This window comes from Nocardia sp. NPDC050697, from assembly GCF_040654395.1.
Lineage (GTDB): Bacteria > Actinomycetota > Actinomycetes > Mycobacteriales > Mycobacteriaceae > Nocardia.
Map to the genome: position 1 here is coordinate 611,656 of NZ_JBFAHY010000003.1, position 111,503 is coordinate 723,158.

General features: G+C 70.8%; 111 protein-coding genes, 1 tRNA gene and 2 riboswitches (2 of these 114 only partly in view). Of the genes, 53 read left to right on the forward strand and 59 right to left on the reverse strand.

What is annotated here, in order from left to right; genetic code table 11:
• From mhuD to AB0H71_RS14715, 4 genes are all read left to right on the forward strand, one after another.
• Positions 1 to 78, forward strand: the end of a protein-coding gene (mhuD, locus tag AB0H71_RS14700; RefSeq protein ID WP_233015677.1) for a mycobilin-forming heme oxygenase MhuD. Its footprint begins 237 nt before the window's first position; only the last 78 of its 315 coding nucleotides appear in the window; the start codon falls outside the window, past its left edge; its stop codon occupies positions 76 to 78.
• Between the two features lie 35 nt (positions 79 to 113).
• Positions 114 to 241: riboswitch (cobalamin riboswitch) on the forward strand.
• 29 nt (positions 242 to 270) lie between these two features.
• Positions 271 to 468, forward strand: coding sequence for a CbtB-domain containing protein (locus tag AB0H71_RS14705; RefSeq protein WP_357019910.1), 198 nt, complete (start codon positions 271 to 273; stop codon positions 466 to 468).
• The gene (locus tag AB0H71_RS14710; protein WP_357019912.1) at positions 459 to 1,229 is read left to right on the forward strand and encodes a CbtA family protein; all 771 of its coding nucleotides are present in this window, start codon (positions 459 to 461) and stop codon (positions 1,227 to 1,229) included. The genes AB0H71_RS14705 and AB0H71_RS14710 overlap by 10 nt, the downstream gene beginning before the upstream one ends.
• Positions 1,230 to 1,265: 36 nt before the next feature.
• The gene (locus tag AB0H71_RS14715) at positions 1,266 to 1,709 is read left to right on the forward strand and encodes a hypothetical protein (RefSeq protein WP_357019915.1); all 444 of its coding nucleotides are present in this window, start codon (positions 1,266 to 1,268) and stop codon (positions 1,707 to 1,709) included.
• Positions 1,710 to 1,748: 39 nt separating this feature from the next.
• On the opposite strand, the gene AB0H71_RS14720 is transcribed toward AB0H71_RS14715, so the two are convergent.
• Positions 1,749 to 2,192: an OsmC family peroxiredoxin gene (locus AB0H71_RS14720; RefSeq protein ID WP_357019917.1), complete on the reverse strand. Its 444-nt coding sequence runs from the start codon at positions 2,190 to 2,192 to the stop codon at positions 1,749 to 1,751.
• A gap of 74 nt (positions 2,193 to 2,266) precedes the next feature.
• Positions 2,267 to 2,719, reverse strand: a complete 453-nt coding sequence (locus AB0H71_RS14725) for an SRPBCC domain-containing protein (RefSeq protein ID WP_357019920.1) — start codon at positions 2,717 to 2,719, stop codon at positions 2,267 to 2,269.
• A 109-nt stretch (positions 2,720 to 2,828) separates the two neighbouring features.
• On the opposite strand from AB0H71_RS14725, the gene AB0H71_RS14730 reads away from it, so the two are divergent.
• Positions 2,829 to 4,169, forward strand: coding sequence for a histidine kinase (locus AB0H71_RS14730; protein ID WP_357019923.1), 1,341 nt, complete (start codon positions 2,829 to 2,831; stop codon positions 4,167 to 4,169).
• A 278-nt stretch (positions 4,170 to 4,447) separates the two neighbouring features.
• Here AB0H71_RS14730 and AB0H71_RS14735 read toward each other — a convergent pair whose 3' ends face one another.
• The 18 genes from AB0H71_RS14735 to ftsH form a co-directional block, all read right to left on the reverse strand.
• Complete coding sequence (locus AB0H71_RS14735; RefSeq protein ID WP_357019926.1) at positions 4,448 to 7,003, reverse strand: ATP-dependent Clp protease ATP-binding subunit; 2,556 nt, start codon at positions 7,001 to 7,003, stop codon at positions 4,448 to 4,450.
• Between the two features lie 537 nt (positions 7,004 to 7,540).
• Positions 7,541 to 8,137, reverse strand: a complete 597-nt coding sequence (locus AB0H71_RS14740; protein ID WP_357019929.1) for an anthrone oxygenase family protein — start codon at positions 8,135 to 8,137, stop codon at positions 7,541 to 7,543.
• 12 nt (positions 8,138 to 8,149) lie between these two features.
• Positions 8,150 to 8,773: an FHA domain-containing protein gene (locus tag AB0H71_RS14745; RefSeq protein WP_357019931.1), complete on the reverse strand. Its 624-nt coding sequence runs from the start codon at positions 8,771 to 8,773 to the stop codon at positions 8,150 to 8,152.
• A 167-nt stretch (positions 8,774 to 8,940) separates the two neighbouring features.
• Positions 8,941 to 9,303, reverse strand: a complete 363-nt coding sequence (locus AB0H71_RS14750; protein ID WP_357019934.1) for an Lsr2 family protein — start codon at positions 9,301 to 9,303, stop codon at positions 8,941 to 8,943.
• 114 nt (positions 9,304 to 9,417) lie between these two features.
• Positions 9,418 to 10,884 carry a lysine--tRNA ligase gene (lysS, locus tag AB0H71_RS14755; RefSeq protein WP_357020392.1) on the reverse strand — a complete coding sequence of 489 codons (1,467 nt, stop codon included), beginning with the start codon at positions 10,882 to 10,884 and terminating at the stop codon, positions 9,418 to 9,420.
• A gap of 98 nt (positions 10,885 to 10,982) precedes the next feature.
• The gene (locus AB0H71_RS14760) at positions 10,983 to 11,405 is read right to left on the reverse strand and encodes a rhodanese-like domain-containing protein (RefSeq protein ID WP_357020396.1); all 423 of its coding nucleotides are present in this window, start codon (positions 11,403 to 11,405) and stop codon (positions 10,983 to 10,985) included.
• 8 nt (positions 11,406 to 11,413) lie between these two features.
• Complete coding sequence (locus AB0H71_RS14765) at positions 11,414 to 11,959, reverse strand: cysteine dioxygenase family protein (RefSeq protein WP_357020399.1); 546 nt, start codon at positions 11,957 to 11,959, stop codon at positions 11,414 to 11,416.
• Between the two features lie 222 nt (positions 11,960 to 12,181).
• Entirely contained in the window at positions 12,182 to 12,976 is a 795-nt protein-coding gene (locus AB0H71_RS14770) for a type III pantothenate kinase (protein ID WP_357019937.1), read from the reverse strand.
• Between the two features lies 1 nt (position 12,977).
• On the reverse strand, positions 12,978 to 13,397 hold the full coding sequence (gene panD / locus AB0H71_RS14775) for an aspartate 1-decarboxylase (RefSeq protein ID WP_357019940.1): 420 nt from the start codon (positions 13,395 to 13,397) through the stop codon (positions 12,978 to 12,980).
• A 17-nt stretch (positions 13,398 to 13,414) separates the two neighbouring features.
• Positions 13,415 to 14,338 carry a pantoate--beta-alanine ligase gene (gene panC, locus AB0H71_RS14780; protein WP_357019942.1) on the reverse strand — a complete coding sequence of 308 codons (924 nt, stop codon included), beginning with the start codon at positions 14,336 to 14,338 and terminating at the stop codon, positions 13,415 to 13,417.
• On the reverse strand, positions 14,338 to 15,267 hold the full coding sequence (locus AB0H71_RS14785; RefSeq protein ID WP_357019945.1) for a DUF2520 domain-containing protein: 930 nt from the start codon (positions 15,265 to 15,267) through the stop codon (positions 14,338 to 14,340). The genes panC and AB0H71_RS14785 overlap by 1 nt, the downstream gene beginning before the upstream one ends.
• Before the next feature lie 136 nt (positions 15,268 to 15,403).
• A complete protein-coding gene (locus tag AB0H71_RS14790) occupies positions 15,404 to 16,702 on the reverse strand; it encodes a DUF6779 domain-containing protein (RefSeq protein WP_357019948.1) in 1,299 nt (432 codons plus the stop codon).
• Between the two features lie 70 nt (positions 16,703 to 16,772).
• Entirely contained in the window at positions 16,773 to 17,243 is a 471-nt protein-coding gene (locus tag AB0H71_RS14795) for a DUF3180 domain-containing protein (protein ID WP_357020402.1), read from the reverse strand.
• A 2-nt stretch (positions 17,244 to 17,245) separates the two neighbouring features.
• The gene (folK, locus tag AB0H71_RS14800; protein ID WP_357019950.1) at positions 17,246 to 17,773 is read right to left on the reverse strand and encodes a 2-amino-4-hydroxy-6-hydroxymethyldihydropteridine diphosphokinase; all 528 of its coding nucleotides are present in this window, start codon (positions 17,771 to 17,773) and stop codon (positions 17,246 to 17,248) included.
• Entirely contained in the window at positions 17,770 to 18,144 is a 375-nt protein-coding gene (gene folB, locus AB0H71_RS14805) for a dihydroneopterin aldolase (RefSeq protein ID WP_357019953.1), read from the reverse strand. Before folB ends, folK begins: the two co-directional genes overlap by 4 nt.
• Positions 18,145 to 18,969, reverse strand: a complete 825-nt coding sequence (gene folP / locus AB0H71_RS14810) for a dihydropteroate synthase (protein ID WP_357020405.1) — start codon at positions 18,967 to 18,969, stop codon at positions 18,145 to 18,147.
• A gap of 58 nt (positions 18,970 to 19,027) precedes the next feature.
• On the reverse strand, positions 19,028 to 19,660 hold the full coding sequence (folE, locus tag AB0H71_RS14815) for a GTP cyclohydrolase I FolE (RefSeq protein ID WP_357020407.1): 633 nt from the start codon (positions 19,658 to 19,660) through the stop codon (positions 19,028 to 19,030).
• 147 nt (positions 19,661 to 19,807) lie between these two features.
• Entirely contained in the window at positions 19,808 to 22,231 is a 2,424-nt protein-coding gene (gene ftsH, locus AB0H71_RS14820; protein ID WP_357019956.1) for an ATP-dependent zinc metalloprotease FtsH, read from the reverse strand.
• Between the two features lie 376 nt (positions 22,232 to 22,607).
• Between ftsH and AB0H71_RS14825 the strand changes: the two genes are divergently transcribed.
• The gene (locus AB0H71_RS14825) at positions 22,608 to 23,522 is read left to right on the forward strand and encodes a hypothetical protein (protein WP_357019959.1); all 915 of its coding nucleotides are present in this window, start codon (positions 22,608 to 22,610) and stop codon (positions 23,520 to 23,522) included.
• A 1-nt stretch (position 23,523) separates the two neighbouring features.
• On the opposite strand, the gene AB0H71_RS14830 is transcribed toward AB0H71_RS14825, so the two are convergent.
• Positions 23,524 to 24,375, reverse strand: coding sequence for a DUF1266 domain-containing protein (locus AB0H71_RS14830; RefSeq protein WP_357019962.1), 852 nt, complete (start codon positions 24,373 to 24,375; stop codon positions 23,524 to 23,526).
• 90 nt (positions 24,376 to 24,465) lie between these two features.
• Between AB0H71_RS14830 and AB0H71_RS14835 the strand changes: the two genes are divergently transcribed.
• Positions 24,466 to 24,738, forward strand: coding sequence for a DUF2277 domain-containing protein (locus AB0H71_RS14835; RefSeq protein ID WP_357019965.1), 273 nt, complete (start codon positions 24,466 to 24,468; stop codon positions 24,736 to 24,738).
• A gap of 3 nt (positions 24,739 to 24,741) precedes the next feature.
• Here the strand turns inward: AB0H71_RS14835 and AB0H71_RS14840 are convergent, their stop codons facing one another.
• Positions 24,742 to 26,001 carry a helix-turn-helix domain-containing protein gene (locus AB0H71_RS14840; RefSeq protein ID WP_357019967.1) on the reverse strand — a complete coding sequence of 420 codons (1,260 nt, stop codon included), beginning with the start codon at positions 25,999 to 26,001 and terminating at the stop codon, positions 24,742 to 24,744.
• Between the two features lie 153 nt (positions 26,002 to 26,154).
• On the opposite strand from AB0H71_RS14840, the gene AB0H71_RS14845 reads away from it, so the two are divergent.
• The 4 genes from AB0H71_RS14845 to AB0H71_RS14860 all read left to right on the forward strand — a co-directional run bounded on the left by AB0H71_RS14845 (position 26,155) and on the right by AB0H71_RS14860 (position 32,380).
• The gene (locus AB0H71_RS14845; protein WP_357019970.1) at positions 26,155 to 27,708 is read left to right on the forward strand and encodes an aldehyde dehydrogenase family protein; all 1,554 of its coding nucleotides are present in this window, start codon (positions 26,155 to 26,157) and stop codon (positions 27,706 to 27,708) included.
• Positions 27,705 to 28,532, forward strand: coding sequence for an SDR family oxidoreductase (locus AB0H71_RS14850; RefSeq protein ID WP_357019973.1), 828 nt, complete (start codon positions 27,705 to 27,707; stop codon positions 28,530 to 28,532). Before AB0H71_RS14845 ends, AB0H71_RS14850 begins: the two co-directional genes overlap by 4 nt.
• 357 nt (positions 28,533 to 28,889) lie before the next feature.
• Positions 28,890 to 29,777, forward strand: a complete 888-nt coding sequence (locus AB0H71_RS14855; RefSeq protein WP_357019976.1) for a LysR substrate-binding domain-containing protein — start codon at positions 28,890 to 28,892, stop codon at positions 29,775 to 29,777.
• Between the two features lie 170 nt (positions 29,778 to 29,947).
• Positions 29,948 to 32,380, forward strand: a complete 2,433-nt coding sequence (locus AB0H71_RS14860) for a serine/threonine-protein kinase (RefSeq protein ID WP_357019979.1) — start codon at positions 29,948 to 29,950, stop codon at positions 32,378 to 32,380.
• 159 nt (positions 32,381 to 32,539) lie between these two features.
• On the opposite strand, the gene hpt is transcribed toward AB0H71_RS14860, so the two are convergent.
• The 4 genes from hpt to dacB form a co-directional block, all read right to left on the reverse strand.
• The gene (gene hpt / locus AB0H71_RS14865; protein WP_357019982.1) at positions 32,540 to 33,097 is read right to left on the reverse strand and encodes a hypoxanthine phosphoribosyltransferase; all 558 of its coding nucleotides are present in this window, start codon (positions 33,095 to 33,097) and stop codon (positions 32,540 to 32,542) included.
• 26 nt (positions 33,098 to 33,123) lie between these two features.
• Positions 33,124 to 34,095 carry a tRNA lysidine(34) synthetase TilS gene (tilS, locus tag AB0H71_RS14870; protein WP_357020410.1) on the reverse strand — a complete coding sequence of 324 codons (972 nt, stop codon included), beginning with the start codon at positions 34,093 to 34,095 and terminating at the stop codon, positions 33,124 to 33,126.
• Between the two features lie 142 nt (positions 34,096 to 34,237).
• Positions 34,238 to 35,335: a zinc-dependent metalloprotease gene (locus tag AB0H71_RS14875; RefSeq protein ID WP_357019984.1), complete on the reverse strand. Its 1,098-nt coding sequence runs from the start codon at positions 35,333 to 35,335 to the stop codon at positions 34,238 to 34,240.
• Between the two features lie 12 nt (positions 35,336 to 35,347).
• Complete coding sequence (gene dacB, locus AB0H71_RS14880) at positions 35,348 to 36,706, reverse strand: D-alanyl-D-alanine carboxypeptidase/D-alanyl-D-alanine-endopeptidase (RefSeq protein WP_357020412.1); 1,359 nt, start codon at positions 36,704 to 36,706, stop codon at positions 35,348 to 35,350.
• 244 nt (positions 36,707 to 36,950) lie between these two features.
• On the opposite strand from dacB, the gene AB0H71_RS14885 reads away from it, so the two are divergent.
• The gene (locus AB0H71_RS14885) at positions 36,951 to 37,442 is read left to right on the forward strand and encodes an inorganic diphosphatase (protein ID WP_357019987.1); all 492 of its coding nucleotides are present in this window, start codon (positions 36,951 to 36,953) and stop codon (positions 37,440 to 37,442) included.
• A 91-nt stretch (positions 37,443 to 37,533) separates the two neighbouring features.
• Here AB0H71_RS14885 and AB0H71_RS14890 read toward each other — a convergent pair whose 3' ends face one another.
• A complete protein-coding gene (locus AB0H71_RS14890; RefSeq protein ID WP_067648029.1) occupies positions 37,534 to 37,782 on the reverse strand; it encodes a hypothetical protein in 249 nt (82 codons plus the stop codon).
• 111 nt (positions 37,783 to 37,893) lie between these two features.
• Entirely contained in the window at positions 37,894 to 38,715 is an 822-nt protein-coding gene (locus AB0H71_RS14895) for a crotonase/enoyl-CoA hydratase family protein (RefSeq protein WP_357019990.1), read from the reverse strand.
• 120 nt (positions 38,716 to 38,835) lie between these two features.
• On the opposite strand from AB0H71_RS14895, the gene AB0H71_RS14900 reads away from it, so the two are divergent.
• From AB0H71_RS14900 to AB0H71_RS14910, 3 genes are all read left to right on the forward strand, one after another.
• A complete protein-coding gene (locus AB0H71_RS14900) occupies positions 38,836 to 39,156 on the forward strand; it encodes a 2-oxo-4-hydroxy-4-carboxy-5-ureidoimidazoline decarboxylase (RefSeq protein ID WP_357019992.1) in 321 nt (106 codons plus the stop codon).
• 84 nt (positions 39,157 to 39,240) lie between these two features.
• A complete protein-coding gene (locus AB0H71_RS14905; RefSeq protein ID WP_357019994.1) occupies positions 39,241 to 39,717 on the forward strand; it encodes a YbaK/EbsC family protein in 477 nt (158 codons plus the stop codon).
• A 71-nt stretch (positions 39,718 to 39,788) separates the two neighbouring features.
• Entirely contained in the window at positions 39,789 to 40,253 is a 465-nt protein-coding gene (locus AB0H71_RS14910; protein WP_357020415.1) for a flavin reductase family protein, read from the forward strand.
• Positions 40,254 to 40,538: 285 nt separating this feature from the next.
• On the opposite strand, the gene AB0H71_RS14915 is transcribed toward AB0H71_RS14910, so the two are convergent.
• Positions 40,539 to 41,855 carry an aminotransferase class V-fold PLP-dependent enzyme gene (locus AB0H71_RS14915; protein ID WP_357019997.1) on the reverse strand — a complete coding sequence of 439 codons (1,317 nt, stop codon included), beginning with the start codon at positions 41,853 to 41,855 and terminating at the stop codon, positions 40,539 to 40,541.
• A gap of 45 nt (positions 41,856 to 41,900) precedes the next feature.
• A riboswitch (SAM riboswitch) is annotated at positions 41,901 to 42,014 on the reverse strand.
• Positions 42,015 to 42,279: 265 nt separating this feature from the next.
• Between AB0H71_RS14915 and AB0H71_RS14920 the strand changes: the two genes are divergently transcribed.
• Positions 42,280 to 46,227, forward strand: coding sequence for a Pls/PosA family non-ribosomal peptide synthetase (locus AB0H71_RS14920; RefSeq protein ID WP_357020000.1), 3,948 nt, complete (start codon positions 42,280 to 42,282; stop codon positions 46,225 to 46,227).
• Positions 46,227 to 47,576 (forward strand): M1 family metallopeptidase, encoded by a 1,350-nt coding sequence (locus AB0H71_RS14925; protein WP_357020003.1) that lies wholly within the window; start codon positions 46,227 to 46,229, stop codon positions 47,574 to 47,576. Before AB0H71_RS14920 ends, AB0H71_RS14925 begins: the two co-directional genes overlap by 1 nt.
• Here the strand turns inward: AB0H71_RS14925 and AB0H71_RS14930 are convergent.
• Both AB0H71_RS14930 and AB0H71_RS14935 read right to left on the reverse strand, forming a co-directional pair.
• A complete protein-coding gene (locus AB0H71_RS14930) occupies positions 47,561 to 47,749 on the reverse strand; it encodes a hypothetical protein (RefSeq protein ID WP_357020006.1) in 189 nt (62 codons plus the stop codon). The genes AB0H71_RS14925 and AB0H71_RS14930 overlap by 16 nt on opposite strands.
• Positions 47,750 to 47,782: 33 nt before the next feature.
• Complete coding sequence (locus tag AB0H71_RS14935; protein WP_357020009.1) at positions 47,783 to 48,199, reverse strand: DUF2752 domain-containing protein; 417 nt, start codon at positions 48,197 to 48,199, stop codon at positions 47,783 to 47,785.
• Positions 48,200 to 48,448: 249 nt separating this feature from the next.
• On the opposite strand from AB0H71_RS14935, the gene AB0H71_RS14940 reads away from it, so the two are divergent.
• From AB0H71_RS14940 to AB0H71_RS15005, 14 genes are all read left to right on the forward strand, one after another.
• Positions 48,449 to 49,507: an alpha/beta hydrolase gene (locus tag AB0H71_RS14940; protein WP_357020012.1), complete on the forward strand. Its 1,059-nt coding sequence runs from the start codon at positions 48,449 to 48,451 to the stop codon at positions 49,505 to 49,507.
• A 105-nt stretch (positions 49,508 to 49,612) separates the two neighbouring features.
• Entirely contained in the window at positions 49,613 to 49,936 is a 324-nt protein-coding gene (locus tag AB0H71_RS14945; RefSeq protein WP_357020015.1) for a hypothetical protein, read from the forward strand.
• 224 nt (positions 49,937 to 50,160) lie between these two features.
• Positions 50,161 to 50,580 carry an OB-fold domain-containing protein gene (locus tag AB0H71_RS14950; protein WP_357020017.1) on the forward strand — a complete coding sequence of 140 codons (420 nt, stop codon included), beginning with the start codon at positions 50,161 to 50,163 and terminating at the stop codon, positions 50,578 to 50,580.
• 10 nt (positions 50,581 to 50,590) lie between these two features.
• Positions 50,591 to 51,733 (forward strand): thiolase family protein, encoded by a 1,143-nt coding sequence (locus AB0H71_RS14955; protein ID WP_357020020.1) that lies wholly within the window; start codon positions 50,591 to 50,593, stop codon positions 51,731 to 51,733.
• An 841-nt stretch (positions 51,734 to 52,574) separates the two neighbouring features.
• Positions 52,575 to 53,753: a helix-turn-helix domain-containing protein gene (locus AB0H71_RS14960; protein ID WP_357020023.1), complete on the forward strand. Its 1,179-nt coding sequence runs from the start codon at positions 52,575 to 52,577 to the stop codon at positions 53,751 to 53,753.
• Between the two features lie 307 nt (positions 53,754 to 54,060).
• Positions 54,061 to 54,516, forward strand: a complete 456-nt coding sequence (locus AB0H71_RS14965) for a hypothetical protein (protein WP_357020026.1) — start codon at positions 54,061 to 54,063, stop codon at positions 54,514 to 54,516.
• A gap of 434 nt (positions 54,517 to 54,950) precedes the next feature.
• Entirely contained in the window at positions 54,951 to 55,826 is an 876-nt protein-coding gene (locus tag AB0H71_RS14970) for an SAM-dependent methyltransferase (protein ID WP_357020029.1), read from the forward strand.
• Positions 55,827 to 56,910: 1,084 nt separating this feature from the next.
• A complete protein-coding gene (locus tag AB0H71_RS14975; RefSeq protein ID WP_357020032.1) occupies positions 56,911 to 57,390 on the forward strand; it encodes a hypothetical protein in 480 nt (159 codons plus the stop codon).
• Between the two features lie 171 nt (positions 57,391 to 57,561).
• A complete protein-coding gene (locus AB0H71_RS14980; protein ID WP_357020035.1) occupies positions 57,562 to 58,998 on the forward strand; it encodes a cell division protein FtsK in 1,437 nt (478 codons plus the stop codon).
• A gap of 325 nt (positions 58,999 to 59,323) precedes the next feature.
• Positions 59,324 to 61,087, forward strand: a complete 1,764-nt coding sequence (locus AB0H71_RS14985; RefSeq protein ID WP_357020038.1) for a replication initiator — start codon at positions 59,324 to 59,326, stop codon at positions 61,085 to 61,087.
• Between the two features lie 275 nt (positions 61,088 to 61,362).
• Entirely contained in the window at positions 61,363 to 62,643 is a 1,281-nt protein-coding gene (locus AB0H71_RS14990) for a tyrosine-type recombinase/integrase (RefSeq protein ID WP_357020041.1), read from the forward strand.
• Between the two features lie 1,167 nt (positions 62,644 to 63,810).
• The gene (locus AB0H71_RS14995) at positions 63,811 to 64,011 is read left to right on the forward strand and encodes a hypothetical protein (protein ID WP_357020044.1); all 201 of its coding nucleotides are present in this window, start codon (positions 63,811 to 63,813) and stop codon (positions 64,009 to 64,011) included.
• Between the two features lie 148 nt (positions 64,012 to 64,159).
• Complete coding sequence (locus AB0H71_RS15000; protein WP_357020418.1) at positions 64,160 to 64,513, forward strand: helix-turn-helix transcriptional regulator; 354 nt, start codon at positions 64,160 to 64,162, stop codon at positions 64,511 to 64,513.
• A complete protein-coding gene (locus AB0H71_RS15005; RefSeq protein WP_357020046.1) occupies positions 64,510 to 65,043 on the forward strand; it encodes a hypothetical protein in 534 nt (177 codons plus the stop codon). The genes AB0H71_RS15000 and AB0H71_RS15005 overlap by 4 nt, the downstream gene beginning before the upstream one ends.
• A gap of 334 nt (positions 65,044 to 65,377) precedes the next feature.
• Here the strand turns inward: AB0H71_RS15005 and AB0H71_RS15010 are convergent, their stop codons facing one another.
• The 4 genes from AB0H71_RS15010 to AB0H71_RS15025 form a co-directional block, all read right to left on the reverse strand.
• The gene (locus AB0H71_RS15010; RefSeq protein ID WP_357020049.1) at positions 65,378 to 65,632 is read right to left on the reverse strand and encodes a helix-turn-helix domain-containing protein; all 255 of its coding nucleotides are present in this window, start codon (positions 65,630 to 65,632) and stop codon (positions 65,378 to 65,380) included.
• Positions 65,633 to 65,669: 37 nt separating this feature from the next.
• Positions 65,670 to 66,245, reverse strand: coding sequence for an isochorismatase family cysteine hydrolase (locus AB0H71_RS15015; RefSeq protein WP_357020052.1), 576 nt, complete (start codon positions 66,243 to 66,245; stop codon positions 65,670 to 65,672).
• Positions 66,242 to 67,213 (reverse strand): hypothetical protein, encoded by a 972-nt coding sequence (locus AB0H71_RS15020; RefSeq protein ID WP_357020055.1) that lies wholly within the window; start codon positions 67,211 to 67,213, stop codon positions 66,242 to 66,244. The genes AB0H71_RS15015 and AB0H71_RS15020 overlap by 4 nt, the downstream gene beginning before the upstream one ends.
• Before the next feature lie 92 nt (positions 67,214 to 67,305).
• Complete coding sequence (locus AB0H71_RS15025) at positions 67,306 to 67,671, reverse strand: GntR family transcriptional regulator (protein WP_357020061.1); 366 nt, start codon at positions 67,669 to 67,671, stop codon at positions 67,306 to 67,308.
• 125 nt (positions 67,672 to 67,796) lie between these two features.
• Between AB0H71_RS15025 and AB0H71_RS15030 the strand changes: the two genes are divergently transcribed.
• The 12 genes from AB0H71_RS15030 to AB0H71_RS15085 are packed head-to-tail and all read left to right on the forward strand — an operon-like array spanning position 67,797 to position 76,526.
• Positions 67,797 to 68,243 carry a hypothetical protein gene (locus tag AB0H71_RS15030; RefSeq protein ID WP_357020064.1) on the forward strand — a complete coding sequence of 149 codons (447 nt, stop codon included), beginning with the start codon at positions 67,797 to 67,799 and terminating at the stop codon, positions 68,241 to 68,243.
• On the forward strand, positions 68,243 to 68,527 hold the full coding sequence (locus tag AB0H71_RS15035; RefSeq protein ID WP_357020067.1) for a hypothetical protein: 285 nt from the start codon (positions 68,243 to 68,245) through the stop codon (positions 68,525 to 68,527). The genes AB0H71_RS15030 and AB0H71_RS15035 overlap by 1 nt, the downstream gene beginning before the upstream one ends.
• A gap of 2 nt (positions 68,528 to 68,529) precedes the next feature.
• On the forward strand, positions 68,530 to 69,351 hold the full coding sequence (locus AB0H71_RS15040; protein WP_357020070.1) for a DUF2637 domain-containing protein: 822 nt from the start codon (positions 68,530 to 68,532) through the stop codon (positions 69,349 to 69,351).
• 3 nt (positions 69,352 to 69,354) lie between these two features.
• Positions 69,355 to 70,698, forward strand: coding sequence for an FtsK/SpoIIIE domain-containing protein (locus AB0H71_RS15045; protein ID WP_357020073.1), 1,344 nt, complete (start codon positions 69,355 to 69,357; stop codon positions 70,696 to 70,698).
• An 11-nt stretch (positions 70,699 to 70,709) separates the two neighbouring features.
• Complete coding sequence (locus AB0H71_RS15050; protein ID WP_357020076.1) at positions 70,710 to 70,943, forward strand: hypothetical protein; 234 nt, start codon at positions 70,710 to 70,712, stop codon at positions 70,941 to 70,943.
• Positions 70,943 to 71,173, forward strand: a complete 231-nt coding sequence (locus tag AB0H71_RS15055) for a hypothetical protein (RefSeq protein ID WP_357020079.1) — start codon at positions 70,943 to 70,945, stop codon at positions 71,171 to 71,173. The genes AB0H71_RS15050 and AB0H71_RS15055 overlap by 1 nt, the downstream gene beginning before the upstream one ends.
• Entirely contained in the window at positions 71,173 to 72,600 is a 1,428-nt protein-coding gene (locus AB0H71_RS15060; RefSeq protein ID WP_357020082.1) for a DNA cytosine methyltransferase, read from the forward strand. The genes AB0H71_RS15055 and AB0H71_RS15060 overlap by 1 nt, the downstream gene beginning before the upstream one ends.
• Positions 72,597 to 72,767, forward strand: a complete 171-nt coding sequence (locus AB0H71_RS15065; RefSeq protein ID WP_357020085.1) for a hypothetical protein — start codon at positions 72,597 to 72,599, stop codon at positions 72,765 to 72,767. The genes AB0H71_RS15060 and AB0H71_RS15065 overlap by 4 nt, the downstream gene beginning before the upstream one ends.
• Positions 72,764 to 73,414, forward strand: a complete 651-nt coding sequence (locus tag AB0H71_RS15070; RefSeq protein ID WP_357020088.1) for a hypothetical protein — start codon at positions 72,764 to 72,766, stop codon at positions 73,412 to 73,414. The genes AB0H71_RS15065 and AB0H71_RS15070 overlap by 4 nt, the downstream gene beginning before the upstream one ends.
• The gene (locus tag AB0H71_RS15075; RefSeq protein ID WP_357020091.1) at positions 73,411 to 75,111 is read left to right on the forward strand and encodes a replication initiator; all 1,701 of its coding nucleotides are present in this window, start codon (positions 73,411 to 73,413) and stop codon (positions 75,109 to 75,111) included. The genes AB0H71_RS15070 and AB0H71_RS15075 overlap by 4 nt, the downstream gene beginning before the upstream one ends.
• A 15-nt stretch (positions 75,112 to 75,126) precedes the next feature.
• Positions 75,127 to 75,300, forward strand: a complete 174-nt coding sequence (locus AB0H71_RS15080; protein ID WP_357020094.1) for a hypothetical protein — start codon at positions 75,127 to 75,129, stop codon at positions 75,298 to 75,300.
• Positions 75,297 to 76,526 (forward strand): site-specific integrase, encoded by a 1,230-nt coding sequence (locus AB0H71_RS15085; RefSeq protein ID WP_357020097.1) that lies wholly within the window; start codon positions 75,297 to 75,299, stop codon positions 76,524 to 76,526. Before AB0H71_RS15080 ends, AB0H71_RS15085 begins: the two co-directional genes overlap by 4 nt.
• A gap of 14 nt (positions 76,527 to 76,540) precedes the next feature.
• Here AB0H71_RS15085 and AB0H71_RS15090 read toward each other — a convergent pair.
• The 4 genes from AB0H71_RS15090 to AB0H71_RS15105 all read right to left on the reverse strand — a co-directional run bounded on the left by AB0H71_RS15090 (position 76,541) and on the right by AB0H71_RS15105 (position 81,346).
• Positions 76,541 to 76,616: transfer RNA gene (locus tag AB0H71_RS15090), tRNA-Thr, on the reverse strand.
• Between the two features lie 56 nt (positions 76,617 to 76,672).
• Positions 76,673 to 77,869: a DNA polymerase III subunit delta' gene (locus AB0H71_RS15095; RefSeq protein WP_357020100.1), complete on the reverse strand. Its 1,197-nt coding sequence runs from the start codon at positions 77,867 to 77,869 to the stop codon at positions 76,673 to 76,675.
• A gap of 30 nt (positions 77,870 to 77,899) precedes the next feature.
• The gene (topA, locus tag AB0H71_RS15100; RefSeq protein ID WP_357020104.1) at positions 77,900 to 80,758 is read right to left on the reverse strand and encodes a type I DNA topoisomerase; all 2,859 of its coding nucleotides are present in this window, start codon (positions 80,756 to 80,758) and stop codon (positions 77,900 to 77,902) included.
• Positions 80,759 to 81,139: 381 nt separating this feature from the next.
• The gene (locus tag AB0H71_RS15105; RefSeq protein ID WP_067648074.1) at positions 81,140 to 81,346 is read right to left on the reverse strand and encodes a cold-shock protein; all 207 of its coding nucleotides are present in this window, start codon (positions 81,344 to 81,346) and stop codon (positions 81,140 to 81,142) included.
• Between the two features lie 498 nt (positions 81,347 to 81,844).
• Between AB0H71_RS15105 and AB0H71_RS15110 the strand changes: the two genes are divergently transcribed.
• Positions 81,845 to 84,181, forward strand: coding sequence for a DEAD/DEAH box helicase (locus AB0H71_RS15110; protein ID WP_357020107.1), 2,337 nt, complete (start codon positions 81,845 to 81,847; stop codon positions 84,179 to 84,181).
• A 270-nt stretch (positions 84,182 to 84,451) separates the two neighbouring features.
• Here AB0H71_RS15110 and AB0H71_RS15115 read toward each other — a convergent pair whose 3' ends face one another.
• Genes AB0H71_RS15115 through ssd form a run of 7 tightly spaced genes read right to left on the reverse strand, consistent with a single transcriptional unit; the run spans position 84,452 to position 89,330 of the window.
• Positions 84,452 to 84,895 (reverse strand): Rv3654c family TadE-like protein, encoded by a 444-nt coding sequence (locus tag AB0H71_RS15115; protein ID WP_357020110.1) that lies wholly within the window; start codon positions 84,893 to 84,895, stop codon positions 84,452 to 84,454.
• Positions 84,892 to 85,239, reverse strand: a complete 348-nt coding sequence (locus AB0H71_RS15120) for a TadE family type IV pilus minor pilin (RefSeq protein WP_357020421.1) — start codon at positions 85,237 to 85,239, stop codon at positions 84,892 to 84,894. The genes AB0H71_RS15115 and AB0H71_RS15120 overlap by 4 nt, the downstream gene beginning before the upstream one ends.
• Positions 85,236 to 85,439 carry a DUF4244 domain-containing protein gene (locus AB0H71_RS15125; protein WP_357020113.1) on the reverse strand — a complete coding sequence of 68 codons (204 nt, stop codon included), beginning with the start codon at positions 85,437 to 85,439 and terminating at the stop codon, positions 85,236 to 85,238. Before AB0H71_RS15125 ends, AB0H71_RS15120 begins: the two co-directional genes overlap by 4 nt.
• A 57-nt stretch (positions 85,440 to 85,496) precedes the next feature.
• On the reverse strand, positions 85,497 to 86,099 hold the full coding sequence (locus AB0H71_RS15130; protein ID WP_357020117.1) for a type II secretion system F family protein: 603 nt from the start codon (positions 86,097 to 86,099) through the stop codon (positions 85,497 to 85,499).
• Positions 86,096 to 87,043: a type II secretion system F family protein gene (locus AB0H71_RS15135; protein ID WP_357020120.1), complete on the reverse strand. Its 948-nt coding sequence runs from the start codon at positions 87,041 to 87,043 to the stop codon at positions 86,096 to 86,098. Before AB0H71_RS15135 ends, AB0H71_RS15130 begins: the two co-directional genes overlap by 4 nt.
• Positions 87,040 to 88,239 (reverse strand): TadA family conjugal transfer-associated ATPase, encoded by a 1,200-nt coding sequence (locus AB0H71_RS15140; protein WP_357020123.1) that lies wholly within the window; start codon positions 88,237 to 88,239, stop codon positions 87,040 to 87,042. Before AB0H71_RS15140 ends, AB0H71_RS15135 begins: the two co-directional genes overlap by 4 nt.
• On the reverse strand, positions 88,236 to 89,330 hold the full coding sequence (gene ssd, locus AB0H71_RS15145; protein WP_357020126.1) for a septum site-determining protein Ssd: 1,095 nt from the start codon (positions 89,328 to 89,330) through the stop codon (positions 88,236 to 88,238). Before ssd ends, AB0H71_RS15140 begins: the two co-directional genes overlap by 4 nt.
• A 418-nt stretch (positions 89,331 to 89,748) precedes the next feature.
• On the opposite strand from ssd, the gene AB0H71_RS15150 reads away from it, so the two are divergent.
• Complete coding sequence (locus AB0H71_RS15150; RefSeq protein WP_357020129.1) at positions 89,749 to 90,576, forward strand: HAD-IB family hydrolase; 828 nt, start codon at positions 89,749 to 89,751, stop codon at positions 90,574 to 90,576.
• Positions 90,577 to 90,946: 370 nt separating this feature from the next.
• Here AB0H71_RS15150 and AB0H71_RS15155 read toward each other — a convergent pair whose 3' ends face one another.
• The 5 genes from AB0H71_RS15155 to AB0H71_RS15175 are packed head-to-tail and all read right to left on the reverse strand — an operon-like array spanning position 90,947 to position 96,797.
• On the reverse strand, positions 90,947 to 91,696 hold the full coding sequence (locus AB0H71_RS15155; protein WP_357020132.1) for an oxidoreductase: 750 nt from the start codon (positions 91,694 to 91,696) through the stop codon (positions 90,947 to 90,949).
• Positions 91,697 to 91,720: 24 nt separating this feature from the next.
• The gene (locus tag AB0H71_RS15160; RefSeq protein ID WP_357020135.1) at positions 91,721 to 93,376 is read right to left on the reverse strand and encodes an ABC transporter ATP-binding protein; all 1,656 of its coding nucleotides are present in this window, start codon (positions 93,374 to 93,376) and stop codon (positions 91,721 to 91,723) included.
• Positions 93,373 to 94,305 (reverse strand): ABC transporter permease, encoded by a 933-nt coding sequence (locus AB0H71_RS15165; RefSeq protein ID WP_357020138.1) that lies wholly within the window; start codon positions 94,303 to 94,305, stop codon positions 93,373 to 93,375. Before AB0H71_RS15165 ends, AB0H71_RS15160 begins: the two co-directional genes overlap by 4 nt.
• On the reverse strand, positions 94,298 to 95,224 hold the full coding sequence (locus tag AB0H71_RS15170; protein WP_357020141.1) for an ABC transporter permease: 927 nt from the start codon (positions 95,222 to 95,224) through the stop codon (positions 94,298 to 94,300). The genes AB0H71_RS15165 and AB0H71_RS15170 overlap by 8 nt, the downstream gene beginning before the upstream one ends.
• A gap of 7 nt (positions 95,225 to 95,231) precedes the next feature.
• Positions 95,232 to 96,797: an ABC transporter substrate-binding protein gene (locus tag AB0H71_RS15175; RefSeq protein WP_357020424.1), complete on the reverse strand. Its 1,566-nt coding sequence runs from the start codon at positions 96,795 to 96,797 to the stop codon at positions 95,232 to 95,234.
• A gap of 155 nt (positions 96,798 to 96,952) precedes the next feature.
• Between AB0H71_RS15175 and acs the strand changes: the two genes are divergently transcribed.
• The 3 genes from acs (at position 96,953) to AB0H71_RS15190 (ending at position 100,515) form a co-directional block, all read left to right on the forward strand.
• A complete protein-coding gene (gene acs, locus AB0H71_RS15180) occupies positions 96,953 to 98,905 on the forward strand; it encodes an acetate--CoA ligase (RefSeq protein ID WP_357020144.1) in 1,953 nt (650 codons plus the stop codon).
• 162 nt (positions 98,906 to 99,067) lie between these two features.
• The gene (locus tag AB0H71_RS15185; RefSeq protein WP_357020147.1) at positions 99,068 to 99,562 is read left to right on the forward strand and encodes a phage holin family protein; all 495 of its coding nucleotides are present in this window, start codon (positions 99,068 to 99,070) and stop codon (positions 99,560 to 99,562) included.
• Between the two features lie 17 nt (positions 99,563 to 99,579).
• Complete coding sequence (locus tag AB0H71_RS15190) at positions 99,580 to 100,515, forward strand: alpha/beta hydrolase (RefSeq protein ID WP_357020150.1); 936 nt, start codon at positions 99,580 to 99,582, stop codon at positions 100,513 to 100,515.
• On the opposite strand, the gene AB0H71_RS15195 is transcribed toward AB0H71_RS15190, so the two are convergent.
• From AB0H71_RS15195 to nth, 4 genes are read right to left on the reverse strand one after another with little or no spacing between them, the layout of a single operon-like run.
• Complete coding sequence (locus tag AB0H71_RS15195; protein ID WP_357020153.1) at positions 100,512 to 101,705, reverse strand: MarP family serine protease; 1,194 nt, start codon at positions 101,703 to 101,705, stop codon at positions 100,512 to 100,514. The two genes, AB0H71_RS15190 and AB0H71_RS15195, sit on opposite strands and share 4 nt — an antisense overlap.
• Positions 101,702 to 102,466: a CoA pyrophosphatase gene (locus AB0H71_RS15200; RefSeq protein WP_357020156.1), complete on the reverse strand. Its 765-nt coding sequence runs from the start codon at positions 102,464 to 102,466 to the stop codon at positions 101,702 to 101,704. The genes AB0H71_RS15195 and AB0H71_RS15200 overlap by 4 nt, the downstream gene beginning before the upstream one ends.
• 40 nt (positions 102,467 to 102,506) lie before the next feature.
• The gene (locus AB0H71_RS15205) at positions 102,507 to 103,253 is read right to left on the reverse strand and encodes a TlpA disulfide reductase family protein (protein WP_357020159.1); all 747 of its coding nucleotides are present in this window, start codon (positions 103,251 to 103,253) and stop codon (positions 102,507 to 102,509) included.
• Complete coding sequence (nth, locus tag AB0H71_RS15210; RefSeq protein WP_357020427.1) at positions 103,250 to 103,951, reverse strand: endonuclease III; 702 nt, start codon at positions 103,949 to 103,951, stop codon at positions 103,250 to 103,252. Before nth ends, AB0H71_RS15205 begins: the two co-directional genes overlap by 4 nt.
• Before the next feature lie 238 nt (positions 103,952 to 104,189).
• On the opposite strand from nth, the gene AB0H71_RS15215 reads away from it, so the two are divergent.
• The gene (locus AB0H71_RS15215; RefSeq protein ID WP_084505189.1) at positions 104,190 to 104,417 is read left to right on the forward strand and encodes a hypothetical protein; all 228 of its coding nucleotides are present in this window, start codon (positions 104,190 to 104,192) and stop codon (positions 104,415 to 104,417) included.
• A 191-nt stretch (positions 104,418 to 104,608) separates the two neighbouring features.
• Positions 104,609 to 105,283, forward strand: coding sequence for a Crp/Fnr family transcriptional regulator (locus tag AB0H71_RS15220; RefSeq protein WP_067648128.1), 675 nt, complete (start codon positions 104,609 to 104,611; stop codon positions 105,281 to 105,283).
• 61 nt (positions 105,284 to 105,344) lie between these two features.
• On the opposite strand, the gene AB0H71_RS15225 is transcribed toward AB0H71_RS15220, so the two are convergent.
• From AB0H71_RS15225 to AB0H71_RS15235, 3 genes are read right to left on the reverse strand one after another with little or no spacing between them, the layout of a single operon-like run.
• A complete protein-coding gene (locus AB0H71_RS15225; protein ID WP_357020164.1) occupies positions 105,345 to 106,133 on the reverse strand; it encodes an MBL fold metallo-hydrolase in 789 nt (262 codons plus the stop codon).
• A 41-nt stretch (positions 106,134 to 106,174) separates the two neighbouring features.
• Complete coding sequence (locus AB0H71_RS15230) at positions 106,175 to 106,654, reverse strand: RidA family protein (protein ID WP_357020167.1); 480 nt, start codon at positions 106,652 to 106,654, stop codon at positions 106,175 to 106,177.
• Positions 106,651 to 106,812 carry a DUF4177 domain-containing protein gene (locus AB0H71_RS15235; protein WP_233015604.1) on the reverse strand — a complete coding sequence of 54 codons (162 nt, stop codon included), beginning with the start codon at positions 106,810 to 106,812 and terminating at the stop codon, positions 106,651 to 106,653. Before AB0H71_RS15235 ends, AB0H71_RS15230 begins: the two co-directional genes overlap by 4 nt.
• A gap of 149 nt (positions 106,813 to 106,961) precedes the next feature.
• Between AB0H71_RS15235 and AB0H71_RS15240 the strand changes: the two genes are divergently transcribed.
• Positions 106,962 to 107,981 carry an ArsA-related P-loop ATPase gene (locus AB0H71_RS15240; protein WP_357020170.1) on the forward strand — a complete coding sequence of 340 codons (1,020 nt, stop codon included), beginning with the start codon at positions 106,962 to 106,964 and terminating at the stop codon, positions 107,979 to 107,981.
• Positions 107,978 to 109,120 carry an ArsA family ATPase gene (locus AB0H71_RS15245; protein ID WP_357020173.1) on the forward strand — a complete coding sequence of 381 codons (1,143 nt, stop codon included), beginning with the start codon at positions 107,978 to 107,980 and terminating at the stop codon, positions 109,118 to 109,120. The genes AB0H71_RS15240 and AB0H71_RS15245 overlap by 4 nt, the downstream gene beginning before the upstream one ends.
• A gap of 69 nt (positions 109,121 to 109,189) precedes the next feature.
• On the opposite strand, the gene AB0H71_RS15250 is transcribed toward AB0H71_RS15245, so the two are convergent.
• Positions 109,190 to 109,513, reverse strand: coding sequence for a WhiB family transcriptional regulator (locus AB0H71_RS15250; protein ID WP_067648142.1), 324 nt, complete (start codon positions 109,511 to 109,513; stop codon positions 109,190 to 109,192).
• Between the two features lie 354 nt (positions 109,514 to 109,867).
• On the opposite strand from AB0H71_RS15250, the gene AB0H71_RS15255 reads away from it, so the two are divergent.
• Positions 109,868 to 111,503, forward strand: the 5' portion of a protein-coding gene (locus tag AB0H71_RS15255) for a penicillin-binding protein (protein ID WP_357020175.1). 728 nt of this gene lie beyond the right edge of the window; the window shows 1,636 of its 2,364 coding nt (coding positions 1–1,636); it begins with the start codon at positions 109,868 to 109,870; its stop codon lies off the right edge, out of view.

Below are 111,503 nucleotides of genomic sequence, written 5' to 3' on the forward strand. Positions count from 1 at the left end.
CGCAAGCCGGTGGCGACCGGGGCCTCGCTGCTGGAGTTCGAGGTCGTGCTCGACGTGGCGGGCAAGCCGCAGGGCTGACCCGGGTCGCGGCCACCCCCCTCGTCACCGTTGTTGACGAGGGGGGTTTGCGATGTCACAGTTTCCGTGGAAGAAGCGAGGGTGCTGCGGTAATCCGGTGAGACTCCGGAGCGGTCGCGCCACTGTTCACAGCCAGACACCGGCATCGTCGCGCCACCACGACGGGGACGCGTACGCCCCAGGAGGAACTACATGGCCATCGCGCACTCCCCCGCATCCCGGGTCTCGGAATCACTCGCCACCGTTCTGGTCACGGTCGGCGTCGTCCTGCTCGCACTGCTCACGCTCTACCTGGTCGGCTTCGACCAGGGCGCGGTCTCCCGCTCCGGGATGTACCTGCACGAGCTGATGCACGACGGACGACACCTGCTCGGCCTGCCGTGCCACTGACCGAATCCCGGAGGACCCTGCTGCTGCGCGGGCTGCTCGCCGGGGTGCTCGCGGGGCTGCTCGCCGCCACCGTCGGCTACTTCGTCGGCGAACCCAAGGTCGAGGCCGCCATCGCCATCGAGGAGGCGGCCGCCGCGGCCCATCCGCACACCGGCGAACCGGCCGGGCACTCGCACGACGAGGACGAGGCGCTGGTCAGCCGGAGCGGGCAGAAGGCCGGGCAGTTCCTCGCGCTCGGCCTGGCCGGCGCGGCGTTCGGCGTGCTCGTCGGCGCGGCGGTGCACCTGCTGCGGCGCTTCGGCACCGGGCCGCTCTCCGGCCTCGCGGTGGCGCTGGCCGGCTGGCTCGCCATCGTGGCGGTGCCGTTCTTCAAGTACCCGGCGAATCCGCCCGCGGTCGGCGATCCGGAGACGATCGACGAACGCACCTGGCTCTGGGTGGCCGCCGTGCTGCTCGGGCTGGTCGCGGTCGCCGCGGCGGCCTACGGCTACCGGTTGCTGGCCGGGCAGCTGCGCTCGGTGCGGCTGATCGGCGGGGTCGCGGCCTTCGTGGTCGTGGTGATCCTCGGGTACGTGCTGCTCCCCGGCGTGAACGAGGTCGGGGCGGATTTCCCGGCCAGCCTGCTATGGGAGTTCCGGGTGTCGTCGCTGGCGGTCTCCAGCACGCTGTGGGTCGCGCTCGGGTTGCTGTTCGCGGCGCTCACCGAGTTCGCGGCCGCACCCCGTACCCCGGTAGGGGAAGGGGTCGCTACCGCGGCGTGATCCGCGGTTCGCTACGCGACGGGCAGTGTCGGCGGTATGGCCGACACTGCCCGTTCGCTCATCCTTCCCGCCACCGGTCCGGCGGCGCCACGCCCGGTCCGGGTGGCCTGCGCCGGATTCCTCACCGCGCTCGGCGCGGGCGTGCTGGAGGGGCTGGCCCGGGTCGGCGACACCGGCGCCGCCCCGCTGCTCTGGCGCGGCGCGCTCTACCTGCTCGTCCTCGCGGTGGTGCTGCGCATGGTGCACGGTGACCGCTGGGCGCGGGCGCTGCTCACCGTTGGTATCGGCGTCGCCGGGGTGGCCTCGCTGGTCGTCGAGCCGGCGGCCAGGCTGCTCTCGGCGGACTCGCTCGCCGACCCGTTCGCCGAACTCGGGCCCAGCGGCCTGCTGCTCGCCGGGGTGCGCGCGGTGCACGTGCTCGCGGTGCTGGTGGCGGTGCCCGCCATGTACACCCCGGCCGCCCGGCGCTGGTTCGCCTGATCCGGCGGCGCCCCCGGTGCGGGAGCGCCGCCGGGCCGGTCAGGACTCGAAGGTCGCGTCCAGCGCGATATCGGAGACACCGGCGAGCGCCTTGCTGACCGGGCAGCCCGCCTTGGCCTCGGCGGCCGCGGTGGCGAACTGGTCGGCGTCGATCCCGGCCGCCCTGCCGCGCACGGTCAGCGCGATCCGGCTGATCCGGAAGCCGCCGGCCGGGTCGGGGCCGAGCGTGACGTCGGCGGTGACGTCCAGGCTCTCCGGGGTGCCGCCCGCGGCGGCGATCTGCGCGGAGAGCGCCATGGCGTAGCAGGAGGAGTGCGCGGCGGCGATGAGCTCCTCCGGGCTGGTGGCGCCGTTCGCGTCGTCGGCGGAGCGCTTCGGGAACGACACGTCGTACTTGCCGACGCCCGAGCTGGCCAGTTCGACCTGGCCGGAGCCGTCCTGCAGGCCGCCGGTCCACGCGGTGCGCGCGCTACGAGTTGGCATCACGATCCTTTCGGGAGGGAGTGCGGGGAGTTCGCGAATAGCGCTCCGAACCTACTCGCCCCGGCGCCGCGCCACTACCCGACGGCAGCGGTCAGCCGCTTGTCCAGCTGCTCCAGCACCGCGGGCCACGCCTCCCGGTGCGCGTCCCGCGCCGCCATGTCGGCGAAGCCGGAGTGCCGTAGCCGCAGCCGGATGCCGCGCGGCTGCCGGACGAACTGCACCGAAACCACGGTCTCCGCGCCACGGGTGTCCGCGCTCACCCAGGTCAGCTCCACCAGCCGCTCGTTCTCCAAGCGCAGGAAGCGGCCGTAGTGCGGGTGCCTGACCCCGCCGTTCTCGGTCTCGAAGAAGAACGGGGTATTCACCTCGCCGGTGAGCAGCAGCGAATCAGGTTGCGCCAGCCACAGATCGAAGCCCCTGGTCCACGCCGCGAAGAGCAGTCCGGCGGAGGCGGACATGACCCGCTCCACCGAGAGCTCGTGCGGCCGGGCGGACAGATCCGGAAGACGAATCGACTGATCGACCATCCCGAGACCATACCCGTGGTCACCGGCGGTGTGCCCGGAGTACGCGGTGTGCGCCACGGGGGTGTGGACTCCTGCCGCGCCGGGCGGCCGCGGCGCATAGTCTGGCGGGGTGAGAGCGCCTGGTGAGACGAATCGCGGTTCGGTGGTGTGGGATTGGGGGCTCGCGGGCGGGGTCGCGGTGCTGCAGCTCGCGCTCGGCTTCGCGCTCGACCTGCGCGAAGTCGCCACCGACCCGCTCGACGCGCTCGGAACCGCGCTGCTCATCGCCGGTCCGGTGGCGCTGGTGCTGCGCCGGTACCACCCGCTGCCGGTGCTGTACGTGGTGTTCGCGGTGGCGATCGCCTATCCGTTGCTCGGACACCACTACCTGCCCGCGCTCGCCGCGCCCGCCGCCGCCTTCCTGACCGCGGCCGCCGTCGCGCCGCCGCGGTACACCTACCCGGCCATCCCGGTGGCCTACCTGTGCATGATCTGGCCGCTGCCCGCGCTGCTCGGCCGGGAGCCCGACGGGTGGCAGGCGCTCGGCGCGCTCGGCTGGGCCGTCGCGCTGGCAGGCACCGCCGAGCTGCTGCGGCAGCGCACCGAGCTGGCCCGCTACGCGCAGCGGCTGGAGGAGGCCGAGCCGTGGGAGGGGATCGCGCAGCGCGAGCGGGAGAGCGCGGCGGAGCGGCTCGCGCTCGCCGAGGAGTTGCACGGGGTGGTCGTGCACAGCCTCTCCGCCATCAACAAGCAGTCCGGGCTGGCGCTGGAGCTGGCCGAGCGCAAGCCGCAGCAGGTGGTGGTCGCGCTGGCGGCGGTGAAGACGGCGAGCCGGGCCGCGCTGGAGGACGCGCAGGAGCTGTTGAGCAGTCTGCGCCGGACCGGAGTGCGGGTCGAGGAGCCGGAAGCGGGGGACGACCGGCCGCCGCGGGACGAGGGGCTGCTCGGGCGGACGGCCGGGTTCCTGGCCCGGCCGCCGAGGGAACCGCGGCGGGAGGCCGCCGAGGTGGTCGCGCCGAAGCCCGCGCCCAAGCCGGATGCGCCGAGCCTCGATGATCTCGACGGGATCATGCAGCGGGCTCGGAGCTCCGGGGTCGCGGTGACGTATCGGGTGATCGGGAGCGCTGCTCCGCTGCCCGCGGCGATCGATGCCGTCGGGGCGGGGATCGTTGTCGAGTCGCTGCGGAACGTGCAGCGGCATGCGCCGGGGGCCGAGGCGACGGTGACGTTGCGGTATGCCGTTGATTCGGTCGATATCACCGTCGACAACAGCCGGCCCGCGGCTCCTCCCCCGCGCACCCCGGGGCCGCGCGGTGGGGACGGGATCATCGGTATGCGCGAGCGGGCGCACGAACTGGGCGGTGCGCTCACCGCCGGGCCGCGCCCGAGCGGGGGATTCCGCGTAGCGGCGCGGCTCCCCGCCCAGACCCGGCTGGCCGCCGTCCCCGGCCCCAAAAAAGAAGAAGGTTGATCCCTCGGGGGCTCCGCCCCCGAACCCCGACGCCTCCGGCGAGGAAAGAGGATCACGACTCGGTGGCTTCGCCCCGAACCCCCACGCCTGCCAGCGAGGAAAGGGGATTACTACTCGGCGGCTTCGCCCCCGAACCCCTACGCCTGCCGGCGAGGCCCAGCGGGGGCGGCGGAGCCGCCGTGGGGGTTCGGGGGCGAAGCCCCCGGATATAGATTTTCCCTTGTCAACGGGAATGGCCCGCTCCCCCGGAGGGGAGCGGGCCATTCCCGAGCTAGGGACTACTCGCCCGACGCTTCGGCGGAAGAACTCTCGCCGGCCCCGGCGAGAACAGCCTCCGGCGTCTCGTCGACCGACTTGGTCAACTTCGCCTTCCCGGCGAAGGTGAACTTGGCATCCTCACCGGACCCCTCACCGTCCCACCCCTCGACGTCGACGACGATCGTCTGCCCGGCCCCGATCTCCCCGAAGAGGATCTTCTCGGACAGCTGGTCCTCGATCTCGCGCTGGATGGTGCGGCGCAGCGGCCGAGCCCCGAGCACGGGGTCGAACCCGCGCTTGGCCAGCAGGCTCTTGGCCTGCGGGGTGAGCTCGATCGCCATGTCCTTGTTCCGCAGCTGGGTGGCGACCCGGTTGATCATCAGGTCCACCATCTCGACGATCTGCTCGCTGGTGAGCTGGTGGAAGACGATCACGTCGTCGATGCGGTTCAGGAACTCCGGCCGGAAGTGCTTCTTCAGCTCGTCGTTGACCTTGAGCTTCATCCGCTCGTAGTTCGACCCCGCGTTGTTGGACTGCGCGAAGCCGAGCCCGACCGCCTTGGAGATGTCCGAGGTGCCGAGGTTCGAGGTGAAGATGAGCACGGTGTTCTTGAAGTCGACCGTGCGGCCCTGGCCGTCGGTCAGCCTGCCGTCTTCCAGGACCTGCAGGAGGGTGTTGTAGATCTCCTGGTGCGCCTTCTCGATCTCGTCGAACAGCACCACCGAGAACGGCTTGCGCCGCACCTTCTCGGTGAGCTGGCCGCCCTCCTCGTACCCCACGTACCCGGGAGGGGCACCGAAGAGCCGGGAGGCGGTGAAGCGGTCGTGGAACTCGCCCATGTCGATCTGGATGAGCGCGTCGTCGTCGCCGAAGAGGAAGTTCGCCAGCGCCTTGGAGAGCTCGGTCTTCCCGACGCCGGACGGGCCGGCGAAGATGAACGAGCCGGAGGGCCGCTTGGGATCCTTCAGCCCGGCACGGGTGCGGCGGATGGCCTTGGAGACGGCCTTGACCGCGTCCTCCTGGCCGATGATCCGCTTGTGCAGCTCGTCCTCCATGCGGAGCAGCCGGGTGGTCTCCTCCTCGGTGAGCTTGAAGACCGGGATGCCGGTCCAGTTCGCCAGCACCTCGGCGATCTGCTCGTCGTCGACCTCGGCCACGACGTCCAGGTCACCCGAGCGCCACTGCTTCTCCCGCTCGGCGCGCTTGGCGACGAGCTGCTTCTCCTTGTCGCGCAGCCGCGCGGCCTTCTCGAAGTCCTGCGCGTCGATCGCGGACTCCTTCTCCCGGCGGGCGTCGGCGATCTTGTCGTCGAACTCGCGGAGATCCGGCGGCGCGGTCATCCGGCGGATGCGCATCCGCGCGCCCGCCTCGTCGATCAGGTCGATCGCCTTGTCCGGGAGGAACCGGTCGTTGATGTACCGGTCGGCCAGGGTGGCGGCGGCGACCAGGGCGCCGTCGGTGATGGAGACGCGGTGGTGCGCCTCGTACCGGTCGCGCAGCCCCTTGAGGATGTTGATGGTGTGCTCGACGGTCGGCTCGCCGACCTGGACCGGCTGGAACCGGCGCTCCAGGGCGGCGTCCTTCTCGATGTACTTGCGGTACTCGTCGAGGGTGGTGGCGCCGATGGTCTGCAGCTCGCCGCGGGCCAGCTTCGGCTTGAGGATCGAGGCCGCGTCGATGGCGCCCTCGGCCGCGCCCGCCCCGACCAGGGTGTGCAGCTCGTCGATGAACAGGATGATGTCGCCGCGGGTGTTGATCTCCTTGAGCACCTTCTTCAGGCGCTCCTCGAAATCACCGCGGTAGCGGCTGCCCGCGACCAGGGAGCCCAGGTCGAGGGTGTAGAGCTGCTTGTCCTTGAGCGTCTCCGGCACCTCGCCGTTGACGATGGCCTGGGCCAGCCCCTCGACGACGGCGGTCTTGCCGACGCCGGGCTCGCCGATCAGCACCGGGTTGTTCTTGGTGCGGCGGCTCAGCACCTGCATGACCCGCTCGATCTCCTTGGCCCGGCCGATCACCGGATCCAGCTTGCCCTCGAGGGCGGCCTGGGTCAGGTTGCGGCCGAACTGGTCGAGCACCAGCGAGGTGGACGGGGTGCCGGTCTCGCCGCGGGTGCCGGACTCGACGGCCTCCTTGCCACCCTGGTAGCCGGAGAGCAGCTGGATGACCTGCTGACGCACCCGGTTGAGGTCGGCGCCCAGCTTGACCAGCACCTGGGCGGCGACGCCCTCGCCCTCGCGGATGAGCCCGAGCAGGATGTGCTCGGTGCCGATGTAGTTGTGGCCGAGCTGCAGCGCCTCGCGCAGGCTCAGCTCCAGCACCTTCTTGGCCCGCGGGGTGAACGGAATGTGCCCGGACGGGGCCTGCTGGCCCTGGCCGATGATCTCCTCCACCTGGCTGCGCACACCCTCGAGCGAGATGCCGAGCGACTCCAGGGACTTGGCGGCGACGCCCTCGCCCTCGTGGATCAACCCAAGCAGGATGTGCTCGGTGCCGATGTAGTTGTGGTTGAGCATCCTGGCCTCTTCCTGGGCCAGGACCACGACGCGCCTCGCGCGGTCGGTGAACCTCTCGAACATCGCTCCCTCACTCTCCTGCTCCGACAATCCGGCGATCGACGCTTCCAGCTGGACTGGTGTCACGTCAGCCTGCCATGAAGCCCGGGGCTCGCAGCCTCCGACTCCACTCTAGTTGGCAGGGGGTCGTGTCGCTTCCGGTCCACCTTATTGCGGCCGGCTGACACGATCGTCACCCTTGCCAACGCCGCGGGTGGGGGATTCGTTTCCGGCCCCGTTCCGCTCTGAGCGAACGGGGCCGTGGACCGGGCTCGGGCCGGGCCACACGCCGCGAAGCCTGCCGCTGTCGTCCGGTGTAACGCCGGGGCGGGCCGGATCGTTCCCGGCGGCCCGAGCGGCGTGCGTGCGGGCGGTCCGGCGGAATTTCCGGCGCACCGGCGGCGGGGCGGGGCACCGCGCGGAAATTGCCGCGCCCGCCGCCGCCCGCCCCGGGAAAATACACCCGCGCACGAAACGGCGCGGGCGAGAAAAACGCCCGCGCCACCGCTTCCGTACACGCTTCCAGTCGAAAACGTCTCTGCCGCAATCGGTATACCGCGCTCAACCGTGCTCGGCGTGCCGAATTCCGGCGACGAACAGTGCGCCGCAGAGCACCGTGAACGCGGCGGTGTGCAGAACCGCGCGCAGCACATTCCAACGCACCCACGGGGATTCGTAATCGTTACGGAGCCCGGCCGCGTCGGCGATCGAGTTCACGTCGCCCGCGGCGTCGAGCATGTTGTTCAGCGGAACGTTCAGCGCGATCGTGACGATGAATGCGAACACGTTGAGCGCCAATCCGATTGCGATCCAGAGCAGCACCGCGCGGTACTCCTGGCCGAGGTGCAGCACCGCGGCCAGCCCGGTGAATCCGATGGTCCCGAGGAACGCGATCAGGAACCAGGGATTGATGATGACGACGTTGATCCGCTGCATGACGTCGAGCACGACGCGGTCGTCGGTCTGCCGCAGCGCGGGCATCACCGCGATGGCGAACGCGTAGAACAGGCCGGCGACCAAGCCGGTGCCGACTACCGCCGCGACCAGGGTGGCGATCCGAATGCCGTTCATCTGACTTCTCCTGCCGGTCGGTAGAGCTTCCGGCTTCGAGTCAACCGCCGCGCGGGTTCGCACTCCATACGTCAGGCGCTCGGGCACCTGTCGGATCGTCTACAGGTCCCGATCGGAGATGAGCCCGCTCTGCATGGCGAGCCCGGCCAGCCGCACCCGCTTCTGGTTCTGCGGCAGATCCTCCACCCCGAACTTGGCGAAGAGCGCCCGCAGGTGGGTCTTGATCGCGTCCACGCTGAGGAAGAGCTCCTCGGCGATCTGCTGGTTGGAGGCCGGGGTGGCGAACCCGGTGCCGTTCTTGTAGGGCCGGCACAGCGCGACCAGCACGGACCGCTGGGTATCGGTCAGCGAGCGCAGCGTGGGGATGGCGGCGGTGGAGGTGCGGGTCGCGTCGTCCACCGCGCCGGTGAAGTCGTGGAAGGAGAGCAGCGAGGTGCCCATCCGGATCCGGTCGCCCGCCATCAGCCTGCGCCTGCCGACCAGCCGCTCGCCGTTGACGAAGGTGCCGTTGCGGGAGAGCCCGTCGTCGACGATGGTCCACTGCGAGCCCAGGTATTCGATCGCCGCGTGCAGCCGCGACACCTCGGCGTCCCAGTTCAGCACCACGTCGGCCTGCGGGGCCCGCCCGATGGTGATCCGCTGGTTCTGCGCCGCGAGCTCCAGCTCGTGCTGGCGCCCGGTGTCGTCGGTGAAACGCAGGAAGGAGCCGCCCGTTCCGGTCACCGCGCCCGATACCTCATCTCTCCCCGTACCGCCGATGACGGTCACCCAACGGCTCTCATGGTGCCGTCTCCGAGGTGCCCTGAGCAAGACGAAGGGCCCGGCACGCCGACGAGCCGCTGCCGGAGTGTCGCACGATTCACCCTGGCAGCGGCTCGTCGCCGAAGTGCTCAGGCCTTGGCGGCCTTGTTGTAGGCGTCCGTGATGTCGGCCGAGATGCGGCCGCGGGCGGAAACCTTGTGGCCGTTCCGGCGCGCCCACTCGCGAATTGCGGCACTTTGTTCCCGGTCGATCGGAACGCGGTTCTTCGGCGCGGCGGTGGCGCCCGTGGCGGCCGCCTTCACCCGGCGCCGCCCGCTCACCCGGCGCGCGCTCGAAACCCACTCCTCGAGCCCGTCGCGCAGCTTCGCCGCATTCACGGTCGACAGATCGATCTCGTACGACACCCCATCGATTGCGAACTCGATGGTCTCGTCCGCGATGGACTCACCGTCGACATCATCGATCAGGCTTACAGTGACCTTCTTTGCCATGAGATGAACGTCCCTTCGAAATCGTGCGACCCTGCTACCAGGCCGAATACCCGAGGCAAGAATACCTCGAATTCACAGAATTCCAAGACGGCAACCTACATGCAAACGAACGGGTCAGCGGGTGACCGGTCGCACAATTGGGAAGAGTATCGTTTCCCGGATTCCGAGGCCGGTGAGCGCCATCAACAACCGGTCGATTCCCATGCCCGTTCCGGTCGTCGGCGGCATGCCGTGTTCCATCGCGGCGAGGAAGTCCTCGTCCAGAACCATGGCTTCGTCGTCGCCCTGAGCGGCCAGCCGGGCCTGATCCACGAAGCGTTCCCGCTGGATCACCGGATCGACCAACTCCGAATATCCGGTAGCCAGCTCGAAGCCGCGGACATACAGATCCCACTTCTCGGTGACGCCGGCGCGGGTCCGGTGCTGCCGGGTGAGCGGTGATGTCTCGACCGGGAAGTCGCGCACGAAAGTCGGGGCGTAGAGCTTGTCGCCGTAGGTGTGTTCCCACAGTTCCTCGACGAGTTTGCCGTGGCCATAGCCCTTGCCCTGCGGAATTTCCAGCCCGACCCGCTCGGCGTGGCCGATCAATTCCGCCACCGTGGTTTCCGGCGTGATCTCGGTGCCGAGCGCCTCGGAGAGCGAGGGATACATCTCGACCGTGGTCCACTCCCCGGACAGGTCGTATTCGGTGCCGTCGGCCAGGATCACCCGCTGGGTGCCGAGCGCCTCCTGCGCCACTTCCTGCACCAATTCCCGGATCATCCGGGCCGACTCGTCGTAGGTGGCGTATGCCTCGTAGGTTTCCAGCATCGCGAACTCCGGCGAATGCGTGGAGTCGGCGCCCTCGTTGCGGAAGTTGCGGTTGATCTCGAAGACCTTCTCCAGCCCGCCCACCACGCAGCGCTTGAGGAACAATTCCGGCGCGATGCGCAGGTAGAGGTCCATATCGAGGGCATTCGAGCGGGTCACGAAGGGGCGCGCGGCGGCGCCGCCGTGCAGCGTCTGCAGCATCGGCGTCTCGACCTCCAGGAAGCCGCGGCGCTCCAGCGCGGAGCGCAGCGCGCGCACCACCGCGATCCGCGTGCGGGCATTGTGCCGCGCCTCCGGGCGCACCACGAGATCCACGTAGCGCTGCCGCACCCTGGATTCCTCGCCGAGCTCCTTGTGCGCCACCGGGAGGGGGCGCAGCGCCTTCGCCGACATCGACCAGGAATCGGCCATGATGCTCAATTCGCCGGTGCGCGAGGAGATCACCTCGCCGTGCACGAAGACGAAATCGCCGAGATCCACATCGGCCTTCCAGGCGGCGAGCGAATCCGCGCCGACCCCGTTCAGGCTGATCATCGCCTGCAGTTTGGTGCCGTCGCCCTCCTGCAGCTGCGCGAAGCAGAGTTTGCCGGTATTGCGCAGGAAAATGACGCGCCCGGCGACCCCGGCCCGCAGCCCGGTGGCGGTATCGGCTTCCAGCTCCGGATAGGCGGCCCTGATCTCGGCCAGCGTATGGGTGCGCGGCACGATCACCGGATAGGCTTCTCGCCCCTCCGCGAGCAGCCGCTCCCGCTTCTCGCGGCGAATGCGCATCTGCTCGGGTACGTCGGGATCGAGGGATCCCGCTGCCGATGACCTGTTCGCGGTGCTCACCAGCCCAACCCTAGCGGGGGGTGCGGAGCTCCGATAAATCAGAGCGTCGCCAGCGAGGCGACCTCCCTGGCGAAGTGCGGCACCCGTATTCCGGCGTGCAGCAGCCCCGCCGCCTCCAGCCCGCGGTAGCCGCCCTCCAGGTCGGTGGCATTGCGCAGCCCGAGCTCCTGCAGCGCCGCCGCGGCCAGGCTGGAGGTGTACCCCTCGGAGCAGACGACGACCCACTCCACCTCGTGGTCGGTGGCGAGCGCGATCCGGGCCGAGCTGCTCGGGTCGAGCCGCCACTCCAGCACATTGCGCTCGATCACCAGCGCGCCGGGCAGCGCGCCCTCCCTGGCCCGCTGGGCCTGCGGGCGGATGTCGACCGGGACGGCGCCGCGCTCCAGCGCGGCCGGGTACTCGTGCGCTTGCAGCCTGCGCAGCCGGGCGCGGGCGTTCTGCAGCATCTGGTCGATGGTCAGCGTGGCCATCACATATCACCTTCGGGCTGATCGGTGAGGACGGTACGGGTGCGGCGCAGCGTGCCGTGGCCGGTCACCTCGTAGTAGGACATGGCGGTGAGCGGCGGCGAGTACGCGTGCACGCTCAGCGTCGGTTCGGTGGCGGGGTCGGCGACCGGGGCCTCCGGGGCCCGCATGACGTCGTGCACCCAGCCGATCGGGAACGACCCCTGGTCGCCCGCCTCCAGCGTGCGGTGCCTGAGTTCGCTTCCGTTCCAGCGGTATTCGGCGAGCGCGCCGCTGAGCACGGTGAGCGCGCCGAGCGAGCCGGCGTGGTCGTGCAGCTCGGTGGACTTGCCCGGCGTCCAGCTGATCAGCCAGACGTCGACCTCGTCGTCGGAGCTGAGCCGGCTGGCCCAGCGCTCCTCGACCGGCCACTCCCCGCCGCTCGGCAGCAGGTGGTCGTACCGGCCGGCCAGCACGTCCTCGGCGCCCTCGTCGGTGAGGCGGAGCAGGTCGGCGGGGCGCAGCCGGGTGGGAAGGGCGGGGGCCGTCGGGCGGTCGACCGGCGGCAGCGCTGACCTGGCGTCACGGGCCGCGGTGTACGAGCGAGGCAGGGAGAGAACGGAAGAACGCACGAGCGGATCTCCAGAAGTCGTCAACGGTCGAGGGCGCGATGCCTCGAACGGTCGAGGCGGTCAGCCTCGACAACACTCCTGGGGACGCGTGCCGTTGATCACGGCGGTCAGCTTAGCAGCGGCGCGGGGGCCGCACCAGCGGCTGTGCGCTCGGCCACGTCAGCCCCGCTTCCGCTGCTGATTGCGCTCGTAGACCAGGCGCAGCCCGGTCAGCGTGAGGTGCGGCTCGTAGTGGTCGATGGTCTCCGACTCGGGCACGATGAGCGGCGCGACGGCGCCGGTGGCGACCACCGTGACGTCGTTGCCCGCGAAGGCGGCGACCTCGTCCCGCACCCGGTCGATCAACCCGTCCACCAGCCCGGCGAAGCCGAAGACGGCGCCGGACTGGATGGCCTCCACGGTGTTCTTGCCGACCACGCCGCGCGGCCGGGTCAGCTCGACCCGGCGCAGCGCAGCCCGCTCGATCAGCGCCTCGCTCGCGATCTCGACACCGGGCGCGAGCACGCCGCCGAGGAACTCGCCCTTGGCCGAGACCAGGTCGACGGTGGTGGCGGTGCCGAAGTCGACCACGATGGCCGCGCCCTCGTAGCGGTGGTAGGCGGCGAGCGCGTTCACGATCCGGTCCGCGCCGATCTCCTTGGGGTTGTCCACCAGCAGCGGGATGCCGGTGCGCACCCCCGGCTCGACCACCACGTGCGCGACGTGGTCGTAGTACCGCTCCAGCATGGTCCGCAGCTCGCGCAGCACCGGGGGCACGGTGGCCAGCGCGACCACCCCGACCACCTCGTCCAGCCGCGCCCCGACCAGCCCGCGCAGGTACATGGCGAACTCGTCGGCGGTCATCAGCGGGTCGGTGCGCATCCGCCACTGCCTGGCCAGGCTCGCGTGCCCGCCGCTGCCGGAGAACAGCCCGATCTCGGTGCTCGTGGTGCGGACGTCGACGGCGAGCAGCATGTCAGGCGGTCGTCAGCGTGCGCGGGGTGAGCAGCCCCGACCCCTCCGGCGCGTGCGCCGGGTCGGAGCCGAGTTCGATGGCCCGGTTCCGGTCGTCCACGAAGACCACCCGCGGGGTGTACGCCCGCACCTCGGCCTCGTCCATCATCCCGTAGGCGATGAGGATCACCAGGTCGCCGGGGTGCACGAGGTGCGCGGCGGCGCCGTTGATGCCGATCACCCCCGACCCGCGCTCACCCGCGATCACGTAGGTCTCCAGCCGGGCGCCGTTGTCGATGTCGACGATGCAGACCTGCTCGCCCTCCAGCAGGTCGGCGGCGTCGAGCAGGTCCTGGTCGACGGTGACCGAGCCGACGTAGTGCAGGTCGGCGTGGGTCACGGTGGCCCGGTGGATCTTGGACTTCATCATGGTGCGCAACATCGCGTCGTCGCCTCTCTCTACTGCGCGGACGCCGTGGCCGCGGGGGTGGTGGGGTGGCCGTCGATCGGGGCGCCGAGCGTGACGGCGACATTGTCGATCAGGCGGGTGGCGCCGACCTGCGCGGCGACCAGCAGCCTGGCCCGCCCGGTCTCCGGGGCCGGGCCGAGCGCGGCGGAGCGCAGCTCCAGGTAGTGCGGCTCGACACCGGGGGCGGCGTCGAGCACCTGCCGCGCGGCGGCGAGCACCGCGGCGGCGCCGAGCCCGCCCGCGTGGCTGCCGGCGGCCAGCGCGGCGGAGAGCGCGAGCGCGGCGGCGCGCTGGTCCGGGTCGAGGTAGCGATTGCGGGAGGAGAGCGCCAGGCCGTCCGGCTCGCGCACGGTCGGCACCGCGACGATGGTGGTGTCGAAGTTCAGGTCGCGCACCATCTCCCGGATCAGGGTGAGCTGCTGGTAGTCCTTCTCGCCGAAGAAGGCCTCGGTGGGCCCGGCGATCTGCAGCAGCTTCGCGACCACGGTGAGCATGCCCGCGAAGTGCGTGGGGCGGCTGGCGCCCTCCAGCTCGGCGCCGACCGGCCCCGGCTGCACGGTGGTGCGCGGGCCGTCCGGGTACATCTGCGCGACCGACGGCGCGAAGACCAGCTCGACGCCCTCGCCGCGGAGCAACTCCACGTCGGCGTCGAGGGTGCGCGGGTAGCGGTCCAGATCCTCGTTCGCGCCGAACTGCAGCGGGTTGACGAAGATCGAGACGATCACCACCTGGTTGGTGCGCTTGGCCCGGCGCACCAGCTCGAGGTGCCCCTCGTGCAGCGCGCCCATGGTCGGGACCAGCGCGACGGTGCGGCCGACGGCGCGCAGCGCCCGCGCCACCTGCCCCAGCACGGCGGGGTCGTGGTGCACGGTGAGCTGTCCGGGCTTGTAGGTTCCCCGCAGCTTGGGGTCCATCAGCGACGTCCTTCCAGGAGGTCGAGCAGGGCGGGGGCGGAGCGGGCGCGCTGCGCGGTGCGCAGCGAGAGCGCCCGGTAGCCGTCGGCGATCAGGGGGTCGGCCGCTTCCAGCGCGGCCAGGTGCGCGGCGACGGCGCCGGTGTCGCCGCGGGCGACCGGGCCGGTGAGCGCCGACTGGCCGCGGCGCAGCGCGTTGTCGAGCGCGGCCGAGGCGAGCGGGGCGAGCAGCCGCTCTGCCAGCCCGCCCGGCTGTTCGTCGACGGCCTGCTGGCCGAGCAGCCCCGGCCCGGCGAGCGCGGCGCGCAGCGCGTCGACGGCGTCCAGGATCACGGTCACCAGGTGATTGCTGCCGTGCGCCAGCGCGGCGTGGTAGAGCGCGCGGTGCTCCTCCGGCACCCGCACCGGCTCGCCGCCCATCTCGATCACCAGCGACTGCGCGATGGCGTAGCCGACCTCGTCGGCGGCGGTGATTCCGAAGCAGGCATTGCCGAGCCGGGCCAGATCCTCGTCGTGGCCGGTGAAGGTCATGGCGGGGTGGATGGCGAGCGGCAGCGCGCCGTGCGCGGTGAGCGGGGCGAGCACGGCGATGCCGTTCGCCCCCGAGGTGTGCGCCACGATGGTGCCCGGCCGCACCACGCCCGCCGTCGCCAGCCCGGCCACCAGGCCCGGCAGCTCGGCGTCGGGCACCGCGAGCAGCAGCAGCTCGCTGCGCGCCGCGACCTGCTCGGCGGGCAGGATCTCGGAGTCGGGCAACCGGGTGGTGGCGCGCTGGATCGAGGCGCCGGAGATGGCGGCGACGCCGAACACCACGTGCCCGGCGCGCTCGAGCGCCGCACCCAGGGCCGAACCGACGCGTCCCGCCGAGACGATTCCCACCGTCAGGCGTGCGGGCGCGGGGTCGAAGCCGGGCGTGGCAGCAGAATCCACGCTTCTCGAGGTCAACACTGTCCTCTCGATGTCGTTCCAGTCCCGCTTGGCGGGTACCGGACGGTACGACACGAGGATATAGAGCGACGCCGAGCCGACGCCACGGGGCGCGGGGGTGATCTACGCCGCAGCGGCCTCAGCCGCCGCGCTTCTGCTCAGACTGCAGGTTGGCCATGATCTCGGCGACCGAGAGCCGCCGGGTCGACGGGTCCTCCTCGGTATCGGCCCTGCGGCGGCGGCGGGCGCTCGGGGTGCCGATCGCGCCGCCCGCGCCCTTGCCGGGGGTCCCGGCCGGATCGGCCGGATCGGCGGGCGGGGTGCTCGGCAGGCCGTAGGTGGAGGTGACGGCGGCGTCGGGGGCCACCGGCGAGCCGGAGACCGACGAGGTCGGGGTGCCGACCGAGGCGCGGGCCGGGTTCACCACCGGGCCGGTGGTGGCGCCCGCGGCCGGGTCGGGTGGCGCGGTGAGCCGCGACCCCGGCGGCCGGTCCGCGGTCGGCCACGCGCCCGCGGCCTTGCCGGTGGAGGCCTGGCCCGGCTTGGTCGCGGCGGGGCGCGAACCCGCGGCCGCGGTGGCGCCGGCCGGCTTACTCAGCCGCGGCGGCACCGCACGCTGCGGGCCGGTGCCTGCGTCGTCGTCCGGGCCGGGGGCCTGGCGGCCGGGGGTCTCGTCGGCGCCCTCCTCGGGCTTGACCTCCCACGGCCACTTGGGCTGCTCGGCGCCCTGCCCGGGCGGGGACCAGACGGTGGAGCCGTGCGGCGGGTCGGCGGGGGCCTCGGTGAAGGCGCCCGACCAGCCGGGAGCACGGTCCGGGTCCTCCTCCGGGACGGTCGCCGTCTCGGCGGTGACCGGCTCGTCGTAGGGGGTCGCGAAGCTCGGCGGGGTCGGGTGCCCCGGCTCGAAGACCGGGGTCGGCCACTCGGCATTCGACGAGCTACCGTTCGCCGCTCCGGCGGAGCGGCCCGGGAGTTCGTGCACCCGGGTGGCGTCGGCGTGCAGCGCGGGGCGTTGCCCCGGCAGATCGCCGTCGAAGAGCCGCTGCAGATTGGCGCGCAGCACGGCCAGCTCGCCGCGCAGCGCGGCCAGCTCGGCGGCGTCCGCCCCGACCTCGTGGCGGACCCGCGATTCGACGCCGAGCTCGTACTCGCGCCGGGCCGACACCTCGCGCTCCAGCTGCAGTTCGTACACGGTCTGCAGGTCACGGACCTTGGCCCGGTCGACCGACGATTCCTTGCGATATCGCGTGGCAGCGAGCGCGCCGATGGCCGCCGCCCAGAGCGCGGCGACCAGCCCGACCCGGACGTACTGCAGGCTGTTGCTGAAGACCAGAAAAATACTGGCAACCAGCCCGAGCAGGATCAGGATGCCGACGAAGAACTTTCCCGCATCATCCCGTCGTCGACGGGAAGCGCTGCTACGGGAGGGTAGAACCATGCCCGCAAGGGTAGCCGGGTTGCTCCGCACCGAACACCGCCGCGGTGATTATTTCCATTCGAAACGTTTGCTAAGTAGTTGCGGCATCATCGGTCGGGTCGTCGGGGGCGCGGCAGCAATACTCGAGCCACAGCGCCGCCGCGAGCAGGCAGAGCCCGGCGATCAGCCCGACCACCGCGCTCGGCGCGTCGGCCGCGGCGGCGTCGAGGGTGCCGCTGCGCGGGAAGACCCAGAGCAGGAAACCCAGCCAGATCCCGGACACCAGCGCACCGACCTGGATCGACGCCTTGGCCAGCGCCACCGCCCGCGCCGCGGTGATCGGGTGCAGCCGGCGCGGCCCCGCCCCGATCCGGTCGTCCTGCACCCGCTGCCGGATCACGAAGGCCAGCGCGACCTCGATCGCGGCGACCGGGTACAGCGACGCACCCGCGAACACCGAGATCGGCGGAAATCGCCCGTAGGCCACCCTGGTGATGATCCAGGTGGCGACGGCGGCGGTCAGCACGGTGACCACCAGATCGAAGACTCTGGCCGGTTTCAGCTTCACCGCGACCCCGCCGTCCCGAGGTCGTCGGCGGTGCGGTGCACGCCCTCGCGCTCGGCGTGGTCGAGTTCGGCCAGCCAGTCGCGCACCGGCCGGGTCGCCCCCTCCGCGGTGAGCACCGCGCCCGGCTCGACATCGAGCCAGGGCGCCAGCACGAAGGCGCGGCGGTGCGCCCGCGGGTGCGGCAGCGTGAGCCAGGGGTCGGCGCTGTGCACCGGCCCCGCCTCGGTGCCGCACCACACCACGTCGACGTCGAGCGTGCGCGGTCCCCAGTGCACCGCGCGCACCCGGCCCGCGGCGTCCTCCAGCGCGGCGCCGTGGCGCAGCCAGTCGGCGGGTTCGTAGGCCGGGTCGTCGGCGAGCAGCACGGCGTTCAGGAAGTCGTCCTGCTCGACCCCGCCCCACGGCGCGGTCCGGTACACCGGGGAGACCGCGGTGACCCGCCGCCCGAAACCGGCCACCACCGCGCGCAGCCGGGCGAGCCGGTCGCCGAGGTTGGAGCCGATGGAGAGCACCGCGCGGCTCATCCGCGCTCCCGGCGGGTGACCACCCTGACGTCGGCGAAGGTGTGCGGGATCGGCGCTGACGGCTTGTGCAGCACCACCTCGACGGCCTGCACCCTGGGGTCGGTCATGACGTCGTCGGCGATCTCGGTGACCACCGTCTCGATGAGGTTGCGCGGCGGGCCCTGCACGATCTCCACCGCGCGCCCGGCCAGCGCGCCGTAGTCGACGGTGGCGGCGAGGTCGTCGCTGGCGGCGGCCGCGGCGAAGTCGAGCCAGAGCGTCAGGTCGACGACGAACTCTTGGCCGTCCCTGCGCTCGTGCTCGAAGACGCCGTGCCTGCCGAAGGCGGTGAGGCCGCGCAGTTCGATGCGGGAGAGATCGGCTCGGGACATTCAGCGGACTCCAGGGGTGAGGGGCCGGGCGGCGCGCTGCCAGGCGTCGACCACGGCGATGGCATCGGCCGAGCCGCGCACGTCGTGCACCCGGACACCCCAGGCGCCGTGCTGCGCGGCCAGCGCGGAGATGGTGGCGGTGGCGGCCTCCCTGCCATCCGGCGGCCGCGGCCCGGCCGCGTCGCCGAGCAGGGTGCCGAGGAAGCGCTTGCGCGAGGCGCCGACCAGCACCGGGAGCCCCTGCGCGACCAGCTGCGGGAGCGCGGCGAGCAGCGCCCAGTTGTGCTCGGCGTTCTTGGCGAAGCCGAGCCCGGGGTCGAGCGCGATCCGGTCCGGACGCACCCCGGCCGCCAGCGCGAGCTCGACCTGGGCGGTGAGCTCGGCCAGCACCTCCGCGACCACGTCGTCGTAGTGGTCGGCCGGGCCGGTGTGCCGGAAGCCGGTGCTGCCCCGCCAGTGCATGAGGATCCACGGCACCCCGGCCGCCGCGACCACCCGGACCATGTCCGGATCGGCGCGGCCGCCGGAGACGTCGTTGACCACGGTGACCCCGGCCGCCAGCGCCGCCTCGGCGACGCCGGCCCGCATGGTGTCCACGCTGACCGGGACCCCGGCCGCGACCAGCCCCCTGATCACCGGGACCACCCGCGCCGCCTCGGTCTCCGGATCGACCCGGACCGCGCCCGGCCGGGTGGACTCGCCGCCCACGTCGACCAGGTCGGCGCCGGCCTCGAAGAGCGCGATGCCGTGCGCGACGGCGTGCTCCGGGTCCAGGTAGCGGCCGCCGTCGGAGAACGAGTCGCTGGTGACATTGACGACGCCCATCACCAGGCAGGAGCGGCCCCAGCGGGAGCCGATACCGGCGAGCCCGGTCACCGTGTGCTCACTTTCGCAGGATCAGGTCCAGGGCCTCGGAACGGGAGGCGGGGTTGGACTGCAGCATGCCGCGCAGCGCCGAGGTGGTGGTGCTCGCGCCCGGCTTGCGGATGCCGCGCATGGCCATGCACAGGTGCTCGGCCTCGATCACCACGATGGCGCCGCGCGGGTCCAGCTTGCGCATGAGGGCGTCGGCGATCTGGCTGGTCAGCCGCTCCTGCACCTGCGGGCGCTTGGCGTAGAGGTCGACCAGCCGGGCCAGCTTGGAGAGCCCGGTGACCCGGCCGTGCGGGCCGGGGATGTAGCCGACGTGCGCGACGCCGTGGAAAGCCACCAGGTGGTGCTCGCAGGTCGAGTACAGCGGGATGTCCCTGACCAGCACCATCTCCTGGTGCCCCTCGTCGAACGTCGTGTTCAGCACGGCGTCCGGATCCTGGTAGAGCCCGGCGAAGACCTCGCGGTAGGCCCGAGCCACCCGGGACGGCGTGTCCAGCAGCCCGGGGCGGTCGGGGTCCTCGCCGACGGCGATGAGCAGCTCGCGCACCGCGGCCTCGGCGCGTGGCTGGTCGAACGTGTTCCCGGTCGTCAGCGCGACCGCGTCGTCGGCGGGCACGTCGATGCGCACGCCGTCCTCGTTGATCAGGTCGACGGCGCTGCCGCTCGAACCATCACCGGCGCCGCCGTTCTGGCTGGCCGACTTCTCGTTGGCCGACATCACGGACACCTCCCAATCTCGGTGCGGGCAAAAGGCCCGAACACCCCCGTGGAGAGCCTAATGGGCCGCGGATCAGCGGCGACCGTTCGGTCCGTCCCAGTCCGAACTCTCCTGGTGACCCTCGTCACCGGGGTAGCGGCCCTGTTCACCGGGGTAGCCCTGGTCGTACCCGGGCTCCGAGCCGTAGCCGGGCTCGCCCTGGTACCCGCGGCCCTGCCCCTCCCGGCTCCACGGCCTGGCGCCGGGGCGCTGCTCGCCGGGGCCGTACGGGTTGCCCTGGCGCGGGTCGTCTTCGCGCGGCGGCCAACCGGGGGCCGACCAGCCGGCGGGTGCGCCGTAATCCGGGCGCGAACCGTGCGTTCCGGTGGCGCCGGCGCCGGGCCTGCCGTACCCCTGGCCCTGCGGCTGCCCGGGCGGGCGTCCGCCCTGGTACCCCTGCGGCCTGCCCTGATACCCGGCGGGGGCGGCGCCGTTCGGCACTGCCGGGCCACCGTTGGCACCGGCGTGCGCGCCGCTCGGCTGCCGCGCGGGCAGCGAGGCGATGGGCTCGGGCGGCCACTTCTCGCCGCGCTCGGCAGCCAGCTCGCCCGGGGTCTTGACCGGCGGCTTGTCCGAGGGGACGCGCTCGCCGAAGTCGTTGAAGGCGGTGATCCGCGGCCGCTTCTCCACCTGCGTGAAGATCTCGGCCAGGTCCTTCCGGTGCAGCGTCTCCCGCTCCAGCAGCGCGGTGGCGAGGACGTCGAGCACGTCGCGGTACTCGTTCAGGATCGACCACGCCTCGGTGTGCGCGGCCTCGATCAGGTTGCGCACCTCCTCGTCGATGGCGCCTGCGACCTCGTGCGAGTAGTCCGACTGGGTGCCCATCGAGCGGCCGAGGAAGGGATCGCCCTGCTCCTGGCCGTACCGAACGGCACCGAGCCGAGCGCTCATGCCGTACTCGGTGACCATCGCCCTGGCGATCTTGGTGGCCTGGTCGATATCGGAGGAGGCGCCGGTGGTCGGCTCGTGGAACACCAGCTCCTCGGCGGCACGCCCGCCCATCGCCATGACCAGCCTGGCGATCATCTCGGAGCGGGTCATCAGCCCCTTGTCGTCCTCGGGCACGGTCATGGCGTGGCCGCCGGTGCGGCCGCGGGCCAGGATGGTGACCTTGTAGACCGGCTCGATATCCGGCATCGCCCAGGCGGCGAGGGTGTGCCCGCCCTCGTGGTACGCGGTGATCTTCTTCTCGTGCTCGCTGATGATCCGGCTCTTCCGGCGCGGGCCGCCGATGACCCGGTCCACCGACTCCTCCAGCGCCTCGCCGGTGATCACCGAGCCGTTCTCGCGCGCGGTGAGCAGCGCGGCCTCGTTGATCACATTGGCGAGGTCGGCGCCGGACATGCCGACGGTGCGCTTGGCCAGCCCGTCCAGATCGGCCTCCGGCGCGATCGGCTTGCCCTGCGAGTGCACCCGCAGGATGGCGCGGCGCCCGGCCAGATCCGGGTTGCCCACCGGGATCTGCCGGTCGAAGCGGCCGGGGCGGAGCAGCGCGGGATCCAGGATGTCCGGCCGGTTGGTGGCCGCGATCAGGATGATGCCGGTGCGATCGCCGAAGCCGTCCATCTCGACGAGCAGCTGGTTCAGCGTCTGCTCGCGCTCGTCGTGGCCGCCGCCGAGCCCGGCGCCGCGCTGGCGCCCGACCGCGTCGATCTCGTCCACGAAGATGATGCAGGGGCTGTTCTGCTTGGCCTGCTCGAACAGGTCGCGCACCCGGGAGGCGCCGACGCCGACGAACATCTCGACGAAGTCCGATCCGGAGATGGTGAAGAACGGCACCCCGGCCTCGCCCGCGACCGCCCGCGCCAGCAGCGTCTTACCGGTGCCGGGCGGGCCGTAGAGCAGCACGCCCTTCGGGATCTTGGCGCCGAGCGCCTGGTAGCGCACCGGGTTCTGCAGGAAGTCCTTGATCTCGTAGAGCTCCTCGACCGCCTCGTCCGCGCCCGCGACATCGGCGAAGGTGGTCTTCGGCATGTCCTTGCTGAGCTGCTTGGCCTTGGACTTGCCGAAGCCCATCATCCCGCCGCGGCCGCCGCCCTGCATGCGCGCCATGACGAAGATGAAGAGGCCGAGCAGGATCACCATCGGCAGCACGAACAGCAGGATCTGGGTGAACCAGCTCTCCTGCTTGACCACCGTGTTGTACGGGGCGCCGGACTGCCGCACCGCGTCGAAGATCTGCGCGGAGGTCTCGCTGCCGCCGGGGTACTTGGTGAGGATCCTGGACTCGCCGCCGGTCGCGTCGTTGCCGTTGTTCAGCTCGATCCGGAGCTGCTGCTCCCGGTCGTCGATCTGCACGTTCTTGACGTTCGGCTTGTCCGCCAGCTGGCTGAGGGCCACCGAGGTGTCGACGCTCTTCCAGCCGCGGGTGTCGTTGCCGAACCAGCTGAACGCGTAGATGACCAGCAGAATGCCCGAGACGATGGCCAGGGTGCGGAACACTGTCTTGCGGTTCATAGAGCGTAGGCCGGGCGGCCAGTCCTTTCCGGTGTCTCCGGTTCGTGCCTAGCGATGCGGGCTCCCGCGCGCGCCACCCCGCTCCGCCCGCCGTTCCGGCCGGGGTTCGGATGCGGATATGCCACGTTACCGCGTACGGTCTACTCGCATACATCGCACAGTTCGGCTGCCAGGTGCAGTCGACGTGGTAAACGGCCGGGGAGCCGCATTGGTTCCCGAGGAGCCCCGTCCGGCTTATTGCAAGTGGCAACAATCATGGCACGCCCGGCCTATGGTGAGCGACGACACAGCCGCGCCGACCACCGGCCGGAGCGGCGAATCGCGTGGCCAGCGCAGTACCCCGGGCGCGCGAGCGGACCGAACGAGCGCAGGGGGTATGGACATAGTCGAGTTACGGACGCCCACCGCGATCCTGCGGCACGGACGCGGCCGGCTGGTGGTGTTGCGACCGGGGACCGAGGGCGAGCGAGTCCTCGACGTCCCCATCTCCGACCTGCTCAAGGCACGGTTGAACCGGCGCGCCGACGATGCCGTCGTGATCGAGATCTACCTGCGCGACCCGGCGCCGCTGCTGGTCGGCGTGCCCGCCGACCGCACCCCGCTGCCGGTGCTGATCGCCGAGCACGACGTGCCCGCCGCCACCGAGATCGTCGCCCAGCTGAACACCCAGATCCTGGCCGCGCGCCGGGTCGAGATCGAGCAGCCGGACCTGGAGCCGCCCGCCCCCACCTGGGGCCGCACCGGCCCCGCGCGCGCGGATGTCGACGCGGCCACCCAGCGGATGACGCCGCGGCGCGGCGCCGGGCAGGCGGTCGCGGCGCTGCAGCGCTACGTGACCCCGGACGAGTACCTGCTGGAGACCGCGGTGGTCGCGGCGCGGGTGCCGGACGCCGGTCAGGGGCTGATCGCGGCGACCACCACCAGGCTGCTCTTCATCGCGCTCGACCTGAAGGTCGCGCACGAGCTGCCGATCCCGGCGGTGCTCTGGGCGCGCACCGGCGCCGATCGGGAGAGCGACGTGCGCACCCTGCTCTCGGTGCACGACGGCTTCCTCACGCTGGAGTTCGTCGCGGGCGAGCGGGCCGACCTGGAGCGGATGGCGCGCGCGGTGAACTTCGCGGTCCGGCTGGAGGCGGCGCACGGCGCCATCGCCCCGCCGGATCCCGGCGTCTCCACGCTCTACGCGGAGTGGGAGCTGCTGGTGGAGCGGCACTCGCTCGGCATGGTGGACGAGAGCCAGTTCCAGCGCTTCGGCCGCGGCATCCTGCGCTCGCTGCCGGACCGCTGCTGAGCTACTCGCCGACGGCGGCGTCCTGCGGCTCCGGGCGGGGGTGCAGGGCGACCCGCCGCCACGGGCTGGTCGGGCGGGTCCAGAGCCGGAGCAGCTCCATCCTGCGGTCGACGCCGCCGTCCTTGAGCACGGCGAGGTCCTCGCAGGCCTGCCAGTAGGTCCAGCCGGCCAGGTAGGCGTCGCCGAACTGGCGCCAGTTGCGGTACTTGCGCTGGGCCAGCGGCAGCGCGCGGGCCATGTAGCTCCAGGCGACGTCGGCCTCCAGGTAGCCGGCGGTGAAGGCCATTCTGGCCACCGCCGTCACCCTGGCCAGGTCCCAGGCGTGGATGCAGGTGGCGACCGGCCGGGCCAGGTGCGAGGTGAAGCCGATCTTGATCGCCTGACACCAGATGTCGTAGTCGCGGACCAGCGCCTCCGGGTTCTCCATGCCGCGGAAGGCCGCCACCTGCCGGAGGAAGGCGCGGTGCCGGTCGGCGCGCTCGCCGAAGCGGTCCCGCTCCCCGGCGGTCAGCGCCGCGGTGACCAGCGGGTGCACCAGCGCGTAGAGCGGGGCGTGCATCCCCTTGAGCAGCTGCTCCATCGAGGCCTGCGCCTCGGTGCCGTCGGTGATGCCCCAGGCCCCGGTGAGGGTGTCGATGGCGAGCTCGCGGCGGTCGCCGAGCGGGTGCTCGCGCTCCGGGCCGAGCAGCAGCCCGTCGTGGAAGGCGTCCCAGCGGGCGGAGTAGAAGGCGCCGAGCGCGAGCGCCCGCAGCCGGTCGTCGTCCAATTGCGCCCCGGACCAGTGGTCCTCCTCGCGATTGTCCAGCTCCTCGTACGGAAAGGGTGTCAGAGTCGCTTTACCGCGGGAAGACATACGCCGAGTCTAGGGGCTCCCCTACAGGTCGCTGGTTCAGTTGCGCTTCTTGGCCTGACCTCGGGCGTGCCAGGGGGCTAATGTGCATCCATGTGTAGAAACATCACCGTCCTGCGTGGCCTGGAACCCGCCGCCACCGAGCAGGAGATCTATGCTGCCGCACTGCAGTACGTGCGCAAGGTCGGTGGTGTCTCCGGCCTGAGCAGCACCACCAAGCCGGCGGTCGACCGGGCGGTCGCGGCCATCGCGGCGGCGACCACCCAGCTGCTCGCCGAGCTGCCGGACCGCAGGGTGCCGCCGAGCACCGACCCGCCGCTGCGCCGGATCGCCGCGCGCGAGGCCGCGGAGAACGGCGCCGAGTAGCACTCAGTCCAGCGCGCCGGGGCCGTAGGCCGCGACGCAGGTGAGCGCGACCTCCAGCGCCAGCCCGCGCTCCTCCACCGGATGCCCCAGCAGCTCCTCGACCCGCTGGATCCGGTAGCGCACGGTGTTCTTGTGCACCCCGAGCTGCCGCGCGGTCGCCTCCGGGCTGCGCTGGTGGCGCAGGTAGGCGTGCAGCGTCTCGCGCAGCCGGATGGTGGCGGCGTCCCGTCCGGCGAGTGCCCGCAGCTCGCGCCGCACCAGCCCGCGCATGGCCGCTCGGTCCACCCCGGCCAGGTACGCGATCTCCACCGCCCGGTACCCCGTGACCGGAGCCCCCGAGCGCTCGGCCACCTGCCGCGCCGAGACCGCCTCCCGATGCCCGCGCCGGAACCCGGCGGCGGCCGGGGCGGGCACCCCGAACGCCACCCGCACCGGCGGCTCCAGCTCCGCCGCTGCCAGCAGCAGCGGCTCCTCCGGTCCGGCCAGCCTCGCGGCCTGGGCGTCGTCCAGCCCGGCCCACGCCCACATGCCGCTGGCCCCGGAGGCCACGGTGAGCAGCCGGTTGCTGCCGAGCGCGGCGGCGATCCGGTGCGCCACCCGGTCCAGCCCGCCGATCACATCGCCCTCGCCGCCGAAGGGCTCGTCGCTCCAGAGCACGAAGGCCAGGTGCTGCTGGTTCAGCCGGTAGCCGAGCCGCACCGCGGCCTGCTCCGGGTCGACGTCGTCGCCGGCCAGCAGCGCGCGCACCGTCTCGGCCCTGCGGTTCAGCACGGCGCGCAGCACCTGCTCGCGCTCGGCCAGGTAGGTCTCGGTGAGCAGCTCGACCGAGGTGTTCACCCAGCGGGTGGCGCGCTCGAAGGTGCGGACCAGCACGGTGCGCTCGATCTCCGGCGGCGCCTGCCGCTCCTCGAAGGATTCGCGCAGGTAATCCAGGACCGCCTCCAGCCCGACGTGGTAGGTCCGGAGCAGCAGCCGCAGGTCGTAGCCGCGCTGCGCGATGGTGCGGGCCAGCGCGTGCACCTCCTCCGGCAGCGGGACGTCGAAGCTGTCGCTGGTCAGCCCGCCGAGCATGAGCCGGGCGTGCGCCCTCGTGCTCGCGGTGAGGTCGCGCCGGATGTCGTGGTCGCGCAGCTCGGGCACCCGGTCCACGATCACCGCGTCCAGCCGCTCGACCACCTGGTCGAGGGTCTGCGTGCGCATGGTCTCGAAGGCGTACTCGGCCAGCCAGTCCCTGATGATCTCGTCGCGCGTGCCGGAAGACATCCGCCGCTCCCTCTTTTGTGCCGCTGACACAAACCGGCGCCGTCCCGTTGACGGATCGGGCCAAGAATGTCGCCCTCGATTGTGTCACCCTCATAGGTCAGTGAGCTGATTCACAGCGGATTCCGCAGTACACGACGAGGTGGGAGTACAGCCGTGACCAATACCGAGGCCGAGACACCGGCGATCGAGGTCCGCAATCCGGGCACCGGCGACCTGGTCGGCACCGTGCCGGACCAGACCGCCGACGAGGTGGCCGCGGCCGTCAGGGAGTTGCGGCTGTTCCAGCCCGAGTGGGAGGCCATCGGCGCCGACGGGCGCAAGGAATGGCTGATGAAGCTGCAGGACTGGATCATCGACAACACCGAGCAGCTGGCCGACGTGCTGCAGTCGGAGACCAGCAAGCCGCGCGCCGACGCGCTCATCGACCCGGCCTTCGCCACCGACCTGATCGGCTTCTACGCGCGCCGGGCGGGCAAGTTCCTGGCCGACGACCACCCCTCCCCGCACAGCCCGCTGGCCCGGGTCAAGCGGCTCACCACGGTGTACTCGCCGTACCCGGTGGTCGGCGTGATCACCCCGTGGAACTTCCCGCTGGCGATGCCCGCGCTGGACGTCATCCCGGCGCTGGCCGCGGGCGCCGCCGTCGTGCTCAAGCCGTCCGAGGTCACCCCGCTCTCCGCGCTGGAGCTGGCCCGCGGCTGGGCCGAGATCGGCGCCCCGCCGGTCTTCGCGGTGGTCACCGGTGGCGGCGCGACCGGCGCCGCGGTGGTGGAGAACGCGGACTACATCCAGTTCACCGGCTCCACCGCGACCGGCAAGAAGATCGCCGCGGCCTGCGTCGAGCGGCTGGTGCCGTACAGCCTGGAGCTGGGCGGCAAGGACCCGGCGATCGTGCTGGCCGACGCCGACCTGGACCGCGCCGCGCACGGCGTCGCCTTCGGCGGCATGTTCAACTCCGGGCAGGTCTGCATCTCGGTGGAGCGGGTCTACGTCGAGGCGCCGGTGTACGACGAGTTCGTCGCCAAGCTCACCGACGCGGTCGCGAACCTGCGGCAGGGGCTGGACGGCAGGGAGTCGAAGCACGACGTCGGCGGGCTGGCCAACGAGGCGCAGGTGGCCATCGTGCAGCGGCACATCGAGGAGGCCGTCGCGGCCGGGGCGCGGGTGGCCACCGGCGGGCAGCGCACCGGCCAGGGCACGCTCTTCCAGCCGACGGTGCTGCTCGACGTGGACCACTCCATGTCCTGCATCCGCGAGGAGACCTTCGGCCCGACGCTGCCGGTGGTCAGGGTGGCCGACGAGGCCGAGGCGATCCGGCTGGCCAACGACTCCCAGTACGGCCTCTCCGCCTCGGTCTGGACCGCCGACAAGGCCCGCGGCGAGCGGGTCGCCCGGCAGCTGAACGCGGGCGCGGTGAACATCAACGACGTCTTCGCCAACCTCTTCAACTTCGCGCTGCCCATGGGCGGCTGGAAGCAGTCCGGGATCGGCGCGCGCTGGGGCGGCGCGGCCGGCGTCCGGAAGTACTGCAGGCAGAAGGCGATCACCACCCCGCTGCTGCCGACCACGCAGAAGGAACTGACCTGGTTCCCGTACCAGATGCCGAAGCTCATGGTCGCGCTCGGCGCCATGCGCGCGGCGGGGGCCCGCGGCAGGCGCCGCTTCGACCTGGCCACCGTCCGCAAGATCCAAGGAGGAGACAAGTGAGCACTGCCGTCCGCGGCAAGGTCGTCGTGATCACCGGCGGGGCGCGCGGCATCGGCCTCGCGACCGCCCGCACACTGCGCGAGCAGGGGGCGAAGATCGCGATCGGCGATATCGACGAGACCACGGTCAAGCAGTCCGGCACCGACCACGACTTCGAGGTCTACGGCAAGCTCGACGTCACCGACGCGGAGTCGTTCACCCGCTTCCTCGACGAGGTGGAGCGCGAGCTCGGCCCGATCGACGTGCTGATCAACAATGCCGGGATCATGCCGACCGGGCGGCTGGTGGACGAGCCGGACGCGCTCACCCGCCGCATCCTGGACATCAATGTCTACGGCGTGATCCTCGGCTCGAAGCTGGCGGCGGCCCGGATGCTGCCGCGCGGCAGCGGCCACGTCATCAATATCGCCTCGCTGGCCGGCGAATCGCACATCCCCGGGCTCGCCACCTACAACGCCAGCAAGCACGCGGTGCTCGGCTTCACCGACACGCTGCGCGAGGAGTACCGCGGCACCGGGCTGCACTTCTCCTCGGTGCTGCCGACGCTCACCAAGACCGAGCTCGGCTCCGGGGTCAGCACGCCGAAGGTGATGCCGCCCGCCGAGCCGGAGGAGATCGCCGCGGCCATCGCCGCGCTGATCGTCAAGCCGAAGTCCAAGGTGCGGGTGACGAAGGTGGCGGGGGCGATCTCCCGGATCGTCAACTTCCTGCCGGAGGCGGCGGGCGACGCCATCGCCCGCTCGCTCGGCGCCTCGCACACCTTCCTGGAGGACGTGGACAGCGAGCAGCGCAAGGCGTACGAGGACCGGGCCCGCACCGTCTGACCGGCTTGACACGGACCACGCAGCCCTCTGTGATATATATCACAGAGGGCTGCGCCACTTCCGTCGAGGCGTCACATCATCGGACGTCACTGCCCGGTCGCCGGGTTCGCGCGCCGGTCGCGGCCTTGCAAGCGCAACCCCGCCGACCCTTCCATCGCGCCTGGTCAATCCGGTGCGGTCGACCACCGAGTTGGACGGACGTCCGAATGCCCGACGTTCGCTCGACTCGGCGTGCGGGAGACCGATTCGCCCCATATGCTCTTGCTAACAAACCTGACGACTGTTTTTCTGCGCCAGTTCGGACTTCACGGCTCGATTAGGCTGGAAATCAGACACGGATTCTGATAGCAAAGAGCTATGGACCCGCACTTGCGCGATCTGCGGTATTTCGTCGCCGTCGCTGAGGAATTGCATTTCACGAACGCCGCTCAGCGGCTGCACATCGCACAGCCGACCCTGTCGCGGCAGATCCGCCAGCTGGAACGTCAGCTGGATGTGGTGCTCTTCGATCGCAATCAGCGCAGCGTCGCGCTGACCGTCGCGGGCAAGGAGCTGCTCGACGGCGCCCGCAAGATCCTCGAACTCTGGGAGAACACCAACGCCTCGCTGCAGGAGGCGGGCGAGGTGCTGCGGGTCGGGATCCAATCGGCGCTCGGCCGCGGGCTGCTCAACGAGCTGGAATCGGCCAGCGGGCACCGGCTCGCGCTGCACGCCGCCTCCTGGACCGACGGCTCCAGCGGGCTCGCGGGCAGGCAGGCCGATCTCGCGCTGGTCTGGCTCCCGCTCCCGGACCCGAACCGCTACCGCTGGCAGGTGCTGCGCAGCGAGCCGCGCTGGGTGCTGCTGCCGGAGACGCACCCGCTCGCCGATCAGGACCGGATCGAGTTCGCCGAGATCGCCGACGAGATCTTCGTCGCGCTGCCCGCCGAGGCGGGCGCGGTGCGCGACTTCTGGGTCGGCAACGACGCCAGGCACGGCCGCCAGGCCAGGATCGGCGCCGAGGCGACCACCCCGGAGGACCGGCTGGAGGCGGTGAGCCTCGGCCTCGGGGTCTGCCTGCTCGCCGAGAACAACGTGCCGATGTACCGCTGGCCCGGGCTGGCGGCGCGGCCGGTGGCCGGGCTGCCCCCGTGCGAGCTCGCGGTGGCCTGGCGGGCCGACGATTCCCGCCCGACCATCCTGGAGTTCGCCGCGCGGGCCACCGAGGGTGGCTTCGCCGGACGTCCGGCGGCACTGGCGGGTTGATCGATCGGGCCGGCGGGGCGCGAGCGCGATAAGCTTTTCCCGGGCTCGATTCCTGCCCGGTGCCCCGCCCGTGGGCGCGCGGGTACCCCGGGCAGGGGCATCGGAGCAGGGCCGTCCCAGCCGTGGCAGCCCACCGGGCAGCGCCACCGGAACAGAAGGCCGTCGAGAGCATGAGCGCCGATTCGCAACCGAACCCCGGGCTGGGGGCGGGTCCACCGAGCGGTACCAACACCGACACCAGGGTCGCCGCCTTCGCCGCGGCCTGGGAATCGGCGGTGCTCGCCGCCGCGGGCCCGCCGGTGCTCGCCGACTACCTGCCGGACGCCGCCACCCTGCGCCGCGAAGCGCTGGTCGAGCTGATCCGCGTCGACCTGTGGGAGCGCTGGGTCGGGCGCAGCGCCGCCGAGCACACCCGCAAGCACCTGCGCGACTACTGCGGCGAGTTCGACGAGCTCGATCCGGCCGCGCTACCCGCCGAACTCATCTACGAGGAGTTCGTGATCCGCAGGCACAGCGGCGAGCGGCTCGACCCCGGCCAGTGCCTGAGCGAGCACCCGGCGCAGGCGGGCGCGCTGCGCGCGCTGCTCAACGCCGACGAGCCGGACCAGAGCACCCGCAGGGCCACCCCGCCCGAGCCGGACGCCACCCAGGCGGTGAACCAGGAGACGGTGCTGCACCGTGGTACCGCGGTGCCCCGAGCAGACCTGACCGGAACCGCGACCGCACTGCCGAGCACGCCATCGTCGGGCATCGCCGACGCGGGCCGCCTCGACATCCTCGACCGCATCGAGGTCGGGCGGAGCATCGACGACTTCGACCTGCTCACCGGGCTCGGCAGCGGCGCCTTCGCGCGGGTCTTCCTGGCCCGCCAGCGGTCGCTGCAGCGGCTGGTCGCGGTGAAGATCTCGGCCGACCACGGCACCGAGCCGCAGACCCTGGCCCAGCTGGACCACGACTACATCGTCCGGGTCTTCGACCAGCGGCTGCTCGACACCGAGCCCGGCGATCGGGCGGCCCGCCGGCTGCGCCTGCTCTACATGCAGTTCCTGCCCGGCGGCACGCTGCTCGGGGTGCTGCGCTGGGTGCGCGCCACCCCGGAGGCCGACCGCTCCGGCCGGCTGCTGCTGGACGCGGTGGACGCGGCCATGGAGGAGAAGGGCGAGATCCGGCCGACCGATTCCAGCGTCCGGGCCGAGATCGCCGCGCTGAGCTGGCCGGAGACGGTGGCCTGGCTGGGCAGGCGGCTGGCCGAGGCGCTGGACTACGCGGCCGAGCACGGCGTGCTGCACCGCGACGTCAAACCGGCCAATGTGCTGCTCACCGCCGAGGCGGTGCCGAAGCTGGCCGACTTCAACATCAGCTTCAGCCGCAATGTGGAGGGCACCAGCCCGGTGGCCTACTTCGGCGGCTCGCTGGCCTACATGTCGCCGGAGCAGCTGGAGGCCTGCCACCCCGGCATGGACCGCACCGCCGCCGACCTGGACACCCGCAGCGACATCTACTCGCTCGGCGTCGTCCTGTGGGAGCTGCTCACCGGTGCCAAGCCGTTCGACGACAGCACCGCGGAGGCGGACGGCCACGGCGACGACACCACCTTCGAGGCCATGCTGGAGCGCCGCGTCCGCGGCCTGGAGACCACCGCGCTGAACCGGGTGCCGCCCGGCACCCCGACGGCGCTGCTCCGCATCCTGCGCACCTGCCTCGACCCGGACCGGGACCGGCGCTGGTCCAGCGGGGCCAACCTGGCCAAGCAGTTCGAGCTGTGCCTCGACCCGAGGGCGCGGGAGCTGGTCGACCCGGCGCCGGAGAGCTGGCGGGTCCGGCTGCGGGCCTGGCTGATCCCGGTGCTGACCATCGCGGTCGGCGTGCCGAACGTGCTGGCCTCGCTGTACAACATCCACCACAACCAGAACCTGATCGTGGCGCGGATGACCGAGGAGTCGCAGCGCACCTTCACCGCCGCCACCGGCACGGTCAACGCGGTCTTCTTCCCGCTCGGCTTCCTGCTGCTGGTGTACCTCTCGCGCACCCTGGTCGCGGTGTCGTCCGGGCTGCGGCACGGCCGCAGGTACGACGTGGCGACGCTGCGCCGGGCCAGGGACCAGACGCTCGCCTTCGGCGACCGCGCGGTGGTGATCCCCTTCGCCATGTGGGTGATCGCGGGGATCACCTTCCCGTTCACGCTCTGGCTCGCCACCGGCGATATCGACGGCGGGGCGGTGGTGCACTTCCTGGCGTCGCTGGTGGTGTGCGGCGCGATCGCCGTCTCGTACCCGTTCTTCCTCGCCAACTTCTACCTGGTGCGCTGCATCTACCCGATCTTCCTCCGGCACGGCGCGGTGGACGAGAGCGACGCGGTGCGGCTGCGCGGGCTGGGCCGGCGCAGCACCCGCTACCTGGCGGCGGCCGCCTCGGTGCCGCTGCTCGCGGTGGCCGGGGTGACCTTCCTGCCGCCGCAGGACATCCCGTCGGTGATCGTGGCGGTGCGGGTGCTCTGCGTCGGCGGCATCGTCGCCTTCATCGGCTCCTACGTGCTGTTCCGCGCGCTGGAGGCGGATCTGAAGGCGCTGGAGCGGGTCGTGGCGCCCACCGAGCCGGATTAGGCCCTGTCTCGGAGTCCGGCCGGATGCATCCGTGGCTCGGATCGCCGCCTGGCAAGGCGGAGGAGGAGCCGATACCGGGGTTGTATCGGTGCCGACGACAACGCGGCCAGGCGGTGATCCGGGCCGCGGAGGCGCCGGATGGGACTCCGAGACAGGGCCTCAGTTGCCGCCGTACACCTTCGGGTCGAGCAGGCCGATGTAGGGCAGGTCGCGGTAGCGCTCGGCGTAGTCGAGGCCGTAGCCGACGACGAAGTCGTTGGGGATGTCGAAGCCGACCATGGCGACGTCGACCTTGGTGCGCAGCGCGTCCGGCTTGCGCAGCAGCGTGACCACCTCGAGCGCGGCGGGGTTGCGGGTGGAGAGGTTGCGCTTGAGCCAGGAGAGCGTGAGGCCGGAGTCGATGATGTCCTCGACGATCAGCACGTTCCGGCCCGCGATGTCCTTGTCCAGGTCCTTGAGGATGCGCACGACGCCGGAGGACGAGGTGGAGGAGCCGTAGGAGGAGACGGCCATGAACTCCATCTGGGTGGGGATCGGCAGCGCCTTCGCCAGGTCGGTCATGAAGAAGATCGCGCCCTTGAGCACGCCGACCAGCAGCAGATCGCCCTCGGGGGCGCCGGCTGGGAACCGCTCGGCGATCCGCTCGGCCAGTTCCTTCGTCTTCGTGGCGATTTCTTCCTCGGTGATGAGCACCGAGGCGATGTCGTCCCCGTACACGTCCGTTGGTGTCCTTCCGTGGTCGATCACGCACCATCCGCCCGGCCGCGGAGCCGCAGGGTCAGCCTGCCATGTTCACGGGCGACGACCAACCGGCGGGCCGGGGTTCCGCCGCCGACCGCCACCGCGCCCTGGCCGCGCCAGCGCACGACCAGCGTCTCCACCGCGCGCAGGGTGGCGTCGCCGGGGGCGCGGGCGCCCGCCGCCAGCAACCAGGAGCGGATCGCCCTGCGCCGGAGCGCGGCGGGGGCCGCTGTGAGCGGGTGCACATCCAGGTCGGGGTGCGGGCCGGTGCCCGGGGTGCGGGCGGTGGTCAGCAACTCCGCGGCGAGGTCGTCGAGGACGGCGGTGTCCTCGTGCAGCTGCGCGGCGGTGCGGGCCAGCGCCTCCGCCACGCCGCCGCCGAGGACGTCCTCCAGCAGCGGGAGCACCTCGTGGCGCAGCCGGACCCGGGTGAACTCCGGAGCGGAGTTGTGCGGGTCGACGTGCGGTTGCAGGTTCAGCTCGGCGCAGAGGCGGACGGTGTCGGTGCGGCGCACCGACAGCAGGGGGCGGCCCCACGGCGGGGTGTGGGGGGCCATGCCGCGCAGCGAGCGCGGGCCGGAGCCGCGGGCCAGGCCGAGGAGGACGGTCTCGGCCTGGTCGTCCAGGGTGTGGCCCAGTAGTACCTCGCGCCCGGCGCGAGCGCCGTCCAGCGCGGCGTAGCGCGCGGCCCGCGCCGCGGCTTCCATGCCGCCGGGGCCGGTCACCTCGACCGGGAGCACGGTGGACGATGCGCACCCGAGTTCCAGCGCCGCCGCGGCCGCGGCCTCCGCGATTCGCCCCGACCCCGGCTGCAGCTGGTGATCCACCACCAGCGCGTGGACCGCCCCCGCCTCGGCGACGGTCGCCGCGGTCAGCGCCAGCGAGTCGGCGCCCCCCGAAAGCGCTACGGCCACGTCGGCATCCGGCGCCGCATACTCGGCCAGCCAGTTGCGGACCGCCCGTCGCACGACCAGAGCAGCGCCGGTCTCCGGCAGCAGCGGCGGAGCGTTGCGCGGCCCGCGCGAGGTCCGGATCCCTACAGGGAGCAGGGGCGCAGTTGCACCGCGGCGCCGGTCCGGCACACCGCTACCGACCGGGGGTCCGGGAGAACCGCCCCTATCCGAGCACACGGGCGATCCAGCGCCCCGGCTCATCGATCTCGTCGGGCAGCGGCAGCGTGCTCTCGTCGGTCCAGACGGCGTTGAAGCGCGCGGTGCCGACCGTCGCCACCACCTCGTCCACGAACTTCTTCCCGCGCACGTACTGCGCGAGCTTGGCGTCGACGCCGAGCAGCGCGCGCAGCACCCGCTGCACCGGGTTCACCGCGCGCTTGCGGCGCTTGTCGAAGGCGGCGCGGATCTGCTCCACGCTCGGCACCACGGCGGGGCCGACCGCGTCCATGACGTGGTCCGCGTGCCCCTCGAGCAGCGTGCCGAGGACGAGCAGCCGGTCCAGCGCCGCCCGCTGCTCGGGCGCCTGACTGGCGCGCAGCAGCCCGATCACGCCCTTGTTGTTGGGGTCGTCGGCACCGGTGCCACCGCGCCTGCGCCGCACCTCGGTGAGCAGCCTGCCGATGAGCTCGCTCGGCGGCTCGTCGGCGGCCGAGCCGAGCACCTCGACATTGTTCCGCATGTACCCGGCCAGCCACGGCGCCGAGGAGAACTGCACCCGGTGCGTCACCTCGTGCAGGCAGACCCAGAGCCGGAAGTCGCTCGGCGAGACCCGGAGCGCGCGCTCCACCGCCATGATGTTCGGCGCGACCAGCAGCAGCGTGCCGTCCTCACCGGTGAACGGGTCGTACTGGCCGAGGATCGCGGTGGAGAGCAGCGCGAGCATGGCACCGGCCTGCACCCCGGCGGGTTTGCCCGCGAACCGGCCGGCGGCCGTACCACCGTCGGGCCCGTCGGTGAGCTGCGCCATGGATGCGGCGGCGGCCTCGATCCAGCCCGGCCGGTCCACGATCCGGGCGGACGGCACCGGCCGGTCGTCGAGCAGCATGCTGACCTCGCGCACCGGCCCCTCGGCCCGCCGCGAGGCCTCGGCCAGCTCGCTCACCACCTGCCGCGCCGAGTAGCGGGAGGTGCGCGGCCCGGCGGGCACCAGCGCGCCGCCGGTGCGGGCGGCGAGCCGCCAGTCCACGGCCCCGGTCAGCGGGGAACGCCGCGGCTCCGCCTCGACCAGGCCGACGTCGGCCCCGTTGGATCCTTCGCTCATCTCACCCACCCGTCAGGAGCAGCCACAGTTGCGCAGTGTGCCTGCGATGGCGTCGAGTGCGGGCCGGCTCACCTCCGGTGGCCGGTCGTTCGACATCAGCGCGAACGTCAGCACGCGCCCATCGCGATCGAGCACATACCCGACCAACGCGCTCGCCACCGAGAGAGTTCCGGTCTTGGCCCGGATCCAGCCCGCGCCCACCGGGTCGCCCCCGGTGTACCGGCTCGCCAGCGACCCGGTGGCCCCCGCCACCGGCAGCGTGTCCAGCAGCGGGGCCAGCTTCGCGGCGAGCGCGCCGCGCTCCGGCTGCGCACTGGTCCCCGCCGGTCGCACCGCGGCATCGCCGGTGGGCTCGGCGGCGGCGGTGAGCACGGCGGCGAGCGCGCGGGCGGGCACCCGGTCGTCCACCGAGAGCCCGCTGGTGTCGTGCAGGCTCACCCCGGTGAGGTCGAACCCGGCCTCGGTGAGCACGGTGCGCACCGCGGTGGCCGCGCCCTCGAAGCTCGCGGGCAGCCCGCGCGCGGCGGCCACCTCCCGGCCCACCGTCTCGGCCAGCACATTGTCCGACCACACCATGAGCTGCCTGAGCCGGTCGCGCAGCGGCGCCGAGCGCACGCTGGCCAGCTCGGCGGCGCCCGGCGGGGCGGTGCCGAGCTCGACCTTCGCCGGGTCGATGCCGAGCTGGGTGGCCAGCTGGCGCCCCGCGTCCAGCGCCGGGGTGGTGCTGCGCGGCGCGTACTCGACCAGCGGGTCGAGCCGCCCGCCGTCGATCATCACCGGCTCCAGCGGCGCGATCGAGCCGCCCGGGATATCGGCCGGGTCCCAGCCCTTGGCCATGGCCGGGCCGGTGTAGGCGGAGGTGTCGACCACGATGGTGTCGATGCCGCGGCCGCGCAGCCCGGCCGCCAGGTCGGCGAGGTTGGCGGCGCCCGGGTAGTAGCCCTTGCCGTCCGGCCGCGCGGTGATGGTCGGGTCGCCCGCGGCGACGAGCACCGCCTCGTTCGGCGCGGCCCCGGCGACCACCCGCGTGGTGACCCGGCTGTCGGCGGGCAGCGCGAGCAGCGCGGCGGCGGTGGTCAGCACCTTGAGCGTGGAGGACGGGATCATCGGGGTGTCGGCGCCGCCGCTCCACAGCACCGAGCCGCTGTCGGCGTCGGTCACCTGCCCGGCGAAGGCGCCGAGATCCGGGTTGGCGATCGCCCCGGCGAGCGCCGCCCTGATGCCGGCCGCGCTGGGGGCGGTGGCATCCGAGGGGGCGGGATCGATCTCGGGGTCCACGGTGACCGGGGCGGGCGGCGCCGCGACGGTCAGCCCGCCGTGCCTGGACTCCGGCGTCCACGGCTGCACGATGAGCGCCACCGACGCCACCATCGAGACCAGCACGACCAGCGCCAACCCCACCCAGAGCCGGGTGCGGCGGCGGCGCCGCGCGGCCAGCTCGCCGGTGTTCCTGTCGTTCCCGCCCGTCACGTGTCCGCCGCTCCTCCTCCGGCCGCCCGCGCGGCCGCCTCCCGCACCCGAGTGCTCGACGCCCACACTATCCTCGTTGCGCAATCGTTCCTCAGTACAACCTGGCGCAGTCGGCAGACTCCGCACGACCGATGAAGGAGATGGCGTGGAGTTCGACGTCACCATCGAGATTCCCAAGGGTTCCCGGAACAAGTACGAGGTGGACCACGAGTCCGGGCGGGTCAAGCTGGACCGCTACCTCTACACCTCCATGGCCTACCCGGCCGACTACGGCTTCATCGAGAACACCCTCGGTGAGGACGGCGACCCGCTGGACGCGCTGGTGCTGCTGCCCGAGTCGGTCTTCCCGGGCGTGATCGTCGAGGCGCGGCCGGTCGCCATGTACCGGATGACCGACGAGGCCGGCGGCGACGACAAGATCCTCGCGGTACCCGCGGGCGACCCGCGCTGGGACCACATCCAGGATCTCCAGGACGTGCCGGAGTTCGAGCTGGCCGCGATCAAGCACTTCTTCGAGCGGTACAAGGATCTGGAGCCGGGCAAGTTCGTCAAGGGCTCGGAGTGGGTCGGCCGCGCCGAGGCCGAGGCCGAGGTGCAGGCCTCGCTGAAGCGGTTGCAGGACAGCGGCGGGCACTGACCGCACGCGCCGAAGGGCGGGAAGTCCGATGGATTCGGACTTCCCGCCCTTCGCATGCGGTGCCTGGCCGGTGGAGGGGAGGCCGGCCGGGTCACCAGGTGGAGTAGTACAGATCCCACTCGCCGTCGTAGTTGAGGACGCACTCGTAGTACTTCCAGTCCGGGTGCGCCGGGCCGTACTCGCCATCGGCCGAGCAGGCGGCGTAGGTGGAGTAGGTGCCGACCCAGATGGTCTCGACGGTGCGGTACTCGGGCGCGGCGGAGGCGGTCGCCGCCGTCGACACCCCGGCGACGGCGGCGGCAGCCAGCAGGCCGGCCATGGCGAAGGACTTGATTCGCATTTCGTTGCTCCTGTCGATGTTGCTTCTTGCTGTCGACAGGAACATTACGAGCGGAAAACCCCTGGTACAGCCACCCCTAGGGGTGGTGACACCCACCCCTGGGGCGACCCTCTACCGACCCTGGAAGCGAGGCTCGCGCTTCTCGAAGACGGCCTGGATGGCCTCGGTGAGATCGTCCGACGGCAGGAACGCGGCGTTCCACGCGGAGACGTAGCGCAGCCCGGCCGCCACCTCGGCGGTGAGCCGCTCGTTGAGCACGTCCTTGACGCCCTGCACCACCAGCGGCGGGTTGGCCGCGATCTCGCGGGCCACCGCGTGCGCCGCCTCCAGCACCGCCGCCTGGTCCGGGAAGACCTCGTTGACCAGGCCGATCCGCTCCGCGCGGGCGGCGTCGATGTCCTTGCCGGTGAAGGCGAGCTCGCGCAGGTGCCCCTCGGAGATCACCGCGGGCAGCCGCTGCAGCGAGCCGACATCGGCCACGATCGCCACCTTGGCCTCGCGCAGGCTGAACTTGGCCTCGGCGCTGGCGTAGCGGATGTCGGCGGCGGCGATCAGGTCGAGCCCACCGCCGATGCACCAGCCGGAGACCGCGGCGATCACCGGCTTGCCGCAGTTCGCGACCGCGGTGATCGACGCCTGCATGGTGCGGATCTCGTGCAGGAAGGTGGTGCGCGGCGCGGCCAGCGCGCGATCGCCCATGAGCGGGCCGAAGGATCCGGCCATCGCGGGCAGGTCGAGCCCGTAGGAGAAGTGCTTGCCGGAGCCGGTCAGCACGATGGCGCGGACCTCGGGGTCGGCGGCGAGGCCGTCGAAGATCTCCGGGAGCTCCCGCCAGAAATCCGGGCCCATGGCGTTGCCCTTGCCCGGCCCGGTGAGCGTCACCTGGGCGACCTGGTCCTTCGTCTCGACCGTGAAGGCCTGCCAATCAGTCATTTGTACAGCGTATCGAGGCGGTGCCGCCGCTTGTAAAGCTTGTGCAAATTCCGGGCTCCGGTGCTGGTCTCCGCGGTGCGGCGGAGCCGATGATGGTCCTCTCGCCCCTCGGAGGTCGCCATGCTCATGCATCAGGGAATCGGGCTCGACCGCTTCAACGCCATGCCGAACGGCCGCGCGGTGCACGCCCTCTTCGAGTGCTGCTGCTGCGTCACCTGGGCGGCCAGGATCAGCGCGGGGCGGCCCTACCGCGACCACGACGACCTGCACAATGCCGTCGAGCTGGAGCTGCTCGCGCTCTCGCCGGGCGATCTGGAGCGCGCCTTCGACACCGTGGTGCACGAGGCCTGCGGCGATCACACCGTCGAGACGCTGGCCAAGATCGTTTCGGCGCGGATCGAGCGGATGCTCGGCCCCGAGGGGGGCTACCCCGAGTACTGAGCGCGGAACCTCAACTGCCGCATCGAGACTGCCCGGCGGCCGAACCGCGACCCCGGACCGGGGTTACGGCCCTACCCTGGTCGCATGCGCAAGTCGAGCCTGCCGCCGGGCGCGATCCGGGTCTCCGACACCCTGATCTCGCGGGGGCACCACGGCGTGATCCTCACCCGGCCCGAACCCATCGATACCGCCGAGGACGCCGCGCGCGCACTCGGCGTCGACCCGGGCGCCATCGTCGAGGCCCAGGTCTTCCTCCTGGACGACGAACCGGTGCTGCTGCTGGTCGGCGGTGGGCACCGGGTACAGCTGGAGAGCACCTCGGCGCGGCTGGAGGGGCTGCTCACCCCCGCCCCCGAGGCGCTGACCAGGGAGGTCACCGGGCAGCCCGCGGGCGGGGTGGCGCCGCTCGGGCACCCGGCCAACCTCTCCACCTGGGTGGACACCGCGCTCGCCGCGCACCCGCAGCTGTGGGCGGCGGGCGGGCATCCGGGCACGCTCTTCCGCACCTCGTTCACCGAACTGGTGCGGATCACCGCCGGACAACCGGTCGACATGAGCTGAGCACGCGTACGTTCGTTGCTGTGAGTGCACCAAGTTCCGACGGCATCACCGCCGAGCAGTACCGCGCCTCCATGCGGCACTACCCGGCCGGCGTCACCATCGTGACGCTGCGGGCCGCGCACGGCCCGGTCGGCTTCACCGCCACCTCGTTCGCCTCGCTCTCCCTCGACCCGCCGCTGGTGTCGTTCAACATCGCGCACACCTCGTCCAGCCTGGAGGCGCTGCTCGCCGCCGAATCGGTAGTGATCCACTTCCTCGGGGCGCATCAGCGGGAGCTGGCGCAGCGCTTCTCGCGCAGCGCCGCCGAGCGGTTCGCCGATCCGGCGCTCTGGGCCGAGCTGGAGTCGGGGGAGCCGGTGCTGCACGGGTCCCCGCTCTGGTTGCGGGCGGTGGTGCACCAGCGCTTCGCCATCGGCGACCACACCTTCGTGGCCGGGCTCGTCACCCGGGTGCACGACGAGACGCAAGGGGCGTCGCCCGCGGCGCCGCTGCTCTACTACGACGGGCGGTACCACCAGCCGACCGAGCTGGGCTGAACGCACGCCGGTCCCCCATCTCGGGGCAGAGCTGGGCCGAGCGCCCGCCTCCGCTCCCCCATCTCGGGGCCGCGAGCGGCCACCTCGGCTTGTTTGCCACGACACAAGTGGGCGCTTCGGCGCAGGCGGCCTGGGGCCCGGCAGCCGGCCGACAGGCCGACAGGCCGAGGAGACATGGTCGGCCGGGCCGGACCTCGGCGATGGTCCGACCCGGCCGACCCGGCCCTCCGTCCGACTCGAAGCGCACATGAGTCGAGGCGGCCGCTTGCGGCCCCGATATGGGGGTCAGAATCCGGCGCAGGGGGCGGCGCCGAAGGCATCGGCGCCGAGGGGGCGGGTTTCGGGGACCGGGCTCCAGGCCCCGCCCTCGGCGGCGTAGGACCACGCCGACTCCCCGCGCACCAGAGTGTGCAGGGCGGCGATGAGCCGATCCACGTGCTCCACGGTCGTCCCGACGCCCACACTGGCCCGCAGCGCGGCGGGCAACCCCAGCCGCTCGAGCAGCGGATGCGCACAGAACCGCCCGTCCCGTACCCCGATCCCGTGCTCCGCGGAGAGATACGCGGCAACGTGCCCGGGCGCGAACCCGTCCACCGTGAACGCCACGATCCCCACCCCCTCCCCGCTGTCGGCGAAGATCCGCGGCTGCGAAACCCCCGGCACCCCGGCCAGCCCGTCCCGCAACCGCTCGGTCAGCGCCCGCTCGTGCGCCACGAACCGCTCCTCCGGGATAGCGGCGAGCGCCTCGCACGCCGCGGCAACCGCCGCCGCCCCGAGCACATTCGGCGACCCGCCCTCGTGCCGCTGCGGCGCCGCGGCCCACTCGGTCTCCGCCACCGAGACGGAGCGAACCGCCCCGCCGCCGGCGAGATACGGCGGAGCCGCGTCCAGCCAGTCCCGCCGCCCGACCAGCACCCCGGCCCCGAACGGCGCGTACAGCTTGTGCCCCGAGCACACCAGGTAGTCGATCCCGGTGTCGCGCAGCGAGATCCGCCGGTGTGGCGCCAGTTGCGCCGCGTCCACCAGCAGCCGCGCCCCGCAGCGGTGCGCGATCTCGGCCAGCTCGCGCAGCGGAAGCAGCTCCCCGGTGACATTGGAGGCGCCGGTGACGGCGAGCAGCGCGGCCGGCTTGCAGCACAGCTCGGCGACCAGCCTGCGCAGCGTCTCGGCGACGGTGCCGGCCGCGGTCACCACCCGGCGCCCGTTGGCGAGCCAGGGCAGAAAGTTGGCGTGGTGCTCGATATCGAGCACCACGGTGTCGCCGGGCACGCAGCGGGCCAGCAGGTTCAGCGCGTCGGTCGTCCCGCGGGTGAAGACGGTGACCTGGTCGTCCGCGGCGTCGAAGAACGTGCCGACGGTGCCGCGCGCACTCTCGTAGCACTCGGTGGAGACCCGCGAGGCGTACCCGGCGCCGCGGTGCACGCTGGCGTAGTACGGCAGCAGCGCCGAGACCCGCTCGGTCACCGCGGCCAGGGCCGGGGCGCTCGCGGCGTAGTCGAAGTTCGCGTAGCCGACGGTGCCGCCCTGCACCAGCGGGACGGCGAGGGTGTCGCCGGAGGTCGCCGCGAGCGGGGCACAGGTCGGTTCGAGAACAGCGGTCATCACGTCATCCCAACGTTCGGGGACTCGCGAAAGGGGGAGCCGTCGAGTCCGCGCTTGCCGCGTCCGGTCGGACGACGGCCCGGTCGTCACCCGGAGCACCCCACCGCGGAGGAGGGTTGCCGACCAGCAAGCCGGGGCTGAACGCTGGTACTCATGACCTGGCGAAAAGACTGACAAAGCCGCACCGGGGTTGTCAAGCGCGGCTCCGGCGAAGATCACAGCCCGCTCCGGCGCGGGCCCCACCAGGCACGACTGCCGGGGTGAACGCCGGATGAACAGCGACGCACCCCTTCGACCAGCGCAAATACCCGTGCGGCCGAGTAGCGTGGACAACCGGTCGCCGCCGGGTTCGCCCGCTGGTAACCCGAACATGGCAGAACGAGCGGGAAGCGTGGGCACATCGATGAAAGGTGGTGGGGACGTCATGGTCCGACCACAGCTCCATCCGCCGGAACTCGATTCCGCAGCCCCCGGCTCGGCGCCACCCGGCACCGCCACGCTCCCCGACCCGCTGCGCCGCGGCGCGCTCGCCGCACCCCCGCGCACGCTCGTCGACATCATCACCGCTACCGCACAGGAATTCCCGGACGCGACCGCCATCGACGACGGCGAGACGGTGCTCAGCTACCTGGAGCTCGTGGTCGAGATCGAGACCGCGATGAACCGGCTCGCCGAAGCCGGGGTGCGGCGCGGCGATCGCGTCGGCATTCGGCTACCTTCTGGCAATCGTGAGCTGTACGTCACCATCCTGGCGGTGCTCTACTGCGGCGCGGCCTACGTCCCGGTGGACGCGGACGACCCCGAGGAGCGCGCGCAGCTGGTCTTCGGCGAGGCGAAGGTGGCGGCGATCGTCACCGCCGACGGCATCCTGCCCGGCACCCGCGAGGCCGGGGCGGCCGACGACAGCGACTGGGCCGATCTCCCCACCCCCGACGACGACGCCTGGATCATCTTCACCTCCGGCTCCACCGGCACCCCCAAGGGCGTCGCGGTGACGCACCGCAATGCCGCCGCCTTCGTCGACGCCGAGGCCCGCCTCTTCCTGCCGGATGCCCCGATCGCCCCCGGCGACCGGGTGCTCGCCGGGCTCTCGGTCGCCTTCGACGCCTCCTGCGAGGAGATGTGGCTGGCCTGGCGCAATGGCGCCTGCCTGGTCCCGGCCCCGCGCGACCTGGTGCGCACCGGCGCCGACCTGGGCCCGTGGCTCATGCGGCGCGGCATCACCGTGGTCTCCACCGTCCCGACGCTGGCCGCCACCTGGCCCGCGGAGGCGCTGGATGGCGTGCGGATGCTCATCTTCGGCGGCGAGGCGGTGCCGCCGGAGCTGGCCGAGCGGCTGGCCCGGGACACCGAGCGCGAGGTCTGGAACACCTACGGCCCCACCGAGGCCACCGTCGTCGCCTGCGCCGCCCGGCTGACCGGCGAGCCGCCGGTGCGCATCGGGCTCCCGCTGGACGGCTGGGACCTGGTGGTGGTGAACGCCGATGGCCGGCCGGTGCCGGAGGGCGAGACCGGCGAGCTGGTGATCGGCGGCGTCGGGCTGGCCCGCTACCTGGACCCGGCCAAGGACGCGGAGAAGTACGCCCCGCTGCCCGCGCTCGGCTGGGAGCGCGCCTACCGCAGCGGCGATCTCGTGCGCAACGACCGCGCGGGGCTGGTCTTCCTCGGCCGCGCCGACGACCAGATCAAGCTGGGCGGCAGGCGGATCGAGCTCGGCGAGATCGACAACGCGCTGCAGCACCTGCCCGGCGTCACCGGCGCGGCCGCCGCCATCCGCACCACCAAAGCGGGCAACAAGATCCTGATCGGCTACCTCACCGGCCCGGACACCGACTACGACCTGCGCGCCGCGCGCGCCGCGCTGGCCGGGCAGCTGCCCGCGCCGCTGGTCCCCCGCCTCGCCATCGTCGACGACATGCCGACCAGGACCTCCGGCAAGGTCGACCGCGACGCCCTGCCCTGGCCGCTGCCGAACGCCGCCGAGGACGACCCGGAGAACGAGCTCACCGGCACCGCGCTCTGGATCGCCGGAATCTGGGACTCCATCCTCGGCGCCGAGATCACCGGCCCCGACGCCGACTTCTTCGACCTCGGCGGCGGCTCGCTGGCCGCCGCCCAGCTGGTCACCGCGCTCCGCGACCGCTACCCGACGGTCACCGTCGCCGATATCTACGACCACCCGCGGCTCGGCGCCATGGCCGAGCTGCTGGACGGGAGCACCCCCGCGGTCGCCGTCGTCGACCGCACGGTCCGCCCGACCCCGCGCGCGGCGCAGCTCACCCAGGTGCTCGCGACCGTGCCGCTCACCACGCTGACCGGGCTGCAGTGGCTCACCTGGCTCGCCATCGTCGGCAATGTGGCGGCGTGGTCCGGCTCGCTGCCGTGGCTGCCCGCGCTCTCCTGGTGGTGGACGCTCGTCGCCTTCGTGCTCTTCATCTCGCCGCCCGGCCGGATGGCGCTCTGCGTGCTCGGCGCGCGGACGCTGCTGGCCGGGCTGCGGCCGGGCAGCTACCCGCGCGGCGGCTCGGTGCACCTGCGGCTCTGGGCCGCGGTCCGGCTCTCCGAGGCCTCCGGCGCGGAGAACCTCTCCGGTGCGCCGTGGATGGTCCCCTTCGCCCGCGCGCTCGGCGCGAAGATCGGCCCCGGCGTCGACCTGCACAGCCTGCCGCCGGTCACCGGCATGCTGGAGCTCGGCGAGGGCTGCAGCGTCGAGCCCGAGGTGGATCTGGCCGGGTACTGGATCGACGGCGACGTGGTGCACATCGGCCCGATCGTGGTCGGCGCGGGCGCGGTGGTCGGCTCCCGCTCGGTATTGCTGCCCGGTAGCAAGATCGGGCGCGGCGCCGAGGTGGCGCCCGGCTCGGCGGTGGCCGGGAAGGTCAAGGCGGGCCAGGAGTGGGCGGGCTCGCCCGCGAGCAAGGTCGGCAAGGCGCGGCACCGCTGGCCCGCCGAGCGCCCGGACCGGGCCGCGCACTGGGTGGCGATCTTCGGCATCTCCTCGATGGGGCTGGCCTCGGTGCCGATCATCGGGCTCGCGGCGGGAGGACTCTTCCTGGCCTGGATGATCCGCGACACCACCACGCTCGGCGAGGGCGCGCTCCGCGCCTTCCTGCTGCTCCCGCCCGCCGTGCTGCTCAGCCTCGGGGTCTACGCGGCGATCACCATCGTCGCAGTGCGGCTGCTCAGCATCGGACTGACCGAGGGGTATCACCCGGTGCGCAGCCGGGTCGGCTGGCAGGCCTGGTCCACCGAGCGGCTGCTCGACTCCGCGCGCACCTTCCTCTTCCCGCTCTATGCCAGCCTGCTCACCCCGATCTGGCTTCGGCTGCTCGGCGCGAAGATCGGCAAGAGCGTCGAGGCGTCGACGGTGCTGCTGCTGCCCAAGTTCACCACCGTCGCCGACGGCGCCTTCCTGGCCGACGACACCATGATCGCCAGCTACGAGCTGGGGGGCGGCTGGCTGCACATCGGCGAGGCGAAGGTGGGCAAGCGCGCCTTCCTCGGCAACTCCGGGATGACCGCGCCGGGCCGCCGGGTGCCGAAGAACAGCCTGGTCGCGGTGCTCTCCGCGGCGCCGTCGAAGGCCAAGGCCGGGTCGTCCTGGCTGGGCAGCCCGCCGGTGCGGCTGCGCCGGGCCGCGGAGAGCGCCGACACCACCCGCACCTTCGACCCGCCGCCCCGGCTGCGGCTGGCCAGGGCCGCGGTGGAGACCTGCCGGCTGATCCCGGTGCTGGTCACCTTCGGCATCGGGCTCGGCGTGCTCTTCGCCCTGGCCGCGCTGGCCCGCGGCATCGGGCACCTGGCGACGGCGCTGCTCAGCGGCATCGTGCTGATGATCGCCGGTGCGGTCGCCGGTGGTATCGCGGTGCTGGCCAAGTGGTTGCTGGTCGGCCGGATCGGGCAGGACGAGCACCCGCTGTGGAGCTCGTTCGTCTGGCGCAACGAGGTCTCCGACACCTTCGTGGAGACCGTGGCGGCTCCGTGGTTCGCCCGGGCCGCGACGGGTACCCCCGTGATGATCCTGTGGCTGCGCGGTCTCGGCGCGAAGATCGGCCGCGGGGTATGGTGCGAGTCCTATTGGCTGCCGGAGGCCGACCTGGTGACGCTCGGTGACGGCGCGACGGTGGAGCGGGGGTGCGTGGTGCAGACCCACCTCTTCCACGACCGGATCATGGCGATGGACACCGTCGTGCTCGAGGAGGGCGCCACCCTCGGCCCGCACTGCGTCGCGCTGCCCGCGGCCACGCTCGGCGCGGGCGCCACCGTCGGCCCGGCCTCGCTGGTGATGCGCGGCGACACCGTCCCCGCCTCCACCCGCTGGTGGGGCAACCCGATCGCCCCGTGGTACCTGAACGACCCCGGGACGGTGTGATGGGCGGCAAGTTCTACGACGCCCCCATCGACGAGTACCTCCCGCAGAACGGCAACCGGGGCTACCGCGTCTCCCGGTACGAACTGGAGCTCGGCTACCGGGTGGCGGGCAACCGGCTCACCGGGCGGGCCGTGATCACCGCCGTCACCACCGAGGTGCGCGACCGCTTCGCGCTCGACCTCTCGCAGGCCATGCGGGTGACGAAGGTCTTCGTGAACGGCGTGAAGGCCGGGCGCTACGTGCACCAGCACCACAAGCTCGTGATCACGCCGCAGCAGACGATCCCGGCCGGCGGCGTGCTCACCGTCACCGTGCAGTACGGCGGCACGCCGCGGCCGATGCGCGGGCCGTGGGGCGAGGTCGGCTGGGAGGAGCTCACCGAGGGCGCGCTCGTGGCCAGCCAGCCGAACGGCGCCGCCTCCTGGTTCCCCTGCGACGACCACCCGAGCTCGAAGGCCAGCTACCGCATCGCGATCACCACCGACTCGCCGTACTACGCGCTCGCCAACGGCACCCTGGTGCGCAAGCAGACCAAGGCCAGCCAGACCACCTGGGTCTACGAGCAGCCCGAGCCGATGGCCGGGTACCTGGCCACCATCCAGATCGGGCCCTACCGCAGGCACCGGATCGGCCCCGCGCACGCCCCCGTCCCCATGGACGCCGTCGTGCCGACCCGGCTGCGCGCCGCCTTCGAGCACGACTTCGCCAGGCAGCCGCGGATGATGGAGCTCTTCACCGAGCGCTTCGGCCCCTACCCCTTCGCCGGCTACACCGTCGTCGTCACCGACGACGAGCTGGAGATCCCGATCGAGGCGCAGGGCATCTCCATCTTCGGCGCCAACCACTGCGACGGCAGGCGCAGCGCCGAGCGGCTGGTGGCGCACGAACTCGCGCACCAGTGGTTCGGCAACAGCGTGACCATCCGGCAGTGGCGCGACATCTGGCTGCACGAGGGGTTCGCCTGCTATGCGGAGTGGCTCTGGTCCGAGGAGTGCGGCGGCCCCGGCGCCGACCGGATGGCCCGCGCCGCGCGGCACAACCTGGCCAGGCAGCCGCAGGACATCGTGGTCGGCGACCCGGGCCCGGCCCGGATGTTCGACGACCGGGTCTACAAGCGCGGCGCGCTGACCCTGCACGCGCTCCGGCTCGAGCTCGGCGACCGCGCCTTCTTCGCGCTGCTGCGCGAGTGGACCAGCCGCTACCGGCACTCCTCGGTGATCACCGAGGAGTTCACCGACCTGGCCGGGCACTACACCACGCTCCCGCTGCGCCCGCTCTGGGATGCCTGGCTGCACAACCCGGCACTGCCGCAGCTGCCGCCGCTCGACCGGGTTCAGGGCGCCAGGTAGCGGGCGGCGAGCTCCTCGATCAGCGGGTCGTCGTCGGCGACGGCCTCGAGATCGATGAGGTCGCTCCGGACCGCGTTCTGCCTGGTGTCGTCGTGCTCCGGATCGGGCGCGCCGTCCTCGGCCAGCTGGCGCTCCAGCTTCTCCCGGATCCGGCTTTTCAGCGTGTCACTCATACCCGCTGGCTTCCCGCCACGGGCTCCGCGAATCTAGACCGGGGTGAGCCAGCCACCCCACGGCGAGTTGCGCAGCACCGTATAGACCGCGAGCAGCCCGAGGAAGGCCCAGAGCATCCACTTCTCCAGCCCCGGCAGCCGCACCGCCTCGCCGCGCCAGCCCCGGCGCGTCCAGTCGGCGACCCAGAGCACGAAGGCGAGCACCAGCGGCAGCACCAGGATATTGCTGTGCAGCGAGCCGAGCAGGTCGCCCTCGGTGAGCAGGTTCGTGCCGCGCAGCCCGCCGCAGCCGGGGCAGTACCACCCGGTGAGCGCGTAGACCGGGCACACCCCGTAGGAGCCGTCGACGTGCGGATCGCGCAGGTGCAGCAGCACGGCCACGCCGATTCCGGCGCCCGCGACGGCCAGCGGCGCGACCACGCCGCGGCGGCTCCGGGTTGCGGTAGTCACAGCGTCCAACGGTAGCGCACCGGGTACCCGCTGACCGCTTACCGTAACGGGCCGACGGTTTTGGACGGATCTCACAAAAGACCGGCTTGCATCGTGCGCAATATATCCCCCGTCCAAAACACGGATGAGGCGCTGAATTCCGGGTATAAACGCTGGACGAGCAAGGATTTCCACAGTGGGGCGCTTGCTCTGGCAAGCACCTTGCTTGCAGCGTATGGTGTGGCGGTAGACACAAAGGAGTGTGCTCGCATGCTGGTCAAGTCGATGCGGACGGTCGCCGGGCTCCGCGGTTCCGAACCTCTCACCGCCGCCTACCGCGCCGGGCTGCGCTCGCGCACCTACGGCTCCGCCTCGCTGAACCGCCCCGCGGCCGAGCCCGACGTCTTCCCGGTCACCACCGTGGACGGCGCGAAGCTCCGGGTGCACGCCTACGGCCCCGCCGAAGCCGACGCCATCGTGCTGATCCACGGCTGGAGCTGCTGCATCGAGTACTGGAATCCGCAGATCAACGCCTTCGCCGAGAACTTCCGGGTGATCTCCTACGATCAGCGCGGCCACGGCGACAGCGGCCTCGGCCGGATCGCCCCCAGCGGCGAGACCCTCGCCGACGACCTCGCCACCGTGCTCGACGCCACGCTGCGGCCGGGCCAGAAGGCGCTCCTGGTCGGGCACAGCATGGGCGGCATCACCATCCAGGCCTGGGCCCAGCGCTACCCCGAGCAGGTCGCGCGGCGCGCGGCCGGCGTCATCCTGGCCAATACCGCATCCAAGGACATCAAGAACGAGACCGACCTGCTGCCGCTGCTGAACAAGCAGCTCTCGGTGGGCGGCAACCCGCTCACCCTGCTCGGCGCCGCCGTCCGGATGCCCATGTTCTTCGCCGAGGCGCTGCTCTTCGCCCCGGTACCGGTGCCGGACGTCTGGCCGGTCGGGCTCGCGCTCAAGCACCGCGTAATGACTGCCCGCGCCACCGACGAGCAGGTCTCCTTCGCGCTCGGCGTCGTCCGCTCCTGCCGTCCGCTCTCCCGCGGCCTGCACGCCGCCGCGCTCGCCGAACTCGACCTCGGCGAAGCCGCCGCGCACCTCGCCGCGGTGCCCACCACCGTGATCGCCGGTGAGCACGACAAGCTGCTGCCCGAGCGGCTCTCCCGGCCGATCGTGCAGCACATCGTCAAGGCGGGCGGGACAGTCGACTATCAGGTGTGGCCGACCGGGCACCTCGGGAATGTCGAGGAGGCCGAGCGGTTCAACGCCGAGATCGCCCGCATGGCGGGAGTTTCCCGCGGGGTCACCGCGGTGGCGGGCTGACTTTCGTTCCAGCCCCCGGCCGCCGCCTCCGCACGGTCGTCCAGATCGGCCACCGGTATGCGCCGGTGCGCGTCGTACCCATGCCCGCTCGAGCCGACAGAACCGATGGCATACTTCCCCGAAGCTGAGATCGCGGCCCGCTGGGCGCGCACCGGCGAGTACCGCTTCCCGGTGGCCGCCGAGGTGGACGGCTCCTGGTGGGTCGTGCGCCGGAACCCGTTCCCGGACCACGAGCTGTACACGCTCTTCGTGGACGGGCAAGTCCGCTTCGATTTCACCGAGGTCCCCGCCGCCTGGGCCGGGCTCAGCACCGGATTGCGCAGGCTGGGGCGCCGATCGGTCCGGCGCGCGCTCGCCCCGCTGCGCGATTTCACCGTCTACGGCAGCGAGGCCGGCCAGCCCTGCGACGACCCGTTCTGCTGCGGCTGACGGTGCGCGACCTCGTCGCCCGGGCAGCCATACCCTCACCCCCCGCTTCACCGAGCAACTCGGCACCACCCCCAGCGCCTGTCCCGAGAATGTAATTCTCATGACAACCAGCCCGTAACCTCGCCTACACCAGCGCAAACGCAACAGCATGTTGACTGCACAGCCCCTCCATGGAAATCTGTAGTTCCAAAATGAGAATATAATTCTCACAAGGAGGACTACGCATGGCCAAAGCGCTTGCGGCAGAGGTCTCGACCTGGCCCGAGGACAACCCGCAGCTGATCGGCAGCCGGTGCGGCACCTGCGCCGCCACCACCTGGCCGCGGCAGTCGCGCTGCCCGCGGTGCAGCGGCCCGGAGATGGCCGACCTGCTGCTGCCCCGCACCGGCACCCTGATCGCCTGGACCACCCAGGGCTTCGTGCCGAAGCTGCCCTACGCGGGCAAGGAGAACGCCGACAACTTCCAGCCCTTCGGCGTCGGGCTGGTCCAGCTCGGCGACGACGTGCGGGTCGAGACGCGGCTCACCGAGTCCGACCCCGAGGTGCTGCGCTTCGGCATGGACGTCGAGCTGACCTTCGTGCCGCTGTACGTCGACGACGCCGGCGAAGAAGTCATGACCTGCGCCTTCCAGCCGGTTCAGTGAGGAGATCCAGATGAACGACGTCGCCATCATCGGCGTGGGGCTGCACCCGTTCGGCCGCTTCCCGAAGACCGCCATCGAACTCGGCGCCGAGGCCATCCAGCTCGCGCTCGCCGACGCCGGGGTGCAGTGGAAGGACATTCAGTTCGGCTTCGGCGGCAGCTACGAGGTGAGCAACCCCGATGCCGTCACCCGCCTGGTCGGCCTCACCGGCATCCCCTTCACCAATGTGTTCAACGCCTGCGCCACCGCCGCCAGCTCGATCGAGCAGACCGCCGAGGCCATCCGCTCCGGCCGCTACGACATCGGCATCGCCGTCGGCATGGACAAGCACCCCCGCGGCGCCTTCACCGACGACCCCGCCAAACTCGGCCTCCCCTCCTGGTACGCCGAGAACGGCCAGTTCGTGACCACCCAGTTCTTCGGCATCAAGGCCAACCGCTACATCCACGAGCACGGCATCTCGCAGCGCACCCTCGCCAAGGTCGCCGCCAAGAACTTCCGCAACGGCGCGCTCAACCCCAATGCCTTCCGGCGCAAGTCGATCTCCGAGGACGACATCCTCAACTCGACCATGCTCAATTACCCCCTCACCCAGTACATGTTCTGCTCCCCCGACGAGGGCGCGGCGGCGGTCATCATGTGCCGCGGCGACCTCGCCGCCCGCTACACCACCAAGCCGATCTACCTGCGCTCCAGCGCGATCCGCACCCGCCGCTACGGCGCCTACGAGGTGCACAGCACCTGGGCCGCGATCGACGAGGACGTCTCGCCCACCGTCTACGCCTCCCAGGCCGCCTTCGAGACGGCGGGCATCGGCCCGGAGGACGTCGACGTCATCCAGTTGCAGGACACCGACGCCGGCGCCGAGGTCATCCACATGGCGGAGAACGGGTTCTGCAAGGACGGGGAGCAGGAGAAGCTGCTCGCCGAGGGGGCGACCGAGATCGGCGGCCGGCTGCCGGTCAACACCGACGGGGGGTTGATCGCCAACGGTGAGCCGATCGGGGCGTCCGGAATCCGGCAGGTGTACGAGATCGTGCAGCAGTTGCGCGGGACGGCCGGGGATCGGCAGGTGCCCGGTAATCCCAAGGTGGGGTTCGCGCAGGTCTACGGTGCTCCGGGCACCGCGGCCGCATCGGTGCTGAGCACCTGAGTTCCATTCCCGCAGTGCAGAAAGGCCCTTTCCGAATTCCTCGGAAAGGGCCTTTGAACTGTGGAGCCGCCTAGGAGAATCGAACTCCTGACCTTTTCAGTGCGAAATCTCACGACTACTCAGACACGTCTAAGGGATACTGTCGGATCCACTGCGGCAACATCTGACCAGCTCAGACGACCATTTTCGACTACTTGAGACGATCGAAGACATGTTCGAGTGTCGGGCACGCGCAGGGAATTTGTTGGGACTTAGTTGGAGGATTCTGGGGGCTCCCCCGGCGTGTCGATCGCACGACACACCGGGGTCTTGAGCGCGTCAGCTATCGATCAGCACGGAGCCGGGTGGCAAGCCCCGGAGGGGTGCGGCAGCTCGTATGTCATCTCCGACGACTGCCTGCCTCTTCGATGGGCTGGGGTCAGCTCGGGTGTGGTGGTTCGGAGTCCCTGACCCTGTGGTCCGCGCCCAGGGTGCCCGCCCGGAGCGGAGCGAGGACGGAGCACCCTGGGCGGCGCGGCTTTGCCGCGCCTTGATCCTGTAGAGAATAATTCGGCAATTCTTTCTTACTCATCTGCCTTATCCGGTTTCTATCCTTCTTCTTCCTCCTCTTCCTCTTCTTCTGATACTCCGGTCCTTCCTCATTCACTCTCTGCCTACAGCTCATCAACCCTGCGCACCCTCGCGAACTCTTCCGCGAATGATCAGGGTGCGACGGACGAGCACCGCTCCCGGCAGGCACACCTAGGCACGGGAGCCGCAGGGTTCAGAGGTTCCCGAATCCGGCTACAGATCGAGCATTCGGGCTGTGGACAGGTGATCGAACGCGCGTAGCCTAGAAGATATGACGGCTGAGCTGGGGCAGCGTTTGAAGTCCGTGCGGAAGCGCCGGGCTCTGACGCAACAGGAACTCGCGGACCTCTCCGGGCTGAGTGTTTCCCGCATTCGGCAGCTGGAGCAGATGGAGCACCAGGGCGTTCGCTTGGCGACCCTGCGGCAGCTCGCAATCGCTCTGCGGTGCCGTACCTCGGACCTGCAACCGAACGGGGCGACTGACACCGAACACGCGAGCGTGGAGACATCGGAGCTGTGGGAGCCGGTGAGACGGGCACTCGTCGCTCCCCCGGAACGTCCCGAAGATGACGACGTGCCGACCAATGAGGCTGTGGACGCTGCCTATCGGGCGCTGATGGCGCTGGTGGATGCTCACCGATACCGGGACATCGCGGCGGTACTGCCGGGTCTTCTCGCCGACGCCGAGACGCTGGAAGGTCATGAAGGCCGGGCCATCCGTGCGCGATTGCTCAATCTCACTGCGTGGATGCTGGTGCAGAATCGGCAGTTCGACATCGCGGCCATGACGGTCGCTCAGGCGATCGATGTTGCCCCGGAGCGTGGCATCGCGGTTGGAGCAGTGAACGCCGGGGTGTGGTCGTTCTTGCGGCAAGGTGATCTTGCTGCCGCGCAAAGCTTGGCTGTGAAGTGGGCGGATGACATCGAACCGCGCTTCTCTACGGCGACGCCGAGCCAACTGGCCTTGTGGGGTCGATTGTGGTTGTACGTGGCGAATGTGGGAGTGCGGGACAACACTCCCGGCGCTACCGATGAGGCGTTGTCGCTCGCGCGTGCTGCGGCTGCGCGGATCGGACGTGAAGTCCTCTACGACCCGAACCCCAACCGCCCGTTCGGGCCGGTGACGGTCGCGCAGATCACTGCTGAGTGCGCTGTGATTTCGGAGCAGCCGTCACAAGCCCTGGCGATCGCAGAGGGACTGCCGACGGCCATCCTCGCGCCTACTTCGGCACCTCGGCTTCGGCACCGTTTGGACATCGCGCACGCACATGCCCAGCTTCGCCAGTTCGGTGACGCTGTCGGCGTGCTGCGTGACGTTCGCTCCATCGCGCCGGAATGGCTGGCTCAGCAGCGGTACGCGCGTGACATCCTCGGAACGATCGTGACCGAACGGCGGACCCTCACCGAAGACATGCGCGAACTGGCAGACTTCGTGAACCTCGAATACTGATTCAGCACAACGGATTCAGTCGTTTCTGTTAGTTCTGTCGGGTCGGGTTTGGTTGTGCCATACCCGACCCGTTCCCCTCCTGAAAATCTGTGGTCGGTTCCCGCTTCCGGAATGACGTGAGGTCTCCGGCGGCGGGGACCGCCATCGGAACAGGAGGGGAACCTATGTCTGCGCTACCCAAAAGAACGGCGAAACCGGCACCGCGTGTATCGGTGCCAGGTAGGCCGCTGGAGGTGCTGGCGCGGCTGCATCTGATGTATCGGGTGTTGGGCGCGCTACGACAGATGGATCGGCCGGAGGCCGGCTCATGAACGCGATCCGGTCTCAAGTGCCGTTCACCACTCAGTTCGAGGGCGGGCAGGCGGTTCGGTGGTTCGATGATTTCGGCGTGCTGCGGCTGGTCTCGGTTGTGGCAGCGAATGGGGCGGTGCGGGAGTTTCCCGGCTGGCCGAGTCTGGCGGGCGGCTTGGCGCTGGGGATGCCCGCGGAGCTGATTCAGGGCGTGATGTCGCATTGGGCGAGTGCGCGTGAGTTGTCGCGGGGGCCGTGGATCTATGCGTCTCAGGCCACGGTGCTCACGTTCGAGCCTTCGGGCGGTTCGTTGCGGAGTGTGGATTGCCCTGGGACGGCGTGTCTGGTCAGGGCGCGGATTGTGGATGGCCGGTTGGTCGCGCACGTGAATCCGACCACGTTCGCCGAGTGCGGTTGGAGCGGGGTTCGGATCGTCGATGATGTGGCGACACCGGTCCGGCGGGGTGCGTGATGACGGCTCTGTCGAGGGATGAGCGGGCGGCAGTCGCGCGGGAGAAAGCATCGGGGTACGGGTGGCAGGTCCGTGCTCGTAAGAGTCCGCCGTGGGGGTGGGAGCTGGTCGACGCGACCGGCAAGGTGCTCGAGTCGGGGGCGCTGATCGATGTCGAGTTGGCGATCACGCGAGCGGGGTCGGCGTGAGCGGGTTGGCGGGGTGGAGCCTGGCGATAGGTCTTCCCCTGGCGGTGTTGCTCTGGGCTGCGCTGGTCCCGAGCAAGTACCCGTAGCCGGGCCTGGTTGTTCTGTTTTCTTTCCTGAGATTTGGCCCTATGTGGGGTGCGGGGAGGTCGGCTTGCGCCGGGGGCAGGCCGACCTTCCAGGGCCTTCGGTAGCCGATTGTGTTGTGTTGCTTCCTTTTTCGATGATTCGTAGATAGGGGTGGTTGTGGTGGGCGGTTGGGACAGCTTCGAGGCTGCCGGTTTCGATGTCAATCGTGCGCAGAGTGCGCGGGTGTATAACCGGCTGCTCGGCGGCAAGGACAACTACCACATGGACCAGGCCGCCGCCGCGAGAGTGGAGCAGGCGTTTCCGTCGGCGGCGCAGGCTGCGCGGGCGAATCGGAATTTCATGGTCTGCTCGACTCGCTACCTGGCCGAGGCTGGCGTTTCCCAGTTCCTCGATATCGGTGTGGGCATCCCGGAGAAGCCGGACCTGCACGAGGTCGCCCAGGAGGTGAATCCGGCGGCGCGGGTGGTCCATGTCGATAACGATGTGGTGGTGCTCGCCCATGCTCGTGCGCTGCTGTGCGGGACCGAGCAGGGGCGGGTGGAAGTCCTCGAGGCCGATGCCCGCGATCCCGTCGCCATGATGCGGACCGTGCGGGGGTCCGGGGTACTGGACTTCTCGCAGCCGGTGGCGGTGTCGCTGATCGGGATTCTTCCCCTACTCGGTAGCGGTGACGAGCCATACGCGATCGTGGACGCGGTTACGGATGCGTTGGCACCGGGGTCGTATCTGAGCACTACTCACCTGACGGCCGATTTCGACGCGAAGGCGATCGGCGCGGTTGTGGAGGTCTACGAAGAGCACGGGATCGGGGTCCGGGCGCGCACGCGGGAGGAGTTCGCTCGCTTCTTCGAGGGCCGGGAGCTGATCGCACCGGGCATCACTACCCCGGACCGCTGGCGTCCTCGAGCTGGTCCGGTGCAGTCGTCGGTGACCGATGCGTCCGCAGCGCCGCGCACGGGGCCGCTTCTGGTCACGTTGGAGCGACGCCGTGACGCGCGGAACTCGATGTACGCGGGAGTGGCCCGCGTTCTCTGACGCCCCCCTGGTTTCGCCCCTCTGAACCTCCCGCAGAGTGGGCGGCACGCAGCCCCCGGACCGATTCCGATTTCGGCTCCGGGGGTTTCGTGTATCCGACGGTATGCCTACTACCTACTGTAGTTGGCGTGCTAAAGCGGCTGTGATCTTCGACATACACACCCAGTGTGGGAGTGTTTCGCGATGACGGGTAAGGTACTTGCCTTTTCCTGCTATCAAGGGCCGGTTTTAGCTTCAACAATCGCTATCGCCGCAGTTCAGCGAAGGACGCTCACGACGCACGCGAGAACAATTTTGCACCCCCCTTCGTGCGATGCGGATTGCCTATGACTCGCGCGGGGAGTGTGACGGTGTCAACGACAAGAGGGGCGGCGCTTGCTTTGTCGGATTCAGCGGGCACGATGGATGGCGGATTCTGATCATCACCGCCACGGCGGACACTCCGGTTCGAGGAGTGACGGGGATGGACTGGACCTGCCGGACCAGGGGGGTCGGTTCTGGCGCGGGTAGCCTGAAAGGTTGACCTGCTGCCGGGATCGGGAAACCGGTCTCGCGCCCGGTGATTCGGGTTCCGCACAGCGAGTGTGGAACCGGGCACCACAGGAGCCGCGAAGCCGGAACGGTAGCAGCTCGACACCGAACACCGATCACACCCCGAGAAACGGAGGTACCGATGAACATCGAAAGCGGCTGAGCGACGCCACGTTCGATCGGCTGCCCCCTCGCGCCAACGAGGGGACAGCCTGCGAACGAAATAGAAAACGCCAGGCATATGGGCTGTCACCCTGCCGAGCGTCTGAATCCCCTACCTCATTCGTGAGCAGAAACCGAGGTCTCTGCGTTGTCCAGAGTAGTTCATCCGCACATTTTGTGTGGTCACGCGCTCACCTTGATGCCGAATCTCACAAATCGACGTCGGTGTGTCGGCTGGTGTCCGGGGCCTGAATGTGCAGGTTGCGGTGGAGGTCGGGGGCCTCCCGCAGGGCTGATCCGCCCTCATCCGCGCGCACGGAGCGCGTTCCCGCATCGTGCGGGCTTTCCACCTATCGATCCATCTTCTGAAGTGAGGTACATCGTGGAGCCTTTGACTCCCGAAGAAAAGAAGAGGCTGTTCGACAAGCGGCGTCGGCACCGGTTCCCGGTCGAGTTCGCGGAGTACTTCCCGCGCGGGCTCTACCAGTCCGGGCCGGTCGAGATCAAGCGGCCTTGGACCGATGCCCGTGACCGCGTGTTGCCGCAGGAGCACGACGAGCAGACGGGGCTGCTGGTGTGGCAGATCACCGTGATCGATCCACTGCTCGAGCGTGACAAGGCGAGTTTCCCGGTGCTGATCCTGTCTGACACCGAACCGGTGCCGCTGATGGCTGCTGATGCCGACCCGGATATGTACAGGATCGCGCTGACCGGGATGACCGTGCAGCCCCGACTGAAGATCTCGGGTCAGTTCAGGACTCTCGGCTGGTCGTACTGGGCGACCGGTTACGCCCCGGCTCCGGGCTCGTCGGGCAAGCCTTCGGGCTCGGCGTCCGCCTCGGGCTCGGGCTCGGCGAGCAAGACGGCCTGAGCGGCCGGGACATGCCTTCCACCGGCCGAGACCGTCACAGAGCGCTGCGGCGTTCACGCGGTCTCGGCCGGTGGGGGCACCCGGAAGACCTTCAACACAGAAGGGATCAAATGAGTTGCATGACAACACATTTCGCAATCGAACAACGACAAGGAAGGAAGGTGGCCGCTGATGGCACGTACAGCGGACTATGAGAAGCCCCCGGCGGGCAACAACACCTTGTTCGACGGTGTTGCCGATCTGCTCATGGAGTTGCTGATGCTGCTGCTCCGCCTGGCGCTGATCGCGCTGTGGTGGGCGGTGCTGTTCCCGATGCTGACGTTTCCACTGGTCGCGGCTGGTGCCGCGTGGCGGTTCCTGGGCTGGCCGGCCGGAACCGCGGTCTCGATCGGGGCGGTAGCCGCGTGGGTGATGTGGTGGGCCTGGTGGCCCGGCAGCTGGCGGCGCTGGGTGTGGGGCCGGGCGCGGTCGCGGTGGCTGGCGTGGAAGCGCTACCGGGCACGTTGGGATTCGCTGACCGCGCTGGCGGGGCTGAACACGATCCTGAACACCAAGGTGCTCACCCCGGCATTGTCCAAGGTGACGATCGGGGATGTGGCCGATGAGCTGCTGATCAAGATGGTCGGCGGGCAGACCGTTGCTCACTGGGCCAAGCAGACCGACGCGCTACGCAACGCCTTCGGCGCGATCGGGGTCCGGGTTCGCACCGCGACGAAATCCGGGTTCGTGCGGCTCGAGATCATCCACACCGACATCCTCACCGAGCCGATTCCGCTGCCGCGCGTGGAGCCTGCGAGCTGCGACCTGACAGCGCTGGAGGTCGGGGTGACCGAGCTGGGCAAGCCGTGGCGGATCAAGCTGCTCGGCAATCAGATCCTCGTGGCCGGGATGATGGGCTCGGGTAAGGGGTCGGTGATCTGGTCGCTGATCGCCGCGCTCGGACCCGCGATCCGGGACGGCTCGGTGGTGTTGTGGGTGGTCGATCCCAAGGGCGGGGCCGAGTTCGGGGCCGCCCGGCACTGGTTCGCCCGCTTCGCCTACGACAACGGTGAACAGGCGTTGTCGATCTTCAAGGACGCCGCCGAGCTGGTCCAGGCGCGCGGGCAGCTCTACATGGACCGGTTCGCCCGCAAGCTCACCCCGACCCCGGCCGAGCCGCTGGTGTTGGTGATCGTGGACGAGGCGGCGAGCCTGACCGCCTACTACTCCGATCGCAAGATCAAGGACGCGATCCTGCGCTACATGGGGATCGTGCTCACCCAGTCCCGCGCGATGGCGGTCCCCCTGCTGGGCAGCCTGCAAGACCCCAGCAAGGACGTGCTCGAACAGCGCCAGCTCTACCCGTACCGGATCGGGCTGCGCATGGCCGAGCCGACACAGCCCAACATGGTGTTCGGCCAGACCGGGCGTGACCGGGGCGCACTGTGCGACGAGATTCCCGAGGACACCCCCGGCGTCGGCTACGTCGAACAGGAGTCCTCGACCGACATCGTGCGCGTGCGGGCCTACTGGGTGGACGACGAGGATATCCGGTGGATCATGCGCACCTACCAGCCCGCCGACCGGGGCGACGGTCTCGACACCTCGGGCAAACCACTGCTCGGCTGATACTCGCTACCCTGAGAAACAGATACCTCGGCAATGCCTGCGGCGCACACTGAGCGCCCCACGAAACCTAATATGCGACAGCGCATTTGAGCACTTATCTCCGATGACTTCTCCGGCGCGATCTGAGCGCCCACACTTCTCTCTCCTGACTTCCCGGCGCGACGCGAGCGCCTCCCGGACGCTGAACCGGCAGCAGTCCACATCTCTCTAATCCTGTTCCGGCACAACGGCTATCAGCCGTTCCCCAGCTCGACCCTCGGCGCGGCATCGGCTTTCCTCTGGGCCGGTGCCGCGCCTCCCCCGCGACGGAACAGGAGAGTCCCCTATGGTCGGCCATGATGCCCGGCTGGTCCTACCACCCACGGTCAGCGCGAGCGAGGAGGAGTTGCGGCGCAACCTGCCCGCCTTCGACGACATCGCGCTGTCGCTGGCCGAGAAGAACGGCGTTTGTGTGCGTCCGATGGTGCTTAAGCGCATCGACACCACCACCGGACGCCACGAGTTCATCCCCGTGCCCTGCGGGGCCACCCTGGAATCGGTGTGCCGCCCGTGTGCGCGCAAGTCACAACGACTGCGGATGATGCAGTGCCGGGAAGGCTGGCACCTCGACACCGAACCCGACACCGCCCCGCGTGCTCCGCACCCGGATCAGGAACACCTGATCGCCTACCGTGCCGACTTGCTCGCGGAATACACCAAAGCTGTTGCAGAACAACAGGACTCGACTACCTCCGAGCTGTCCGCTGAAATCGCATGGGTCGATACCGAACTCTCAACGCTGGGGATGCACGGCAAGACACCGCCGCTCCCGTCCGCCGACACCAGCGACGGAGACGACGGAGACGACGACTCGGACGACGCACCGGCGCGGCGGCATCGCTCTACCCGACGGCGTGCCGATGCGACCGACCTGCCGCGTCAGCCGGTGGACAAGTCGCGCAGCATCGGGCGTGAGTACGCGGGCCGGTTCCGGCCCTCGATGTTCATCACCCTCACTCTCGACTCCTACGGGCCGGTCCACCGCGACGACGGGACACCGCTGGACCGCGACCGCTACGACTACCGGCGGGCGGCGTGGGACGCGGTCAGCTTCGCCGCCCTGGTCGACCGCTGGGTTCAGAACCTGCGGCGGGTCATCGGCTGGGACATCCAGTACTTCGCCGCCGTCGAACCACAACGCCGCGGTGCCCCCCATATCCACCTCGCACTGCGCGGCACCGTGCCCCGTGAAGTGATCCGGGAAGTCACCCGCGCCACCTACCGCAATATCTGGTGGCCGACACCGGACCGGGTCGTCTACGGCCGGAACGACGCGCGCCCGGTGTGGGACCACGACACCACCACGTTCCTCGACCCGGACACCCGCGAGCCGCTGCTGTCCTGGGATGAGGCCGTGGACGCCATCGGTGAGGACGACGCCCCGGCCCATGTCGCCCGGTTCGGGGTGCAGGTGCATTACAAGGGGATCTTGGCCGGCACTCGGGAAGCGGACCGACACATCGGGTATCTGTGCAAGTACCTGACGAAATCGGTCGGTGAAACCCTCGAGGGCGCGTCACCGCGTCAGCACGCCCACTACGACCGGTTGCACCAGGAGTTGTGCGCGACGCCGTGTAGTCCGCGCTGCGCTGTGTGGCTGGCCTACGGCATCGTCCCCAAGGGCGCCACCCGCCGCATGGAACCGGGCCGGTGCAAGGGCCGTGCGCATCGCCGCTCGACGCTCGGGCTGCCGGGGCGGCGGGTGCTGTGCTCCAAACGCTGGACCGGCAAGACCCTCGGGGACCACAAAGCCGACCGGGCCGCGTTCGTGCGCGGAGTCCTGGCCGCGATCGGCATCGACAAACCCGCACCCGACCCTCACCGCTACACCTGGTCCACCATCGCACCAGGAACCCGCATCCCGTCACGGTCGTATCTGCTCATGGCCGCCATCGCCGAACGCACCGCCTGGCGGCTCGAGTACGACCGAGCACTGTCCGCCGTCGCGGACCCTCCCCCACCACAGCCTATTTGTTCGGCAACCGACCCACAGCAAACAAACAGCGATCGAAACGCTGTTGACTCGACGGGAGACGTCAATGTCTGCTGAGCAGCAATCCGGCGCACCGATCCGACGGTGGGCGACCACGAAACAGGCTGCCGCGCACATCTGCGTGAACGCCGAGGTGTTGCGGCGCTGGAACCGAGACCGGGACAAGTACCCGTGGCTACCGCGACCCAAGCGGGTCGGAAAGGATTTCCGGTGGGACCTCAACGCCTTGGACGCGGCCCTGGACGCACGCGAGGACCAGTAACGCGGCGCGGATGGGGGCGGGAGTGAAGCGCGGCAGACCCGCCCGCCCTATCGGCGTGCCCGGTGCTCCGATGCTCACCGAGTTGTCTGCCGGGCGCTGGGAAGCTCGGATACTGGTCCGCGACGCCTCGGGCAAGCGACGGGACCTGAAACGAGTCTCACCGGTCAAGCTCGACGCTCGGGGCCGAAAGATCCCAGACCGCAACGGCACTCGCGCACTCGATGCAGTGATGGCGGCGGCGACCGCAATCCGGGTAGACCTGGGCGGGGAGCTGTCGGAGTCGACCACGGTCCGGCAGCTCTGGGTGCTCTACCGGAATCACCTGGTCGAACAGCAGCGCGCGGGCAGCACCCTGGAGCGATACGACCTCGTGGCCGAGCAGTTCAACACCGCGTTCGGCGAGCGGCGGCTACTGGAAGTCACTACATCCGCTGTTGAGGCGTTTCTCAGGCAGGTCGGCGAGGCCAGAGGACCCGGCTCTATGCGGACCGCACGCACCGTGCTGTCCGGGATGTTCCGCTACGCCGTGCGCAAGGATGCGCTGTCGGTCAATCCGGTCCGCGAATCCCAGATGGCGCAGAACGTCGAGGCCAAGGCTCGGACGGGCGGCGCAAGTGACCTGACCGTCGATCAATTGCGCTTCATCCTCACCTCCGTCCGCACCTCGGAGGTGCCGTGTCCGCGCAAGCTCTCTCGCGCTGAGCGCAACCGGGGGACGCCGGTGAAGGCGTACACCCCGCCCACGGTTGCGGACTACTGCGAGAGCGCCGACCTGGCCGACCTGGTGACGCTGCTGGCGGGCTCGGGGCTGCGCCGTAGTCAGATTCTTGGGCTGCTGTGGTCGGACATCGACACCGGGGCGGGCACGCTGCGATGCACGGGCAAGGTGGTGAGGGTCAAGGGCGTGGGCCTGGTGCGCGTCGACAAGGACGAGGACCCGAAGAACCGGCGGGGCACTATCGCCCTACCTGACTTCGCGGTGGAGATGTTGAAGCGGCGTAGGGCGGTCCTGGCGGCCCGCAAGCTGGCGTCCCCGCCGGACCCGGACGCGGCGGTTCTCGACCTGGTGTTCCCCTCGGCGGTGTGGACGCTGCGGGATCCGCAGAACGTCGGCCACGAGTGGCAGCGGGTACGCGATGCGTTGGGCTTGGGCGAGGATGTCACCCCGCACAGCTTCCGGCACGCGGTCGCCACGATCCTCGATGATGCCGGGCTCTCGGCTCGCGTGACCGCTGATGTCCTCGGCCACGCCGATCCGGCGATGACCCAACGGCACTACATGGCACGCGGGCGAACCCACCACGCGGCGGCGGAAGCACTCGAACGCGCCGTCAACGGCAACCCGAATTAGTTGGGAATTAGTTGGAGGATCGCCAGGAAGAGGTACGTCCCAGGTAGACCCGAAACCACGGTCTACCTGGGACGATGGAGCCGCCTAGGAGAATCGAACTCCTGACCTTTTCATTACGAGTCGAGTACCTGACGTTCTAGTTGGCACTGTGGCTGTCCGTACTCCTACGGGAGGTGCGACAACACCTCCGTGGGAGTTTCGTCATGTCCGGCGTCGTCGGGAGGAGTTGTGACAACGCGGTGACACCGGGTGACTTCCTTTCCCCTGCTTCCTCGTCCTGGCCATCCCTGGCTGAGGGAGGTCGTGTCAAGGGCGCTCTTTCCCTTGACTCGGCCGAGTGAAGTCAGACAATCGGGCCATGAGGAGGCAGGGACCCTGCCCCCGCCACGCGGCCGGAGGACGCGCAGTAGTCCACCCTGGAGAGCAGCCGGGAGAGGGGGCCGGAGCCCCCTGGCTACTCAGTGGCCGTCGTCCCAGCTGTCCACGGCCTCCAGGTTGGTGCGGGCCCGGAGGTAGCAGGGGTGGCAGTACGCCTTCTCGACGGTGCGGCCCTGCCAGCGGAAGTGGAAGAGGTCGGTGGCGGGGGTGGTGCAGGTGCGGATGGAGCAGATCGTACCTGCACCATCCCCGCCACCGACTGCAATTGACCCAGCCAGACCACCGAGGGTGCTGGCCTGCCCCTGTTACCTCGGCCATGCGGCCGGAAGGTGCGCAATCACCAGCAGTCCCGAATAACATTCCGACCAGAAGGTCCGTTGTGCGTCAGCCCCTTTGATGGCGGGAAGCTGAAAGTATGCGGGACAATCGATTGATGAACCAGACTCCACGACATGGTCGTGGTCGACGCTTCACGGCGGACGACCTGGGACGAGGAGCCGCAGGACGGGCGAGTTGACAGTCTTTCCACACGGCGATCGCGTCCTCAGAGGTAGCTGCCACTGGCAGCACACGCCGGATGTCGAGGCAAGTTTGGACGTTCTACGGCGAACAGATTCGTTTGCCCTCGGCAACCTCCAGGGGCAAATTCGTGAGTCGGAAGGCGCAGGACTTGGCCGCAGCAGCCGCTACGGCTTTCCGGGTGACTACAGGTGCCCGCTCGACTTCCCGCCGTCCAATGAGCCCGACCCTCCGTGGTTAGGGGAACTCAAGTCGTCGGGGATGAAGGGAGTGGAGTGGCGCCTGTACTTCGGCGAACCGACCAACCTTCAAGATCACGTAGTTGGAGTGCATCTGCGTGATAGCAAGTTGAGGCGGTTGACGAAGGCTCAGAACAAGAGGCGGCAGCGTTCGCACATCGTCAAGGCGATGCGCTACCTGAAGAAGTTCTTCAACGAGCACGGCTACCGGTGGGCACCGTTCCCTGAGTAGACAGATGCGTCACGATCCGGTCCCCGGTGAGCGATGTTGCGTTACAGTGCAACGCATGAGGCCCTGGCGTAACCGTGAACGAGACCTCGACCTGACCAGTGATAGCCATGTCGCGAACGCTATGCGAATGACGCAAGCGCGTCGTCGGATGTTAAACGATCTTATCGGCGTCCGGCGCAGGCGGAAATTCAGTCAGTCGCAGGTAGCAAATGCGATCGGGATTAATCGTTCCGGAATTAGCCGTTTCGAGTCGGATATTGAGGGCAGTAACCCAACTCTCGACACTATTCTACGATATGCACAAGCAGTAGGCGCTTCCGTTCATCTGCATGTGGAGCCCGTCGAGCGCGTAGAGCAAATAGAGGCTCGTAACCGCAGAGCGCATTGGCGGGCATCGACGGCCGCCGCTCCCAGCGTCCGCACGGACCCTGAGAAGAAGAGTTACAGAGTTCTGGAATCGCAAGGTGCCGCGTGGGTTACCGCTGAAGGGTCAGCTGGGTGAGCGAGCAAGAAAGTAACGAACAAGGTGCTGGTAGCGGCGCCAAACCTGCCCTACAGCTCGAAGGCGTAGAAACGTGGAAAGCCTACGCGGAGCGATGGTTTGCCGAAGACGAGATGCCTTCCGAAGCATTATTCGAAGCACAGTGGATAAAGGGCGACGAAAAAGTACGCCTGGACGTCGGAATAAACACCTATTCCGATAGCCGAATAGCGATAGCAATGACAGTAGATATTCGAGACCACTTACCGCGAATAATCTCTGCCCAGGTTGTTGCGACTTACATACTGGCTGACGTTCGAGGCTTAGAGGGCCCGCCAGAGGTGGGCAATATCGATGACGTTGACGCTTACTTCGCATCCTTAGAGCAAGGCCCGCGCCTCTTCATTATCAACACCGGAATTGCGGATATCGTTCCATATCTGCGGGAACTAGTTCAGAGCCTTTCAGTGAGACTATTTCCGAACGATCCCGTCGTGCTCTCCAACTCCATCGTTATCGAAGCGAGCAAGGTGGAGCGCCTGTCGTCGTAACTAGCGCGATCGGTGGGGGCTCGTGGTCGGGTTCTCGGAACGAAACCACAGCCGGTCGACTGTGCTGTGACTGTAGGTCTGCAACCGCAGGCGGGAGGCAAGCCGGGTACGGCTCACATCGCGCCCAGCACTGCCTCAGTTGTTGCAGGGCGCGGCAGGGGTGTCCTGGTCGTACCTTGCGGGCGCTGGGTGCCGTCGACGCGCCGACGCGCCGCGGCGACCGCGGTTCAGGGAGCCGCGCTGCGCGTCGTAGCGCGGCGGCGGCGCGTAGCGCCGCCGGTGCGCCTTGACTCTATATAGCGAATTTCGGCAACAACTCGAACCGGGGCCGTTGCTACTCGTCTTGCAATCTGGCGGACGGCGGCCTGGCCAAGATCTGGCTGACCCGGCTCTTGGTCACGCCGATTCGTTCGGCAATCTCGGTGTAGCTCAGCCCGGCCCGGTGAGCCTCTTCGATCGCGTGCTTCCGGAGTTCGGCCAGCTCCACTGCGAGTCGCTGGCACCGCGTAAGCAGTTCGGTCGCCCGTAGACCGCGGCGAACCGGGTCCGGGTCGGAGCGAACCTGCTCGAACTCGTCTGCGATCGACACAAGTCAAGGGTAGGTCGCATCGGCGGCAGCCTGCGGGTTACGCCGAGTGCCGCTGTGTTGGTGCAGTTGCGATGACCTCGCGCACGGCGGGTGACTGAACGAGTTGACGAGACCCGATCAGTCGGGACAGCAGGGTCAGCGCGGATTGGTGAACCTCCGCGGCGGGATGGCGGGTGGCGTTGGATGCGCAGGCATCTTCGATGATCCAGGGCGTGTAGCCGCTGTCGAAGGCGTCGAGCGCAGTCTTGAGTACGCAACCGTCGGTGGCGATGCCGCAGATGTAGAGGTCGGTGTAGCCGGTGAGCATCCGACGCCCATCGTCGGTGAGGGCGGTGTAGGTGACCTTGTCGAGTACCTGAGCGCCAGGCGCATCAGCGAGAGGACGGAGGTCGGGCACGAGGTCGGTCTGTGGCGCTTCGCGGAGGCCATTCCAGCCGATGAGGCGTTGGTAGGGCGATCCCTCGTAGTTGTGGTATCGGGTGAAGAGGGTGGCGCCCCCCGCATTCGTCCACTGCTCGGCGAGATCGCGGATGATCGGCACGACGTGGCGCGAGTGCTCGTTGACGAAGCCGTTCTGCACATCGATCACGAGCAGGATGGGGTGAGTGCTCATTTCGCTCCGATGTCCTTGAGGGTGTCGGCTGCGTTCGCCAGGTGCAGGGGCAGACCGCTGGATTGGACGATGGCGTCGCGCATCGATCGATGCGCGTCGGACTCCTGCGGTCTGGGTGTGAGCAGGCGTGAACGGCACGCTCGGATGAAGGTAGTGCCGTAGCCGGGTTCGATGCGCGGTTCCCGGCCGTGCTCGATCGCGTCAGCGATGTAGGCGCAGTAGCTCCAGATCGACTGGACGTCGAGTTCAATCGCGATGATCTGATCTTCGGTCAGGGCTCGGTCTTCGTCGAAGGCGTGGTAGACGACGCCGGACCAGGACGCATATCCCGACGACACGCCCTGCACTCCGAAGGGCCTCATGTCGGCGTGATCGAATCCTTCGGCAAGTAGATCGCGTTCCGCGTGGCCGGACTCGTCGCCGGATTCGAGGAGCACCCGCGGTGAGCAGATGATCTTGAGGGCCGATTCGAGGATGCGGCCGGACCAGATCGGCGAATGGACCCAGTAGAAGCTCAGGACGTACGAGGGTGTCGCCGGGGCGCCGAGCAGCCGACCGACCTCGCGGGCTGCCCACTCAAGGTTCTCCGGGTAAGTCTCGTAGCGCCAGTACGCCATGCTCGCGATGTCGGGGAAGTCGACATCTTCGACCAGATGCAGGATGACGGCGCCGAACGGCCAAGCGTGCAAAGTGCAGTGGTCGCCCAGTGCCACTGTGGCCGGCGCTTTAGCGTCGCGGGGAACGAGCTGCTGCAAGCTCTCGTGGTCGACGCTGACCGAGATGAACTTGTGAGACCGGAGGCCGAGCCTTTCGGCCGAGTTCGGCGAGATGGAAGAGACGGCTACGACGACGTCGCCGGGCGGCGTGACCGATGCTTCCCACGAGGAGACCAGTCCTGCGGTGACCTCCCGTCCGATGAGGGAGGTGAGCACCTTGGCGAACTCCCGCTCGTCCAGTCCCATCGCCACGCGGGCTCCAGCGACTCGATGCCGAGCGAGGGTGCCGAAGTCGGGTCGATACCGGGAACGGGTGCGTAAGTCGGTCACGTTCGGGTCCACGGCTACCCCACCCGCCTGTTCGACGACGGCTGGTCGGTCGACGGGTTAAGACCGAGGTTGGCGTACACGTCCATCATCTGGGCTTCGAGGCGCGCGACCCGAGCGGCCAGTCCCTCGTTCGCTAGGTCTGCTTCCGACTTGGGTGAACGCACGAAGGTGCCGACCCCGTGAATCGTCTCGATCACGCCCTCGCTCCTGAGTACGTCGAGAGCTCGATCGATGGTCCCGAGTGAGCGGGAGTACAACGCGGCCAGCTCCTCCTTGGTCGGCAATCGCTTGTCGACGGCATACGTGCCATCAGCAATCTTCGCGCGGAGATCATCCGCGACGACCTGGTACTTCGTGCGCGAACGCTCGTCCTGAGTCATACGTCAATCATATGCCTCGCGGGTCACTCACATAGATGTCCCCTAGGTCACCCCTTGTATCATCTAGATGTCTATGGTCATATAGATGACGTAAGACTTCGACAGACGAACCGAGGAGATGCGAAATGGCTTTGAAGGATGTGTGGTTCACCCCGGCGTTCGAGCAGGCGTTCCCGAAGGGGCTGTTCCTGCTGGGTGACATCGAGGCGGTGACCGAGTTCAACTCCGATCGCAGCGCGCCGAAGCGCCAGCGGGTGGACCTGGACAACGACGGCAACGGCTCGGGCAAGCGGCTGTGGCGGGGCACGGTAACCGACCCGACGGCGGCGAACGCGAAGACGGCCTCGTTCGACGTGACGTTCGTGGCCGATGTGATGCCGGTTCCCGCGGCGCCGGAGATCGTGCCGGGGATGCGCCCGATCACGCTGGTCGGCTTGCAGATCAAGCCGAAGATCGAGGGCAACGGGGAGTTCAAGCGGATCGGCTGGAACATCCGCGCGGCGGGGATCGAGGGCGACACCAACGCCCCGCGCTCGACCGGCAACGGCTCGGCCGCGAAGGCGGTGGCGTGATGAGTTCCATGACCACCGTCCGCTACAGCGACGACGGCATCACGGCCCGGTACATCCCGGGCGAGGTCTACCACTACAAGACCTCGCCGGGCAGCATCGTGATCCCGGCGCGGATCGCGGTGGAGCTGGCCGGGGTCGTCGGCGGTGACGCCTCGCTGTCGCTGTCGATCGAGGACGCGCGCAGCCTGCTGGCCGCGTTGCCGGGGGTGCTGGCCGAGCACGACGCCGCCGAGTCCGCCCGGATCGACACCACCATCACTGTGGACGCCGGGAAGGCGGCGTAGTCGTGTCCGAGCGTTCCACGGCGATGCGGGCGGCCCGGTGGGTCGCGGTCCTGGTGATCGTGACCATCGGCGTCGCCGCCTTCGCTCTCTCGTTCGCCGCGCTCAAGGAGCTGGCGATCATGGCCCGCACCCCGGCCGAGCTGGCGTGGCTGTGGCCGGTGATCGTCGACGGCACGATCATCCAGGCCACCATCTCCATGCTGGTACTCGCCAGCGGGCCGGAGCGGCGTTGGTTCCTCGGGGTGCTGGTTTGCGGCGCCCTGGTCTCGGTGGTCGGCAACTCGGTGCACGCGGCGATGGCCGGGGAGCACCTGCCCTGGTGGGCCGCCGCCCTCGTCGCCGCGGTGGCGCCAGTGTCGCTGCTGGTCGATACACACGGCCTGGCGATGCTGTTCCGAGCCTCCAACCGCGAGCCCATCCCGCAAGCCGCGGCCGAGCCCGAGCCGTCGCCGGTCACGGTCTCCGAGCCGACGCCGGCCGATTCTCCTCGCCCGGCCCCGGCCCCGGCGCCGGTCCGTCGTCGCAAGCCTGCTGCTCGGCGTGATCCGGCCAAGGTCGCTCGCGCGATCGAGATGCACGCCGATGGCGTGAAGTTCCCGGAAATCGCTGCCGCACTGGGGGTCTCGCCCTCGACCGCCCGCAACTACGTCGGCAAGGCCAAGACCCCCGACACCCCGGCACCGGCCCCAGCTCCCGCGCCGAGCCCGGTCCCCGAGTCCGCCCCGGCGCCCGCGCCGCTCACGGCTCCTGTTCGTCCCGTTATCCCTGTTCGCCCGCGTCCGGTGGTGCAGCCGATGCTGCCGCTCGCGGTGGGAGGTGCCTGACCCATGAACCTCGAAACTCTCCTCGTCGCTACCGGGGCGGTGACCGGTACCGGTGTGCTGGCCTGGTGGCGCTACCTCGACGCCACGGTCACCCGCTCGGCCACCACCGCCGAGCAGATCACCGCAGCTGCCCCGCCCGCGCTGCGTCCGGCCGTGTTCATCCTCGCCGACCCCGCCCAGACCGCCCTGATGTTCGAGGCCCTCGACCTCGGGCACCGCGACCGCGGCTTCCCCCACATCGCCCGATGGGACTACACCCCGCACGGCATCGATGTGGAGGTGCAGATGCTCGGCGGGCAGAAGCTGAGTGACTGGACCAACGAGGACACCTGCGACCAGCTCGCCACCTACTTCGCCGTCCCGGAAGTGACCGCGGCCGGGACCGAACCGAGCCATGTCCGGCTGTCACTGCGGGTCTTCGACACCCTCTCCGACAGCATCCCGACCGACGTGGTCTCCGGCGCCGAGCAGCAGGCGGCACCGGAACCCATCACCCCGGCCTCGGTCGGCGTCGACCTGGAAGCGGTCCCGGTCGGCGTCGCTGAGGACGGCTCGCCGTGGCTGCTGCGAGTGCTGGGCTCGCAGATCCTCGTAGCCGGGGCTACCGGGTCGGGTAAGGGCTCGGTGCTGCATTCGATCATCGGCGGTCTCGGCCCCGCGATCCGCGCCGGGCTGGTGGATGTGTGGATGTGTGACCCCAAGGGCGGCGCGGAGTTCGGCAGCGGCGCGGATCGGCTGTTCGTCCGCTTCGGGGTCGACGCCGCCACGATCCTCGGAATGCTCTCCGAGGCAGTCGAACTCATGGATGAGCGGCTGGTCCGGATGCGCCGCTCCGGTACCCGCAAGCTCTACCCGAGCACCGATGAGCCGCTGATGCTGATCGTCATCGATGAGGCCGCCGCGCTGTCGTCGTATGCGAGCCGGGAGGAGCAGAACGAGTTCCGGCACCTGTCGGGGCTGCTGCTGTCCAAGGGCCGCGCCGCCGCGGTGGTCGTGGTCGCGGCGTTGCAGGACCCGTCCAAGGAGACCATGCCCAACCGGCAGCTGTTCTCCGTCCGGATCGGTCTGCGCCTGGACGAGCCGACGCAGACCGCGATGGTCCACGGACAGGGCGCCCGCGACCGCGGTGCACGCTGCGACCAGATCAGCGAACTCACCCCCGGTGTCGGCTACGTCGGCGAGGACGGCACGACCGGGTTCAAGCGGGTCCGCGCGTTCTGGGTCTCCGATGAGGCGGTCGACGCCATCGTGGACACCTTCTCCCCCGCCCAGCCCGACACCGCTCCCGCGGGCGATTACTCCGGCTTCGACCCCGACGACCTCGGTGACGGGGAGGTGGCGGCGTGAGGCGGGGGTTCATGACCGAGACCCACGTCGTCGTCTACTGCGACAACTGCGGCGAGCTCTACACCGACCCCGATGGCGAGTCGATCTGCTTCGACACCCGCTACCAGGCCATCGCCTTCCTCACCGCGCAGACCGTGGGCGTCCGGTGGGTCTACGACGGCGACACCATCATCTGCCCCGGCTGCCACGGCGCCATCCGTCGCGCCGAGCACGCCCACTCCCTCCCCGAAACCGAGGCCATCTGATGTCCAACGTCCGAAACCTGTTCTCCGACAACCCGAACCACGACCGCGACCGCTCCGGCGATCTGGTGGCCGATACCCGCGCTGAGCGTCGCTGCCGCTGGGAGCGCTCCGGGGCCGATCCGCTCGCGGTGGTGGTTCACCTGCTGGCCGAGACCGGCGACGCTCCCGGCTGGCACCTCGACCTCGCCGCGGCCGACGGCGGCGACGATGATTGGCCGGAGGCCGCGTGATGCTGACCGTGACCGATCTGTTCTGCGGTGCTGGCGGTTCGAGCACCGGAGCCGCCGAGGTCCCCGGAGTCGTCGTGCGCATGGCGGCCAATCATTGGCGGCTGGCGGTGGAGACCCACAACACCAACCACCCCGGCACCGAGCACGCCTGCGCGGACCTGTCGCAGGTGGATCCGCGACTGTTCCCCCGCACCGATGTGTTGTGGGCCTCCCCGTCGTGCACCAACCACTCCGTGGCCCGGGGGCGTGCCCGCAACGTCGACTCGACCCCGGACCTGTTCGGCGAGATCCTGCCCGACGAGGCCGCCGAGCGGTCGCGGGCGACGATGTGGGACGTGGTGCGGTTCGCCGAGTACCACCGGTATCGGGCGATCATCGTGGAGAACGTCGTGGACGCCGCGAAGTGGGTGATGTGGCCGGCGTGGCTGCAAGCGCTGGACCTGCTCGGCTACCGCCACGAGGTCGTCTACCTCAACAGCATGCACGCCCACGCCGCCGGAGCTCCCGCCCCGCAGTCCCGCGACCGGCTCTATGTCGTGTGCTGGCGGCAGGGTGACCGGGCCCCGGACCTGAACCGGTGGACTCGCCCGCGCGCCTGGTGCCCGGCGTGTGACCGGGAAGTCACCGCAGTGCAGGGCTGGAAGAACCCCCGCCGCCGCTGGGGCCGCTACCGCGCTCAGTACACCTGGCGCTGCCCCTCGGTCATTTGCCGGAACTCGATCGTGGAACCGGCCTGGCTGCCCGCCTCCACCGTCATCGACTGGAGCTTGCGCGGGGAACGCATCGGGGACCGCCGCCGCCCGCTCTCGCCCAAGACCATGGCCCGCATCCAGGCAGGGCTGGACCGGTATGCGGGGCCGTTCGTCACCGAACACCGCCACGAATACCGCGTGCGGGACCTCGCCCGCCCGATGCAGACCATCGCCTCCTCGGGCAACCACTTCGGCCTCGTCGTCCCGGTCGAAGGCCGCCACGGCAAGCAAGCCACCCCGGTCACCGACCCGGTGCGCACGATGACCACCCGCAGCGAGACCGCCCTGCTGGTCCCGTATTACGGCAACGGCACCGCCCGCCCGGCCACCGCACCGCACGGCACCGCCACCACCCGCGACCGCTACGCCCTGGTCGTCCCGCTGCGCAACCACAACACCCCCAAACCCGTCACCGCCCCGCTCGACACCATCGCCGCCGCGGGAACCCACCACGGGCTCACCATCCCGGCGCTCGCGGTGGAGGACTGCGAGTTCCGAATGCTCGAACCCCGCGAGATCGCCCGCGCGATGGCCTTCACTCCGGAGTACGTGATCCTGGGCAACCGCCGCGAGCAGGTCCGCCAAGCCGGGAACGCCGTCACCCCGCCCGCCGCCCGCGACCTGGTCTCCGCCGTCGCCGAAGCCCTCGGCCACCACATCGAGGCCGCCGCATGACTACCAACAAGCCGAAACCCGAACCGGCACCGGTCAATCCGATCGTCGCCAAGGCTGCGGCCGGGATCCGGAAGCGCCGGACCCGCACGCCGGCCCCGATGCCCTTCGCCCCGACACCGGGACAGCTCGAACTGTTCGACCCCGCCACCCTGGAGGACCAGCCGTGAAGACCACCACCACGACCACCGAGACGGACACCGACCCGTTCGACGTCATCCTCACCGGAGCCGGATACGGCCTGCTCTACACCGGCTACGCCGCCGCGCTGGCGATCAAATGGGCGGTCCTGTTCCCGGTCATCTCGGCCCCGCTCGGGTTCTCGGTGCTGGCCGGGGTCCTGCTGGGCTGGCCGGTCGGCCTCGGGCTCGGCCTGGTGGCCCTCGCGGGGATCATGCTCTGGCGACACCGTCGTCCGGAGATGTTCGAGCGGTGGGTCACCGCCCGCGCCCGCACCCGGTTCCTGACCTGGTGGCGCTACACCCGCCGCTGGCGCCGCCTGCTCACCGCCTGCAACCTCACCATCCACGAGGGAGAGCAGACGTTCTGCCCGCGACTGCTCTCGGTCGCGGTCGGCGCCACCACCGACGTCGTGCGGCTGCGGATGCTGGCCGGCCAATCCCCGGCCGATTTCGAGAACCGTGTCGAGCACCTGGCCCATGCCTTCGGCGCCGACGCCGCCCGCGCCACGATCACCGGCCCCGCGGTCGTCGAACTCGCCTTCCGCTACGGCGATTCCCTCGCCAGCGTGATCGCCCTGCCCGAGCACCGTCCTCTGCCCGGCGAGCTGGGCTCGACCGACAAGGACGCCGCATGACCCACACCGCCCCGGTGGTGAACGATGCTCCGCCGACGCCACCCACGCGGGTGACTGCGGCGGATCGTCGTGCGCTCCCGAACCTCGACGCCATCGCCGAATCCGCCGCCGACAAGGAAGGCATCTGCGCCCGCGTCCTGCCCATGCGCGCAGTGGAGGTCGGCACCGGCCGGGTCTCCTACATCGGCGCCCCCTGCAAGTCCACCCTCGAATCCGTCTGCCCGGCCTGCGCCAAAGCCGCCCGGTACACGCGGATGATGCAGTGCAAGGAAGGGTGGTGCCTCGACGCCGAACCCGAAGTGCCGACACCGGAAACCACTGCCGCGCAGCATGATCTGCTCGCCGCCCGCGCGCACCTGTTCGGCGAGTACCAGAACGCTCGCACCGCCGGAGACGACGACCTCTGCGACTCGGTGACCGCGCTGGTGGCCGAGCTGGATGAGGAGCTGCGCGAGCTCGGGGTGCGTGGCCCGTTCCCGCCGCTGGAAGCCCGCCCGAAGCGCAAGGCCAAGTCCACCCGCCGCCGCGACGACGTGCCGGACCTGCCGCGGCTCAAGGTCGCCAAGACCACCGTCGGGCGGGAGTACGGCGGCAAGTACCGCCCCTCGACCTTCTTCACCCTGACCCTGCCCTCCTACGGGCACATCAACCGGGTTCCCGGACCGGGCGGGGAGCAGGTCACCGACGGTTCCCCGCGTGATCCGGAGTCCTACGACTACACCCGGGCTGCCCGCGACATCGTGCACTTCAAGGCGCTGTGGGATCGGTGGGTGCAGAACCTCCGGCGCGCGGTCGGCTGGAACGTGCAGTACTTCGCCACCGTGGAACCGCAGAAGCGCGGCGCCCCGCACATCCACGTAGCCCTGCGCGGCAGCGTGCCGAACGCGGTGCTCAGGCAGGTCACCGCGGCGACCTACCGCAATATCTGGTGGCCGCACCACGACCGCGAGGTCTACCGCGACGGGCACATGCCGGTCTGGGACTACCAGGCCGACACCTTCACCGACCCCGACACCGGCGCCCCGCTCACCTCCTGGGAGGACGCGCTGGCGGTCATGGACACCGTCGATGAGCTGGAGCCCTCGCACACGATCAGGTTCGGGGAGCAGTCCAAGCCCGTGCAAATCCTCGCCGGGTCCGATGAGCAGGAGCGCAAGGTCCGGTACCTGACCAAGTACCTCACCAAATCGGTATCCGAAATTCTCACCGCCGACAGCACGCGCGTGGCCGTGCACTACGACCGCCTGGAGGAGGAGTTGAAGCACACCCCGTGCTCGCCCACCTGCGGGGTCTGGCTGCGCTACGGCATCGTCCCCAAGAACGCCAAAGCCAAGATGGTCCCCGGCCGCTGCAAGGGCAAAGCCCACCGCCGCGACACCCTCGGCCTTCCCGGACAGCGAGTCCTCGCCTCGGGGTTATGGACCGGCAAGACCGTCGCCGACCATAAGGCCGACCGCGCCGAGTTCGTCCGCCAGACCCTCGCTGCCGTGGGCATCACCCGCCCCGAACGCCCCGAGTTGCGCATCAGCCTGGTCCAGCCCGGTGACAAGGACGCTCCCCCGCGCTCGCACCTGATCATCGCCACGGTGTCTGAGCGGATTCGCCAGCGCGCCGAGTACGACTCCGCCCGCCTCGCACTCGCAGAAGGGCCACCCGGCCCACCCGACCCCGATTTCGTTCAGCAGTCCGCCGCATAGGAAGAGGTACCCGCCATGTCCAAGCTCCTGACCGAGCAGGAAGTCCGCAAACTGATCCCGATCGGGCACAGCAAGTACTACGAACTCATCGGCACCGGCGCCCTGCGCTCGGTGAAGATCGGGCGCCGCCGCTTCGTCACCGAACAGGCCGTCACCGACTACATCGCGGGCCTGGACCAGGCGGCATGAGCAGACGGCAGCTGCCACCGCAGATCAAGAAGATCGTCCTCAAGAGCGGTGCGGTTCGCTATCAGGTCACGACCGAGGCAGGGAGGGCCCCCGAGACGGGCAAGCGGCGGCAGACGAAGAAGCGCTACCGCACGGAGGCAGAGGCTCGGGACGCGCTGGCGGCGACCACGATGGCAGTCCGTCAGGGCACCTTCGTCCCGAACTCGGCACTGACCGTCGACCAAGCGTGCGAGGACTGGTTGGCGGGCAAGCGGGTGCGCGGTACGACAGCCACGAACTACCTGAACGCGCTGCAACCGGTCCGCGATCGGTACGGCGCCGAGGTGGTGCAGAAGTTGTCGAAGCGGCACCTCGATGACCTGGTAACCGATCTGCTCGCCGGGACAGCGAAGAAGGCCAACGGGCGGACCCGGCGACCGTGGAAGCCGGAGACGGTCAACGCAACCTTGGACCGGTTCGAGACAGTGCTCGAATCGCTGATCGCGGAGGGCAAGCTGGTCCGCAATGTCGCTGCGCTCGTCGATCGGGTGCCGGCCGGACCGAAGAAGCGGCGCTCCACCTACACCGAGGCGGAGGTGCGCCGGGTCCTGGAGGTCGCCGCCGCTGACCGCAACGGGCACGCCTGGCACTTGGCGCTGTCCGGGCTGCGCCGCGGTGAGATCGGTGGATTGCGCTGGTCAGATGTCGACCTGGACGCCGGGCTGCTGACGGTGGCGAACAACCGGGTCTCGGTGAACGGCAAGCCGGTCGAATCCGACCCGAAGTCGGAGGACTCCGGGCGGACGCTGCCGCTGACTCCGACGCTGAAGGTGGAGCTGCGGGCAGCACGCAAGCGGCAGGCGGCGGAGAGGCTGGCGCTCGGTGAGGCGTACGGGCCAGGGACGCATGTCGTGGTGAACGAGGCGGGCCAGTCCTACCACCCGGACACCCTCACCGACTACTGGGACCGGATCACCAGGGCGGCCGAGGTTCGACGGATTCGGCTGCACGATGCGCGCCACACCTGCGGCACCCTGATGCATCTCCAGGGTGTGCCGATCGCGGTGATCGCGGAGTGGCTGGGGCACGCTGACAGCGCATTTACGATGCGCACCTACGTGCATTCGCAGAACGATGCGCTGGTCTCGGCGGCGGGCACGCTGGAGGCCCTTGTGGCAAAGCGTGACAAGAACGCGAATCCCCCGAGCCGCCGGAAACGACGTAAGCGCCGGAAAGCGGCTGGTTAGAGCCAGATTCCGGATGGAGCCGCCTGCGAGAATCGAACTCGCGACCTTTTCATTACGAGTGAAGCGCTCTACCGACTGAGCTAAGGCGGCGTGCCTCTCGGCCAGGGCAGTCTATCGTCCCGGCCCGGGATCACGAAAACAGGTGGTCACTTCGTCTGTGCCTCGATGAGCGCGGCGACCATGGCGGCGAGCGCGAAGCGGGGTTTGACGTTCAGGTCGAGGGCTTCGCGGCAGGCGAGGACGGCTTCGACGGAGCGGAGCAGCCCCTCCGGGGAGACGCGGTTCGCGAGGTCGTGGATGGGGTCGCTGAGGTCGGGGTGGGTGAGGGCGACGCCGGTGCGGACGGCGCCGAAGCGGACGGCGAGGGCGTCGCGGTAGACGCCGGCGATATCGATGAGGGTGCGGTCGAGGGCGTCGCGGCCGGTGCGGGTGGCGCGGGATTTCTGGCGGCGCTCGAGGTCTTTGAGCACGCCGGCGGAGCCGCGGGTGGCGCCGGCGGCGCCCTTGCCGGTGCCGCCGGCGCCGAGGGCGGTGGCGAGTTCCTCGCGTTCCTGTTCGTCGCGGTCGGCGCTCATCTCCTTGGCCTCGTCGTCGGCGGCCTTCACGAGTTCGTCGGCGGCGCTGTAGCCGTTGCCGCGGCCGACGGCGCCGACGAGGGCGAGCGACTTCTTGCGCCGGGCGCGGGCCTCGGGGTCGGTGGCGAGGCGGCGGGCGCGGCCGACGTGGCCGCCGCTCACCGCGGCGGCCCAGTCGGCGGCGTCGGCGGGGAGGCCGTCGCGCTCCTTCAGCACCTGCGCGATGGCGGGGACCGAGGGGGTGACCAGGTGGACGTGTCTGCACCGGGAGCGCAGCGTGATGGCGATGTCCTCGGGGTCGACGGTGGGGGCGCAGAGCAGGAAGACGGTGCGCTCCGGGGGCTCCTCGACCGCTTTGAGCAGGGCATTGCCCGCGCCCTCGGTGAGCCGGTCGGCGTCCTCGACGACCACCACCTGCCAGCGGCCGGTGCTCGGCCTGCGGGCGGCGATCTGCACGATGTCGCGCATCTCCTTGACGCTGATGCTGAGCCCCTCGGGCACGATCCGGCGCACGTCGCCGTGCGTGCCCGCGAGCACGGTGCCGCACGCCTGGCAGTGGCCGCAGCCGACCACCCCCGGCGTGGTGCACTGCAGTGCGGCCGCGAAGCACACCGCGGCCACCGAGCGCCCGGAGCCGGGCGGGCCGGTGAACAGCCAGGAGTGCGTCATGGCGCCGGACATCCTGCCCGCGCGGGCGGCGGTCGCGGCGGCGATCAGCTCGGCCTCGACCGTTTCCTGACCGACCAATCGATCGAAGACTCCCGGCACGGCGGTAACCCTAGCCGGGCCGGCCGACAGCTACTCGCCCGCGCTGCGGGCCGCCGTCTTCGCGGGGGCCTTCTTGGCGGGGGCCTTCTTGGCCGGGGCCTTCTTCGCGGCGGTCGCCTTGGTGGCGGTCGCCTTCGTCGCGCTGGTCTTGGCCGCCGTCTTCTTCGCCGGAGCCTTCTTGGCCGCCGCCTTCTTGGTGGTCTTCTTGGCCACCTTCTTCACCGGCCCGCGGGCCCGCCGCTCGGCGAGCAGCTCGGCGGCGCGGGCGTCGGTGATGCTCTCGACCTCGTCGCCCTTGCGCAGGCTGGCATTGGTCTCGCCGTCGGTGACGTACGGCCCGAAGCGGCCGTCCTTGATCACCATGGGCTTCTCGGTCACCGGGTCGGCGCCGAGTTCGCGCAGCGGCGGCGTGGCCGCGGCCTGCCTGCCGCGGCGCTTGGGTTCGGCGTAGATCTTGAGCGCCTCGTCCAGCGAGACGGTGAAGATCTGGCTCTCGTCGCCGAGCGAGCGGGAGTCGGTGCCCTTCTTCAGGTACGGCCCGTAGCGCCCGTTCTGCGCGGTGATCTCGTCACCGGAGGCGGGATCCTTGCCGACCACCCGCGGCAGCGAGAGCAGTTTGAGCGCGTCGTCCAGGGTGACGGTGGCGAGATCCATGGACTTGAAGAGCGAGCCGGTGCGCGGCTTGGCTGCCACGGCCTTCTTCGCCGTCTTCGCGGCCTCGGTCTTCTCCGGGGCGGGCAGCACCTCGGTGACGTACGGGCCGAACCGGCCCTCCTTCGCCACGATCTCGTGCCCGGACTCCGGGTCGATGCCGAGCGAGCGGCCCTCCTGCGGCGTCGCGAAGAGCTTCTCGGCGACCTCGGGGGTGAGCTCGTCCGGCGGCAGGTCGTCGGGCAGGTTGGCGCGCTGCGAGACGGGGTCGCCCTCGGGGTCGTCCGGGTCGGTGACCAGCCGCTCCAGGTACGGGCCGAAGCGGCCGACGCGGACCACGACGTCCCGGTCCTCGGCGTCGGTGAAGAGGACGATCGAGTTGACCTCGCGGGCGTCGATGTCGTCCAGCCGCTCGCCGACCATGCGCTTGAGCCCGCCGGAGCGCGCCACCGAGCCCTCGGCGCCGGTCTCGCCGCCGAAGTAGAAGCCGGAGAGCCAGTCGCCGCGGCGCTCCCGGCCGCCGGCGATGGCGTCCAGGTCGTCCTCCATGGCGGCGGTGAAATCGAAGTCGACCAGCCTGCCGAAGTGCGCCTCCAGCAGCCCGACCACCGCGAACGCCACCCACGACGGCACCAGCGCGCTGCCGCGCTTGTAGACGTAGCCGCGGTCGAGGATGGTCTTGATGATCGAGGAGTAGGTCGACGGCCTGCCGATCCCGAGCTCCTCCAGCGTCTTGATCAGCGAGGCCTCGGTGTAGCGGGCGGGCGGGTTCGTGCTGTGGCCGTCCGGGTTCAGCTCGACCGCGGTGACGGCCTGGCCCTCGCTCAGCGCGGGCAGCCTGGACTCGGCGTCGTCGGACTGGCCGCCCGCCTCCTCGTCCACGCTCTCCACGTACGCCTTGAGGAAGCCGGCGAAGGTGATGGTGCGGCCGGAGGTGGAGAAGACGCACTCCTCGCCGGTGCCCGCGTGCCCGGTGACCCGGACCGTCAGCGTGGTGCCCTTGGCGTCGGCCATCTGCGAGGCGACGGTGCGCTGCCAGATCAGCTCGTAGAGCCGGAACTCGTCGGTGTCCAGCCGCGCGTGCAGCTGGCCCGGGGTGGCGAAGGTGTCGCCGGAGGGGCGGATCGCCTCGTGTGCCTCCTGCGCGTTCTTCACCTTGCGGGTGAACTGCCGCGGCGTCGGGTGCACGTACTCGCTGCCGTAGAGCTGGGCGGCCTGCGAGCGGGCGGCGGCGATGGCCGACTCCGACAGCGTCGTGGAGTCGGTGCGCATGTAGGTGATGTAGCCGTTCTCGTACAGCCGCTGCGCCACCCGCATGGTGCGCTCGGAGGTGAAGCGCAGCTTGCGCCCGGCCTCCTGCTGCAGCGTGGAGGTCATGAACGGCGGGTACGGCTTGCGCGTGTACGGCTTGGACTCGACCGAGCTGACGGCCAGGTCGGCGCCGTCCAGCGCCTCGGCGAGCCGGCGCGCGTGCGCCTCGTCCAGCACGACGACGCCGGAGGCCGACTTGAGCGCGCCGTTGGAGTCGAAATCGCGGCCGGCGGCCACCCGCGCGCCGTCCACGCTGACCAGCCGGGCGCCGAAGATCCGCGGATTGCTCGCGGCCTCCTGCTCGCCCGCGTCCAGCTTGGCGGCGATATCCCAGTACTCGGCCGAGCGGAAGGCCATCCGCTCGCGCTCGCGGCGCACGATGACCCGGGTGGCCACCGACTGCACCCGGCCCGCCGAGAGCCGCGGCATGACCTTCTTCCACAGCACCGGGCTGACCTCGTAGCCGTACAGCCGGTCCAGGATGCGCCTGGTCTCCTGGGCGTCCACCAGGTCGCTGTCCAGGTCGCGGGTGTCGGCGGCGGCGGCCCGGATGGCGGGTTCGGTGATCTCGTGGAAGACCATCCGGCGGACCGGGATCTTCGGCTTGAGCGTCTCCAGCAGGTGCCAGGCGATGGCCTCGCCCTCGCGGTCCGGGTCGGTGGCGAGGTAGAGCTCGTCGGCATCCTTGAGCAGGCTCTTGAGCTCGGTGACCTTGGACTTCTTGTCCGGGCTCACCACGTAGATGGGCTCGAAGTCGTTGTCGACGTCGACGCCGAGCCGCGCCCACGGCTGCCCCTTGTACTTGGCCGGCACGTCGGCGGCGCCGCGCGGCAGATCCCTGATGTGGCCGACCGAGGCCTCCACCGTGTAGTTGCGGCCCAGGTAGGGGGCGATCTTCCTGGCCTTGGTCGGGGACTCCACGATCACGAGACGACGCAGGGGCCGGCCCTGGTCGGCTGTACCGCGGTCTCGTGTTGCCACCGGCGACTCCACAACCTTTCGTTCTCTACCCGCACGGCGCGTATGCGCCCGGCGCGGCTGGCGGTGGGCGGCGCGGAACGACCGTCGCCACCAGAGACGTTTATACCCCCGGCCTCGCGTACCGCGACCGCGGCGGAAATACCGAGCGTACGACCTCTCAGCGGTTCAGTATGCACCGAACCACGAGCGCGATGCTTCCGCGCCGGACACGCCGGCGGTACGAGCACCCCCCTGAGCCGGGTCCGCGACGGACCCGAACCTCCCCCGAAAACAGCTTCGTCCCTCACCTCCGTCGCCGGTGGTGAGGGACGAACGCTGATGCGTGGCTCAGCTGAGCGCGCGCACTCCGGTGGCCTGCGGGCCCTTCGTGCCCTGACCGACCTCGAATTCGACCTTCTGGTTCTCCTCGAGGGTGCGGAAGCCCGCACCCTGGATCTCGGAGTAGTGGACGAAGACGTCAGCGGAGCCGTCTTCGGGCGCGATGAAGCCGAACCCCTTCTCCGCGTTGAACCACTTCACAGTTCCCTGTGCCATTCTGTTCCTTCTCTTTCTTACCCGGAACGGCGGACAACTGGGTTCGTCCACCGGGCCCGTTGAGACCGCTGTACTGTTGGTTTCCCCCTGCAGGAAAGCCCGAGCACACCGTTCGCAACTCGATCCTGCTGACGGTTTGGACTTGGAATCCGTCCCTCGAACACAGAAGCTTGCGACCAGGAACCAGTGAACCATGTCTCCCGGCAATTCAACAGTCGAGTTACCGACAATTTGCAAAATTCTTGATCTTGCGAATGCGCAGGTGAGGAACCCATTGGTGGAATCCATACTTCAGGTTGGTTTGCCGTTCGATAACCAAGTCCGAGTACAGCAAACCGGCTGTGATGCAGGTCGCTCTTTGGTATCGAATACACCCGCGGTGGGCCGCCGATACACACCGTTCACAGCGGCGGTGGCCGGAACGAGGGGTTACGCGTGAGTAGGGAGCAGGCTGCGGCGTCCGAGGCGCCGGAATTGCTGCTGTCCTATGGGCGATCGTTGCTCAACCGTGTTCTGGTCGATGGTCCAGAATTCGACGGGCAGTTGACCCACGTGGTGGAGCTGCCCGCGCGGGCCGCGCTGCCGGATTCCTGGCCGGAATGGGCTCCGGACGAGGTCATCGCGGCTTTTCGGGAGAGCGGCGTGCCGGCGCCGTGGGAGCATCAGCGGCGGGCGGCGGAGTTGGCGTTCGGCGGCACCGATGTCGTCCTGGCGACCGGCACCGCCTCCGGCAAATCACTGGCCTACCAATTGCCGGTACTCAGCACCCTGCACGGCGACCCGCAGGCCACCGCGCTGTACCTGGCCCCGACCAAGGCACTCGGCGCCGACCAGTTGCGCGCGGCGGGCGCGCTCACGCACGCGGGGACGCTGCGCGAGGTGCATCCGGCCACCTACGACGGGGATACGACGCCCGAGGTCAGGCAGTGGGTGCGGGCCAATGCCCGCTTGGTCTTCACCAACCCGGACATGCTGCACCTCAGCGTGCTGCGCTCGCACCAGCGCTGGGCCCGGCTGCTGCGCAGGCTGCGCTACGTGGTCGTCGACGAATGCCACGCCTACCGGGGCGTCTTCGGCTCGCACGTGGCGCTGGTGCTGCGCCGGCTGCGGCGGCTGGCCGCGCGCTACGGCGCCGATCCGACCTTCGTGCTGTGCTCGGCGACCGCCGCCGACCCGGCCGCCGCGGCGTCCCGGCTGATCGGGCGGGAGTGCGCGGCGGTCACGGACGACGGCTCGCCGAGCGGACCGCGCACCATCGCGCTCTGGGAGCCGCCGCTGCTCACCGGCGTGACCGGGGAGAACGGCGCGCCGGTGCGCCGCTCGGCGACCGGCGAGGCGGGCCGGTTCCTCGCCGACCTGGTGCTGGAGGGCGCCCGCACGCTGGCCTTCGTGCGCTCCCGGCGGGGCGCCGAGGCGACGGCGCTGGAGGCGCGCAGGCTGCTCGCGGCGGTCGATCCGGAGCTGGCCGGGCGGGTGGCGGCGTACCGGGCCGGTTATCTCCCGGAGGATCGCCGGGCGCTGGAGTCAGCGCTCTCCGACGGTGAGCTGCTTGGTGTCGCGACCACGAACGCGCTGGAGCTGGGGGTGGATATCGCCGGGCTGGACGCCGTGGTGCTGTCCGGCTTCCCCGGCACGGTGGCCTCCTTCCGGCAGCAGGCCGGGCGCGCCGGGCGGCGCACCCAGGGCGCCCTGGTCCTGCTCGTGGCCAGGGACGATCCGCTCGACACCTACCTGGTGCACCACCCGGAGGCGCTGCTCGGCAAGCCGGTGGAGGCGACGATCACCGACCCGCGCAATCCCTACGTGCTCGGCCCGCACCTGCTCTGCGCGGCCTGCGAGCTGCCGCTCACCGAGAACGAGATCGATGCGCTCGGCGCCCGCGCCGTCGTCGCCGGCCTGGCCGCCGACGGGCTGATCCGGCGGCGTCCGGGGCGCGGCGCCGACGAGCCCGCGCGCTGGCACGCCACCGCGGGCAGCCAGCCGCACGACGAGGTGGATGTGCGCGGCGGCATCGGCGATCCGGTGGTGATCGTGGACAGCGAGACCGGCAGGCTGCTCGGCACCGCCGACGCCGGGCGGGCGCTCGCCACCCTGCATCCCGGCGCCGTCCACCTGCACCAGGGCGAGACCTTCCAGGTGGAGGAGCTCGACCTGGAGGAGGGTGTCGCCTTCGTCCGCGCGGAGGATCCCGGGTACACCACCCATGCCAGGCAGACGACCTCGATCGAGGTCGTGCACACCCTGGAGCAGCGGGTTTCCGGCCGGGTGGTGGCCGAGCTGGCCGAGGTGCGGGTGACCGGGCAGGTCGTCGGCTACCTGCGCACGCTGGCCGACGGCACCGTGCTCGACCTGGTCGAACTCGATATGCCGGAGCAGATCCTCCCCTCAGTCGCGGTCCTCTATACGGTGACCTCCGCGCTCCTGGACGCGGCCGGGATCGTCGACATTCCCGGCGCGCTGCACGCCGCCGAGCACGCCGCCATCGGGCTGCTGCCGCTCATCGCGACCTGCGACCGGTGGGACATCGGCGGCGTCTCCACGGCCGAGCACCCGGACACCGGGCTGCCGACGGTCTTCGTCTACGACGGGCAGCCGGGTGGCGCGGGCTTCGCCGAGCGCGGGTACGCGGCGCTGGAGCGCTGGCTGGCGGCGACCAGGGATCTGATCATCGCCTGTGAGTGCCAGGCCGGGTGCCCGTCCTGCGTGCAGTCGCCCAAGTGCGGGAGCGGGAACCACCCGCTGGACAAGGACGGGGCCGCGCGCGTGCTCGGTGCGGTGCTGGGGGAGATCACCGGCGCAACGCCGATCCGTGATGGCCGCGACGCCACCCCGTGACCGCTCCGCCGCTCGCGCTGGGTCGAAGCTCGGCCCATCCGCCGCCACCGGGCTCCAGGTCACCCTCCAGGCGGCCGCGGCGAATAAAAAGGATTGATTTCAGGTTAACTGGGCTATTGCCACGTCATCCAATCGCGCCCGCTGGGTTTATTTCGTTCTGTTTCGATTGGTTCTCCGCGCATTAGTGCGGCCCTTCGCATTTCCCGCAGAATGGCGATTAATTCACGATGATCGCGACGATACCGAGGCTTGCGCAATAGCGCATCGTGATCACTCGATCTCGTCCATCGGACCGGCTCGAGCGGCTGCGCTGGCGAATCGTGCACCGAACAGACCTAGCGGTATTCGCAGTTCCGCGACGACGGTCACATCCCATTGATCGACGGTGCACTCGCGCAGGCGGGTTCCGGCTCGGGTCGAGAGGTCGTCGGCGGTCGCGCAACCGGCCACCGGCCCGTCGAGGAGCGCGCCAGCCGCCGCCAGTGCCGCGAGGTCGGCGGTGGACTGCACGCGGTGCCTGGCGGTGACGGTGGCGCCGAGCTGAATGATCATCGCCGTGACCGCGAGCAGGGCCAGGACGGCGAAGCAGGCGGTCACCGTCGCGCTGCCGCGCTCGCCGTGCGCACACGCGCCGCTGCGCCCGGCTCGCGTTCCCGTGGCTCGCTCGCGACGCGCGTGCTCGACGGGCGGGTTCGGGCTGTCGGATGTGCTCATGGAGTTCCTCCCGGTTCGATGGCTGCCACTGCCTCGGCCCGGAGCCGCAGCCCGGGTAGGAGCGGGACCGAGGCCGTGACCTGCGCGATGACGAGGGTGCTGTCTTGGCGCAGCGTGATGTCGGCGCCGCGGGGCGCGACCTGGCGGCCCGCGGCCTCGGCGTGCGAGCGATCGCCGCGGGCGGCGAGGCGGGCGGCCTCGCGGGCGGCGTCGACACAGCGGACCTGTGCCGACGCCGCGAGCAGGGCTCCGAGGCAGAGGGTGACCACCGCGATCAGGGTGGCGATCGCGATGGCGGACTCGACGGTGACGGCGCCGCGATCGCCTCGGAGCGCGGTGGTCAGACCGTGGTCTTCAGTGCCCGGTCGATGATGCCGGTGAGCGCGTCGACGATATTGTCCCCGGTCACCACGGTGTAGAGCACCGCGCCGAAGGCCGCCGCCGCGATCGTTCCGATCGCGTACTCGACGGTCGACATGCCGTCGTCGGCCTCCAGTACGTGCCGGAGCCGCTCGCGCAGCCCGGTCTTCTCCGGTGTTGTCATCCCTCTCCCCTTCCTGTCCGGCGGGCGCCACGCGCGCCCGCCCGTTCCTGTGCCGCCTCACAGCAGCCCGTTTCCGAGGACCCGGCCTGCCAGCCCGATCACCACCGGCACGATGCCGAGGCAGAGGAAGGCGGGCAGGAAGCAGAGGCCGAGTGGGCCCGCGATCAGGACGCCCGCGCGTTCGGCGCGGGCGGCGGCCGTGTCCTCGACCGCCGCCCTGCGGTGGTCGGCGAGTTCGGTGACGGCGGTGGCGAGCGCTGCTCCCGAGCGCGCGGAGCGGCGTGCCAGCCTGGCGAGCGCCTCGATCTCCTCGGCGCCGGGGCGGCCCGCGCACTCGGCGGCGGCGCGCTGCCACGCGGTGCTCGCCTCCGCGCCGAGGCCGAGTAGCTCCGCGGCGCGCCGCAGCGCCGCAGCCGGCACGGGTGGTGCCGTAGGGGCCACCGCGCGGGCCGCGCTCGCCATCGGGAGTCCGGCGCGGAGGCACGCGGCCAGCAGGTCGAAGACGGAGGCGCCCGCAAGCGGGTCCGCGGCGCCTTCGGCTTCCGGCTCCGGGCCGGGGGCCGGTGTGCGCAGGCGGCGGAGGGCAGGCGGGCGCGGTGGTGTGGCCAGCAGGGCGAGGGCGAGCAGGAGGAAGGGGGCGGGGAGCAGGGTGTGGTTCATGGGAGTACCGATCGGGTGATGGCGTCGGTCCAGAGGAGGCCCGCGCAGGCGAAGGCGGCGCCGAGTGGGAGGAGGAGCGTGCCGGTGCCGGTGCCGAGGAGGACGTGCAGGGGTGCGGCGCCCATGAGGTGGCCGAGGGCGATGCCGAGGAGGGGGAGGGCGGCGAGGACCGTGGCGGTGGCCCTGGCGCCTGCCAGCGCCGCCGTGGTGCGGCTGCGGAAGCGCCGGCGGGCGTGCAGGTCGGTGCGGGCGGCGGTGAGGAGTTCGGCGAGGGCGAGGCCGTGCTCCTCGGCGATGCGCCAAGCGGTGGCGATGCGGGAGAGTTCGGGGGCGATCGGGGAGGTGGGGCGTTCGAGGCCGGCGGCGGCGGAGCCGCCGAGCTTGCCGCGGGCCGCGGCTACGGCGAAGGCGGTGGCGGCTTCGCCGCGGGCCTCGGTGGCGGCGGACTCGGCGGCGGCGCCGGGGTGGGCGCCGACTCGGAGTTCGGCGATGACGAGTTCGAGTGCGTCGAGGAGGTCGGCGGAGCCGGATTCGCGTGCTCGGCCGGTGCGGGAGCGGCGGACTCGGATCAGGACGGTGCACGCCAGGATGCCCGTGGCGATCGCGGCGCTCGCGCCGAGCAGGGCGGCTGCCGCGGTGGCCAGTAGGCAGGTGGCCTCCGCGCGGTGGATCGAGAGGGCGAGCCCGCGCCGCAGCGCGGTCCTGTCGCGGGTGATCCAAGGCGAACCACCGGTGAGCTGGGACGAACCACCGGTGATCCAGGACGAAACCCCGATGATCTGGGGCGAACCACCGGCGGGCCGGCGCGAACCACCGTGCGGCTGCGGCGCCGCGCCGAAGCCGAATGACGAGCCACCGAGGCCGAGCGACGCCAGGCGTCTCCGTGCGGCCGGGGGCGGAATCAGCAGCAGGGCCAGTGCGAGGCAGGCGAACGCGGCACTCATGTCCACCACCCCGTGACTCCGCGCTCGGCGAGGAGGGAGCTCAGCGCGGAAGCGCCGGGAGTGGGAGCGTGCTCGGCACTCCACGCTGCCTCGATGCGGACCTCGGCATCCCCGGCTCGCCGCAGCACCCCGATCTCACGTAGCCCGCGCGAACCGTCCGCCCGCCGGTGCACGTGCAGCACCACCTGAACGGCGGCGGCGAGCTGGCTGTGCAGCGCCGCACGCCCCATGCCGCCGAGCGCGGCCAGCGCTTCGAGCCGGGCGGGCACCTCGCGGGGCGAGTTGGCGTGCACGGTGCCCGCTCCCCCGTCGTGCCCGGTGTTCAGCGCGGTGAGCAGGTCGACGACCTCGGCGCCGCGCACCTCGCCCACGACGATCCGATCGGGGCGCATACGCAGCGCTTGGCGCACCAGATCACGCACCGTCACCGACCCGGCCCCCTCCACATTGGCGGGGCGGGCGACGAGCCGGACCACGTGCGGGTGCGGTGGAGCCAGCTCGGCCGCGTCCTCGACGCAGATGATGCGTTCGCTCGGCGACACCGTGGCGAGCAGCCCGGAGAGCAAGGTCGTCTTCCCGGCGCCGGTTCCGCCGACGACCAGGAAGGCGAGCCGCGCCCGGATTATGCCGATGAGCAGCTCTCGTGCCTCCGGCGGGACGGCACCCGCGCGGGTGAGCTCGTCCAGCCCCTGGGTGGCGGGGCGCAGCACGCGCAGCGACAGGCAGGTGCCGCCGTGCGCGACGGGAGCGAGCACCGCGTGCAGCCGGACCCCGAAGGTGGCACCGAGGCCCGCCTCGTGGCCGGGCAGCTTTCCATCCACCCACGGCTGCGCATCGTCGAGGCGCCGACCGGCGGCCAGCGCCAGCCGCTGCGCGAGCCGGCGCACGGCCGCTTCGTCCGGGAAGGTGACGCTGGTGCGCTCCAGCCCGCCACCGCGGTCGATCCAGACCGCGTCCGGCCCGGTGACCAGGACATCGGCCACGGCGGGGTCGTGGAGCAACGGTTCGAGGGCGCCGGCGCCGGTCATCTCGGTCTGCAGGAGGCGGAGTGCGCGCAGCAGGTCGGTGTCACCGAGGACGCCGCCCGCCTCGGCGCGGATGGCGTCGGCGAGCTGTTCGGGTTCGGGTGGCCCGGTGCCGACGGCGAGCCGTTCCCGCACCCGGTCCAGCAGCTCGGCGGTGACCAGGGCGCTCATCGCCCGCTCCGTTCGCCGAGTACGGCGAGGATGGCGTCGGCGGCCCTGGTCAGCGGGGTGCGGCGGCCGATGCCGAGGCCGCCGCGTTCCAGCCGCCTGGCCAGCCCGGGTTCGGCCCGGACGGCGGCGAGCAGCGGGAGGTCGAGCGCGGCGGCGATCTCGGTGCCGCGCAGGTTGCCCGGGGCCGGACCGCGGATGACCAACCCCTGGTTCGGGTTTCGGCGGCGGATGGTGGTGGCGACGGCGCCGGCCGCGGCGAGTGCCCGCAACCGGGCGGGAACCACGAGGACGACCAGATCGGCGGCGTCCAGCATCTGCTCGGCATGCGGCCCGCGCTCGCCGGATATGTCACAGATCACGAGATCGCCTGCGGCGCGGCCTGCTTCGACGACGGCGTGGCTGGCGGCGGGGCCGATCGGGGCGGGCAACTTCCCGGCAGCGGGCCGGTCGCAGGAGAGCACGGCGAGCCCGGGGGCGGCGCTGGGCAGGGCGCTGTGCAGTGCGGCCGCGGCGACCCTTCCGTCCTCGATGGCGAGGTCGGACCAGCGCGGGCCCGCCGCGGTTTCGATGCCGAGCAGCAGGTCGAGGCCGCCGCCGTGCGGGGCGCCGTCGACCAGGACGGTGTGCCCGCGGAACTCGAGCGCGGCCGCGCGCAGTGCGGTGGCGGCGGCGAGGGTGGAGGCGCCCGCCCCGCCGACGGCGCCCGCGAGTGCGACGACGACGCCGTCGCCCTCGCCCGGCTCGGCATGCTCAGCAAACTTCTGCACCAGCTCGACGGCGGCACCGGGCAGCGCCACTACCCGCTCGGCTCCGACGGCCGCGGCGGCCCGCCAGTCCGGCAGCTCCGGTTCCCCGGCGGTGACCAGGACGACGCCGACCCGCCGCGGGTGCCCGGCCCCGGCACAACTGGTGGCCGCGGCGGTGTCGAGCACGACGAGCGGGGCGGCGCTCCAGGCATGCCTGCCGACCGGCGGCGACTGCTCGGTGAGCGGGCGCTGGGCGGCCGCCGCGACCCGCCGCACCTCGGCCCGCAGGGCGCTCTCGGCCACCAGGGCCAGGGCGGGGGACGCACCCCCGTTCTCGGTATCCATGCAGTTCAGCGTGGTGGAGCCGGGACAACCGCGACAGCCCCCGCGCAGCGAATGTGGATAACTCCGAGCCTGTGGACAACTCACCGAGCGGCACACCGGGAGACCCGCCCGAGCCGACACGAACCGGCTGGAAATAGAGGACGGCCCCAGCCGGGGGGGGAGGAGGCTGGGGCCGTCGGGGTTCAGCCCCGGGGGGTCGGGCTGAACACGCCTGGAACGAATCCCAGGTACTGGCCATACTACACCCACGATCGGGATCGGACGCAAGTCCGACGTGCCACATTCTCCGCCGCCGTGTCGCCCCGTGAGCGGGCCGGGAGCCGGCTGCGCGCGCCCGCCCGGCGGCGTGGCAAACCCGCAGTGACAATCGGTGCGCGCGGACCGGCACACTCGCGGACCGCATGCCTATCCTGGACCGATGACGGCCGACGACCACGCAGCGCGGAACGAGCCCCCGGATCGGGCCGGGCCCGTTGCCGCGTTCTTCGACCTCGACAAGACGGTGATCGCCAAGTCCAGCACCTTCGTCTTCAGCAAGCCGTTCTACGCTCAGGGGCTGCTGAACCGGCGCTCGGTGCTGGAGAGCAGCTACGCGCACTTCCTCTTCCAGCTCTCCGGCGCGGACCACGACCAGATGGAGCGCATGCGCGCGCACCTCACAAGCATGTGCGCCGGCTGGGACGTGGAGCAGGTGAAATCCATTGTGGCGGAGACGCTGCACGAGCTGGTGGAGCCGCTGATCTACGCCGAGGCGATGGATCTGATCGCCGATCACCGGATCCGCGGGCACGACGTGGTGATCGTCTCGGCCTCCGGCGAGGAGATCGTGGCGCCGATCGCGGCGGCGCTCGGCGCCGACCACGTGGCGGCGACCCGGATGGTGGTCGCGGACGGCCACTACACCGGCGAGCTGGACTTCTACTGCTACGGCGCGGGCAAGGTGGCCGCGATCGAAAAGCTCGCGGCGGACCGGGGTTACGAGCTGGCGCGCTGCTACGCCTACTCGGATTCGGTGACCGACCTGCCCATGCTGAGCGCGGTCGGGCATCCGACGGCGGTGAACCCGGACCGGGCGCTGCGCCGGGAGGCGACGGCGCGCGGCTGGCCGGTGCTGACCTTCTCGAACCCGGTCTCGCTGTGGTCGCGGTTCCCGAAGTCGTCCCCGACGGTGACGGCCACCGCGGTGGTCGGGCTCGCCGCGCTGGTGGCGGGGGCGGTCAGCTACCGGTTGCTCCGGAAGCGGTAGAAACAGCCAGCAAATCCGCTGGTCGAAGCCCTTGATGTGAGGGCGGTCACAATGTAAGAATGGGTGCCACGGGAGGACGGAAGGCCAGGGCGGAGCCGGAAGAGAAGGCTCAGTCTCCCGACCTTCCTCCCCAGCACGGACGCCAGGTACCCACGCGGAGCGCGCCGCGAAAGGGCAGAAGCGTTGTGGGCCTGCGGGTTCCGGATTGGTGGCGGCGATGGCCTCGCACAGGTTGCGGGGATGAACCGCCGGAGTCCGGTCCATCCGCCGAGGCCGGAGAACACAACCCACCGAGCACGCTTGGTAGCCCGGTGATCCGTGCTCGCGGGCGGTGAGTCGATGACGACACACCGCCCGCTGTGGTGTCCGGCTACTGTCCGGCAGCCGCGTCCGCGATCGAGGTCGCCTCGCGCGCACCGTCTTCCAGTCCGCCGCAGCAGAAGATGACCCAGCCGCCGACGGCCTCCGGCTCGCCCGAGCCGAAGCCGGCGGCGGCCTCTATATAGGCCTGCCTGCGGCGCAGCCAGAAGACCTCGGGCACGCCGAGCGCGTGCGGGTCGAGCCCGCTGGACACCGTGACCAGCCGGGCGGCGGCCCTGGCGACCACGCCGTCGGCGGTGCCGAAGGGACGCAGCGCGAGCAGCTCGCCGTGCACCACCGCCGCGATGACCGGGGCGGGGGCGCTGGAGGTGAGCGCGATCTGGGCCAGCAGGTCGAGCCGCTCGGCCACCCCGGCGTCGGCCCGCGGGCGGCCGAGCGCCGCCTCCCCGCTGAGGTCGGCGGCGGCGAGCAGGTGCAGCCGGGCCAGCGCCTGCAGCGGCGCGCGCTGCCAGGTGCCCGCCAGATTCCGCAGCGCGTCGCCGTCCAGCGCCTGCCCGACCCGCAGCGACCCGGCCAGCACGGGATCGTCGACCCGGCCGTCCACGCTGGGCAGCTCGGTGCTGCCGCCGTCGATGGCGGCGGAGGAGCGGGCGGCGCGCACCGCGGCCTCGGCGGCGGTGGTCGGCCAGCCGCGGCGGTTGGTCTTGTGCCGGTGCACCGCGGCGAGGGCGTCGCGGGCGCGGTCGGCGGCCGCGCGGACGCCGGGCAGGTCGACGAGGGGTTGCAGCGGGTCGGTCACGGGATACGAGGCTACCGGCGGCGCTCAGCCCACCCGCAGCTCCCGCCCGGGGATGGCGTCGAGCAGCGCGCGGGTGTACTCCGCGCGCGGATTCTCGAAGAGCTCGGCGGCGCTCGCCTCCTCCACCACCCGGCCGTCCCGCATGACCAGCACCTGGTCGGCGATCCGCCGGACCACGGCGAGGTCGTGCGAGATGAACAGGTAGCTGAGCCCGAGCTCGGCCTGCAACTCGTCCAGCAGCTCCAGGATCTGCGCCTGGACCAGCACGTCCAGCGCGGAGACGGCCTCGTCGCAGATCACCAGCTCCGGGGCGAGCGCGAGCGCGCGGGCGATGGCGACCCGCTGGCGCTGCCCGCCGGAGAGCTCGTGCGGGTACCGGCGCAGCACGTCGGCGGGGAGCGCGACCCGCTCGACCAGCTCGCGCACCCGCTCGGCGCGCTCGGCGGGGGTGCCGACCCGGTGCGTGCGCAGCGGCTCCTCGATGGCCCGCGCGATGGTGAAGAGCGGGTCGAGCGAGCCGTGCGGGTTCTGGAACACCGGCTGCACCCGGCGCCGGAAGTCCAGCTCGGCGCGGCGGTCGAGCCCGGTGACCGGACGGCCGTCGAAGGTCACGCTGCCCGAGGTCGGCGCGAGCAGGCCGAGCACCAGCCGCGCGAGCGTGGACTTGCCGGAGCCGGATTCGCCGACCACCGCGGTGGTGGTGCCGCGCTCGACCCGGAAGGAGACGTCGTTCACCGCGTGCAGCGGCTCGGTGCGCCACGGCACCCGGCCGCGCAGCGGGAAGGTCTTGACCAGGTGCTCGGCCACCACGACGTGGTCGGGGAGTTCCTTCTCGACAGCCCTGGCCGCCCTGGCCCGCACCGCCGCGCGCTCCCGCTCGACCTCCCCGCGCCTGCTCGCCAGCGAGGGCGCCGCGGCCACCAGCCGACGGGTGTACGGGTGCTGCGGCTCGCGCAGGATGCGTTGCGCCGGACCGGATTCCACCACCCGGCCGCGGTACATGACCACGACGTGCTCGGCGCGCTCGGCGGCCAGCCCGAGATCGTGCGTGATGAGCAGCACCGCGGTGCCGAGCTCGCCGGTGAGCCGGTCCAGGTGGTCCAGGATCTGCCGCTGCACCGTGACGTCGAGCGCCGAGGTCGGCTCGTCGGCGATGAGCAGCTTGGGGCGGCAGGCCAGCGCCATGGCGATCAGCGCGCGCTGCCGCATGCCGCCGGAGAACTCGTGCGGGTACTGCCCGGCCCGGCGCGCGGCGTCCGGCAGCCCGGCCTCGGCGAGCAGCTCGACCGCGCGCTCGCGGGCCGCCCTTCCCTTCGCGATGCCGTTGGCGGTCAGCGTCTCCCGGATCTGGAAGCCGACCTTCCACACCGGGTTCAGGTTGGTCATGGGGTCCTGCGGCACCAGCCCGATGCCGGTGCCGCGGATCCCGACGATGGCGCGCTTCGAGGCGGTGGTGAGCTCGGTGCCGTCGAACTCGATCGAGCCGCCGGTCACCCGGCCGGTGCCGGGCAGCAGGTCGATGACGGCGTGCGCGGTGGTCGACTTGCCCGACCCGGACTCCCCCACCAGCGCGACCGTCTGCCCCGGGTAGACCGCGAGGTTCACCCCGCGCACCGCCGAGGTCGCGCCGAAGGCGACATCCAGCTCGGAGATCCGCAGCAGCGGTTTGTCGCCGGTCATCGCACCCGCGCCCGCGGATCGAGCGCGTCGCGCACCGCGTCGCCGAGCATGATGAAGCTCAGCACCGTGACGGCCAGCGCGGTGGCCGGGTAGAAGAGGATCGGCGCGGTGCGGATCTCGCGCTGCCCGGTGGCGATATCGCCGCCCCAGGAGACGATGGTGCGCGGCAGCCCGACCCCCAGGTACGAGAGCGTCGCCTCGGTGACCACGAAGACGCCGAGCCAGAGCGTGCTGACCACGATGAGCGGCCCGGCGGCGTTCGGCAGGACGTGCCGCCGCAGCACCCGCAGCCGGGTGACGCCGAGCGCCTCGGCCGCCGTGACGTACTCGCTGCCCTTCGCCTCCAGCACCGCCCCGCGGGCGATCCGCGCCGCCTGCGGCCAGGTGAAACAGGCCAGGATGAGGATCACCGTCCACACCGTGCGCTGGGTGAGCAGCTGCATGAGCACGATGGCGGCGAGCATGAGCGGCAACGCGTAGAAGATCTCCGAGATCCGGGAGATCACCGAGTCGAGCCGGCCGCCGAAGAACCCGGCCAGCGCGCCGAGCGTGCCGCCGATGGCGACGAAGAGCAGCGTCGCGCCGAGCCCGGTGAGCACCGACGCCCGCGCGCCGTAGACGGTGCGGGCGAAGATGTCGCAGCCCTGCCGGTCGAAGCCGAAGGGGTGGCCGGGCCCGCGCGGGTCCATGCTGAAATCGCCGTTGCAGTACCGCGGGTCCTGATCGGTGAAGAGCTGCGGGAAGGCCGCGACCAGTACGACGAGCACGATCAGCACCGCCGCGACCAGGAAGACGGGGTTGCGGCGCAGCCGGCGCCAGGCATCCAGCCAGACGCTGGTGGGCCCGCCGGTGAGCCGGACCCTGTCGGTGACCACCGGTTCGTCGTCCACCGGTGCGACGAAGTACTCCTGGCCGGGCCGTTCAGGCATAGCGGATCCTCGGGTCGAGCGCGGCGTAGAGCAGGTCGACCAGCAGGTTGGTGAGCAGGAAGATCACGATCAGCACGGTCACGAAGGAGACCACCGTCGGCGGCTCGACCCGGGTGATCGCCTGGTAGAGCGTGCCGCCGACGCCGGGGATATTGAAGATGCCCTCGGTGACGATGGCGCCGCCCATGAGCGCGCCCAGGTCGGCGCCGAGGAAGGTGACCACCGGGATCATGGAGTTGCGCAGGATGTGCACGGTGACCACGCGCCGCCGGGGCAGCCCCTTGGCGGTGGCGGTGCGCACGTGGTCGGCGACCATGTTCTCCGCCACCGCGTTCCGGGTGAGCCGGAGCACGTAGGCGAAAGACAGCGAGCCGAGCACGAGCGCCGGAACCAGGAGCTCGGCGAGGCTCGCCCGGCCGGAGACGGTGACCGGCGCGATCCCCCACTTCACCCCGAGCAGGAACTGGGCGAGGAAGCCGAGCACGAAGACCGGCACCGCGATCACCACCAGGCTCGCCACCAGCAGCGTCGAGTCGAAGAGCCTGCCCTTGCGCAACCCGGCGAAGAGCCCGAACAGCACCCCGAAGACGCCCTCGATCAGCACCGCGAGGAAGGCGAGGCGGAGCGTGATCGGGAAGGCGCGGGCCAGCTCCTCGCGCACCGGCCGCCCGGAGAACGAGGTGCCGAGGTCGAAGGTGACGATCCCCTTCAGGTAGAGCAGGTACTGCACCAGGAAGGGCCGGTCCAGGTGGTAGCGGGCGCGCAGCTGCGCCTCCACCGCGGGGGTGAGCGGCTTCTCCCCGGCCAGCGCCTGGATCGGGTTGCCCGGGATCAGGAAGACCAGGGCGTAGACCAGCAGGGTGGCGCCGAGGAAAACCGGGATCATCTGCAGCAGCCGCCGCCCGACGTACCAGCCCATGCGCTTCCTACTTCTCGATGTTCTCGAAGTCGAAGAGCCCGTTCCAGGCCAGCTCGGCGCGGGTCACCCGATCCGACCGCCCGGCGGCGGCCACGTAGTCGAAGACCGGGATGTCGGCCATGTCCCGGATCAGCAGGGTCTGCGCCTGCGCGATGATCCGGTGCGATTCGTCCTGGGTGGGCGCGGCCAGCGCGGCGTCCAGCAGCCGGTCGAACTCGGGGCTGTTGTAGTCGACGTTGTTGGTCTCCGAGTAGCTGTAGTACTGCGAGGTCAGGAACTGCAGCATGGAGGGGTAGTCGCCCTGCCAGCCGTAGCGGAAGGCGGTGCCGATGGTGCCCGCGTTCACCTCGTCGCGCACGTTCTTGAAGGTGGGCAGTGCGCGCCCGACCGCCTCGATGCCGAGCGTGTTCTTGACGCTGTTGGCCACCGCGTCGATCCAGGCCTGGTGCCCGCCGTCGCTGTTGTAGGTGATCTCGTACCGGCCGGACCACGGCGCGATGGCATCGGCCTGGGCCCAGACCCGGCGCGCCTCCTCCGGGTTGTAGCGGAAGACCTCGGAGCCGGGCAGGTTGCCGTCGAAGCCGGGCAGCGTGCTCGCGGTGAAGTCGCGGGCCGGAATCCTGGTGCCGTTGAAGATGTTCCGCGCGATCTGCTCGCGGTTGATCGCCATCGAGATGGCCCTGCGGCGCAGCAGCCCCTCCGCGCCGCCGAAGTGCGGCACCGAGGTCTGCACGCCGATGTGCTGGTTCTGCGCGGTGGGCTTGGTGATCGCGCGGTCGCCGAGATCCTGCTGGTAGGTGCCGAGCGCGCTGTCCGGCACGGTGTCGAGCGCGTCCAGGTTGCCGGCCTGCAGGTCGGCGTAGGCGGTGTCGAAGGACTGGTACATGACGAAGCGCAGCCCCTTGTTCTTCGCCGGTCGCCCGCCGGGGTAGTCCGGGTTCGGCTTCAGCTCGATCTGCACATTGTGCTGCCAGGCGCCGGGGCCGCTGAACATGTACGGGCCGTTGCCGATCGGGTTCTCGCCGAACGCCTTCATGTCCCGGAAGGCCGCCTCGGGCAGGGGGTAGAAGGGCGCGTAGCCGAGCTGGGATTCGAAGTCGATGGATGGCTGCTTCAGCTCGACGGTGAAGGTGCGGTCGTCCACCACCTTGAGCCCGGCCATGGTGGTCTGGGCCGGGTTCGCCGCGGCCACCTCGTCGAAGCCGACGATCGGGGTGAAGACGTAGTTCTGCAGCTGGGCATTGGTGCTCAGCGCGCCGTAGTTCCAGGCGTCGACGAAAGACTTCGCCGTCACCGGGGAGCCGTCGGTGAAGGTCCAGCCCGGCTTCAGGGTGATCCGGTAGCTGCGCCGGTCGGTGGTCTCGATGGACTGCGCCATCTCGTCGTGCGCCCCGCCGTCGGCGTCGTAGTACTTGAGCCCGGCGAAGAGCCGGTCGACCACGCGGCCGCCCTGGTTCTCGTTGGTATTCGTCGGCACCAGCGGGTTCTGCGGCTCACCGCCGTTCACGGTGACGACCTCGGTGTCGGCCGGGCCGGTGGAGCAGGCGGCCGCGCCGAGGCCGAGCGCGAGCACCCCGGCGGCCAGCAGGGCGGTGATTCGTGTCGATCGCAACGCATCTCCCCAATTCGCGAAGATCGAGAACTTGATCAGGGACAGTATCGACACGGGCCGCACTTGTCAGGGCAACTACTGTCGACGCCGAGCGAATTACGGAAGGGCGAGACGAGATGACCGAGAACCCCGAGCACCAGGCTTCCTACGCACCGTCCGCGGAGTTCGCGGCCTCGGCCAATGCCGGCGCCGAACTCGCCGAGCGAGCCGAGGCCGACCGGCTCGCCTTCTGGGCCGAGCAGGCCGAGCGGCTGCACTGGGAGCAGAAGTGGACCGACGTGCTGGACTGGTCCGGCGCGCCGGTGGCCAAGTGGTTTGTCGGCGGCAAGCTCAATGTCGCCTACAACTGCGTCGACCGGCACGTCGTCGACGGCCACGGCGACCAGGTCGCCATCCACTGGGAGGGCGAGCCGGGCGATTCCCGCGACATCACCTACGCCGAGCTGCGCGACGAGGTGAGCCGGGCCGCCAACTACCTCACCGAACTCGGGCTGGAGGCGGGCGACCGGGTCGCCATCTACATGCCCATGGTCCCCGAGGCGATCGTGGCCATTCTGGCCAGTGCCCGGCTCGGGCTCACGCACTCGGTGGTCTTCGCCGGCTTCTCGCCCTCGGCGCTGCGCCAGCGCGTCGACGACGCCAGCGCGCGGCTGGTGATCACCACCGACGGCCAGTGGCGGCGCGGCAAGGCGGCCCCGCTCAAGGAGGCGGTGGACGAGGCGCTGTACGCCAACGGCGATGTGCCGCACAGCGTCGAGCACGTGCTGGTGGTGCGGCGCACCGGGATCGAGGTGCCGTGGACCGAGGGCCGCGACCTGTGGTGGCACGAGACGGTCGCGAACGCCGACCCGCACCACGAGCCGCGGGCCTTCGACGCCGAGCACCCGCTCTTCATCCTCTACACCTCCGGCACCACCGGGAAGCCCAAGGGCATCCTGCACACCAGCGGCGGCTACCTCACCCAGGCCGCCTACACCCACCACTACGTCTTCGACCACAAGGCCGGGCAGGACGTGTACTGGTGCACCGCCGACATCGGCTGGGTCACCGGGCACAGCTACATCGTCTACGGGCCGCTCGCGAACCGCGCCACCCAGGTGGTCTACGAGGGCACCCCGAACTTCCCGGACGAGCACCGGCACTGGCAGATCGTGGAGAAGTACGGCGTCAGCATCTACTACACCGCCCCGACGCTCATCCGCACCTTCATGAAGTGGGGCAGGCAGATCCCGGACGCGCACGACCTGAGCTCGCTGCGGGTGCTCGGCAGCGTCGGCGAGCCGATCAACCCGGAGGCCTGGCGCTGGTACCGCACGGTCATCGGCAGCGGGAAGACGCCGATCGTCGACACCTGGTGGCAGACCGAGACCGGCGCCATCATGATCTCCCCGCTGCCCGGCGTCACCGCCGCCAAGCCGGGCGCCGCCATGACCCCGCTCCCCGGCATCTCCGCGCAGGTCGTGGACGAGGAGGGCAACGCCGTCGTGCGCGGCGAGACCGAGGCCAACGGCTACCTGGTGCTCGACCAGCCGTGGCCATCCATGCTGCGCGGCATCTGGGGTGACATGGAGCGCTACCAGGCCACCTACTGGGACCGCTACGCCGAGCGGGGCTGGTACTTCGCCGGCGACGGCGCCCGCCTCGACCCGGACGGCGACCTCTGGGTGCTCGGCCGGGTGGACGACGTCATGAACGTCTCCGGCCACCGCATCTCCACCGCCGAGGTGGAATCCGCGCTGGTCGGGCACTCCGGGGTGGCCGAGGCGGCCGTGGTCGGCGCCACCGACGAGACCACCGGGCAGGGCATCGTCGCCTTCGTCATCCTCACCGCGACCACCGAGAACACCGGGGACGCGCTCGTGAACGAACTCAAGGCGGAGGTCTCCAGGGAGATCAGCCCGATCGCCCGGCCGCGCGAGATCCACGTGGTGCCCGAGCTGCCCAAGACCCGCAGCGGCAAGATCATGCGCAGGCTGCTGCGCGATGTCGCCGAAGGCAGGGAGCTGGGCGACACCAGCACCCTGGTGGACCCGTCGGTCTTCGAACAGATCCGGGCGGACAAGGCCTGAACTCCGCGACCCGGGGGCGACGTCGCCGACGGCGCTCCCGGGTTCGGCGCTAGTGTTGCCGCGTGAGCGTGTCCATTCGCGCGGCGGGGAACCGGTGCGCTGGAATGAGACGACGCGGGTATGAGTACAGCGAGAGCCGGGACAGGGAGAAGGGTCGACCAAGTGAGCTTCACACAGGGCGGTAACGGAAACGACGCGCAGCGCGGCCGGTCGGTCACCGCCATCCCGCTCTCCGACGCCGACCCGGTCGGCTCGGCCAGCTTCGGCAGCCTGGTGCGCGATGCCACCGAGCAGATGTCGACGCTGGTGCGCGCCGAGGTCGAGCTGGCCAAGGCCGAGGTGACGGCGGAGGTCAAGAAGGGGCTGCAGGGCAGCGTCTTCTTCATCCTCGCGCTCACCGTGCTGCTCTTCAGCACCTTCTTCTTTTTCTTCTTCGTCGGCGAGCTGCTCGACGTCTGGCTGGCGCGCTGGGCCGCCTTCCTCATCGTCTTCCTGCTGATGGTGCTGGCGACGGCGGTGCTCGCGCTGCTCGGCTACCTGCGGGTGAAGAAGCTGCGCGCGCCGGAGAAGACCATCGACTCGCTGAAGCAGGCCAAGACCGTGCTCCCCGGCGGGCTGGGCGCGAGCCACGACGAGCCGAAGGCACTCCGCTCCTGACCGACTAGGCTTTCGGCGTGTCGGCGACCTTTCCCCCTGACCCGTCCAGCGTCCGCTACGCGGGCCCGTGGACGCACCGGGACGTCCGCGCCAACGGCATCCGGCTGCACATCGTGGAGGCGGCGCCGGAGCGGGTCGATGCCCCGCTGGTGCTGCTGCTGCACGGCTTCGCCGATTTCTGGTGGTCCTGGCGGCACCAGCTGACCGCGCTCGCCGATCTCGGGTACCGCCCGGTCGCGGTGGACCTGCGCGGCTACGGCGATTCCGACAAGCCGCCGCGCGGCTACGACGGCTGGACCACCGCCGGTGACATCGCCGGGCTGATCCGCGCGCTCGGGCACTCCGAGGCGGTGCTGGCCGGGCACGCCGACGGCGGGCTCGGCTGCTGGACGACGGCGGTGCTGCACCCCCGGCTGGTGCGCTCGATCGCGCTGGTCGGCTCGCCGCACCCGGCCGCGCTCAAGCGCTCGATCCTGCGCGACCGCAGGCAGCGGCGGGTCTGGCTGCCCGCCTTCCTGCGCTACCAGCTCCCGCGCTACCCCGAGCACCTGCTCACCAGGGACGACGGCGCGGCCGCCGAGCGGCTGCTGCGGGCGAGGGCGGGCGCGGGGTTCACCGCGGGCCCCGAGTTCGCCGACACCGCCGAGCGGCTGCGCAATGCCATCCGGATCCCCGGCACCGCGCACTGCGCGCTGGAGTACCAGCGCTGGGCCTTCCGCAGCCAGTGGCGGCCGGACGGGCGGCGCTTCATGGCGACCATGCGCGAGCCGGTGCGGATCCCCGTCCTCGCGCTGCGCGGCGAGCACGACCCGTACATCATGCCCGCCACCTTCCACCGCGGCCGCGCGCTCGCGCCGCAGCGGCGGCTGGTCTCGGTGCCGGGGGCGGGGCACTACGCGCACCAGGAGAACCCGGAGTTCGTCACCGCCGAGCTGGCCAAGCTGCTCGGTTAGCTCAGGACGCAGGCACCGGTGTCGACCGGGCTCGCCACCGTCGGCGCGGCGGCCAGCTCGGGCGAGACCTCGTCCAGGGTGAGGACGTAGCCGGTGTCGTCGTCGGTCACCGCGGCACCGAAGACGATGCCGAGCACCTGGCCCCTGGTGTCGACCAGCGGCCCGCCGGAGTTGCCCGCGCGCACCTGGCCGCGCACCGTGTAGACCTCGCGCTCCACCGTGCCGTTGCGGTAGATGGTCGGGCCGGTGAGATCCAGCGTCTCGCGCACCCTGGCCGCGCTGGCCGTGTACGGCCCCCCGCCGGGGTAGCCGAGCACGATCGCGCTGTCGCCCGGCCGCGCGGCGCTCGGCGCCTGCGGCACCACCGGCGCGTTCAGCCCCGGCACCCGGAGCACCGCGACGTCCTTGGACGGGTCGAAGAGCACCACTTCGGCGTCGATCGGCCCGCGCGGCGTATCCACCGCCACGCTGGTGGTCCCCGCGACCACGTGCGCGTTGGTCATCACCCGCTCCGGCGCGATCACGAAGCCGGAGCCCTCCAGGGCGCGCTGGCAGCTCGGCGCCACCCCGCGAATGCGCAGCACGCTCGATTGCAGCGAGGCCGCGACCGGGCTGGAGAGCACGCTCGCGTCCGGCGGCTCGGCGGCCGCGATCGGGGTGCGGCCGAACGGGCCGATCACGTCCGGCAGCCCGGAGGTGTTGAGCAGCTGGGAGAACTCGTTGGGCAGCTTGCGCAGCCAGTTCGGCGCGATCTGGTTCACGTCGGCCAGCACCCGCGAGCCGTTGATCGCGGTCGCCACCGCCGGCTGCGACGAGGTGGCCAGCGGCAGCGCCAGCAGCCACGCCGTCACCAGCACGGCGACCGCCTGCAGCACTGCGCCGACGGCGCTGTCGACGCCGCGCGCGACCGGGTTGTGCATGCCGCTGCGCGCGGCCCGCCCGAGCACCATGCCCGCGACCTCGCCGACGATCACCAGCACCACGATGAGCAGCACGCCCGCCAGTACCCGTGCCCTGCCCTCGTCCACGTGCACCAGCAGGTGCGGCGCGATCAGGATGCCGGCGACCGCACCGAGCACGACGCCGAGGAAGGCGAGCGCGGAGGAGACCGCGCCCTGCCGCCAGCCGGACGACGCCGCGAGCAGCGCGAGCAGCAGCACGGCCAGATCGAGCCAGCCGGACGGGCTCACAGCTCCATCCCCACGCTGGCGAGCGCGGCCTCCAGGTCGCGCACGTCGGAGCGGTCCCAGTCCAGCTCCCAGCCCGCGCTCGTGATGAGCCCGGCCAGGATGCCGCCGGTCAACCCCCAGACCAGCATGTTGTCCACCAGAAAGGCGGGGCTCTTGTAGCCGAGCCCGCTGCGCACCAGGAACCGGTTCGCCGGGTCGAGCAGCTCGGCCATCGGCACCCGGACCACCCGCTCGGTCTCGCTGCGGTCGACCACGCCGACCGGGCTCGGCTCGCGCCAGTACGCCACCACCGGGGTGACGTCGAAGCGCGAGGGCGGCACGAAGAGCGCGGGCAGCAGCGCCAGCGGGGCGACACCGGCGGGGACAAGCCCGGTCTCCTCCTCGGCCTCGCGCAGCGCGGTGTGCACCGGCCCGGAGTCGCCGGGCTCGACGCCGCCGCCGGGGAAGGCGATCTGGCCGCGGTGCTGCCGCATGGTGGCGGCGCGCTGGGTCAGCAGTACGTCGGCGTCGGCGGGCAGGCCGCCTGGCGCGGCCGGGTCGGGCTCGGCCGAGCCCGCGAAGAGCACGAGCACGGCGGCCTGGCGCGGCTTGCCGGTGATGGTCATGGCGCGGCGCAGGGTGCGGGCCAGGCTCAGGGTGTCGCCGGAATCGGGCGCGGGCGGGCGGGTGGTGGCGCGCAGCCACTCCGGGGCCGCGGCGGGATCCGGATCGGGCGCGATGAAACCCTTGTTGTCCGGCGATCCGGACGCGGGCACGCTCATGCGACTACCTGTACCAGCACGTGCCGCGCCACTCCCGCTCTCATACCGAAACTCCCAGTTCACCCGCGACCGTCCGCGCGATGTCGCCGGTGTCGGTGAAACTCCGCACCACGACGTCCGCGACGGTGCCGTCCGCGCGCAGCAGCACCGAGATCGGCAGTACTGCGGGCGCGCCGACCGCGTTCCGCAGCGCGGCACCGGGGTCGAGCACACCGGGCAGCGTGATGCCGAGACCGGTGAGCCGGCTGAGCGCCTTCGCCTCCTCCGGGTCGCTGTGCACGGTCAGCACCGTAATCCTGTCACCCGCCCGCCGGGCGTACTCCTGCAGATGGGGCAGTTCCTGTGCACAGGGCGCGCACCAGTAGGCCCACAGGTTCAGCAGCGCGGGTTTGCCCGCAAGGGCGGTGCGCAGGTCGACGGGGTTGCCGTCGGCGAGACAGGTGAGGGTCAGCCCGGCCAGCGGGCCCGCATCGCCGGGCGCGCTCGGGGGTTCGCCGGGCACCGAAGAGCCGGCGCCGCCCGGCGCGGGCGCGTTGCTGGAGGCGCCGGACGCGGGCAACCCGGCGCTGCCCGGCGCGGACGAAGCCGCGGCGCCCGGGTCGACCCCGCCCACCGGGCAGGGACTCAGCCCGGCGACAGCCCGATCCTCGGGCGACACCGCCGCGGCGGGCGCCGGACGCCCGGCCTCGGGCGCGCCGGAATCACGCGGCCAGAGCGCCACCACCGCCGCCACCGCGACGATCACCGCGACCAGCGCGAGACGGGCGGCGACCGGCCACCGCGTCACCGGCCGGCCAGTTCGAGCAGGTGCGGCGCCTCCGGCCCCTTCACCAGCTTGGCGGCCACCTCGGGATCGGTCGGGCCCGTGCCGTAGGACGGGCAGTCCTTGGCGAGCAGACAGGCCCCGCAGGCGGGCTTGCGGGCATGGCACACGCGCCTGCCGTGGAAGATCACCCGGTGCGAGAGCATGGTCCAGTCCCTGCGCTCGATCAGCTCCCCGATCGCGTGCTCGACCTTGACCGGATCCTCCAGATCGGTCCAGCCCCAGCGCCGCACCAGCCGCCCGAAGTGGGTGTCGACGGTGATGCCGGGGATGTCGAACGCGTTGCCGAGGATGACATTCGCCGTCTTGCGCCCGATTCCGGGCAATTGCACCAATTCGCCCAGGGTGTGCGGGAGTTCGCCGTCGTGTCGCTCCAGCAGCGCCTGCCCGAGCCCGATGAGCGAGCTGGTCTTGTTGCGGAAGAAACCGGTCGGCCGGATGAACTCCTCCAGCTCGGCGCGGTCCGCCTCGGCGTAGGCGCGGGCGTCGGGATACCGGGCGAAGAGCGCGGGAGTGGTGAGATTCACTCTCTGGTCGGTGCACTGGGCGGAAAGAATCGTCGCCACCGCCAATTCCAGCGGCGTCCGGAAATCCAGTTCGCAGTGCGCGTCCGGAAATGCGACGGTCAGCGTGCGATACATCCGCCGCGCCCTCCGCACCAGGCCGAGCCGTGTTTCCGCCTGTCGCGCGCCGGATTTGCGGCGCGGCGCGGCACCGCCGCCGGTTGCCGCCCCCGCCCCGGCCGCGGTACGGGCGGAGCCGTCGGCAGCGGCGGCGGAAGCGGGAGAACGCACGCGTCCACCATACGGAACCGTCCGACACTGTTGCCCAGCCAGTTCTCTCGCCGTGTTCCATCTGAGACCTCGACCGTGTTTACTGCTCGTCATGCAAGGACTCGCTGTGGTGCTCTTCCCAGTGGCGATGATGCTGTTCGCACTCGGCATGGAGCGGTTCGAGAGCCGCCTCCGGAAACTCGTCGAACCCGACGAGGAGGTCCAGCAGTACCTGGACAAGGCAAGCAATGCCGAGGTCAGCGAGCTGACCAAGCTCGGTCTCCCGGCCGCCGTCGCACGGATGCGCAAGCGCCGCTCGCGCACCGAGGACCTCGACGTCGCCCGGGCGAGCTGAGCTCATCCCACCCCGCGTCCGGCCCGAGTGAGCCGGTCGCGCGGCCTTTCCCTCACTCGTTCCATCGACGTCCCGCAATCCGCTCTTTACGTGGTGTCTGTCACTGTCCGAGCCTCCCTCCGCGTAGACTCCGCTGGTGGCCGGGTCGATTCGGTCCCGGTACGGAAGCCATTTCCCAAAGGAGCACATTCGTGGACGAGGCCCTCGCCAGAGCAGGCATCTTCCAGGGCGTCGAGCCCACTGCGGTGGCCGCCCTCGCCAAACAACTCCAGCCCGTCGACTTTCCGCGTGGCCACATCATCTTCAACGAGGGCGAGCCCGGCGATCGGCTGTACATCATCACCACCGGCAAGGTGAAGATCGGGCGCCGTTCGCCTGACGGCCGGGAGAACCTGCTGACGATCATGGGCCCCTCCGACATGTTCGGCGAGCTCTCCATCTTCGACCCGGGCCCGCGCACCTCGACCGCGACCACGGTCACCGAGGTCCGCGCCGTCACCATGGATCGGGACGCGCTGAAGGCCTGGATCGACCAGCGCCCGGAGATCGCCGAGCAGTTGCTGCGGGTGCTCGCCCGCCGCCTCCGGCGCACCAACAACAACCTGGCGGACCTGATCTTCACCGACGTCCCCGGTCGCGTCGCCAAGGCCCTGCTGCAGCTCGCGCAGCGCTTCGGCACCCAGGAGGCGGGCGCCCTCCGGGTCACCCACGACCTCACCCAGGAGGAGATCGCCCAGCTCGTCGGCGCCTCCCGCGAGACCGTGAACAAGGCGCTCGCCGACTTCGCGCACCGCGGCTGGCTGCGGCTGGAGGGCAAGAGCGTGCTCATCTCCGACTCGGAGCGGCTGGCGCGCCGCGCCCGCTGAACTCCGCGCACAGCGAACAGCGCGCCGATGCGGTCACCCGCACGGCGCGCTGTGCTGTTTCTCAGGCGCTGCGCAGGTAGTCCAGCTGGGCCTGCACCGAGCTCCGCGCCGCGGGCCAGAGCTTCTTGTCCACGTCCGCGTACACCTTGCGCACGATCGCCATGGCGCCCGCGTCCGCGCCGAGCTCGGCCAGCGCGGCCCGCACCTGCTCCAGCCGCTGGTGCCGGTGCTCGATGTAGTAGCGCAGCACCGGGCCCAGATCCGGGTGGTCCGGCCCGTGCGCGGGCAGCAGCGGCCGCCCGTCGCCCGCGGCGAGCAGCCGGTCCAGCGAGGCCAGGTAGTCGGCGAGCGCGCCGGGGCGGTTCTCCAGCACCGTCGTGCCGAAGCCGAGCACCGTGTCGCCGGTGAGCACCCCGTCGGCCAGCACGAAGCTCACCGAGTCGGTGGTGTGCCCCGGCGTGCCGAGCACCTCGATCCGCAGCCCCGCCGCCTCGATCACCTCACCGTCGGCCAGCGCGGCCTCGGTGCCGCGCAGGAAGGTCGGGTCCTTGGCGCGCACCACCGTCCCGGTCAGGTCGACCAGCCGGTCGATGCCGCCGGTGTGGTCGTGGTGGTGGTGCGTGATCAGGGTCAGCGCGATGGCGCCGCCGGTGGCCTCGGCGATGGCGTCCACGTGCGCCCGGTCCTTCGGGCCGGGGTCGACCACCACGTACTCGGCGCTCTCCGGCGCCCGCAGGATCCAGGTGTTGGTTCCGTCCAGCGTCATCTGGCCGGGGTTCTCGGCGAGCAGCACCGACGCGTTCGGGGTCACCGGGCGCAGCTGCTCGTAGGCGGGATGGGTCAGGGTCATGGCACTCCCCCTGGGGTTACGGGATTCGATGTGGCCCCGCCTCAGCGGACCTCGGCGATGAGCTCCACCTCGACCGGGGTGTTGCGGGGCAGCTCGGAGACGCCGACGGCGGAGCGGGCGTGCGCCCCGGCATCGCCGAACACCGCGCCGAGGAACTGCGAGGCGCCGTTGATCACCACCGGCTGGTCGCCGAAGCCGGGCGCGGAGGCCACGAAGCCGACGACCTTGACGATCCGCACCACCTCGTCCAGCCCGACCAGGTCGTGCACCGCGGCCAGCGCGTTCAGCGCGCAGAGCCGGGCGGCCTCGGCGGCCGCCTCGACGGTCACCTCGGCGCCGACCTTGCCCGTGACCACGAGCTCACCGTCGACGAACGGCAGCTGCCCCGAGGTGTAGACCAGGCTGCCCGAGCGCAGCGCGGGCACGTACGCCGCCACCGGCGCGCTGACCGGCGGCAGCGTGATGCCGAGCTTGGCGAGGTTCTCCCGCCACGGGGTCACGGCATCGGCGGCCGCGGTCACTTCGCGCGCTTGAGGTAGGCCACGTGCTGTTCGCCGGTCGGGCCGGGCAGCACCGTCACCAGCTCCCAGCCGTCGGTGCCCCACTGGTCGAGGATCTGCTTGGTCGCATGCGTCAGCAGCGGCACGGTCGCGTACTCCCACTGGGTGATTTCGCTCATGCGCAGAGCCTAACGGGGCGCTCCCGACGAGGGCAGCCATGGCTCCGCCGCTGATCGGAACTCCGCGAGCGGGACATCTTGTACCCAATCGACCCGCCGGTGGCGCATCACACGGACGGACCGGTCTTCCGGCCTATAGGCTCGCTGGGGTGGAAGCACCAACAGCAGCGCCGACGACGGGCTGGCCGGAGCGGGCGACCCGCGCCCGGCTGCACTACGTCTCGGGCAAGGGCGGCACCGGCAAGTCGACGGTCGCCGCCGCGCTGGCGCTGGCGCTGGCCAGGGGCGGGCGCCGGGTGCTGCTGGTCGAGGTGGAGAGCAGGCAGTCCATCGCCCAGCTCTTCGACCTGCCGCCGCTGCCCCCGACCGAGACCAGGATCGCCAGCGCGGACGGCGGCGGCGAGGTGTGGGCGCTCGCGCTCGATATCGAGCACGCCTTCCTCGAGTACCTGGACATGTTCTACAACCTCGGCTTCGCCGGCCGGGCCATGCGCCGGATGGGCGCCATCGAGTTCGTCACCACCATCGCGCCCGGGCTGCGCGACGTCATCCTCACCGGCAAGATCAAGGAGTGCGTGATCCGGACGGATCGCGCCACCGGCGAGCGGGTCTACGACGAGATCGTGGTCGACGCCCCGCCCACCGGCCGGATCGCGAGCTTCCTCGACGTCACCACCGCCATGGCCGAGATCGCGCGCGGCGGCCCGATCGCCGGGCAGGCCGAGGGCGTCTCCAAGCTGCTGCACTCGGACGAGACGCTGATCCACCTGGTCACGCTGCTGGAGGCGCTCCCGGTACAGGAGACCGCCGACGCCGTCGCCCAGCTCACCGCGGAAGACCTGCGCATCGGCACCGTCGTGGTGAACCGGGCGGGCCAGGGCTTCCTGCCCGCCGAGCTGCGCGGCCCGGTCGCCGACGGCGAACTGGACCGCGAGGAGCTGCGCTCCGGGCTGGCCGCCGCGGGAATCACCCTGCCGGACGCCGATTTCGACGGCCTGGTCACCGAGACGGTCGAGCACGCGGCCCGGCTGCGCGCCCAGGACAACAGCGCCACCGAGCTGGCCGCGGTGGACGTGCCGCAGCTCTACCTGCCCGCGCTGACCGACGGCATCGATCTCGGCGGGCTGTACGAACTGGCCGAGAAGCTCAGCGAGCAGGGGGTCCGATGACAACGCCGAGCACAGGGACCCGGCTCGACGTCGCGGCGATCCTCGCCGACCCGAGCGCGCGCGTCGTCGTCTGCTGCGGCTCCGGCGGGGTCGGCAAGACCACCACCGCCGCCGCCATCGCGCTGCGCGCCGCCGAGCTGGGGCGCCGGGTGGTGGTGCTGACCATCGATCCGGCGCGCCGGCTGGCGCAGTCGCTCGGCGTCGCGGAGCTGGACAATGCCCCGCAGCGGGTGGAGCTCGGCCCGGAGGTCCCCGGCGAGCTGCACGCCATGATGCTGAACATGCGCCGCACCTTCGACGAGATGGTGCTGGAGCACACCAGCCCGGACAAGGCGCAGCAGATCTTCGCCAACCCGATCTACCAGACCGTCGCCTCCTCCTTCGGCGGAACGCAGGAGTACATGGCGATGGAGAAGCTCGGTCAGCTGACCAGCGGCAAGGACTGGGATCTGATCGTGGTCGACACCCCGCCCTCGCGGAACGCGCTCGACTTCCTGGACGCGCCGAAGCGGCTCGGCACCTTCCTGAACGGCCGGATGATCCGGGTGATCATGGCCCCCGGCCGCGGCGTCGGGCGCTTCGTCACCGGTGCCATGAGCCTGGCGCTCAAGGGCGTCTCCACCGTGGTCGGCGGGCAGCTGCTCAAGGACGCCTCGAACTTCCTGCAGTCGCTGGAGTCCATGTTCGGCGGGTTCCAGGAGCGGGCCAACCGCACCTTCGCCCTGCTGGCCCAGCCCGGCACGCACTTCCTGGTGGTCGCCGCCGCCGAGCCGGACGCGCTGCGCGAGGCCTCGTTCTTCGTCGACCGGCTCTCCACCGAGCGGATGCCGTTGGCCGGGCTGGTGCTCAACCGCACGCACCCGGTGCTCAGCGGGCTCTCCGGCGACCGCGCCCGCTCGGCGGCCGAGCAGCTCGGCGACGACGCCTCGCTCACCACCGCGGTGCTGCGGGTGCACGCGCAGCGCGCGGCCACCGCCAAGCGCGAGCAGCACCTGCTGCAGCGCTTCACCGGCGCGCACCCGCGGGTGCCGATCGTCGCGGTGCGCGCGCTGCCCTTCGAGGTCTCCGACCTGGCCGCGCTGCGCGCGGTGGGTGATCAGCTGGCCGGGCCCCGCCCCACGGCCGACGTCCACCCCTGAAAACGGGGCCGAGCCCGCGGCGGCGGGCTCGGATTCCGGGATCGGGCGATGCTGGGTTACATCGCCGGGTCAGATCGCGATCTGGTGCTGCCGCTGGGCCTGGAAGAAGTCGGCCCAGGAGGTCACCTCCGGGTGCTGCTTGAGCAGCGCGCGGCGCTGCCGCTCGGTCATGCCACCCCACACCCCGAACTCGACCCGGTTGTCGAGCGCGTCGGCGCCGCACTGCATGAGCACCGGGCAGTGCCGGCAGATCGTCGCCGCCTTGCGCTGCGCCGCACCGCGAACGAACAGCTGGTCGGGATCCACTTCCTTGCACCTGGCCTCGGAGACCCAGGCGATCCGCGCCTCGGCCTGCTCCACGTTCAACCGAGCGATGGGGGTTGTCATATGCATTTGGTGTGCCCCTTTGCAGTCCGAACACCGTATGAACCGGCGCTCCGGAATCGCGTTCAGTACGCGGCAACCCAGACCCCGCTGCGCACTGCACCACATTCCACTTTGAGTGTTAGCTCTATCACACTGGGTTCTCAATCTAGGTAAAGGTTGGGGACAACGCAAGACCGCGATCGAACCTTTTTGGTACGTCCGTGCCTGGGAAGCAAGTTCCGAACCGTCCGGTCGGGCCGACTCGCTGGGAAAACCGGGCGACACGCCCATCGGTAGCGGACACCGCCGTCCGGCGGCGTGTCCTTCCCGTGCGCACCTCGCAGGCGGGTCCTGCCCACCCCGTAGTCTGGCGGCGTGCCGATGACACGAACACTCGCGAAACTGGCCGGCAGCTGCGTGCTCGCCGCCGTGCTCGTCGCGGGGCTGTTGTTCCCGCTCGCCGGTGGATTCGGGTTCGTCTCCAATCGCGCCGCCGACGCCGTCGACAATGTGTCCGCCGAGCTGGTCGAGGGCACCGTCCCCGCCGTCTCCACCATGGTCGACACCGCGGGCAACCCGATCGCCTGGCTCTACGAGCAGCGCCGGTTCGAGGTCCCGAGCGACCGGATCGCCAACAACATGAAGCTCGCGATCGTCTCGATCGAGGACCGCCGCTTCGCCGAGCACGAGGGCGTCGACTGGCAGGGCACGCTGCGCGCGTTCCTCACCAACTCGGCCAGCGGCGAGGTGCAGCAGGGCGCCTCCACCCTGGACCAGCAGTACGTGAAGAACTTCCAGCTGCTCGTGGTCGCCAAGACCGACGCCGAGCGGCGCGCGGCGATCGAGACCACCCCGGCGCGCAAGATCCGCGAGATCCGGATGGCGCTGACGCTCGACCGCGAGCTCACCAAGGACGAGATCCTCACCCGCTACCTGAACCTGGTGCCCTTCGGCAACAGCTCCTACGGCATCCAGGACGCCGCGCAGACCTACTTCGGCGTGGACGCCGCGGATCTGAACGTGGCGCAGTCGGCCATGCTCGCCGGCATGGTGCAGAGCTCGTCGAAGCTCAACCCGTACACCAACAAGGACGGCGTGCTGCAGCGGCGCAACACCGTCCTGGACACCATGATCCAGAACATCCCGAGCCGGGCCGACGAGTTCCGCGCCGCCAAGACCGAGCCGCTCGGTGTGCTGCCCGAGCCGAAGGGGTTGCCGCGCGGCTGCATCGCCGCCAACGACCGCGGCTTCTTCTGCGACTACGCGCTGCAGTACCTGGCCAACTCCGGCATCAGCCGGGACCAGGTGGACAAGGGCGGGTACCTGATCCGCACCACGCTCGACCCGGCCGTGCAGAACTCGGTGCGCGATGCGGTCGCCGGCGCCGCCGACCCCAACCTGGCGAATATCGCCGAGGTGATGTCGGTGGTGGCGCCCGGCGAGAACTCGCACGACGTGGTCGCCATGGCCAGCAGCAGGCGGTACGGCCTCGACCCGGACGCCAACGAGACCGTGCAGCCACAGCCGTACTCCATGGTCGGCGACGGCGCAGGCTCGATCTTCAAGCTCTTCACCACCGCCGCTGCGATGGAGAAGGGGCTCGGCATCAATGCCCAGCTGGACGTGCCGGGCCGCTTCGAGGCCAAGGGCATGGGCAACGGCGGCGCCCGCGGCTGCCCGGCGGCCACCTACTGCGTGGAGAACGCGGGCAGGTACAAGTCGCCGTTGTCGGTCACCGAGGCGCTGGCGACCTCGCCGAACACCACCTTCGTCAAGCTGATCCAGGCGGTCGGGGTGGCGCCGACGGTGGACATGGCGGTGCGGCTCGGGCTGCGCTCGTACACCGAGGCCGGTACCTCCGGGTTCAGCAACCAGAGCCTGGCCGACATGGTCAAGGAGCAGAACCTCGGCTCCTTCACCCTCGGCCCGGTCGCGATCAACCCGCTGGAGCTCTCGAACGTCGCCGCCACGCTGGCCTCCGGCGGCCGGTGGTGCCCGCCGTCGCCGATCCGCGAGG

Excerpts from the sequence above, each read along its gene's own strand:
- AB0H71_RS14990 (WP_357020041.1), top strand. The coding sequence starts at position 61,363 with ATGCTCACCGAGTTGTCTGCCGGGCGCTGGGAAGCTCGGATACTGGTC.
- AB0H71_RS14955 (WP_357020020.1), top strand. The coding sequence starts at position 50,591 with ATGAACGACGTCGCCATCATCGGCGTGGGGCTGCACCCGTTCGGCCGC.
- AB0H71_RS15115 (WP_357020110.1), bottom strand. The coding sequence starts at position 84,895 with ATGAGCACATCCGACAGCCCGAACCCGCCCGTCGAGCACGCGCGTCGC.
- AB0H71_RS14940 (WP_357020012.1), top strand. The coding sequence starts at position 48,449 with ATGCTGGTCAAGTCGATGCGGACGGTCGCCGGGCTCCGCGGTTCCGAA.
- AB0H71_RS14790 (WP_357019948.1), bottom strand. The coding sequence starts at position 16,702 with ATGGTTCTACCCTCCCGTAGCAGCGCTTCCCGTCGACGACGGGATGAT.
- AB0H71_RS15030 (WP_357020064.1), top strand. The coding sequence starts at position 67,797 with ATGGCTTTGAAGGATGTGTGGTTCACCCCGGCGTTCGAGCAGGCGTTC.
- AB0H71_RS14770 (WP_357019937.1), bottom strand. The coding sequence starts at position 12,976 with ATGCTGCTCGCCGTCGACGTCCGCACCACGAGCACCGAGATCGGGCTG.
- acs (WP_357020144.1), top strand. The coding sequence starts at position 96,953 with ATGACCGAGAACCCCGAGCACCAGGCTTCCTACGCACCGTCCGCGGAG.
- AB0H71_RS15130 (WP_357020117.1), bottom strand. The coding sequence starts at position 86,099 with ATGAACCACACCCTGCTCCCCGCCCCCTTCCTCCTGCTCGCCCTCGCC.
- AB0H71_RS15000 (WP_357020418.1), top strand. The coding sequence starts at position 64,160 with ATGTTAAACGATCTTATCGGCGTCCGGCGCAGGCGGAAATTCAGTCAG.
- AB0H71_RS14750 (WP_357019934.1), bottom strand. The coding sequence starts at position 9,303 with ATGGCAAAGAAGGTCACTGTAAGCCTGATCGATGATGTCGACGGTGAG.
- folP (WP_357020405.1), bottom strand. The coding sequence starts at position 18,969 with ATGGGCGTCGTCAATGTCACCAGCGACTCGTTCTCCGACGGCGGCCGC.
- AB0H71_RS14735 (WP_357019926.1), bottom strand. The coding sequence starts at position 7,003 with ATGTTCGAGAGGTTCACCGACCGCGCGAGGCGCGTCGTGGTCCTGGCC.
- AB0H71_RS14840 (WP_357019967.1), bottom strand. The coding sequence starts at position 26,001 with ATGTCTTCCGGCACGCGCGACGAGATCATCAGGGACTGGCTGGCCGAG.
- AB0H71_RS14920 (WP_357020000.1), top strand. The coding sequence starts at position 42,280 with ATGGTCCGACCACAGCTCCATCCGCCGGAACTCGATTCCGCAGCCCCC.
- AB0H71_RS14980 (WP_357020035.1), top strand. The coding sequence starts at position 57,562 with ATGGCACGTACAGCGGACTATGAGAAGCCCCCGGCGGGCAACAACACC.
- AB0H71_RS15200 (WP_357020156.1), bottom strand. The coding sequence starts at position 102,466 with ATGAGCGTGCCCGCGTCCGGATCGCCGGACAACAAGGGTTTCATCGCG.
- AB0H71_RS15165 (WP_357020138.1), bottom strand. The coding sequence starts at position 94,305 with ATGCCTGAACGGCCCGGCCAGGAGTACTTCGTCGCACCGGTGGACGAC.
- AB0H71_RS14915 (WP_357019997.1), bottom strand. The coding sequence starts at position 41,855 with ATGACCGCTGTTCTCGAACCGACCTGTGCCCCGCTCGCGGCGACCTCC.
- AB0H71_RS15025 (WP_357020061.1), bottom strand. The coding sequence starts at position 67,671 with ATGACTCAGGACGAGCGTTCGCGCACGAAGTACCAGGTCGTCGCGGAT.
- folK (WP_357019950.1), bottom strand. The coding sequence starts at position 17,773 with ATGAGCCGCGCGGTGCTCTCCATCGGCTCCAACCTCGGCGACCGGCTC.
- AB0H71_RS14960 (WP_357020023.1), top strand. The coding sequence starts at position 52,575 with ATGACGGCTGAGCTGGGGCAGCGTTTGAAGTCCGTGCGGAAGCGCCGG.
- AB0H71_RS15135 (WP_357020120.1), bottom strand. The coding sequence starts at position 87,043 with ATGAGTGCCGCGTTCGCCTGCCTCGCACTGGCCCTGCTGCTGATTCCG.
- AB0H71_RS14890 (WP_067648029.1), bottom strand. The coding sequence starts at position 37,782 with ATGCGAATCAAGTCCTTCGCCATGGCCGGCCTGCTGGCTGCCGCCGCC.
- AB0H71_RS14830 (WP_357019962.1), bottom strand. The coding sequence starts at position 24,375 with ATGTCTTCCCGCGGTAAAGCGACTCTGACACCCTTTCCGTACGAGGAG.
- panC (WP_357019942.1), bottom strand. The coding sequence starts at position 14,338 with ATGGACCCCAAGCTGCGGGGAACCTACAAGCCCGGACAGCTCACCGTG.
- folB (WP_357019953.1), bottom strand. The coding sequence starts at position 18,144 with ATGTCCCGAGCCGATCTCTCCCGCATCGAACTGCGCGGCCTCACCGCC.
- AB0H71_RS15235 (WP_233015604.1), bottom strand. The coding sequence starts at position 106,812 with ATGAGCGAAATCACCCAGTGGGAGTACGCGACCGTGCCGCTGCTGACG.
- AB0H71_RS14905 (WP_357019994.1), top strand. The coding sequence starts at position 39,241 with ATGCGCAAGTCGAGCCTGCCGCCGGGCGCGATCCGGGTCTCCGACACC.
- AB0H71_RS15160 (WP_357020135.1), bottom strand. The coding sequence starts at position 93,376 with ATGACCGGCGACAAACCGCTGCTGCGGATCTCCGAGCTGGATGTCGCC.
- AB0H71_RS14825 (WP_357019959.1), top strand. The coding sequence starts at position 22,608 with ATGGACATAGTCGAGTTACGGACGCCCACCGCGATCCTGCGGCACGGA.
- AB0H71_RS15055 (WP_357020079.1), top strand. The coding sequence starts at position 70,943 with ATGTCCAACGTCCGAAACCTGTTCTCCGACAACCCGAACCACGACCGC.
- AB0H71_RS15150 (WP_357020129.1), top strand. The coding sequence starts at position 89,749 with ATGACGGCCGACGACCACGCAGCGCGGAACGAGCCCCCGGATCGGGCC.
- AB0H71_RS15085 (WP_357020097.1), top strand. The coding sequence starts at position 75,297 with ATGAGCAGACGGCAGCTGCCACCGCAGATCAAGAAGATCGTCCTCAAG.
- AB0H71_RS15035 (WP_357020067.1), top strand. The coding sequence starts at position 68,243 with ATGAGTTCCATGACCACCGTCCGCTACAGCGACGACGGCATCACGGCC.
- AB0H71_RS15225 (WP_357020164.1), bottom strand. The coding sequence starts at position 106,133 with ATGACCCTGACCCATCCCGCCTACGAGCAGCTGCGCCCGGTGACCCCG.
- AB0H71_RS15170 (WP_357020141.1), bottom strand. The coding sequence starts at position 95,224 with ATGGGCTGGTACGTCGGGCGGCGGCTGCTGCAGATGATCCCGGTTTTC.
- AB0H71_RS14855 (WP_357019976.1), top strand. The coding sequence starts at position 28,890 with ATGGACCCGCACTTGCGCGATCTGCGGTATTTCGTCGCCGTCGCTGAG.
- AB0H71_RS14985 (WP_357020038.1), top strand. The coding sequence starts at position 59,324 with ATGGTCGGCCATGATGCCCGGCTGGTCCTACCACCCACGGTCAGCGCG.
- AB0H71_RS14910 (WP_357020415.1), top strand. The coding sequence starts at position 39,789 with ATGCGGCACTACCCGGCCGGCGTCACCATCGTGACGCTGCGGGCCGCG.
- panD (WP_357019940.1), bottom strand. The coding sequence starts at position 13,397 with ATGTTGCGCACCATGATGAAGTCCAAGATCCACCGGGCCACCGTGACC.
- AB0H71_RS14860 (WP_357019979.1), top strand. The coding sequence starts at position 29,948 with ATGAGCGCCGATTCGCAACCGAACCCCGGGCTGGGGGCGGGTCCACCG.
- AB0H71_RS14835 (WP_357019965.1), top strand. The coding sequence starts at position 24,466 with ATGTGTAGAAACATCACCGTCCTGCGTGGCCTGGAACCCGCCGCCACC.
- AB0H71_RS15050 (WP_357020076.1), top strand. The coding sequence starts at position 70,710 with ATGACCGAGACCCACGTCGTCGTCTACTGCGACAACTGCGGCGAGCTC.
- AB0H71_RS14705 (WP_357019910.1), top strand. The coding sequence starts at position 271 with ATGGCCATCGCGCACTCCCCCGCATCCCGGGTCTCGGAATCACTCGCC.
- AB0H71_RS15065 (WP_357020085.1), top strand. The coding sequence starts at position 72,597 with ATGACTACCAACAAGCCGAAACCCGAACCGGCACCGGTCAATCCGATC.
- AB0H71_RS14925 (WP_357020003.1), top strand. The coding sequence starts at position 46,227 with ATGGGCGGCAAGTTCTACGACGCCCCCATCGACGAGTACCTCCCGCAG.
- AB0H71_RS15060 (WP_357020082.1), top strand. The coding sequence starts at position 71,173 with ATGCTGACCGTGACCGATCTGTTCTGCGGTGCTGGCGGTTCGAGCACC.
- lysS (WP_357020392.1), bottom strand. The coding sequence starts at position 10,884 with ATGCGCATTCGCCGCGAGAAGCGGGAGCGGCTGCTCGCGGAGGGGCGA.
- AB0H71_RS15250 (WP_067648142.1), bottom strand. The coding sequence starts at position 109,513 with ATGCATATGACAACCCCCATCGCTCGGTTGAACGTGGAGCAGGCCGAG.
- ssd (WP_357020126.1), bottom strand. The coding sequence starts at position 89,330 with ATGGATACCGAGAACGGGGGTGCGTCCCCCGCCCTGGCCCTGGTGGCC.
- AB0H71_RS14895 (WP_357019990.1), bottom strand. The coding sequence starts at position 38,715 with ATGACTGATTGGCAGGCCTTCACGGTCGAGACGAAGGACCAGGTCGCC.
- AB0H71_RS15075 (WP_357020091.1), top strand. The coding sequence starts at position 73,411 with ATGACCCACACCGCCCCGGTGGTGAACGATGCTCCGCCGACGCCACCC.
- AB0H71_RS15125 (WP_357020113.1), bottom strand. The coding sequence starts at position 85,439 with ATGACAACACCGGAGAAGACCGGGCTGCGCGAGCGGCTCCGGCACGTA.
- AB0H71_RS14965 (WP_357020026.1), top strand. The coding sequence starts at position 54,061 with ATGAACGCGATCCGGTCTCAAGTGCCGTTCACCACTCAGTTCGAGGGC.
- AB0H71_RS15140 (WP_357020123.1), bottom strand. The coding sequence starts at position 88,239 with ATGAGCGCCCTGGTCACCGCCGAGCTGCTGGACCGGGTGCGGGAACGG.
- AB0H71_RS14720 (WP_357019917.1), bottom strand. The coding sequence starts at position 2,192 with ATGCCAACTCGTAGCGCGCGCACCGCGTGGACCGGCGGCCTGCAGGAC.
- AB0H71_RS14950 (WP_357020017.1), top strand. The coding sequence starts at position 50,161 with ATGGCCAAAGCGCTTGCGGCAGAGGTCTCGACCTGGCCCGAGGACAAC.
- AB0H71_RS15245 (WP_357020173.1), top strand. The coding sequence starts at position 107,978 with ATGACAACGCCGAGCACAGGGACCCGGCTCGACGTCGCGGCGATCCTC.
- ftsH (WP_357019956.1), bottom strand. The coding sequence starts at position 22,231 with ATGAACCGCAAGACAGTGTTCCGCACCCTGGCCATCGTCTCGGGCATT.
- AB0H71_RS14875 (WP_357019984.1), bottom strand. The coding sequence starts at position 35,335 with ATGAGCGAAGGATCCAACGGGGCCGACGTCGGCCTGGTCGAGGCGGAG.
- AB0H71_RS14930 (WP_357020006.1), bottom strand. The coding sequence starts at position 47,749 with ATGAGTGACACGCTGAAAAGCCGGATCCGGGAGAAGCTGGAGCGCCAG.
- AB0H71_RS14900 (WP_357019992.1), top strand. The coding sequence starts at position 38,836 with ATGCTCATGCATCAGGGAATCGGGCTCGACCGCTTCAACGCCATGCCG.
- AB0H71_RS15105 (WP_067648074.1), bottom strand. The coding sequence starts at position 81,346 with ATGGCACAGGGAACTGTGAAGTGGTTCAACGCGGAGAAGGGGTTCGGC.
- AB0H71_RS15045 (WP_357020073.1), top strand. The coding sequence starts at position 69,355 with ATGAACCTCGAAACTCTCCTCGTCGCTACCGGGGCGGTGACCGGTACC.
- AB0H71_RS15015 (WP_357020052.1), bottom strand. The coding sequence starts at position 66,245 with ATGAGCACTCACCCCATCCTGCTCGTGATCGATGTGCAGAACGGCTTC.
- dacB (WP_357020412.1), bottom strand. The coding sequence starts at position 36,706 with ATGGTGGCGTCGGTGGCGCTCATCGTGCAGCCGTGGACGCCGGAGTCC.
- AB0H71_RS14945 (WP_357020015.1), top strand. The coding sequence starts at position 49,613 with ATGGCATACTTCCCCGAAGCTGAGATCGCGGCCCGCTGGGCGCGCACC.
- AB0H71_RS14715 (WP_357019915.1), top strand. The coding sequence starts at position 1,266 with ATGGCCGACACTGCCCGTTCGCTCATCCTTCCCGCCACCGGTCCGGCG.
- AB0H71_RS14725 (WP_357019920.1), bottom strand. The coding sequence starts at position 2,719 with ATGGTCGATCAGTCGATTCGTCTTCCGGATCTGTCCGCCCGGCCGCAC.
- AB0H71_RS15080 (WP_357020094.1), top strand. The coding sequence starts at position 75,127 with ATGTCCAAGCTCCTGACCGAGCAGGAAGTCCGCAAACTGATCCCGATC.